Consider the following 105,362-nt stretch of genomic DNA (forward strand, 5'->3'; position numbering starts at 1 on the left):
GACGATGTGATCAGACGCAGCATACTTTTTTCGGACTACGAGCGGATGATGGCGAACCGAGAGGGCTAGGCTCGCCAGATTGGCGCCACGATGGGCAATCATAGTGTTCGGACTACTGAAGCGTCGAGGGAGTTCCGGTCATTAATTTGGGATGTGGCTTTTTATTTCGAGACCTGTGCTGCGGCCTGATTCGGCATTGAATTATATCTGATTGACGGTCATGAAATCGCAATGTGTATTTGCCGGGTCGATGACTTAACATTGCATGGATTATTGCGCTTAATTGTTGAAAAATGCGTTAAGCAAATATTAATCTTGCGAGAAAGCCATTTCGCGCTTCTTTGCGGATGATTGACGCTGGAATTCGCATGTCGAGAGCAGGGAAAGCCCTAATCGAAATTCGCCCAGGATATGACAATTTTTGACAAATATTGGTCGAGAATGATGCAGCATCAATACATGGCGAAATGCCGTTGTGTAGCAATGGCTGAAGACGGAGGAGAGCATGGAGCAAACCTATCGTTATAGAGGTTTCGAGATCGTGGTCAACGCATTGCGCGCCGCCGATACGTCCACGCTCGTCGGCGACGCCACGGCGCGGCGCGCGTACGTGGCGAGCGTCACGTTAAAGACGCGGCTGATCGGCGGGGAGTGGTCGACTGCTTTCCGCGTGTGTTCGCTGCCCAGTCGTGCGTCGACGGATCTGCGGGAAGTGCTCGCGGGTGGATTCTCGGCCGCCACTCGGGTCGTCGACGACGTGATGAGCGTGATGGGCGACGGGGTCGCGCGCAAGGCAGCGTGAGATCAACAACATGGGCCTCGATAGCAAGGGGCAGGCATAAGCCGGCGCAGGGGGGCGCAAACTGTTCGGCGTTTCAGGGCACTCACGATCATCGACCGTCGACTACCCGTCGTCGGTCGCGGCAAGCGAAGTAATAACCACGCGCATTCCTGTTGTGCGTGTGGGTCCCAGGCAGGGCGTGCTCGTCTCCTCAGCGTCCTGTTGTTTTAATCCCGCTCCCCCCTGTGCGGGATTTTTTTTGTCAGTAGGCGTTGAGAACGTTCGATAACGCATTGCCGCATCCGCATGGCAGGAAGAAACAACGGCTTTAACTTTCGTTGACATTGCGTATCTTGCTTAATCGTTATAGTCGAACGAGCATCTCAAAAAGAGTGGCTGAAGCCGTGCTATCTAATCTTTAATTGCAGGCGGCATAAAGAAATTGGAATATTTCGCTCGCTTTTTATGTCGGTTTTGTGAAGTCTGGGTGAAAAGGCTGGTGGAGCAAATAATGACTATTCGAAAGCCTTTACTGTTTACCGCTATTGTCGCCGTGGCGGCCGCGGCAATCTCGGCCTACGTCAATCTGTCGAGCCAAGGCGCTGTCGACACAGTCGCTCAACCTCACTGGATAGTCCGACTGCACATCGTGTCGGCGTTCGTCGGCGCGCTTCTGTTGGCGAAATATATCGTCACCGGTCCTGCTGCGTTGCAGGGGCCGACCGAAAAATCGAGCTATGGCGTCGGCATGGTTCCACGCGTCGGCGCGGTGAGATCCTTCAGTCGCGGCAAGAACGGCTTCTTTTCCGCCACACGAAATCTGCAACTAATCGGTATTGCGCTGTGCCTGATGGTGCAGTTCATCTCCGTTGCTGAGACGACGCGGACCGATCGTCCCGATCCTCACGAACGGCCGGCGCGGATGAATGCCGCGGACGGGACACTGGCCACTTAATCGCTCGACAAACCGGGCAGCAAAGAAAAGAGCCTCGAACGCGGGGCGCGATCGAGGCTGCCAAAGACAGGCTGAATACCTGTCGGTAAGATCGATCGGACCCGTGATCGACCTTCCCCCACTATAGCGAGTTACCCGTCGAGTAATTGTGAACAAATGTCGCAATCGGATTGACCGGCGAATTCACCAATAAATCAGAATCGCAGCGCCGGAATCGACTAGCCGGGATTGTCGATGTAGTGAGCCTCGGCCGCTCACTTCGTCGCACACCCGTTCTGGTGCGACGAACGACGGCACGCGTCGCGGACTCGGCGGCGGCTATGTGCTGGGCCAGCGGCTTGCGTATCGCAGCCGTGCGGTGCGCGTGACGTTGCGGCCGGTCGATGCCGCTCAGGCGCACGATCTTTTGCCGGGCGCCTCGCTGCATCGCGAGTTGATGGCGTTCGTGCAGTTGTATGTGGGGCTGAAGGCCGACGTGCATCTGCGTATGGCAATGTCGTCGCGCCTCGCGCCATCGCCCGCAATCAGCTCGCCTCGCGCTGTCGATGGCGGATCGGCGGGACCGGCGCCGCGGCTCGGCTGGACGACCGTGCTGCCTGCCGTGAACGAACGCCTGATCAACGTCGCGCTCGGAGTGTATCTGGCGTTTCCGAAGCCCGCGGCGAATCCGTGCCTGACTCGATCCGCGTGATGAACGACGCGCCCAAAGGACTATTCATGAAGCTTCGCTTTATCGTTTCCGCTCTTGCGTCCGCTGTGCTGCTGTCGGCATGCGGCGCCTGGCAATCCGTGTCGGACACGTCGTCGCGCGCATACCACGCGGTGTTCTTCAGGCAGATCAAGGTGCTCGACGTCGACCTGTCCGCGCGCGAGGCGCTGAATCCCGACGACGCCGGCCGCGCGACATCGGTTGCGGTGCGCGTGTATCAGTTGAAGGACCGCAAGATGTTCGACGGCGCATCGTACGAAGATCTGCTGAAAAACGACCGCACGCTGCTCGCGCAGGACCTGCAGGCGAGCATGGCAGCGGTGCTGAATCCTGGGGCATCGGCGAGCCTGTCGCAACCGATGCAAGCCGATACGAAGTATGTTGCGGTCGTTGCGTTCTATCGCAATCCCGGTCACGGGGACGGCTGGAAGTATGTGATCGAGAAGAAGAAGCTCGATGCGGACAAGCCGTTGAAGATCTCGTTGATGGATCAGTTTCTGGTGACGCAGGGGAGTGTGGCCCACGATTGATCGGGCCGCCGTCTCGATCGGCGCTCAACGGGTTTTGATCGGACCGTCCATTACTCCTTTTGCGTGCGCAGCAAGAGCGCAAAGCGTTGCATATGCATAACCACGCGGTGGGCATAGCCCTTTCCTCCACCGCTATACCGCCAAAGTGCGGTGTTGACGTCGCCCCCGGAGGCGTCGAGGCAAGCGCGCAATATCGACGAGCCGATGCGGACATTGACGACGGGATCGTCGAGTTCCTTCACGCTGGCGAATGCCTGCGGATGGGCGGCGGGCAGTATCTGCATCAGTCCGCGGGCACCGACCGGGCTCACCGCATGCGAGTCGAAGCCGGATTCGACAGCCATCACCGACAGCAGCAGAACAGGGGGCATCGAATAGCGATTCGCTTCGGTCAGGACGGCTTGTGCAATCTTCAACGAATCCGCAGCCGACAGGCGGGATTGCGCGCGCAGTGCGGCGGCGACGTCGTCGGGCGTCGACAACGGAGGAGCCTCCGTCACCTCAGCGGCACCTGATGTTTGCGCATTGGCGTAGTGCAAGAGGCTGCAGAGTGCGAGGGCCACTATCATCAAGGCAAGCCGCAGTAGCGTGTATCCGCGGCGCGCATTGGCAACCGCATGTTTTGGTCCGTGCATAGGATCAGGGGGGAGCCCAGATGCATGCACTGTAAAGACGATGCCGTTGAAGTCTTCAAAAAAGATCAGTAGTACGCGTAAAAACGGTGTAAATACCTTCAAGTCTGGCGCCACCGACCCTCCGTCGCCAGCTTCGCGCGGGTCGTCGCCCATGACCTCTACGGCGCATCGTCGACACACAACACAGGATCGCTGACCAGACAATCCGCATCGGACGCGGCAGGTCCGCCGCCACGCGTCTTCAGCGACGTCTGCTGCGCGGATATCGGCAAACCTTTGGGTAGCAGCACCCACATGCGCAGCCGTTCTTTGGTGTGACTCGCCTGCGACTGCGCGGTTTGACCGAAGCCATAGAAGTAGTCGGCTCGAACGGCGCCCTGAATTGCACCACCCGAATCCTGTGCGAGCATCAGTCGATTGATCGCGCCCGGCGCCTGAGGATCGTCGCGCGTCGACACGAACACCGGCGCGCCGAGCGGCGTGGTGCGCGGATCGACCGCTACCGAGCGGCCCGCCGACAACGGCACGCCCAACGCACCGAGCGGCCCGTTCGGCGAATCGGGAATGACGCGAAAGAACACATAGCTCGGATCGGAAATCGCGAACACGGGATGAGGCCGCGCCGCGTTCGACGCAGGTTCGTTGCTTCCGGCTCCCGTCGCATTGCCTGCGCCGTGTCCGCCAGCGGTGCCCGTTACCGCCGGCTTGATCGTGCCCGCAGTCGTTGGCGTGGTCGTCGCCAGGGTGAAGCCACGCAGCAGGGGCGAGGTGGGTGCATCGTCGTCACCATCCGCGGATGCCGCGTTGCCTGCGTTGCTCGCGGCGGCTGTGCCGTCGTCGCTGACGTCGACCTCCATCTCCATGCCGCGCACGACGAGCTTACGCGCACCGGCTGCGGCATTGCCGTTGTGCGCGAGCGGCGGCAAGAAGGGCCGGCCGTTCTGCTCAGCGTAGGCAAAGCGGCGAATCGACCCATCGCTCATGCGCACCTTGCCCGCGCCTTGCAACTGCATCGAGTACAGCATCACAGGGTCGTCGACATACGCGAGGATCGGCGCCTTCAGCGCGCCGCGCTCGATCTCGGCGCGGGTGTAGTACGGCACGATGCGCCCGCCATCGATCCGCAGGCGGATTTTCTTGTCGCGGATATCCGGCACGCTGTCGCGCAGATCCAGCGCGTAGACGCCCTTGAGGTCGCCACTCGTCACGTCGCCGAGCGGGATCACGTTACGTCCGTCGATGCGCGCCGTGCTCACGCCGCCGCGCGCGCGGTCCGGCATGCGTCGCGCGTCGAGGTACAGCATGTCGGCCGGCGTGCCATAGACCGGGTAAAGGTAGGCGCCGCCGTACTGCTGACTGCCGTTGAGCAGCGGCTCGTAGTAGCCGGTCATCGTGCCGTCGACCGAGCGGTCGGGATTGCGGATCTGATACGCGTTGAAATACGTTTCGAAGAAACGCCGGATCGCCGCGACGTTGCCGACGTCCACGGCTCGCGCGGCATTGCACGGCTCCGACCAGCCGCTGCGCGCGCCGAGCACGGTGCAACTGCGGCGAAAAGCGTCCCATGATGCGGTGACGTCGTCCGTGTTCCAGCCGGGCAGGTCGGCGAAAGCGGTCGGCTCGTAGTAAGCGTGCCGCGTAGCGAAGCCCTACTGGACGCGGGCTTGGGGCTCGGGCTATTGGAGCCGCTGGGCGTGCTCGATACCGGCGCTTGTGTGGTTGCGGGAGCCGGCGTCGGGGCAGACGTCGTCGTCGGCGCGAGCGTCTGCGCGGGCGGCGCGGGTGGCGGTGCGGGTGCCGCCGTCACCGCCTGCTCGACCGGCGATGCGCTGGCGTGACTCGCGTCCCCCAGGACCACGCTGGTCGCGGGCGTGTTGCTCGCGCAAGCCGCGAGCGTAGCTGTCGTCGCAACCAGCAAAAGCGGAAGAAGCTGAGCCCTTTGCATGCGGCCTCCTTGCGGACCATCGCGGGCGTCGCGTACTTCGCGGGCGCTAGCCTGGCGGCTTGACGGCGTCGATGGTGAACGTGGCGGCGCCGAAGTCGTCGGCGCAATCCGCTGTGCCTGCCGGGCAGCGCGGCTTGCCCGCGAACGGCGAATAGCGCGGCCCGCGACGCGCGGCCGCCTGCTGCTGGGCATCGGCGGGGAATGACTGGAACGGCGCCACCGGCTTCAATCCGCCGTCGGAAAAATCGCGCGGCGTGGTCGACACCAGTGTCAGGAAGTGGTTGGGGCCGGGCGGGTTGCCCGCCATCATCGGCCAACTGGCGCGCGGCAACGACAGCGTCTGACCGGCGGCGATGCGGTTGTTGCGATCGAGTCCGTTCGGAAACAGCATCAGGTACTGACCGTCCGGATCGACCATGAACACATACACGTAGCCGGCGCGGTTGCTGTCGAGCTTGAACTGCAGATGATCCTTGCCGATTGTCGCCGACGTGCTGCGCGGCGTGGCAGTAACCTGAATCGACGGATCGGCCAGCGTGACGATGCGCTCGAGTTCGCTGGCGGGTGTGTAGGCGGCGAGGCTGTCGGCCTGTGCGGGTGGTGTGGCGGGCGGGGTAACTGTGGCAGGCGCGGCAGGGGCAACTGGGGCAACGGCAGCGACGGTTGCCGGGCTTTGAGCCGCATTGCCAGCTGCCGACGCAGCCGTGTCGGCCGGCTTCGGTGACGCCGGGCTACGCGCGTCCGTGCTTGCCGTGACCGCGGTGCTCGAGGCCGGTGGCGTGCGCATGGCAAACCACGTACCGACCGCCGCCAGCGCGACGACGCAAGCGGCACCTGCGGCGATCAAGCCTGTCCGTTTCCGTTGAACGTCTGCTCCCACGGCAGCGGCCGCCGGCTCTGACTCATTGCGCTTCGTCGCGACGTTCGCCGCTGTCGCCGTCGTCGTGGTCGCCATTCGCGGCGCACTGGTAGCCACGGTTTCAGCGGAGACGCGGGGTACGGGTTCGTTAGACTCTGCCGCGTCATCAGGCGACTCGATGGCAATGCCCAACTCGCTCGCCAGCGCCTGAACGCTTTGCGGGCGCTGTTCGGGGCGCACCGCAAGCGCATGGTCGATCGCGCGCAGGAACCGCTCGCCATAGCGGCCGGCCGCCGCCGTGGCGAGCGGCACATACGTGTCGCTCATCAGTCTGCCGACCGACGGCGGCGGCGTCTTGCCTTGAATCGCGAAATAGACCACCGCGGCAAGCGCATACACATCGGTCCACGGCCCCTGTTTCAAGGCCGCCACTTCGGCATATTGCTCGACCGGCGCATAGCCGGGCTTCAGAATCACCGTCAAGGCCTGGGTCATGTCGCCGATCACCCGTCGTGCCGCGCCGAAGTCCAGCAGCACGGGGCGGCCGCTGCCCTTGAGCAGCATGATGTTGTCCGGCGCGATGTCGCGGTGGTAGCACTGTGCCGCATGCAGCACCGCCAGCGCTTCGAGCAGCGGCGCGAGCAGCGCGCGCAGCCAGGCTTCGTCGGGAGGCGCGCTCATGCGGCGCAATTCGTCGCGCAGCGTCGCGCCCTCGTAATACGGCATCACCATATACGCGGTGCCGTTGGCCTCCCAGAACCGGTACACCTTGACGAGCGAATGATGATCGAAGCGGGCGAGCAGCCGCGCCTCGTTGATGAAGCTTTTCAGGCCGGCGCGGAAGGTGTCTTCGTGACGTTCCGAGCGGACCGACACTTCGGCCGCGCCGACGCGCGTGGCGAGCGCAGCGGGAATGTATTCCTTCAGCGCGACGTGACGGCCTAGCTGGGTGTCGTAGGCGAGATAGACGATACCGAAGCCGCCTTCGCCGATCAGATTGACGATCTCGAACTCGCCGAGCCGTGTGCCGGCGGGCAGCGCATGTTGCGCGTTCGAACCCGGCGCGGCGGGGCGGGTGACGACTGTACGATCGGCGTCCGCCGCTTCGGCGGGGTTCTGCTGGCCGTCCGGTCCGGACGCCCGCTGCACGATCACGGTTTTGTCGTCGGGGCTGCTCATCGGCTTTGGCTCCCTGGAGGGTACGACGGCAGAGCCCGGCACACGCGAGCGCCACCCTCACGCGCAGGCGCGTCCATCTTAAAGACGATCAAGCGGGCCATTTTTTGAAAAACAGGCGGGCGCGCGCGCCTGAGCGGTGGTCCGTGTGTGGCCGCGGGTTTCAAAATCGGCAGGCCGGATTCGTCTTTACGGTGTTAGTCAACCGCTGCGTGCAGCTTGCGGGTTGCACGCGCATTCCATCCCAGCCGCTTCCTTTTGCCTTCTTGCAGGAAGTTAAAGTGAACGAGCGCCAAGGCTTATCGAACGGGATGGCAAACAGCGTCGTGCAACGCGACTCGCGGGGCAAGCCCGTCGCATGGGCGCACCGGATCGATGCCGCGCGGCTCACTGCCGCGCTCGTCATGGGCTCGATGCTGCTGGGCGCGGCGGGCCATGCGCTGGCCGCCGGCGCATCCGCCGCCGCGGCGCGGCCCGCGAGCGCCGTCGCCCTTGCGCCCGAGTCGTTCGGCTTCCGGCAGGCCGAAGAGCGCGAACGCGACGCCGAAACGATCAACACGCTGACCTCCGAAGGACGTCTGCTGCTGTCGCGCGACCGCGTCAAACTCCCCGCCTACGACTATTGCAGCATGTCCGTCGCGGCCGCCGAGCGCGGCGACTTCCGCGACAGCGTCGATGCCGCGGCGCGTGCACTGGTGGTGGCCGGGCAGACCAACAATGAGGACCTGGCGGCGCTGTCCAAACGCGACCTGGCGATCGCCTACAGCTATGCCGGCGATCTCGACAACGCCGAACGCTACGCCCGCGACGCCCTCGCTTCGACGCCGAAGGCGCCCGAGCAGGTTTTCGCTCCGGCCAACAAGGTGCTCGGCGACGTCGCGCTGCGCCGCGGCCAGCCGCAGCAGGCGCTGGCCGCCTACCAGGACGCGCTCACGTCCGCGTCGCCGCGTTACAAACCGCTGGTGCAGATGTCGATCATCAACGCGCAGCTCGCCGAGGGCGACACGGTGGGCGCGCGCCAGAGCTTCGATGCGATCGGCGCACCGGCCACCGCGGAGCTCGCGCCCGCCTACCAGCGCATCCAGGGCAATCTGCTGCTGGCCGAAGGCAAGCCCGCGGATGCGAAACACGCGTTCGAAAAGCTGTTGAGCCAAAGCGGCAATTCCAGCGACGCCAACTACGACCGCCTGTGGGCTCACGAAGGAATCGGCCGCTCCGACCTCGCGCTCGGCGACAAGCCGGGTGCGCGCGAAGCCTACCTCGAGGCCGTCGACGACTCCGAGAAAATCCGCGCGCGGTTTCGCAGCGATGAGTTCAAGACAGCGCTGTTCGGCGACACGCAAACGGTCTTCGAACAGGCGATCGCGCTGACGGTCGAAACCGGCGACTACGCGATTGCGTGGGATCTATCCGAACGCAGCCGCGCGCGTGCGCTGCTCGACGTCGTGCGCAATCGCGTCGATGCCGGCGTCGACGACCGTCAATTGAACGGGCAAGTGCCGAGCCTCGCCGCGACGCGCAACGCGCTCGAGGCCAACGAGGCGATCGTCGAGTTTCACAGTCTCGACAAGGAGCTGATCGTCTGGGTGGTGCGTAGCGATGGCCTGACCGGCCACACCTTGCCGATCGCGCGCGCGGACATGGATGCCGCCATCACCGACCTGCGCAATGCGATCGTGCGCCGGCGACCGGCCGCGCTGACCTACGGCGACAAGCTCGACGCATTGCTGATTGCGCCGCTCGGCTTGCGCCCGAACGAGCGGCTGCTCATCGTGCCGCACGGCGCGCTGCACTATCTGCCGTTTCAGGCGCTGCACAATGCCGACGGCTATCTGATAGAACGCCACGCGATCGCGCTCGAACCGTCGGCGAGCGTCGCGGTGCAGCTCGCGCAGCGCCAGCAGAAGATCGCCAGCGATCTGGTCGCGTTCGGCAATCCGACCATCACGCCCGCGTACGCGCTGCCGGGCGCCGAGGCGGAAGTGCAGGGCATCGCGCCGCTGTTCGCGCGCAACGAGGTGTTTCTGCATAGCGACGCCACGCGCGTGAGCTTTCGCGACAACGCGCCCGCCGGACGCGTGCTGCACGTGGCGACACATGCGCAGGCCGACACCATCGATCCGTTGCACTCGAGCATCCTGCTCGCACCCGCGACCCAGCCCGCCGACGGCCCGGATTCGCTGCTGGCGAAAGACATCTACAACCTGAAGCTCAACGACGTCTCGCTGGTCACGCTGTCGGCCTGCGAGACCGGGCTGGGCCGGATCGCGCGCGGCGACGAGATTCTCGGCTTCACCCGGGCGTTCTTCTATGCGGGCGCCACCAGCCTGATCGTGTCGATGTGGCCGGTCGCGGACGAATCGAGCGCGCTGACGATGCGCACCTTCTACGCGCAACTCTCGCAAGGCAAGGACGCGATCGACGCGATGCGCACCGCGCAACTGGCGGTTCTGCACACGCCGCGCTTCGGACATCCGTTCTTCTGGGCGCCATTCGATCTGATGGGTGGCTGGCGTTTGACCATCGCGCGTCAGCCACAGCAATGAACCGACAAACCCTAGACCGATGAACAGACTCCGACTGATCGCCGCGGCGGTGTCCTGCAGCAGTGCGCTCGCGTGGGGCCAGACGGGCCAGACGCTGCCGAACGCGGGCAGCATCCTGAACCAGACGGAGCCGCGCGACACCCGGCCGGCGCCGCCGGGCGGCAATCAGGCGTTGCCCGCCGTGCCGCCGCCGGCGGCGCCCGTGACGGCGCCCGGCCCGACCTTCCTGCTGAAGAGCATCACGCTCAAGGGCAACGACACGATCGACAGCGGCGCGCTGCTCGCGCCCGTGCAGGACAAGCTCGGCAAGGACACCAGTTTCGCTGGCCTCGAAGCGATCGCCGCGCGTATCACCCAGGTCTATCGCGAGCGCGGCTATCTGCTCGCCCAGGTGGTGATCCCGCCGCAGGACGTCACTTCCGGCAACGTCGAAATGAGCGTGCTCGAAGGGCGCGTCGGCCATGTGCGGCTCGACATCGCGGCCGGCACGCCGATCCGTGAAGACCTGTTGCGCGAGCGGGTCGCGCAGATTCCGTTGGGCAAGCCGCTGCAGCAACACGAACTCGAGCGGACCATGCTGCTGCTGTCCGATCTGCCGGGTATTCAGGTCTCCTCGGCAATTGAAGCGGGCGAGGAGCCGGGCACGGTCGATCTGACCGTCAGCGTCGCGCCGGCCAAACGCTGGACCTTTGCGCTCGATGTCGACAACTTCGGCGCGGAATCCGCCGGAACATGGCGGCTCGGTGCGCTCGCGCGCCTGAACTCGCCGTTCATGATCGGCGACAACCTGGACCTGCGGCTGCTCGGCAGCGAACGCGGCGAGACGCTCTACGGGCGTGTCGGCTACGAAGCGCCGATCAATGCGCAAGGCACGCGCGTCGGGGTCGCGGTGTCGCGGCTCAACTATGCGCTCGGCCAGCCATACGCGTCGCTCGACGCGCAGGGCGAGGCGACCGTGGTGGACCTCACGCTTACGCATCCGCTGATACGCACACGCAATCAGAGCCTGTTGGGCCGCGTCAATCTCGAGTACCGCGATCTGATCGACAACGTCGGCGTCGTCGATGAACACAATCCCAGATCGCTGCTGGAGGGCAGCATCGGCGTAAGCTACGAAAGCCGCGACGCGCTGTTCGGCGGCGGTTTCAACAGCGCGGATGTCGAACTGTTGATCGGCACGCTGCATTTTCGCAACGCCGAGGCCCAGGCACTCGATGCCTCACCGCTCGGGCGCGACACGCAAGGCACCGAAGTGCGCGCCACCTTCTTCGCCAACCGGCTGAACGCGATCACCGAGCGGCTCAGCGTATTCGCCGGTGTGTCCGGACAGTGGGCCGGGACCACGCTCGACAGTTCGTCGCAGTTTCTGCTCGGCGGCCCGCACGCGGTGCGTGCTTATTCGCCGTCCGAGGCACTGGTCGACGAAGGTTTCGTCGCCACCCTCGAAGGGCGTTTTGCCATCGATGCGCGAGCCACCGTGTTCACCTTCTTCGACTTCGGCACCGGTTGGTACAACGCCACGCCGCGGCCGAACCAGGGGCCGAACATGATCACGCGCAGCGGCGTGGGTCTGGGCGCGTTCTGGGCCGCGCCGGGCGGCATTTCGCTACAGGGCACGGTCGCATGGCGCACGACCGGGCCCGATACGACCGGCAACGACAAGCTGCCGCGCTTTTATATGCAGCTGACCAAGACCTTCTAGCAGGCAGCCAAACGCAGCGACACTCAACGCATCGAAACGAAACGCAACGTCAAGCAGCAGCAATCTGTGCCGAGGTGTGCGATGAACAAGCCATGCAATGTGCGACCGGGCCATGCGAGCACGATCGCCGGCGCGGTCGCCGCGTTGTTCGCGGCATCGTATATGCCGATCGCGCTTGCGAATCCGACCGGCGCCCAGGTGGCGGCCGGCACGGTCAGCATCAACTCGCCGGGCGCGGGGCAGATGCAGATCACGCAGGGCTCCCCCAACGCGATCGTCAACTGGAACACGTTTTCGATCGGCAGCGGTGAAGCGGTCAGGATCTCGCAGCCGTCGGCTTCCTCCGCGCTGCTCAACCGCGTGATGGGCAACGATCCCAGCGTGATCGCCGGACGCCTGCAGGCCAACGGCAAGGTGTTTCTCGTCAATCCGGCGGGGGTGATCTTCGCGCCGGGATCGTCGGTGAACGTGGGCTCGATGGTCGCCTCGACACTCAATATCTCCAATGCCGACTTCCTCGCCGGCAACTTCCATTTCGTCGGCGCGTCCCCGGCGGCGGTGAGCAATGCCGGGTCGCTGACGGCCGCGGCGGGCGGCACGATTGCGTTGCTCGGCGGCACGGTCAGCAACAGCGGCACGGTCAGCGCGAAACTGGGCACCGTCGCGCTGGGCGCGGGCAACGACATCACCGTCGACTTCGCCGGCGACGGTTTGACCACGCTGAAGATCAACCAGGGCGCGGCGCACGCGCTGATCGGCAATACCGGCACGCTGGCCGCCGACGGCGGCACCGTGGTGATGAGCGCACAGACGGCCGACGCGCTGGCCGGCACGGTCATCAACCAGCAAGGCATCGTGCGCGCCCAAAGCCTGAGCGAGCGCGACGGCCACATTCTGCTCGACGGCGGCACCAACGGCGTCACGCTGGCGGGCGGTACGCTCGACGCCAGCGGCGGCGCGGGGCAGACCGGCGGCAGGATCGACGTGACCGGCTATGACGTGGCGCTGCTGCCCGGAGCGTACGTCGATGCGAGCGGCGCCGCGGGCGGCGGCACCGTGCACTTCGGCGGCGGCTCGGCGGGCGCGGACCCGTCCGTTCGCAACGCCAATGCGATCTGGATGGCGCCGAGCGCCAGCCTCCATGCGGATGCGCTCGTCGACGGCAACGGCGGCAACGTCGTGGCTTACAGCGAAACGGCCAGCCGCATTTACGGCACCTTGAGCGCGAAGGGCGGGCCGCAGGGCGGCAACGGCGGCTTGATCGAGACGTCCGGCCATACGCTCGACACGACCGGCATGAGCATCGACGCGTCGGCGCCGAAGGGCCAGGGCGGCAGGTGGCTGCTCGATCCGTTCGAGGTCGACATCGTCACGCAGATACCGGGTGTCACAGCGGAGTCGGCCTCCACGCAAGCCGCAGCCGCTACCACCACGATCACGTTCGGGCCGATTACGGGCAGCACGTTCATCCTGAACACGGCGCTCACCGGTCCGCTGAGCCAGGGCACGTCGGTGACGGTGCAGACAGGGACCGATCCTGACCTGGGCGCGGGCGACATCGTCGTCGATGCGCCGCTCGTCCTGACTACCGGCACGCTGCCCGCCACGCTGAAGCTGAGCGCGACGGGATCGGTGCTGGTGAACAACACCATCTCGTCGAGCGCGGGGCCGCTCAGCCTCGTCTTCGATGCGAACGTGGGCAACACGAGTCCGCTCAGTCTGGTCTCGTTTCAGGGCGTCACGGTGAAGACCAACGGCGGCAGCGTGACGCTGGGAAGCGGCGGCCCGAGCCCGGTGCTGATCCAGAACTCGAGCATCGATACGGCGGGCGGCGATCTGACAGTCACCGGCACGTTCCCGATCAATGGCGTCGCGATCGGCTATCTGGTCACGTCGTCGTCCGCCATCTTCATCGACGCGTCGAGCGTTTCCACCGAAGCCGGCCGGTTCTCGCTGGCCGGCACCGCACTGGGCGCGTTCGCCAACGGCGTGGCGATCGAAGGGGCCAGCGCGCTGTCGACGACGAGCGGCGCGCTCGGCATCACCGGCACGGCTACCGCCGGCGGCGGTGGCAACGACGGCGTGTTCGCGCAGGGCAACAACACGATTCAAACCGGCAGCGGCGCGCTCACCATCAGCGGCGCCGGTAGTTCGAATATCGAGGGTCAGGGCATCGGCGTGTTCCTGTCCACCAGTTCCGCCAGCACGACGAGCGGAGCATTGAGCGTGAACGGCAGTTCCTCCGGCAGCAGCGCGATGGGCGTGTTCCTGAGCGGCGGCGCCACGGTGGGCCAGAGTTCCGTGCCGCAGCCCGGGCTCAGCAGTTCGGGCGGCACGATCGCGGTCAACGGTAGCGTGGCGCAAAGCACGCAAGGAGGCTTCGGCGTCGAGATTCAGAACACCACGATCTCCAACACGACCGGCGCGATCGGCGTGACGGGGAATGTCACCGACACAGGCACCGGCGGCAACTTCGCGAACGGCGTCTTTTTTTCTGGCATCACGTTGAGGACCGGCAGCGGCGACATCACTGCCGCTGGCAGCGTGTCGTCGAACCTGAACATCAGTATCGGCCTCGACATGCACGGGTCGTCGGTGCAGTCGACGAGCGGCAACATCAAGTTCACCGGACAGAGCGTGGGAGCCGCGGTCGGCGGCGACTCGGTGATCGGGCTGATGTTCGAGAACACCGCATGCGGGGAGTGCATCCAGACCCCACCCGTATCGCTGACGACCGGATCGGGCACGGTGAGCCTGTTCGGCAGCGGCACTGGTCCGTTCGTGCAGGGTGTGCTGATCAACAACGGCACGACGATCACGTCGACCAACGGCGGGGCGATCGATATTCGCGGCGCGGTGAGCGGCCCGGCCGGCAGCAGTCCGAACCTGCAGAACGACTATGGCGTGCTGATCGCCAATGGCACGATCAGCGCAACCGGGACGCGTACCACCACCATCGGCATCGCCGGTTCGACCACGACGTCCGATCCGGGCGTCGCGATCGGCCTTGCGGTGCCCGAGACCGAGCAGAGCGAGTTCGGGCTGACGAATCCGACCACCGGCGGTACCGGCGGTACCGTCGGCACCGGCTTGACGACTGCGGTCGGCAATGCCACGACCGAAAACGTGACGATCTCGACCACGAGTCCCGGTTCGCTCGTGTTGCGCGCATTCAACGACGGCGCGGCGAGCAGCCTCGCCATCACGCAGGCGACGCTGTCGTCGCCGGACGGCGTGCTGGCGATCATGCCGGGCTCAGTGGACCCGTCGAGCTTTGCGATCACCGCGCAGAACGCGACGCCGATCACGCTGCTCGGCACGGGCGGCGGCCTCAGCATCGACGCCCCGACGTTCTCGAGCTTCGCGTCGATCCCCAACATCGTGCTTGGGTCCAGCACGCAAACCGGGCTCATCACGGTGAACGGGCAGTGCGTATCGGCCGGCTCGACTTGCACGCCCACGCGTCCGGATTTCGCGAACAACAACCTGACGCTGTCCAACCCGGGCGCCGGCAGTCAAGGGATCGCGCTGACCTTCGGCATCTCGACCCCGGGCCACACCTTGATGCTGCTGTCGGCCGGTCCCGTCACGGACCCCGGCGGCATCCAGAGCGCCGGGCTGATCCTCGCCGGCCCGGGCAACTTCACGCTGACCGATCCGCAAAACGACGTCGGCGTGCTGGCGATGGCCAACGCCGGCAACGTCGACTTCTCGAACTCGCATGGCTTCGTGATCGGACCGCTGACGAGCCGGACGTTCGACTCCGCCGCGAGCCAGTCGAGCCCGATGAGCGTGACGAACTCCACGCTGACCGGCAACCTCGTCGCGACCGCCGCGACCGGCAATATCGGGCTGGGCGCGGGCACGCCGTCCGCGACGGCTCCGAATACGAATCTGAGCGCGGGCGGCTCGATCGACCTGGTGATGGAGAACGGCGTGTTCGTCGATGCGGGCGCCGGCACGCTCAGCGCCGGCAACGCATGGCGAATCTGGGCCAGCACGTGGAACGGAGAGACCCGCGGCAACGTGCAGCCGAACACCGCGCAGCCCAATTTCTACGGCTGCCTGTTCGGCGCGGGCTGTAGCTGGGGCGGCACGGTGCCCACCACCGGCAATCATTACGTCTACGTCGCCCGGCCGACGGTCACGGTCACCGCGGACGGCGCGACGCGCGTGGTTGGCGCGCCGAACCCGATATTCACCTACACGACGAGCGGCCTGATCAACGGCGATACCGCCGCGGGCACGTTGAGCGGCTCGGAGACCACCACGGCCACGCTGACTTCACCGGCGGGCGGCTATCCGATCAACCCCAACTTCACGTCCAGCGTGGGCTATATCGTGAACGAGGTGCCCGGCACGCTGACGGTGATCCCGCCGCCGCCCCCGCCGCCGCTCCCCCCGAACCTCAATCCGGTCGCGCAAAGCGGTCTGCAGACGTTTTTCGGCAGCGAGGAGCAGACCTTCGTCTACGAAAACAATCTGCAGGGCACCAACATTTGCATCGGCTCGAATCAGCCGCTCTTCACCACCACGCCGCCGGGCGAGAATCAGGACATCCTCGCGGTCGAATGGAAGCGGGTGCGTTCGCAGCCGAACCTGAACAGCTGCATGCTGATCAACGCCGAGCACGGCTGCGGCGACTTCTAGCGGGCGCGAGGGGCAGCGGGCGGAACGGGCGGAAGGGCGCCTTCCGGCGAATGCAGCGCGCGCAGTTGCGCGATCGCGGCCTCGGCGTCCGCGACGAACCGCTGCGAGAGTTGCCATGCTTCGACGACGTCCTGATGGACGGGCTGCTCCATGCCGAGGTGAATCCGGAAGAAGCGTTCAGCGTGGATGGCCGGGTGGTAATGCTGGCGCACGCGCTTCGCGTCGATCAGCCGCCGGTTGCCGAACAGCCGGCTCAAGGCCCACGAAAACGCGCCGTCTTCTCCGCCGACGCGACGAAACAGCGCGTCGAGCGGAAAGCCGCCGAGCGCGCGGTACACCGCCCGCCGGATCACCAGACTGCTCGGCACGGTGTTGCTCAGGATTGCCGCATATTTTTCGAAATCGGGATGCTCGACGATCGCGCGCGGAAAGCCCGCATAGTCGACGTCGAGACGCACCGATGCCTCCCCCGGACAGCGCTGCAGATAGCCGCATGCCGCGGCCAGCGCGCCGGGCAGGTACTCGTCGTCGGCGTCGATGAAGGCGAGCAGGTCCTGGGTGGCATGCATCGCGGCCCAGTTGCGCGCGGCGGCGACGCCGCCGTTCACGTGCATGCGCAGCACTTCCACGCGCGCATCGAGGCGGCCGTAATGTTGCGCGACGTCGATCGAAGCATCGGTCGAGCCATCGTCGACGACGATGATTTGCGCCGCCTCCGGCTGGATCAGACAACTTTCCAGTGCGCGGCCGAGCGTGGCCGCCATCTGCAGACAGGGAACGATGATCGAGATCGGCATGATGCTAGCCCCGTTGTGATGCCGATCGGCGGCGTTACGCCTGTGCCGGGCCCGGCATCAAGAGTGTCGCCTCCGCGTCATCATTGATCCATACCGCGAGCGCCGTGAAGTTGTCGTGATTCGTGCTGGCGCTCGCGCGCACCCGTTGCGCGAGCGCGTCGAGCCACGCGCCGGGCGTTGCGGCGTGGGCCAGCGCGTCGGCGATGCCGGCGTCGTCGGCGTACTCCCACAGGCCGTCCGTGCAGATCAGAAACGCGTCGCCGTCATGGAGCGGGAAGGTCCCGTCCAGGCCGTCAATCGGCAGGGGGTCGCGGGTGCCCAACGCCGCATACAGCACGTTGCGGCGCGGGTGATGGCGCATCTGCTCCTCGGCGAGCAGGTGCGCGTCGACCATCTGCTGAACCATGCTGTGGTCCCGCGTGCGAGCGCTGATCTCACCGTGGCGGAAACAGTAGAGGCGGGTGTCGCCGCAATGGGCCCACGCGGCCGTCGCGCATTCGCGATCGATGGCGAGCACCACGGCGGTCGAGCGCATGTCTTTTTCATTGCCCGTGCCGCGCAACTGTTCTTCGACGATGTTCTCGTTGGCATGCGTGAGCGAGCTGATCAGGCGTTCGCCGGTGGGCGGCAATTCGGCCACGGTCAGGTAGCGCAAATCCGCCAGCACCGAATCGACGACAAGGCGCGACGCGGTGTCGCCGCCTCCATGTCCGCCAGCGCCGTCGGCGACGACGCAATAGTAGAGCCGTTCGCTCGACCAGTCGCCGAACGAATCTTCGTTGCGCGGGCGGCCGCCCTGGTCGGTCAGGCTTGCGGTGGCAAGTTGCACCGTTGACCTCTCAATTGCTCGTGTCCGTCGACCTCATTCCTGTGCGTGCGACTGCGCGGACAGAATGCCCAGAACCAGCAGGATGACGATGCGATTGCCCGGCGCGATGTCGATGCCGAGGCTCTGCTCGATCCATTTGCCGATTTCCGTGCGGGCGAAGTCGGCGGGTATCGAGCCTTTTTTCAGCGTGACGCCGAGCTTGCGCGCCCGGTAGTGATACGACGCGATGCCGTAACGCGCGGCCACCTGCGACAGACCGCCTTTCTCGTTCGACAGCCAGCCGAGACTGCCGGCCAGCAGCATCCGGTTCGCGTCGTCGAGCGAAGCGATGAAAAGCGCCGCGGATTCGCGCACTTCGGCTTCGTGCAGCCCGTATTGCAGCAGGACCGAGCCGATCGGATCGGGGTGAAAGGCGGTTTGCCGGTCGATCTCGAGCATCACGTCGTCTTCCTCCAGCGACACGTTGCGCTGGTGACTCGCGCTGCGCAGACAGTCGATCAGATAGCGGCGGAAGTACGCGCACACGGCATGACTGGTGGATGGCGCGCTGTGCAGCGGGAAGGTGGGCAAGGCCGTCGGCGCGGTATCGAGGCGGAACACCTTGAAATAGAGGAACTGCGAGATCAGCTCCTCCTTGTCCTCGCCCAGCGCCTGCAACTCCGACGGATGGTAGCCGGTCAGCGCGCGGCGCACGATCGTATAGATCGATGCCATTTCGTCGTGGCTCAGGCAGGTGCGGCGTTGCCACAGGTCGGGCAGTGCGCTTTCTGCAGCGTGGTCGGCTATTGCTGCGCTTTGGATATCTGCCACTTTTCACCCCGAGGTGGTGAGCCCCGCTTCTTAGGGGCGGAGCCCGGCTGCTGACACTACCCATTTCGCCATTTCGCCGCGTCCGTCGTGCGCCGGCGCGCTGTCCCCAATGAATGCGGCACTCGCTTTGCCGCCGTATCGGGTGGATGCGTGTGCCAAAACGCATGCATTACCGGCAATTCCGCCGTGCAACCGGCGCAATGATTGGAAAACAGAGTCAGTCTATTGGCCCGTTTTATTTATTACAAGGTAAAAGTTAATATGTTATTCACCGCTTTGGAGGGGTGCTGTATCGCTATCGGGACTAACCCCTAAACGCAATGTAAACGCTTACCGATAACCCGGGAAGTGTAAATTCTTTAAAAAAATAGAGCGCCTGGTTCGTTTACTTAGATGTCGGGCAATCCCACCAATCGGCCGTCCTGAAAGGGTACCTGGTGAGGTCGTAAGACGACCGGGGGACTTTGGGATTGTTAACGGTGCTGGAACCAAAAGGTTAAAACGTCTTAAATGTTTATAGAGTTGAATAGTATTACATATACTGTTTCGCTTAATTAAACGGAATCCGCTTTTATTGCTGTCCGGCTTTGATTTTCCGGGCTGCGTGCTATTCTCATATCGGATTGCCGCCGAGAAAGGGCCACGCTCGGTAAAAACATCGCAATAGCTGGCACGGGCAATCTATTTGGAGTTAACACGTATTTCCGGGAACGCTGATTCCCGGCGGGCAAGGGCAACCCGTGCCGGTCACTTACGGTGCGTCGAGACTACTCATCCGAGACCGATACCAGACATGGCCACGCTTCTCGCGGGCGAAATGCTTGCCGACATATCAGCTGCCAGTCCGTGCGGGGACGACCTCGAGTACGACCCTGACTTCCTTGCGCTCGAGCAGGTCGTCAACGGCAAGCCGGAGGTGCAGTTCGGCGAGACCATGGTCGCCGCCACGCCGCCCGACTGGAAAGTGGCCGAAGCGCTATCGCTCGATCTGCTGGCGAAAGGCCGCGACTTGCGTGTCGCGGTGCACCTCGCGCGCGCGCTGCTCAATCGCCGCCGCTTCGCCGGCTTCGCCGAGGGTCTCGCGCTCGTCGAAGGGCTGCTGGAGCAGCGCTGGGACCACGTCTATCCGCAACTCGATGCCGACGACGACAACGATCCGACCGCCCGCGTCAACGCGCTAGCCGCGCTCGTCGAAGCGTCCGGCATGCTGGTGGACGTGCGCGACGCGCCGCTAGCGTCATCGCGCGCGCACGGTGTCGTCAGTTTGCGCGACATCGAATACGCAACCGGAGAAGTGCCGCTCGCGAAGGGCATCGAGGCGCCGTCGCTGAGTTCGATCGACGCGGTGATCGCCGACGCTCACGAAGACGCCGGCGACGCGCACACGGCCTTGCTCGCGGCGTTGCATAGCGCAATGCGCATCGAGACGGTATTGACCGAGCGCGTCGGCGCGGCGCGTTCGATCGACCTGTCGCCGCTCACGAAGCTGCTGCGGCGCGCCGCCGACTTTCTCGGCGAACGCGTCAACGTAGCGGCCGGGACTCCGGAGGCTTCATCGGACGGCGACGCCGGCACCGGCGAGCGCGTCGGCGCGGCGCCGGCAGCCGTGCCTGTGTCCGGCGACATCACGGACCGTCAGGACGTGATCCGCATGATCGACAAGATCTGCGCGTACTACGAACGTCACGAACCCTCCAGCCCGGTGCCGCTGCTGTTGCAGCGCGCCCGCCGGCTGGTCGACAAGAATTTCATGGAAATTCTGCAGGACCTCGCGCCCGAAGGCATGAGCCAGGCCCGGCAGGTCGGCGGTATCGAAAACGAGTAAGCAGTCAGGCGGGGATGGACTTTTTCGCTTCTAGCAACGCCAGTCACGCGCCATGCTGCTCGCGGCCGTGCGGCGTCAACCAGGGGAATGGTCGTGGCCAAGGAAAGCAGCCAGAAATTCATCGCGCGTAATCGAGCGCCGCGGGTTCAGATCGAGTACGACGTCGAAGTCTACGGGTCGGAGAAAAAGGTCAATCTGCCCTTCGTCATGGGCGTGCTGGCCGATCTCTCCGGTCAGCCCGCGGACCCGCTCGCGCCGGTCGCGGATCGCAAGTTTCTCGAGATCGACGTCGACAACTTCGACGAGCGTCTGAAGTCGATGAAACCGCGCGTCGCCGTGCAGGTGCCGAACGTATTGACCGGTCAAGGCAACCTCGCGGTCGACATGACCTTCGAGAGCATGGACGATTTTTCACCCGCGGCGGTCGCGCGCAAGGTGGACGCGTTGGCGAAGCTGCTCGAGGCGCGCGGCCAGTTGCAGAACCTGCTGACCTATATGGACGGCAAGACCGGCGCCGAGGAACTGATCGCGAAACTGCTGAACGATCCTGCGTTGCTGCAGTCGTTGGCGTCCGCACCGAAGCCGCAGGAATGAGCGTGATCTACAGGGGAGTCTGACCATGGCTGAACCCAGCACCGAAGGGCAAGCGCAACCCGGCGAGGCATCGCTCGAGACGAGCGATTTCGCGAATCTGCTGCAAAAGGAATTCAAGCCGAAGAGCGAGAAGGCGAAGGAAGCCGTCGAGACGGCGGTGCGCACGCTCGCTGAACAGGCGTTGCGCGATACCAATGTGATTTCGGGCGACGTGCTCGCGACGATCGAATCGCTGATCGCGCAGATCGACGAGAAGCTGACCGCCCAGATCAACCAGATCATCCACTCGGAAGAGTTCCAGAAAGTCGAGAGCGCGTGGCGCGGCTTGCACTATCTGGTCAACAACACCGAGACGGACGAGACGTTGAAGATCCGCGTGATGAACGTATCGAAGGGCGATCTGTACAAGACGCTCAAGAAGTACAAGGGCACCGCGTGGGATCAGAGCCCGTTCTTCAAGAAGCTCTATGAAGAGGAATACGGCCAGTTCGGCGGCGAGCCGTATGGCGCGCTGGTGGCCGATTATTACTTCGACAACAGCGGGCCTGACGTCGATCTGCTGACGCAGATCGCCAAGATCTCCGCCGCCGCGCATGCGCCGTTCATCGCGGCCGCCGATCCCTCGGTGATGCTGATGGATTCATGGCAGGAGCTGGCCAATCCGCGCGACCTGACGAAAATCTTCCAGACTCCTGAGCATGCCGCGTGGCGCTCGCTGCGCGAATCGGAGGATGCGCGCTACGTGGGGCTCGCGATGCCGCGCTTCCTCGCGCGCGCGCCGTATGGGGCCAAGACCAATCCGGTCGAGGAATTCGATTTCGAGGAAGACACCGCCGGCGCGGACAGCGGCAAATACGCATGGGCGAATGCGGCCTATGCGATGGCGACCAATATCAACCGCTCGTTCAAGATGTACGGCTGGTGTTCGCGGATTCGCGGCATCGAGTCGGGCGGGGCAGTCGAGAATCTGCCGGTGCACGCGTTCCCCACCGACGACGGCGGCATCGACATGAAGTGCCCGACCGAAATCGCCATCAGCGATCGCCGCGAAGCCGAACTCGCGAAGAACGGCTTCATGCCGCTCGTGCACAAGAAGAACTCCGATTTCGCCGCCTTCATCGGCGCGCAGTCGCTGCACAAGCCGGCCGAGTTCGAGGACCCCGATGCCACCGCGAACGCGAACCTGGCCGCGCGTCTGCCTTACCTGTTCGCGTGCAGCCGCTTCGCTCACTACCTGAAATGCATCGTGCGCGACAAGGTGGGCAGCTTCAAGGAGAAGGACGACATGCAGCGCTGGCTGCAGAACTGGATCCTCCAGTACGTCGACGGCGATCCGGCGCACTCGACGGAAGAGTCCAAAGCGCGACGCCCGCTCGCGGCCGCGGAGGTGGTCGTCGAGGAAGTCGAAGGCAATCCGGGGTATTACACGTCGAAGTTTTTCCTGCGTCCGCACTACCAGTTGGAAGGCCTGACCGTATCGCTACGGTTGGTATCGAAGCTTCCGTCCGCCAAGGCGGCATGACGGAAATCCCCATGCAGTGACGAATTGTTCTGAGCGGAGAAGAAGATGGCCATCGACATGTTCATGAAGCTGGGCGACATCAAGGGCGAGTCGCAGGACAAGACCCACAAGGAAGAAATCGAAGTGCTCGCGTGGAGCTGGGGCATGAGCCAGAGCGGCACGATGCACATGGGCACGGGCGGCGGCGCCGGCAAGGTGTCGGTGCAGGACCTGTCATTTACCAAATACAGCGACAAGGCGAGTCCGCCAATCATGGCGGCCTGTACCAAAGGCACGCACATCGACACGGCGTTGCTGACCGTGCGCAAGGCAGGCGGCGACAATCCGCTCGAGTACTACAAGATCACGTTGAACGGCGTGCTGGTCAGCTCCTATTCGACGGGCGGCTCGGGCGGCGAGGAGCGCTTCACCGAGAACGTTACGTTGAACTTCGAAAAATTCCATGTCGAGTACCAGCCGCAGAACGCCAAGGGCGCGAAGGAGGGCGGCGTGGTCGAAGTGAAATGGAACATCCCGGCCAACGCGGAGAGCTGATCGGCTGAGCGCAAAGGGCGACTGCACCGCGGCGGCCAGGCCGGCGCGGTGCGGCGGCGGGTGGGACGACTTCACACAGACCGGAGCGAACCGGCATGAACGCAGAAGAATGCTTGCGCGAAGGCGATCTCGACGGATGTCTGCGCGAATTGCAAAACCAGGTTCGCAAGGATCCGTCGAAAGCCGCCTATCGCGTCTTTCTGTTCCAGTTGCTCGCGGTGACGGGCGCCTGGGACCGTGCGCTGACGCAACTGAACGTCGCCGGCGAACTCGACGCGGCCGCGCTGCCGATGGTGCAAACCTATCGTGAAGCGTTGCAATGCGAGGCGCTGCGCGAAGCGGTATTCAGAGGCGAGCGCGCGCCGCTGATCTTCGGCGAGCCGACCGCGTGGCTCGCGTTGCTGGTCGAAGCATTGCGGCTCGATGCCGCGGGCGATAGCACCGCGGCGGCCGCCGCGCGCGCACAAGCGCTCGACGAGGCGCCCGCCACGGCCGGTACATTGAACGGCGAGCCGTTCGCGTGGCTCGCCGATGCCGACAACCGGCTCGGGCCGACACTCGAAGCCGTACTGAACGGCCGCTACTACTGGATTCCTTTTTCGCGCATCAGGCGCATCGAAATCGAGCCGCCGACCGACCTGCGCGACCGGGTCTGGATGCCGGCCGTGTTCACGTGGGCCAACGACGGCCAGGCCGCCGGTCTGATTCCGGTCCGCTATCCGGGCACGCTCGCCGAGCCGGATCGCGCGCTGTGGCTCGCGCGCCTGACCGAATGGATCGGTGACGATCCCGCGCTCGCGCGGCCGGTGGGACAGCGCATGTTCGCCACCGATGCGAACGACTACGCGCTGTTCGACGTGCGCACCATCGAACTGACGAGCGGCGACGCGAATCCGGCAGAGGACGGCGCGGCCGTGCCGGATCATGGCTGAGCTGACCGCGCGTGATCGGCTGCAACCGTCGCTGCTCGATCGGCTGACCGATCTCGAACCGGAAGTGAAGCAGGAAACGCGCGAGCGCCGCGTTCTGTCGATGCGCGCGCTGCGCGAGAGCGTGCAGCGCGATCTCGGCTGGCTGCTCAATGCGAACGGCCTCGCGTCGGTCCAGGAACTGGGCGGCTATCCGTATGTCGCGACTTCGGTGGTCAATTTCGGCTTGCCGGACATTGCCGGCAAGACCGCCTCGGGCATCGATCCGGCGCGGCTCGAACGGCTCGTGCGCGATGCGATCTGGGCGTTCGAGCCGCGCATTCTGCGCGACACCGTGCGGGTCAGTTCGATGCAACTCGAAGAGACGACCGGGCGCCACAACACCGTGTCGTTTCTGGTGGAGGGCGATCTGTGGGCGCAGCCGTATCCGGAGCGGCTCTACTTCAGGACCGAACTGGATCTGGAGGCCGGCGAAATCCGCGTGATCGACCAGGGCGGGCCGCGCTGAAGCCATGAATCCAGACCTGATCAAATACTACAGCCAGGAACTGCAGCATCTTCGGGAGATGGGCGGCGAGTTCGCGCGCGAATTTCCGAAGATCGCCGGGCGCCTCGGACTGGAAAACCTCGAATGCGCGGACCCCTACGTGGAGCGTCTGCTCGAAGGCTTCAGTTTCCTCGCGGCGCGCGTGCAACTGAAAATCGATGACGAGTTTCCGCGCTTCACCCAGCATCTCGCGGAACTGGTCTACCCGCATTACCTCGCACCCACGCCGTCGATGGCCGTGGTGCAGATCCAGCCCGACCTGACCAGTTCGAATCTCGCGGACGGCGTGCGGGTTCCACGCGGCAGCGCGCTGCGCAGCGTGCTCGACAAGAACGGCTCGACGCGCTGCGAATACCGCAGCGCGCACGAATTGGCGCTGTGGCCGCTCGAAATCGCCGAGGCCCGGTTTTTTACGCACGCGGGCTCGCTCGGCGGCGCCGACAGCGCGTTACCGATGAGCATGGCGGCCGGCGCCGGTGTCAAGGCCGGCCTCAGACTGCGTTTGCGCGCCACCGCCGGTCTGAAACTCAACCAGTTGAAACTCGACCGCCTGACGCTGTATCTGCGCGGCACGGACGGAATGGCCACGCGTATTCACGAGCGTCTGCTCGGCTCGGTGAGCGGCATCGTCGTGATGCCGGCCAAACGTCCGGCGGCCTGGCATGTGCAGTTGCCGGCGAGTGCGCTGCGGCCGGTCGGTTTTGCCGAGGATGAAGCGTTGCTGCCGGTCAGCCGGCAGTCGTTCCAGGGCTACCGGCTGTTGCAGGAGTATTTCGCCTTTCCGCAGCGCTTCATGTTTCTGGCGATCGACGGCTTGCAAGCGGCACTGCGGCGTTGCGCGGACACCGACATCGAAGTCATCGTGCTGCTCAAGCGCGGGGACCCGCTGCTCGAACAATCGCTCGACGCCAATAATTTCGCGCTGCATTGCACGCCCGCGATCAATCTCTTTTCGAGGCGCACCGATCGCATCGCGCTGTCGGACGAACAGTTCGAATATCACGTGGTGGCCGATCGCACCCGGCCGATGGACTTCGAGATCTATCAGATCGAGACTGCGACCGGCTATAGCGCGGGCGCGGGCGGCGAGCAGCGCTTCGAGCCGTTCTATCACGCGCGCGATCTCGGCGCGACTTATCGTGCCGGCGCTTACTACCAGGTGCGCCGCGAAAAGCGTCTGCCGTCGGCGCGTCAGCATGAGCGCGGCCCGCGCACCAGCTACCTCGGCAGCGAGATGTTCATCGCGCTGGTGGACGCGAGCAATGCGCCGTTTCGCGCCGACCTGCGGCAACTCGGCTTGCAGGTGCTGTGCACGAACCGCGACTTGCCGTTGACGATGCCGGTCGGTGTCGGCCCCGCCGATTTCACGCTCGATGTCGAAGCGCCGGTGCAAAGCGTGCGCTGCGTGAGCGGCCCGAGCCGGCCGCTGCCGTCGTATGCGCACGGGGCCGTGGCGTGGCGGCTGTTGAGCCACCTGTCGTTGAATTATTCGTCGCTGCTCGATAGCGATGCGCAGGAGGGCGCCCGCGCGTTGCGCGATCTGCTGAGCCTCTACTGCCCGGCCGACGAGATCGCGAGTCAGCGGCTGATCGAAGGCGTGCGCTCGATCGATTCGCGCTCGGTGACACGACGCTTGCCGTGCGCGGGACCGATCGTGTTCGGCCGCGGTCTCGAAGTGACGTTGACGCTCGACGAAACCGCGTTCGAAGGCGCCGGCGCGTTTCTGCTCGGCGCCGTGCTCGCGCATTATTTCGCGCAATACGTATCGATCAACTCGTTCACCGAGACCGTCGTGAAGACGCTTTCGCGCGGCGAGATCATGCGCTGGCCAGCGAGGGTCGGACAATGCCGGACGCTCTGACACTGTTGCGCCGGCTCGAAGACGATGCGCGCCGCTTCGACTTCTTCCAGGTCGTGCGGCTGCTGGAGAACGCGTATCCGGACAAGCCGCGCGTCGGCGAATCGATGCAGCCGCGCGACGATGCGATCCGTTTCGTGCAGGAGCCCGAACTGGTTTTCCACCCGACCACGCTCGGTGCCTTCACCCCGGCCGGAGAACATCACGCCGCGCGTCTGGCGGTCAAGTTCTTCGGCCTGCTCGGGCCGCATGGTCCGTTGCCCACCCATCTGACCGAGTACGCGCGCGACCGCGCCCGCAACGCGAACGATCCAACTTTCGCGCGTTTTCTCGATGTGTTCCACCACCGGATGGTGTCGCTGTTCTATCGCGCGTGGGCCAATGCGCAACCGGCCGTGAGTCTCGACCGGCCGGGGCGCGATCGCTTTTCGTTTTATGTCGGCAGCATGTTCGGGCTCGGCGAGGCGACGCTGCGCGAGCGCGACGCGGTGCCCGATTTCGCCAAACTGCACTTTGCCGGTTTGCTGGGCGGCCCGACCCGTCCTGCCGCCGGTTTGAAACTCGTGCTGGCGCGCTTTTTCAACCTGCCGGTCGACATCGAGCAATGGGTCGGCCATTGGATGACGCTGCCCGCCAACTCGTTGTTGCGCCTGGGCGCAGCGGACGGCTCGGCCTCGCTCGGCGTGTCGACGCTGCTCGGCGCGCGCGTGTGGGATTGCCAGCATAAATTCCGCATCGTCATCGGACCGTTGAGCCGCGCCGACTACGAGCGCTTCCTGCCGGGCGGCGAGAGTCTGAACCGCCTCGTCGACTGGGTGCGCAATTACGCGCGCGACGGGCTCGATTGGGATCTCCGGCTGGTGCTGAAGCAGGAAGACGTGCCACGCCTGAAGCTCGGGCGTCATGCGCGGCTCGGTTACACCACCTGGACGCTCGGCCAGCCGGCGCGCGGCGATCAGCGCCAACTGGTGTTGCGGCCGACCGGTCCTGACGGCCGTTCACGGGTTGCCACGGCGGCGCGCGAGGCGTCCGCGGCGGCGCCGCCATCGACATCATCGAGGGAATAGAAAAATGGCCGAGATCAAACGGGCAGCGTTGTTCGGCAAGCTGAACAAGCTCGGATTCCGTGCAATCGAGAGCGCGAACGTGTTCTGCAAATTGCGCGGCAATCCTTATATCGAACTGTCGCACTGGTTTCACCAGATCCTGCAACTGCAGGACTCCGACCTGCACCGCATCGTCAAGCACTATGGGCTCGAGCCTTCGGCATTGGCGCGCGATCTGACCGAGGCGCTCGACCGCCTGCCGCGCGGTTCGGGTTCGGTGACCGACATCTCGTCGCAAGTCGAGGAAGCGGTCGAGCGCGGCTGGGTGTTCGGCTCGCTGATGTTCGGCGAGTCGCAGGTGCGCACCGGTCATCTGGTGGTGGGCCTGTTGAAGACGCCGTCGCTGCGTAACGGGCTGTACGGCATCTCGCGCCAGTTCGAGCGCATCAAGCTCGATTCGCTGGTGGACGAATTCCACAGCCTGCTGCGCGACTCGCCGGAAGCGGCGATGAGCGCGAGCGACGGTTTTCAGGCGGGCGGCGCGCAGCGCGAAGGCGACGACGCGGATAGCGCGGGCGGCCCGCTGCCGGCCGCCGCGCTCGGCAAGCAGGAAGCGCTGCGGCGCTTCACCACCGATCTGACCGAACAGGCGCGCAGCGGCAAGCTCGATCCGATCGTCGGGCGCGACGAGGAAATTCGCCAGGTGATCGACATCCTGATGCGCCGCCGCCAGAACAATCCGATCCTGACCGGCGAGGCGGGCGTCGGCAAAACCGCGGTGGTCGAAGGTTTCGCGCAGCGCATCGCGGCGGGCGACGTGCCGCCGTCGCTGCGCGACGTGCAGTTGCGCACGCTCGACGTCGGTCTGTTGCAGGCCGGCGCGAGCATGAAGGGCGAGTTCGAAAACCGCTTGCGGCAGGTGATCGAGGAAGTGCAGGCGTCGGAGAAGCCGATCATCCTGTTCATCGACGAAGCGCATACGCTGGTCGGCGCGGGCGGGGCGGCCGGCACCGGCGACGCGGCGAATCTGCTGAAGCCGGCGCTCGCGCGCGGCACGCTGCGCACGGTCGCCGCGACCACGTGGGCCGAATACAAGAAGCACATCGAGAAAGACCCGGCGCTGACGCGGCGCTTCCAGGTCGTGCAGGTCAGCGAGCCGGACGAGACCCGCGCGATCCTGATGATGCGCGGGGTCACCTCGACGATGGAGCAGCACCACAAGGTGCAGGTGCTCGACGAAGCGCTCGAAGCCGCGGTGCGTCTGTCGCATCGCTACATTCCGGCGCGTCAACTGCCCGACAAGTCGGTCAGCCTGCTCGACACCGCCTGCGCGCGGGTGGCGGTCAGCCAGCACGCGACGCCGGCGTCGGTCGACGATTCGCGCAAGCGGATCGCCGCGCTCGAAACCGAGCTGGCGATCATCGGCCGTGAAAGCGCGGTGGGCGTCGACACGCGCGAGCGTGAAGCCGCCGCGGCGGAAAAGCTCGCCGCCGAACAGGCGCGTCTCGCCACGCTCGACGCCCGCTGGCAGGCGGAAAAGGAACTGGTGACGCGGATTCTCGCGCTGCGCGCGCAACTGCGCGGCGAAACCGGCAAGGTGGAAGGCGCGGCGCAAGTGAACGGCTTGAACGCAGCTACGAGCGAAACGGCAAACGCAGACGTAACAGCCGCACCCGGCGCAACCGAGAACCCCACCAGCGATACCGCGACGCGCGAAGCGCGGCTCGCCGAGCTGCGCGAGTTGCAGGCACAGCTCGCGCAGCACCAAGGCGAAGATCCGCTGATCCTGCCGACCGTCGACCAGCAGGCGGTCGCCTCCGTCGTGCAGGACTGGACCGGCATACCGGTGGGCCGCATGGTCCGCAACGAAATAGAAAACGTGCTGAAGCTCGCGGAGAACCTGAACCGCCGCATCATCGGCCAGGCTCACGCGACGGAGATGATCGCGCGGCGCATTCAGACCTCGCGCGCCGGACTCGACAATCCGAACAAGCCGATCGGCGTGTTCATGCTCGCCGGCACCTCGGGGGTCGGCAAGACCGAGACCGCGCTGGCGCTCGCCGAGGTGCTGTACGGCGGCGAGCAGAACGTCATCACGATCAACATGAGCGAATACCAGGAAGCGCATACGGTGTCGTCGCTGAAGGGCGCGCCGCCGGGCTACGTCGGCTACGGCGAAGGCGGGGTGCTGACCGAGGCGGTGCGCCGTCGTCCGTACAGCGTGGTGCTGCTCGACGAAGTCGAGAAGGCCCACCCCGACGTGCACGAGATTTTCTTCCAGGTGTTCGACAAGGGCTGGATGGAAGACGGCGAAGGCCGCGTGATCGACTTCAAGAACACGCTGATCCTGTTGACCACCAACGTCGGCACCGATCTGATCACGAGCCTGTGCAAGGACCCGGAGCTGATGCCGGAGCCGGAGGGCATCGCCAAAGCGTTGCGCGAGCCGTTGCTGAAGGTGTTTCCGCCGGCCTTGCTCGGGCGCGTTGTGGTGATTCCGTACTACCCGCTGTCCGACGAGATGCTCGGCGCGATCATCCGCCTGCAGCTCGGCCGGATCGAGAAGCGCATCCGCCTGTCGCACAAGATTCCGTTCACTTACGACGACGATGTCGTGAAGCTGATCGGCAGCCGCTGCACCGAACTCGAAAGCGGCGGCCGCATGATCGACGCGATCCTGACCAACACGCTGTTGCCGCGCATCAGCACGGAATTTCTGACGCGCATGATGAACGGAAGCGCGGTCACGAAAGTGCAGATCGGGGCGCGCGACGGTGAGTTTATCTATACGTTCGACTGATCGATCCGACCGGAGGATGCCTTCATATGCCGCAACAAGTCAGCATGGGCGCTACGCTGCAATGTTCGTTCGGCGCGGCGCCTTCGACACTCGTGGTGTTGCCGATCAACCGGGTGATGGGCGAGGGGCCCCCCGCGGCCAACATCATGGATCACATACCGCTCGTCAACATCATGCCGTTCGGTATGTGCAGTTCGCCCGCCAATCCGACCGTCGCCGCCGCGACGACGGCGGCGCTGGGCGTGCTGACGCCGATGCCGTGCATTCCGGCCACCATGACGCCGTGGGTGACGGGCGCGCCGACCGTGCTGCTCGGCAACCAGCCGTCGCTCGACAACGTGTCGAAGTGCATGTGCAACTGGGGCGGCGTAGTCACGATCGTCAATCCGGCGACCGTCAAGACGATGATTCCGTGACATGACCACGCAAAACCAGAACCGACACGTCTCCGTCAGTTGCGCGCCTGCCGGCGACGATCTGCTGTTTCTGCATCTGCGCGGCACCGAGGAGTTGGGGCGTCTGAGCGAATGGCGGCTCGATCTGCTGAGCAAGCGCAACGATCTGCAAGCCGGCGATCTGCTCGGCCATGACATCTCGATTGCGCTGTCGTTGCCGGCCGAGGGCGAACGGCAATTCAACGGCATCGTCACGGCGTTCCGGATCGTCTCGCCGGGCGACAGCACCCGCAACCGCATGGCGCGCTACGAAGCGGTGGTGCGTCCACGGCTGTGGCTTCTCACGCGCGCGTCGCACAGCCGCTTCTTCCATGAAAAGAGCGTGATCGATATCGTGACTGGCGTGCTGCAGGACTACAGCATCGACGTCAGCAATAAATGCCAGGCGACCTATCCGTCGCTGCAGCACTGCGCGCAGTACCGGGAGACCGATTTCGCTTTCGTGAGCCGGCTGATGGAGCACGAGGGCATTTACTACTACTTCGAGCACAAGGGTGGCAAGCACACGCTGGTGTTGACCGATTCAAGCGACGTGCACGCACCGATCGAACACTATGCGACGATTTCGTACGATGCGTGGTACGAGCCTTCGAAGGAGAAGGAATGCGTGTATGCGTGGAGTTCGGGCGCGGAATTGCAGACCGGCAAGTACGAAGTCAACGACTACGACTTCGAAAAACCCACGTTGAGCAACCAGCAAGGGTTGCTGTCGCGGGCGACGCGGCCGAAAGTCTACGATCCGCCGGTGTACGCGATGCAGGAACATCTGAGCGGCCACGTGCAGTCGAGCGATGGCGATCGCTATGCGAAGGTCGGCATCGAGATCCGTCAGGCGCGCAACGACAGCATCTCGGGCCGCTCGAGCGCGCGCGGCATCTGGCCGGGCGGCCAGTTCAAGCTCGAAAACCACGCCTGTGATGCGCAGAATCATGACTATCTGGTGGTCAGCGCCGAGTACGAGATCAATTCGGATGTCTATATGTCGACGGTGCGCAACGATCCTTCGCTGCCGTTCTTCGACTGCGCGTTCACCGCGTTGCGCAAGGAGAACCACTTCCGCTCGGAGCGGCTGACGCCCGAGCCGGTCGTGGCGGGCCCGCAGACCGCGATGGTGGTGGGCCCGGACGGCGAAGAAATCCTCACCGACAAATACGGCCGCATCAAGGTGCAGTTCCATTGGGAGCAGTTCGCCCCGCCGGCCGATTCCGACGCGCGCATGAAACGCTGCTGGGTGCGCGTGTCGCAGAGCTGGGCCGGCAAGAACTGGGGCACGTTCTTCCTGCCACGGGTCGGTCAGGAGGTGGTCGTCGAATTCGTCGAGGGCGATCCGAACCGGCCGCTCGTCACCGGCTGCGTCTACAACGCGAATACGATGCCGCCGTACGCGCTGCCGGCGAACCAGATGTTCTCGACGCTGAAGAGCAATTCGACCAAGGGCGGCGGCGGTTTCAACGAAATGCGTTTCGACGACGACAAGGGCAGCGAGCAACTGTTCTTCCATGCCGAGAAAGACCACGAGACCTGGGTCAAGAACGACATGCTGAGCAATGTCGGCAACGATCGGCATCTGAAAGTGACCGGCAACGAGTTCGTGGCGGTCACCGGCGCGCGCCACGACGCCGTGACGGGCGACCAGAATGCCCAGGTCGATGGCAACGCGTCGCTGAAGGTCGGGCAGAAGCTGCAGGAGAAGGTCGGCATGGACTATGCGATCGACGCCGGCATGAATATCCACATCAAGGCGGGCATGAACGTCGTGATCGAAGCGGGCGCGAGTATTACGCTAAAGGCTGGCGGCGCGTTCGTGGTGGTGGGCCCGGTCAGCGTGGCGGTGTCGGGCACGCCGATCCTGCTCAATTCGGGCGGCTCGGCGGGCTCCGGCAGCGGCTCGTCGCCGACCGCGCCGACTGCACCGAAAGACGCCGACGACGGCACCAAAAAGATCAAATCTTGAGCGATGCATCTGACGGGTTGTGGGGAGCCAAGTGAACTATCCGATTCTTTCGCTGCGGGTTGCGCGATTCAACGACGAGACGCTCGCCGAGCCGATCGTGGTCGCGTTCGGCCCCGCCGGAGGCACGATTGGCCGGGCCAACGACTGCACGCTGGTGCTGCCCGATCAACAGCGCGCGATCTCGCGCGTTCACGCGCGCGTCGAGTTGCGCGGCGGCGAGTACCTGCTGTGCGATCTGGGCAGCAATCCGAGCGTGCTGAATCAGCGCGCGCTCGGTGGCACGCGCGAGGCGAGGCTCGCAAATGGCGACCAGCTGTTGATCGGTCCGTATCTGCTCGAAGTGTCGCTCGGCGAGCAGGCCGCGGGCGTGCGCGGTCTGACGGGCGGGCATGATCCGCTCCGTGCCGCGCAGGTGCTCGGTGGGCCGTTGCCGGCCGATTCGCAAGGCGACCCGTTGCAGCTCGGCGCGCTCGATCCGCTCGGGCAGCCGGGCTTCGGCGAACCGCAGCGGATCTCGTCGCGGCCGGGCTTTGCGGGCTCGGAGAGCGATCATGTGTCGCCGGAATTGCAGGCGTTTGCGGCGCCCCAGGCGCCTCGGCCCGATCCCGCCAGGCCGGCCACGCCCGTGGGCGGCATCCCGGCGGACTACGATCCGCTCGCCGATGCGTTGGCGCAGTGGGAAACGCCGTCGCAGGCGGGCAGTGCGTCGCCGGCCGCGGCGCATGCCGCGCCCGAATTGCCGGGATGGCCCACTGCGCCCGCGCCGGCGGCCGCGCCTTTGGGCGGCCCGACCGGCTTGCCGCCGGGATTGCTGGACCCCGGCGCGGCAGGCTCGGCCGTGACACCGTTCGATGATCTGTTCGGGACGCCGTCGGTGCCATCGGTGCCGACGACGCAGTTCGCGCCGTCGACCCCTTTGGCTCCGGTGGTGCCGGTGGTCGTGCCCGTAGTCGCGCCGCAGGCTGCCACCTCACGGGTCGCCGTGCCGGCGGCGGCGCCGGTGCCTTCGCCTTCGCCGGTTGTGCAGCCCGAGCCGCAGCAGGTGCAGCAGCAGGTTCAGCAGCCGGCTCCGGCTCCGGCTCCGGCCTCGGCTCCGACCGCATCACCGCCTTCCGCATCACCAGCGCCGATCGCGCAGCCGGCTCCGGTTCGCCCCGACGCCGTCCCCGCCGCGAGCCCGAACCCCGCCACGCTGCAGGCGCTGCTCGAAGGCCTCGGGCTCGACCCGTCGCGCGCGCCGAACCTGCCCGAGCCGGAGTTCGCGCGCCTCATCGGCACGATGCTGCGCGACGCGCTGCGCGGCACGATGGAGGTGCTGCGCGCGCGCTCGATGACCAAACGCGAAGCGCGCCTCGACACGACGATGATCGTCGCGCGCGACAACAACCCGCTGAAATTTTTCCCCGACGTCGACAGCGCGCTGGCGCAGATGCTGACCGGCCGCGCGGCCGGTTATCTGCCGCCCGACGAAGCGCTCAGGCGCGCCTTCGACGATATCCAGGCGCACGAGCTAGCGGTCCTCGCCGGGATGCGGGCGGCGCTCGCGCACGTGCTCGGACGGTTCGATCCCGCGTCGATCGAAGCGCAGCTGAAAGACCCCGGCGCGCTCGAAAAGGTGCTGTCCAACCGCAAGGCGAGGCTGTGGGATCTGTTCGTCGAATTGCAGGGCGCCGTCACGCGCGAAGCCGACGACGACTTCCAGAAACTCTTCGGTCAGGCGTTCAATGACGCGTATGAGGCGCAGATCGACGAACTGAGCGCGGCCCGAGAGCGTCAGCCGAAACATCCCGCCGATCCCAACTAGAAACTTGAACGAGACAACATGTCCTGGAACAGCAAAGTCATCTGGTCGGAGGGGATGTTTCTTCAGCCCCAGCACTTGCAGCAGCACGACCGTTATCTGCAGCGGCAACTGGAGACGCGCGCGGCCGGCCTGCGTCCGTACAGTTGGGGCTTCACCGCGCTGGAGATCGACGAGCCGCTGCTCAAGCTCGGCAAGCTCGCGCTGCTGTCGTGCTCCGGCGTGATGCCGGACGGCACGCCATTCGATCTGCCCGCCGACGATGACTTGCCCGAACCGCTCGAGATTCCCGAAGGCACCCGCAACGTGCTGGTCCAACTGGCGTTGCCGGTGCGCAGGCCGGGCGTCGCCGAAACCGGCAACGAGGCCAGCGAGGAGAACTTCGCGCGGCACCGGATCGCCGAATTCGACGTCAGCGACAGCAACGATCCGAATGCCGGCGCGGCGTTGCTGCAGGTCGGCAAACTGCGGGTGCGTCTCGCGCTCGCGCCCGAAGTGGCGAATGCCTATACGGCGCTCGGCGTCGCGCGCGTGCTCGAGCGTCTGCCCGACAACCGCGTCGTGCTCGAAAACGACTATAGCCCGCCCTGTCTCGACTATCGGGTGGCGCGCCGGCTTGCGGCGTTCGTCGACGACCTCGTGGGTCTTCTGCATCAGCGCGGCGAAGCGCTGGCCGGACGGCTTGCGCAGCCCGGCGTGACAGGTGTCGCGGAAGTGGCCGATTTCCTGTTGCTGCAACTGATCAATCGCCTTGAACCGCTGGCCGCGCATCTGTCGACGATGACCGGTTTGCATCCCGAAGCGCTGTACCAGGTGGCGGTGCAGTTGGCCGGCGAACTGGCGACCTTCAGCCAGGCGTCGAAGCGGCCGCCGGCGTATCCGGTGTATCGCCATGAGTGGTTGCGCGAAACCTTCGCACCGGTGATCGACGACATTCGCGCGTCGTTGAGCATGGTGATGGACCCGCACGCCGTGCCGATTCCGCTCGAAGAGCGCAAGTTCGGCCTGCGCGTGGCGATCGTGCCGGACAAGACGCTGTTCGCCGGCGCCACCTTCGTGCTCGCGGTGCGCGCGCAAATGCCGGCCGAGCATATCCTGACCGGCTTCGCGCCGCAGGTGAAGATCGGACCGATCGAACGCATTCGCGATCTCGTCAATCTGCAATTGCCGGGTGTCGGGCTGCGCGCGTTGCCGGTGGCGCCTCGGCAACTGCCGTTCCATGCGGGCTTTACCTATTTCGAACTCGATCGCGGCAACGAACTGTGGAAGCAGTTCGCGACTTCCGCGGGCATGGCGTTGCATGTCGCCGGCGAGTTTCCCGGGCTGACGATGGAGTTCTGGGCAATCCGCCGCTGACGCATTTGATTGGGGAAGTACATCGTGAGTCCTGACGAACCGCGTGGCCCCGCCGACGATCCCGGCGCGACGATTCTGATTCCGACACCGGGCGGCGCGCGGGCGGCGTTCATGGGTGCCGCCGCGACGCCCGCGCCGATGTTGCCCGCCGGCGGCGGTCTCAATCCGCTGTTGCGCGCGGCCAACCCGCTGCTCGAACTGGCGCTGCCGCTGCGTCAGTTGCCGACCCATCCGAATGTCGAGGACCTGCGCAACCAGCTGATGCAAATGGTGCGCAACTTCGAGACGCAAGGCCGCGCCAACGGTATCGACGACGAGAAGCTGGGCGCCTCGCGCTACTGCCTGTGCACCTTCCTCGACGAAGCGATCGCCAGCACGCCGTGGGGCGCGGGCTTGTGGGGCAGCCGCAGCCTGCTGGTGACATTCCACAACGAGGCTTCGGGCGGCGAGCGCTTTTTCCAGATCCTGCAGCGTCTCGCGCAGAATCCCGCGGGCAACATCGACGTGCTCGAATTGATCTACGTGATTCTCGGCCTCGGCTTCGAAGGACGTTATCGGCTGATCGACGGTGGCCGCACGCAACTCGACACGATCCGCGAACGCCTCGAACAGATGATTCGCGGCCAGCGCGGCGCGGCCGAGCGCGATCTGTCGCCGCACTGGCTGCCGGTCAAGGTCGAGCGCAAGCCGCTGTTGCAACTCGTGCCGTTGTGGGTGGCCGCGGCTGTCGCTTGCCTGTTACTGGTGATCGTTCATCTGGTGTTGAGCTTCCGGCTCAACGACATGTCCGACCGCGTGTTCGAAGCGCTGCACGGTATCCACGTCGCGCCGGCTCCGGTGCTCGCGTCGAAACTGGCGGCGGCGCCCAAGCCCGCGCCGAAGCTGTCGCAATTCCTCGCGCCGGAAATCGCCCAAGGTCTCGTGAGAGTCTCGGAGTTGCCGGATCGGACGGTCGTCACGATCAACGGCGACGGCCTGTTCGCGTCGGGCAGTGCCGATCTGGCCGCGGGGTTCGTGCCGCTGATCCAGCGGATCGGCGATGCGTTGAAGGAAGTGCCGGGCAACGTCGTGGTCGCCGGTCATACGGATAACCAGCGGGTGTTGTCCGCGCGCTTCCCGTCGAACTGGCATCTGTCGCAGGCGCGCGCCGAAGCGGTGCGCGACATGCTCGCGTCGCGAGCCGGCAACCCGGCCCGTTTCAGCGCCGAAGGGCGCGGCGACGCCGAACCGATCGCGCCGAACGACACCGCCGCGAATCGGGCGCGCAACCGCCGCGTCGATATCACGGTGCTGGCGCCGGGAGCGGCATCGTGAAGGCCGCGCTGACGAGTCCGTGGCCCGTGGCCCAGGGGAGCCGGGTATGAAAATCTTTGGCTGGCTGAGACGAGCCATCGTGCTGTCGTTGCTCGGCGTGCTCGCGCTGTCGCTGATCGTCTGGGTCGAGGGACCGCTCGTCTCATACGCGGGCAACGAGCCGCTCGAAAGCAACAGCAGCCGCTGGGCCGTGATCATCGTGTTGCTGCTGGTGTGGGCGGTGTACTGGAGCGTGCGCTGGATCGCGGTGCGCGTCGCCAACATCAAGTTCACCCGCATAGTGGCAGACGGACCGGCCGAGCCCGAGCCCGGCAAGAAGGAATCCGAGGCCGACATCGCCGCGTTGAAACAGCGTTTCGAAGCCGCCATGGCGACCCTGCGCAAGGCGAGGGTCAAGGGCCGCTTCGGCAGTCAGTACGTGTATCAGTTGCCGTGGTACGTGTTCGTCGGCGCGCCCGGCACGGGCAAGACCACGGCGCTGCTGAACTCCGGGCTCAAGTTTCCGCTGGCCGAGCGGCTCGGCAAGCAGTCGATCGGCGGCGTGGGCGGCACACGCAATTGCGACTGGTGGTTCACCGACGATGCGGTGCTGCTCGATACCGCGGGCCGCTTCACCACCCAGGACAGTTTCGCCCCGGCCGATCAGGCCGCGTGGGCCGGCTTCCTGCAGCTACTGCGCAAGTATCGTCCGCGCCGGCCGCTGAATGGCGTGATCGTGGCCTTGTCGGCCAGCGACCTGCTGCAACTGTCCGACACGCAACGCGCGCAGCAGGCGCAAGCCGTGCGCGAGCGGCTCAAGGAACTGTACGGCCAGCTGGGCATGCGCTTTCCGGTCTACGTGATCGTGACCAAATGCGATCTGCTCGCGGGCTTCGCCGAGTTCTTCGACGATCTCGGCCGCGACGAGCGCGAGCAGGTCTGGGGCATGACGTTCCCGTTCACCGAACAAGGCTCGCCGGACGACGCACTGGCCGCGTTTCCCGCCGAATTCGACGCGCTGGCAAAGCAGCTGCAAGCCCGCGTGCTGAACCGCATGCAGCGTGAGACGGACGTGCGCCGGCGTGCGCTCGTGTATGGATTTCCGCAGCAGTTCGCGGGTCTGCAAGCCGTGCTGAAGGGCTTTCTCGACGAAACCTTCAGCACCTCGCGCTTCGAGCAGTCGGCGTTGCTGCGCGGCGTGTATTTCACGAGCGGCACCCAGGAAGGCCGGCCGATCGACCGCGTGATGAGCGCGGTGGCCTCGGCGCTCGGCTTCCAGCGACAGGTCGTGTTGCCCGATCCGGCGAGCGGACGCGCGTACTTCATCACGCGTTTGCTGCGCGGCGTGATCTTCGAGGAAGCCGGACTCGCGGGCGTGAACCAGAAGCTGGAGCGGCGCCGCGCGTGGTTCCAGCGCGCCGCGCTGGCGGCGATCGGCGTCGTCACGGTGCTGGCGCTGGTGCTGTTCTTCGTCAGCTACCAACGCAATCGCGCCTACGTCGCCGATGTTCAGCAGCATGTCACCGACTTGCAGAAGCTCGCGCAGAGCACCCAGCAGAGCGACAACCCGCTTGCGCTGCTGCCGTTGCTCAATGCCGCGCGCGACCTTCCCGGCGGTTACGCGGACCGCGACAGGAGCGCGCCGTGGCTGTCGCGCCTCGGTCTTTTCCAGGGCGACAAGCTCGGCCTCGAAGCGCAGAACAGCTACCGGCGGCTGTTGCGGCAGACTTTGCTGCCTCTGGTCGTGAGCCGCATGGAAGACGAGTTGCGCCGCGGCGACGCGAACAATCCCGACTTCCAGTATGAAGTCCTGCGCGCGTATCTGATGTTGGGCGACTCGCTGCACTTCGACGCCGACTCGGTGCGCTTGTGGGCCGATGTCGATTGGCGCCGCGGGCCGCTGCGCGATGCCAGCGACGAGCAGCGCAACGATATCGACGGCCATCTCGCCGCGCTGTTCCAGCCGGCGCGCTTCGACGCGTCGCTGCCGCTCGACAAGGATCTGATCGCGCAGGCGCGCGCGACGCTCGCCAAGATGCCGCTGACGCAGCGCCTGTTCAACCGCGTCAAGCGCGATCTCGAACAGAGCAAACTGCCGGAGTTCAGCGTCGCCAACGCGGCGGGCCGCAATGCCTCGCTGGTGCTCGTGCGCAAGAGCGGCGCGCCGTTGACGCGCGGTGTTTCAGGCGCGTACACGCGAGCCGGCTATCAGAAGTTCGGCCAGTTGCGCGACGCGGCGGTGATCGATATCGCGAAGGACGATTGGGTGCTCGGCCGTCAGGAGTCGGTCTTGACGCCGAACGGCCTCGAGGATCTGAAGTCCGGCATCACACGGCTTTACTACGACGAGTACATCCGCCAATGGGACGCGTTGCTCAACGATATCGACGTGGTGCCGTTCGACGGCGTGGAGCAGGGGGCCCGCGTGGCCACCGTGCTCGCAGCACCCGACTCGCCGCTGCGCTCGCTGATGCTGGCCGCGGCGCAGGAGACCACGCTGGGCGGCACCAAAACCGGCGGTTCGCTGACGGAGCAGGGCGTGACCGCATTGACCAACAAGCTCGATGCGGCCAAAAAGCGCCTCGAGAGCGCGCTCGGCAATCAGCCGGAAGACGCGGCGCCGCCCCCGCCGGCCGAACTCAATCCGGTCGACGCACATTTCCAGGCGCTGCATGATCTCGCCGGCAAACCCGGCGCGCAGGGTCCGGTTCCGCTGGACACGCAACTCGCCGCGCTGAAGGACGCCGCGACCTATCTGCAGGCCGCGGATTCGGCGCGCCGTCAGGGCTTGCCGCCGCCGCCCGGCGATGCGCTGAACAAGCTCAAGCTGGTGGCCCAGGGGGCGCCGCCGCCGCTCGCGGCGGTGGCCACCAATGTCGCCGGCGGGGCGGGGGCGCTGATGGTGGGCGGGGAGCGCGCGCGCCTGAACGCGTTGTGGCAGGCGAACGTGGCGCAGCTGTGCCGGCAGGCGCTCGACGGTCGCTATCCGCTCGTGCGCGCCTCGACCCGTGACGTCGCGCCCGACGATTTCGGCAAGCTGCTGAGCCCGGGCGGCTTGATCGACGACTTCTTCCAGAAGAATCTCGCGACGATGGTCGACATGTCGGGACCGCAGTGGAAATGGCGCAGCGGCGTCGATACGCTCGGCATCCCGGTCGACGTGCTCGCGCAATTCCAGCGCGCGGCGCAGATCCGCGATGCGTTCTTCCGCGCCGGCGGCCGCGATGTGTCGGTGCGCTTCACGGTAAAGCCGGTCAGCATCGATCCGTCGATCACGCAGTTCACGCTCGACATCGACGGGCAGCAGATGGTCGTCAAACCCGACAGCCCGCAATCGATGGTGTTCCAGTGGCCGAGCGGCAAGGGCACCGGCCAGGCGCACGTCGAGTTCACGCCGGCGGGCAACGCACCGGCGGCGCGCGCCGACGGACCGTGGGCACTGCTTCATCTAATGGACGATGCGCGTCTGCAACCGACCGCGCAACCCGACCGCTTCCGCCTGAGCTTCGACTCCGATGGCCGGCGCGCGGAGTTCGAACTGGCGGCCAGCAGCATCGTGAATCCGTTCCGTCGCGCGATGCTCGAGCAGTTCCGCTGTCCCGATCGGCTATGAGGGGCGAGCCTGCACGGGAGCCGACGCTAGCGCCCGGTTTCTTCGGCAAGGTGCGCACGCATGGCGATTTCGTCGGACGGCGCTTGCCGGCCGAGTTCGTCTCGCGTTGGGATCAGGGCTTGCAGGAAGGCATGGTGCAGGCGCGGCAGCGCTTTGGCGCGCAGTGGCTTGAACTGTATCTGAACGCCCCGGTGTGGTGTTTCGCACTCGGCGCGGGTCTGTATGGCCCGAACGCCTGGGCGGGCGTTCTGACGCCCGGCGTGGACCGTGTGGGACGCTATTTTCCGTTCACGATCGCGCAGCCGGTCGACGGCGTCGAACTCGCGCGGCGACTGGCCGATGCGCAAGCCTGGTATGACCGTTTGGTAGGGCTGGCATTGTCGACACTGACGGCGGAATTCGGTCTCGACGGATTCGACGCGGCGTTGCAAGCCGAGAGCCTGTTCAGCGGGGATCGTGCATCGATGCCGTGGCGGCTCGCGATCCCCGATGCGGCCGACGGCGGATTCGCCGCGTTGCTCGAACAGACCGTCGCAATGGGACACGCGATCTGGTGGAGCGACGGATCGCCTGCGGTCGCGGCTTCGGCGAGAATTTCCGCGGGCGCGGCGAGCGGCTCGCAGTTCGCGAGTCTGCTCGATCTCGGCATGCAGGAGTGGGATGCGGTGATCGACGTGATTGCGAACCCGGGCGCGTAGCGCCGGCCTGACAGACGCGGCCGCTGCGGGCAAGGGTAAGCGTTTCAAATTGACTTCCCGTCATTCGTCTTTAAAGGATGAGGCTGTCATACGCCGGTTCGCGCCGGTGTTCGCCGACGGTCCGTGACGCGGCGCTGGCGGCTTCACCGCAACTCCTTTCCGCGGAGATCGCCGTATGTCGCGTCTGACCCATTCGTCTTCCGCACGCCGCTTTCGAAGCGGCGTTCTGCCCACCGCGCTGTGCCTGCTCGCATTGCTGTGCACGGCCACGCGCGCGGCCGAGCCGGTCCTGAATGAGAAGGACATCAACGAGCAGGCGGTCACGCGCGCGCTCGAGCCTGACCAGTCGAGCGAGTCGGGCGACAACGTCGTGACGCGCGGCTTCGTGCTGTCGAACAAGGCGCCGTCCGCCGCGCCGCGGCCCGCGCCCGCGAGAAAACCTTCCGCGCAAATCCTCATTACGTTCGCCACCAATTCGGCCACCCTCACCGACAGCGCGAAGGCCGCGCTCGACAAGGTCGCCGGTGCGTTGCAGTCCGAGAAACTCGCGGCGTACCGGTTTCGCGTTGAGGGGCATGCCGATCCTCGCGGGTCGCCCGATGCCAACATGAAGCTCTCCGAAGACCGCGCGGCCGCGGTGGTCGACTATCTGACGCAGAAGGACGGCATTGCGGCCGAGCGGTTATCGTCGCTCGGCAAGGGCTCTTCCGATCCGTTGAACAAGCGCAATCCGACGGCGCCGGAGAATCGTCGGGTGACGATCGTCACGATCACGGACTAGGCGTTTGCGAGGTTGCCGCCGATGACACGTTATCGCGTGTTTAGCGAGGTGGCGACGAGCGCGGTGCTGCTGTTCGCGTGCGTCGCCACGATCGCGGTCGCCGCCGGTCCACAGGCCTCGAACCATGCCGCCGATGCGTCGCGCGCATCGGACGCGCGGCCCGTGCCCGCGGCGGTCGATGACGACACCGGGGCCGTGCGCGTGCCGCTTGCCCAGCTCGCCGCCGCATTGGCACCCGATGCGCGCGTGCAACTGTTCACCGTAACGGACCAGCCCGGCCTCTATGTGATGCAGGCGGCCAGTCTCGAGCAACAGGGCGCCATGTTCGCGCGCGTGGTGGCATTGCTCGAACGGCGCGACATGCCGCGCGACCGCGTGGTGTCGGCGGCGGCCATCGCGGCTCACGCGCGCCGCTTCGGCACCGATCCGACCGGACTGACTGCGGGCAACAACTTCAGCACGACGGAGTTGACGCACTTCTTCGAAGTCGCGCGCGAGCAGGGCGTGGTGCTGAACCAGGGCGAGCGCACGTTGCAGACGATTCTCGTGCGATGGCGCCTGATTCGCGACGAGCAGGGGATCTGGAAAGCGGCGAGCCCACACGATTTTCTGATCACCATTCCTGGCCTCGGCCGCGCCCCGGGCGGCGAGACGATCGACGCCACAGTCAGGGCCGCGATCCTCAGTCACGAATTGGGCCATTGGCAGTACTTCTCGGACGGCGCGTACGCACATGCGTGTCGCGCGTTCTGGTGGCAGGTGCTGAGCTACGAGGAACGCGCGGAGTTGACCCGGCAACTGGAAAACCTCGGCTACGACCCGAGCGACCGGATCGTGATCGACGAGATGCAGGCCTACTTGCTGCATACGCCCGCGCGCTATATGCCGATCATCGACACGCCGGGACCTGGCGGCATCGATGTCGCCAAAGTGCGGACGCGCTTGCAGGAGGCGGTCGCGAAAGCGGGCGGATAAAGAGGACGAAGCGAGGAGGACGAAGCGAGCTGCGTGAACGGCGCGGCACACGCTTTCGAGGTGACGCATGACGGATTACGCAGAACTCAACCGCATCTTGCCGCGTTTGTCGAGCGCACATGCGGCCTCCGCGTTCAGCGACGAGATCGCACCGCTGCTGGTGGATCTATGGGCAGACGACTATGTCCGGCGCGTCGCAACGTGCGAATTGCTCGAAACGTCCGTGGGCCAGTTTTCATATCTGTTCGACATGTCGAGCGAGCGCCTCGTCGCGGCGTGGGGAATCAGTCGGGGAAAGAGTACGGTGCCGCGCAAGGAAATCGCGACGCGGATGCGCGGACATCCGCTCGCCAACGGCGGGACCTACCACCGGGGACACGCCATTCCGCACACGCTCGGTGGTTCGACCGATATCAACCTCGTGCCGCAGTTGGGCAAGATCAATTCAGGGCCGTTCCAGGCGTTGGAACGACTCGCGGTCAGTCATGCGGGAGCGCTTTACTTCACCTACTGGCTGTACGGACCGGGCAAGAGTCAGGTGCCCGTCGGCGTGGAGCAGGGGCTTCTGATGCCGGGGGCGACCGCGTGCACGTTCAGGCTGGCGACGTTCGGGAATTGACGCATTCGGACGCATACGCGACGGTCCGCACCGCGCGCCATGCACGGTGAATAGACGAATCAGCCGCGCGGATTTTGAAAATCGTTCTGATCCGCGCGCGATTGCCCGGCACGATGTCGCCCGTAGTCTTTTTGAAAGCAGCGCGCCGCAATTGGGGCAAATACGTTGCATGTCCGCCAGCGTCGGTTAACCCCTCGACGAATCGGACCGTCTACGATAGACAGTACCGCAGACACCGACGTAACGGACCCTGATGATGCCATCCGATCGCCGTTTCCTCGTCATGCTGGCGTCAGCCTTGCTGCGCGTTCGCGTTGGCGGCGCATTGGCGCTGTTCGCGTCGATGCTGCCGCTTGCCCACGCGGAGCTGGTCGTCGCGTTCGCCGAGAGTCCCGTGACGGTGATTCGAGGCGCGTCGCTGTATCGGACGGGCGAGGGCGCCAAGCTGCGCGACGACGACATCGTCGAAACCGACGCCGGCAAATCCGCGCAGCTCGAAGACAGTGCGGGGACGCTGATCGCGCTCGGGCCGCAGACGCAAGTACTGCTCAAAACGCCGGCGCAGCCGCAAAACGCCGCGGCGGGACCCTTGCGGATCACGATGCTGAGCGGCTGGCTCAAGGTCGCCTGCAACGTGAGCACAGCCGCCCAACCGCCGCTGTCGATCGAGCTTCACGGCCTTGACATCAAACCTGCCGTCAATGGTCCGTGGTCGGTCGTCACGATGGCTACCGCCGAGCGCGCCGCGGTCTTCGCGGAGTCCGGCGACGATGCGATCGTCGTCGTTCGCGCTCCTGCCCAGGCGCCGAAACTGACCTTGCACGCGGGCCAATATCTCGAACGACATGCCGATGAGCCGCTGCGTGCGCAGCCCCGGCCGTCCGCGGAATTCATCGGCACGATGCCACCGGGCTTTCGGGACGCTCTCGTGGCGGTATCCGGACGGCTGGCGAGCAGGCACGAACTTGCAACACCACTGCGCGCCGTCGATTACGCCGACGTCTCCGACTGGCTCACGAGCAACGTCAGCGAGCGCGCCACCTTCGTCAAACGCTTCGTGCCGCGCCTGAAAACGCCTGCCTTTCGCGCGCAGGTCGATGCCCATCTGGACGTTCTGCCGGAATGGCGGCCGATCTTGCATCCGCCGCCGCCGCCGCCGCCGCGCTCTGCGAGCGAGCCACCCAAAAAGCCAGCGCAAGCGCCGCCGCCAGCGCGTCCGCAATACGGCCCCGGATCGATCTACCGGGACAAACCCACGGACGAAGACACACATCATTGACATACCCTGCACCACCAGGCGTTGACGCCTTTGCACACCATTTGCGTGGAGCCGCCATGAACCTGTCGTTGACTCTGAAGTTCAATCTCGCCTTCCTCGTCGTGTTCGCCGCGGGATTCGCCGCGACGGGTTTCGTGGCCGACCGGGTGTTGCAGGAAAACGCGGTGCAGACAACCGTGCGCGACGCGAGCCTGATGATCGAAGCCGCCACCGCGGCGCAGAACTATACGTCCGAACAGGTGACGCCGCTGCTTGCCACGCAGATCAAATACGCGTTCGTCCCGCAGTCGATCCCCGCGTATTCCGCCGTCGAGAGCCTGCTCGCGATCCAGAAGAAGTTTCCGGGCTTCTCGTACAAGAGCGCGATGCTCGATCCGACCAATCCGCGCGACCGCGCCACGGATTGGGAAACCGATGTGATCCGGCGCCTGCATGACCATCCCGAATTGCCCGAACTAATCGGCGAACGCGCGACGCCGTCGGGTCCGAGCCTTTACATCGCGCGGCCCACCCGCATCGACTCGGCTGCCTGCCTCGAATGTCACAGCACGCCCTCGGCGGCGCCGCGTACGATGATCGACAAGTACGGGCCGGCGAACGGCTTCAACTGGCCGCTGCATGAAACGATCGGCGCGCAGGTCGTGTCCGTGCCGATGTCGTTGCCGCTTGGACAGGCGCACAGCGTCTGGCGCACGTTCATGCTGTCGTTCGCCGCGGTGTTCGGCTGCGTGCTGATCGCGCTGAACCTGATGGTGCATTTCCTCGTGACCAAGCGGCTCAAGGCCTTGTCGCGCGCGGCCGACGAAGTCAGCCTCGGCAAGCTCGACACGGCGTCGTTCTCGACCCGGGGCGGTGACGAGATCGCGTCGCTTGCCGTGTCGTTCAACCGCATGAAAACGAGCCTCGTCGAAGCGCTGCGGATGCTGGGGGCGTAAGCTGGCATGATCGGCCATGCGGCCCTCGATCGGAACGCGAATGAGTAACGAAGCAACGCCTGCGCAGATTGGCAAGTACCGTATCGACCGTGTGCTGGGCACGGGAGCCATGGGCGTCGTCTATCTCGCGTTCGACCCGCACCTCGAACGACCGGTGGCGCTGAAAACCGTGCGTCGCGAACTGCTCGCCAGCGAGGACCGCAGCGGCGACATGCTGCAGCGTTTTCGCAACGAGGCGCGCGCGGCCGGTCGGCTCGCGCATCCGAACATCGTCACGGTCCACGATTTCGGCGAAGACGGCGACACGGCCTACATCGTGATGGAGTACGTCGCCGGACATGGCCTCGATACCTTGCTGGTGCCGGGCCACCCGCTGCCGCTGTCCGAGGCATTTCACTGGCTTGCGCAACTGCTCGCGGCGCTCGCGTATGCGCATGAAGCCGGCGTCGTGCATCGCGACATCAAGCCTGCGAATCTGCTCGTCACGGCGGCGGGGTTGCTGAAGGTCGCCGATTTTGGCGTCGCGCGCGTCGGCTCAGCCGCGACTTCGTCCGGGTGGATGATCGGCACGCCGAGCTACATGTCGCCCGAGCAGTTCGAGGGCGCATCCGTCGATGCCCGTGCGGACCTGTTCTCGGCCGGCGTCGTGCTGTACCGGATGCTGACCGGCCGTCAGCCGTTCGTCGGCTCGCCGGCGACCATCAGGCAGAAGGTCATCAAAGATACGCCGGCCCGGCCCTCGGAAATCGTCTCCGTGTTGCCGCCGGCGCTCGACGCGATGGTCGCCCGGGCGCTTGCGAGGCGCCCGGAAGACCGCTTCGATTCGGCCGCGCAATGGCTCGCGAGCTTGAGGTCGTTGGCCGCCTCAACGGCCGCGGCCGACGATGACCGGACCATCGTGACGCCGTCCGCCTATTTGTCCGCGTCCTCGTTCTCGCCGGCGCTTGCGACGGGCGGCGGCAACCCACCCATGCCTGTGCCTTCGGCGCCGCAGGGTTGGCCGCCTGAGGTGCTCGCGCGCATCGAACGCCAACTCGCGATCCATATGGGCCCGCTCGCGAGTCTGCTGGTGCGACGCGCGGCCACCCAGGCGAACGACCTGCCGGCGCTCGGCGCGCAACTGGCGGCGGTGTTGCCGGACACGGCACGGCTCGAATTCGAGCGGGCGTTCGCACGCTTGACGGCCGGCTTGCCCGAGATGTCGATGATCACGTCGGCAGCGCCGGGCGCGCGTGCCGCGACGGCCACGGCAAAGGTATCGGCTGTCTCGCCGGCGACCGCCACAGGCACGCCAACGGCCAGTGCGATCGATCAGGCCAGCATCGATGCCGTCGCCGTCAAACTGGCCGTCTATCTGGGCCCGATCGCGAAGATGATCGCCACTCGCGAGGCGCGGCATGCCGCGAATTTCGACGAGTTCGTGCAGCGGATCGAAGCGTGCATCACCGACGCCGAGCAGCGCCGTCGATTCAGGCACGATGTCGATTCATCCGGTTAGCGTCACGAATCGAACGCTGCCACACGAGTTTATAAAGGGGGTAAGGAAGTTGAACCACGGTCTGCAGATGTTCGACCTAAGCGGGCGTCGCGCGCTCGTCACCGGATCGAGTACCGGTATCGGTTATGCGTTGGCACAGGGACTGGCGGGCGCCGGTGCCGAAGTCGTGCTGAACGGCCGCAACGAAGCGCGCCTCGCGGAAGCGGTGAGCCGTCTGCGCGACGCGGGGGCGAACGTGCATGGGCGATGTTTCGACGTGACCGCTCCCGAAGCGGTGGAAGCGGCGGTGGCGCAGATCGAACGCGAGATCGGCGCGATCGATATCCTCGTGAACAACGCCGGTATGCAGCGTCGCGCGCCGCTCGAGCAGTTCTCGCACGCGCAATGGGAACAGCTGATGAAGACCAACGTGGATAGCGTGTTTCTGGTCGGACAGGCGGTCGCGCGGCACATGATCGCGCGCAAGCGCGGCAAGATCATCAACATCTGCTCGGTGCAAAGCGAACTGGGCCGGCCCAACATCGCCGCTTACACCGCGAGCAAAGGCGCGGTGAAGATGCTGACGAAAGGCATGGCGATCGATTGGGGTCAGCATGGCATCCAGGTCAATGGCCTCGGCCCCGGCTACATCAAGACGGAGCTGACCGAGGCGCTCGTCGACGATGAAGCCTTCAGCAACTGGCTGGTCAATCGCACGCCATCGCGGCGTTGGGGCGATGTGCAGGATCTGGTCGGCGCCGCGATCTTCCTCGCGAGCGGCGCGTCGGACTTCGTCAATGGTCACATTCTTTACGTCGATGGCGGCGTGACGGCCACGCTTTGATCGATCCAATTCGCGAATTCTCTTTCTGACAATTGTTTGCATAAATTCAGAGCGCGACGTATTGGTGCTGACGTTCGACCCGTCATAAGGTAGTGCGTCCTCATTTACGCACGAGCGCACCGAACCTATGGCGAGCAAACCGGCACCGCATCACCCGCAGACGTCACAAGCTCCCGCGCTCAAACAACTGGCATTTACTTTTCCCTTTCTGCGGAAGACGCAAGGCAATGCCGGTGCATCCGTCCGGTTCACCGACGAGCACGAGATCTACCGGCTTCTCGCCGCGAGCGAGCCGTCCGGCGCGTATCTCGTCAGCCGCAAGGGTATGTGGCACGGCGGCATTCACATCACGGAGGCGGGCGCGGGAAAGGCGCTCGACCTCGACGCGGGACTACGCTGCATCGCGGACGGCGTGCTGATCGCTTATCGCGCCAACCGGGACTACCCGGTGAGCGAAGTGGCGCTGGGCAGTAGCAACGCACCGTTTGAGGCACCCTACAGTACGGGCTTCGCCCTGGTGCGGCACGAGATGGAGTTTCCGCGCGGCACGAAGCTGACGTTCTACAGCCTGTACATGCACCTGATGTCCAACGCCGACTACGACAGCAACTTCCCGAAGCGGCAGAAACCGGCGTACTGGTCGCGGCAGCGGCGGGTGACGGAGTTTGCGCAGGACAGGCCGCAGCCGGGTCGCAGTGGGCAGGTTGCGGATCTTTCACAGGTGGGTTTGCATGTGCGCAGGACGCTGAACGGCTCTATCGTTGGCATCCTGCCGCAGGGTGCAAGCGTCAGCATCGGCAAGACCGAAACGGTGCATGGTGCAACGTGGGGCCAGCTAACGGACCTGAATGGAGCAACGCTGTATGCGCCTGAGGCGGGCGGCTATGTTGAGCCCTCCTTGGCCGTGAACGGCTGGATTTACCTGGGCGCGCAGAATGGTGGCCCGGTAGCGAAAGAGAGCATCCCCGAGTCGATGTTCGACCGGGTAATCCTCACAACGGATCAGGCATGCAAGGCGAGCGATCCACAGGGAACGGGAGGCGGCGTCCCGATCAAGGCGGGCGACCTGATCGGCCACCTGGGCCGTTATGACTCGCTCAGCGAGTGTTCGAGTGGAACCCGGATGGCGCATATCGAGGTGTTCTGCGACGAGGGTATCAAGCCGTTCATCAAGGCGGGGCGCGCCTGGGTGAACACGCACGTCGAGGACACGCCAGCGGTCACGAACCAGTGGAATGATCTGGGCGTGTCGCCGGAACCAACCATTCTGCGCGTGAACCGGGGGACGAAGCTCTACCAGACGCACGCCAACGGGCAACCCGGCAAGGACCCGAAACAGACCGATGTGATTCAGGTTTATCAGTTTGCCGCGCTCCCCCAGGATGACGGTGACCTGTTCATGGAAAAAGATCCGGGCAACGACGGGACCCAACGGCGCTGGTGGAAAGTGGACAGCGCGGACGCGCTACGCAATCCGATTAGCGGATGGGTGCGCGAGCAGAGCTTCGAAGGCGGGCGTGTGACTCGCGAGAATGCGCAAAGCTGGATCGATTTCGTGTGCCACGACGAGGACCACGATCCGACGCACACCATCTTTACGACCACTGGCGATTACGTGGACTATGCGCTTGGCAGGGATATGCCCGGCGCGGGTTCCCTTGGCAGACTCAGCCCGCTTATGGGCGCCATATACCGCGTGCTCTATCCGACCGGCGACGGCCCGCACGCGGCGGACGACCTTTGCAATATTGGACAAAGCGTCCACGGCTCAGGATTTCCGTGGGCCGCGTTTCGCGCGTCGCGCCTCATTCCGAAGCACGAAAGCGAATGGGCCAACCCGACGAAGTGGCAGGCGCTGGTCAGTGCAATCGAGGAGCGCACCGGGCCGAAGGCCGAGCATGAAGAGGAAAAAAAGCGTATCGCGAAGCTCGTGTGGTGGGACGAGGTGGCGGCCCGCGTCCCCGGCTTCCCTCGCCCCAATGTCTATCACATCAATCCGATTGGGCTGGTGGGGAATTTCTCGAGTTCCTCAACATCATTAAGCCTTGCGGAAGCGCGCGTGAGAGCTTTGCTGAGAGTTATTCGCGTTGGTGAGGGAACGTCAACGGACAGGGGTTACACGACCCTCTACGGAGGTGGGACATTTCAGGGCTTTGCAGATCATCCGAGAAAGAAAATCACCGCTGGGAAATATACCTCCACCGCGGCCGGAGCGTATCAAATACTGGAAGGGACGTGGGATGGGCTCGTGAGCAAAAAACAATATTCAAATTTTGACCCTGAGAGCCAGGACAGGGCCGCCGTTCAATTGCTAATGACACGGCATGTGTTAAACCCTATCATCGACGGCGATCTTTGGACTGCCATACTCGGATCAGGAGGGAAGGCTGAAGGGACGAATAAGGAATGGGCTAGTCAACCGGATTCGCCCTATGGACAACCGGTAATGACAATGGATAGGGCCAGTAAATTGTTCGCAGAGTATCTCGAAGATGAACTGCGCGGCCATACTACTTTGACTGTTCCTCAGGGAGAGTTGTTAAAATGATAAAGAAAATTGCATTCTTCTCTGTTCTACCTTCTTTGATGCTTGCCTTCGCGGTCCCCTGTCACGCGACCGGGGACGTGGTTTTGCACTCAAAATACGGCGATATCGCTAGCAAACTCGAGGGGAGATGGTCGCCGGACTGTGACAATTTGGAGGGCATAAAAATAGATGGCCACCTTAAGGCGAAAATTACTGTCAATTCAAATCAAATTGTCATTAATTCTTTCTTGAAAGAGGGTGATAAAAAGGACGGACTTGTTGGAGTATATCTTGAGTCTCCGCTGGATCTTGGGCGAGGTGGTATGAATCTCGATTGGGATCATTTCTCGAGGGATCATCGAATCGCTGCTATAAAAATCGAGAATGAAAGTGATGTTATTTTTAATTGGAATGGATTTTACGTTGGCAAAGCTAAAAAATATCAATGGGTGAGTGAGCCGGATTTTTATGGCGATAGTGGAAAGATTAATTTTCATAGATGTGACAATTAAAAGATCTTGATCCATTTGCCTTGGCGGTCGACATGCCGCTCACGCCTCCCTCATCGGGCGGCGCTGTTCCAGCAAGTCGGTTCGATGATAGGCCGCCTTAACCTTGTTCGAGACGATATGCGCGAGCGCCCGCTCGGCAAGGTCGCGGCTGTAGCCATTTTCTGAGGCCCAATCTCTCTTTTGGGCAACTGCTACACCAGCGTTCGCAAACAGCCCACCGCGCCGCAATCATGAGCGGCGCGATGACTTCTTTCAGACTTTGGATGGAGAGGCCCACAAGCCTCTCCATGACTTGCTTCACTGCACGCAGGTAAACGACGCCGCGCTGTTCACATCCCCCGCGCCGTTATAGCTGGGCCACGCCGGATACTGACACAGCGGCCGCGTGCGTCCCGGTACACCCGCGGTGTCGGTGACCACCTGATGCACTGGCGGCGTGCCGTGCTCGACCCAGTTCTCCAGCGTCGTCAGCGAGTCCCACGACGCATTGAACTCGGTGCCGACCGCGTGCTGCAACCCCGGGATCTCATAGAAGCGCGCGAACGACCCGACCGCGCGGAAGCCCATCGTCACCAGCATGCGCTGCCAGTAGATCTCGGTCGCCCGTGTGCTGACGGTCTGATCGACGGTGCCGTGCGCCATCAGCAACTTGCCGCCGTGCCGCATGTACGGCGTCAGGTTCGCGTCTGTCGCGTCGAGCCCCGACAGCATGCTGACCCGCCCGGACCATCGGCCGGCTATTGCCGGGTTGTATGTCAGCGAGTCGGCGTTCGGGTTGTCCATCACCGTGTAGCGAACGAAGTCGTCGGCGATCTGGCCGTCGAACATCGCGGTGCTCTGCAGCGGATACGACGGCTGCGTCGTGCCGAGCGCGAGCGTCGTGACCGTTGCTTCGAGCGGTGAACTGCTGCCCACCCCGAGATCGGCGCCATACACGTTATAGCCCGGATACTGTGTTTCGCCGCTTTCGAGCGGGTACGCAAACACGAGCGGCGTGTTCATCGTGTTCAGCGCCTCGATCTGCCGGTCCGACAGGCACGTGTCGCCGCGCGCGATACCGCCGGCGCAACGCAAAGGCTTGCCGTCGACGCGGGCCGTCGCCGGGTTGAACGTCGCATTGCACGCCTGCACGTTGCTGATGAGTCCGTCGACGACGCCGTCGAGCCCGTCGCAAGCCTGCATCACCGCGTTGAGCAGCAGCGCGCGCTGCGCGGTGTCGACATAAGCGCCCGGCGCCGCGAAGCCTTCGGTCACGCGCAATTGCTGCAGGCTCAGCGTCGTAAAGTCATACGCGGGATAGAACGCGATGATGCCGTCCCAGTCCTGCGGCCAGCGCTGCGCGACGGTCAGCGCCTCGCGCCCGCCCGTCGAGCCGCCCGCGAAATACGCCTTGGACGGATGCGTGCCGTAATGCGCGTCGATGATCTCGAGCGACGCATCGTGCGTCTTCTTCAGCGCTTCGCCCATGAAGTTGTCGTAGGCCTCGGCGTTGACCGAGAACGCGCCGTTCACCCCACCGTTCGTCGCCTCGTGCCCGGAATCGCTCGCGAACACCGCGTAGCCGCGCGACAGCGGTCCCGGCAGATCGGCCGGTGCGCTCGGCACGTTACCCGTGATCGCGGGAATCGAGCCGTCGAAGCCGCCGCCGCCGAGCATCAGGATCTTGCCGTTCCACTGGTCCGGCAACGCGACGTTGAACAGGATGTCCGGTGCGGACGGATCGACAGGATGAATCGCGCCGGCCACGAGGCAGTACGACCCGGTAGCCGTCGCGCCGCTGCCGCTCGCCGCTACCTGGGTGGTCGAGGTGACGAGCGCGCCTGTCGTCGGCAGACCGATCTCGTGGGCGCGGATGGTCATTCCGTTCAGATTCGGACAGCTGAGTTTCGATCGAGGCGGTGGCTCGTGCTTTTTGCATGCGTCGCCATGGCATCGGTCTGCCGGCGAATCCGCGTACGCGCCGTGGCTCCACATCGCGCACAGACCCAGCACACAGCACGCCCCCACCCACGACGGCACGCGCCCACGCGCGCGCCCCAACTCTCTGCTCAAGTTCATCGCCGTGTCTCCTTCCAATGAGGCCTGGAGACGGCACCGGACGTCGCGGCATCAGCCTCCTATGCCGCGGCGTACCCATGACCTTTGACCTTTATTGTTTTTGTCAACAGCGCGGTCACCGCTTGCGCAACGTTACCTGGCGCGTTGCGCGCAATACCGCCCGACACCGCATATCCGAACCAGCTTTCGATTTGGTAAAAGTCTTTCATCGGCCTGTCGATGTGGTTCCGGTCGGCCAGAATCAACCAATCATTCATAGTCGCTAACTCGCGCAATACACGCCGAATCGTCAACGCGGGCACGCCAGAGTGTCGTGCGCGCTCGAAACGATCAGGGCGCGTGAGTCGAATCGGGAATAACCACCGCATCCGCGCGGTCTTGCAGGTAAGACTGACAGTGGAGAGGTGATCAAATGAACATCGTAAATATGGCGTTCGCACGGCACACGACGCGCGACACCAGCGGGTCGTTGTCATGACGGTGCGGATGCAAGCCGTGCTGCGTCGGCTGCAACTCGGCTCCGGCGTGGTGTTGCTGGTCTACCTCTTTCTCCATCTGCTCAACCACGCGCTCGGAATCTGGTCGCTCGAACTCGCCGGGCGTGGTCTGGTCCTGGCGCTGTGGCTCTGGCGCAGTGCGCCTGGAACCATCGCGTTGTACGGGGCGGCCGCGCTGCATTTTGCGCTCGCGCTGCGCACCATCTACGCGCGCCGTCACTGGGCGTTGCCTCCGGCTGAATGGGTGCGTTTGTGGGCAGGACTGAGCCTGCCGCTGCTGTTGATCCGTCATGCGGTGACGACCCGGCTCGCGTCGTCGCTCTATGGCTTCGAACCGGACTACGAGCGCGTCGTTATCCAGTTGCTGACGACAGGTACGCAAGGCTTGCAGCTTGCGCTGCTCGCACCCGGATGGATACACGGATGCCTCGGGCTCTGGTTTCGGCTGCGTCACTACCCATGGGCGCTTCGCATGAAGCCTGTGCTGTTGACATGGGTGATCGTGCTGCCTTTGCTGTCGGCGGCGGGCTTTGTCCGGATGATGCGAACCGTCGAAGCGAAGCGTGCGATCCTCGGGGCTCCCGATCCCAAACTGATTGCGCATCAGCTCGCGCTGAATGGCTGGCGTCACGATCTCGTGGCCTTGTATCTGGCGCTCATCGTCGGCGCGTTCGTCGCGGGTCAATTGCGCAACGGCATCGAACGCCGGAGATTGCGTGGAAGTTCTATTTAGGCGTCCGGAAGTATTTTTCTCGTCACAGTGCTCTTAGACCCAAAGATCGGGAATATCCAACGACAAAACTCCGTCTACCAGATGTGCATCGCGTAACACTCACGCTCTACATGACGGTCCGCGGTGATTGCAGATGCGCGAATACATCTTCAGGTCAAAAGGAGTACATCATGAAATCCGAATCGTTGAATCAATACGCGGTTTCCCCGCTGCTGAGCCTCGTGTTCGTTGGTGCGATGTCGATCGCGAGTTCGGCAAACGTGAATGCGCAAACCATGTCGGAGCCCGCGCCTCATCAAGTCACGCGCGCGGAGGTCATGCACCAACTCGAAGAGCTGGAAGCGGCCGGCTACAACCCGTCACAGGGCGATGATGGTTCGTATCCGGCGGATATTCAGGCCGCGGAAGCGAAGGTGGCCGCCATGCATCGAGCGGAAAGAGCCGCGGCGACGAGCACGGGACAGAGCGGAGAGATGGTGCGCACGCACTGAGGGGAAAAGCGGGAGCCGGAACGGTATCCCGCTGCTGTGCGCAGTGATGTCCATGGCGTTGACCGCTGAGCCAAAAACATGGATCAATCGGCGCTGGCTCACCGCATCATTGCAATACGCAATGATGCTATTGCGTTCATTGCATTGCCAGCATGAGGTCGGAATCGTATCTTGGTCTCCATATCACGGAGACACCTATGAAGATCGCATTCCTGGGAGCCGGCGCGTTGGGTTGCGCGATCGGCTCCGCCCTGACTGAGGGCGGCCACGAGACGTGGCTGGTCGACCGCTTTGCCGCACACGTCGAAGCCATGCGTCGCGACGGCCTGCTAGTCGACGATGCCAATGGCTCACGTCGCGTGAAAGTCCGCGCGACGATGAACCCCGTCGAAGTAGGACCGGTGGACCTCGTCATCGTGCTGGTCAAGTCCTTTCACACCGATTCGGCCATGCGCGGGGCGCTCGAACTCGTCGGACCCGACACGCTCGTGTTGTCACTGCAAAACGGTCTCGGCCACGAAGACGTGCTCAGCGAAATCGTCGGTCGGGAGCGCGTGCTGGCGGGCAAGACCTATGTCGGCGGCGTGCTGAAGGCGCCCGGACACATCCAGTCGGGCGTGCATGGAAAGCTGACGATCATCGGCGAGCTCGACGGTCAGGTGACCGACCGGGTCCGCGCCATCTCCGACGCGTTCAACGGCTCCGGTCTGATGACCACGGTCAGCGACAACATCCTGGGCACGATGTGGGACAAGTTGCTGATCAACGTCGCGACGGGCGCGATCACCGGTATCACCGGCCTGACGTATGGGCAACTGTACGAAGAGCCCGTTCTGAAGGCCACCGCATTGGCGGCGATCGAAGAAGCGATGGCAGCCGCAAAGGCCGCCGGCATCCAGCTATCGATGACGAAAGCGGAAGAAGCCTGGACGCTGGCCGCCGAAGGACTCTCCCCCGCATTCAAGACCTCGATGCTGCAGAGCCTCGAAAAGTCCTCCGTCACCGAAATCGACTTCATCAACGGCGCGGTTGTGCGTTGGGGCGAGCGCCTCGGTGTGCCGACGCCGGTGAACTCGACGCTCGTGGCCTGCATCAAGGGCATCGAGCGCGCGCTGCTGGACCGCCAGAAAGAAGGAGCCGCAGCATGAGCGCGCCGAAGGCCTATCTGGAGCACGTCGCCATCTGGGTGAAGGACATCCACTGGCATATCCGCTTCTTCGAGCAGGTGCTCGGCATGACGATGCGCGAAGTCGACGGCCCGCGCGAGGAGCCGCGTCAGTACTGGACCCTTGGTGGACTGCAGTTCATCAGCGAGCCGCGCTTTGAAGGTCCTGAGGGCCGCCTGGGTCATCTCGGCGTGATGTGCGAAGACCTCGAGGCCGCGCTCGCGGCGGCGCAAGCGTTCGGTGTCAGCGAAATGCCGCAAGGGCGCAACTGGCTGCGTCTGCCCGATGGGCTTGCCGTCGAACTGATTCAGGCCAAACCCGCCACGTGCGTCGCACAAGCGCTGGCAATCAATCCACGCGCGGAGGCGTAAGCATGAGCACCATCATCGAAAAGTACTGGGACGACGCAAAGGAAGGCGACGAGTGCGTGAGCCCGACCTACACCGTCACGAAAGAACGCATCCTGGCCTACGCCGACCTCACGGGAGATCACACGCCGGTGCATGTCGACGAGGAATATGCCAACGCGAGCCATTTCGGTTCGATCGTCGCGCACGGCCTGTTCGGCCTGTCGATTGCCGATGGCCTGAAGACGCGCAGCGACTATCGCTTCCTGCCCGGCATGTCGCTCGGCTGGACGTGGGACTTTCTGCTGCCCATTAAGGTCAATGACGTGCTGCATGTGAAGTTCCGCGTGGGCAACATGCGGGCGAGCAAGAGTCGTCCGGGCTGGGGCATCGTCGTGCTGCCGTCGGAGTTGATCAATCAGGACGGCCAGGTCGTCCAGCGCGGCGAACATCGTTTGATGATCCCGCGCCGTCCGGGAGCGAACTGATGCAAGCCCGTCCCCTCGAAGGTATTCGCGTCGTCGACTACAGCCACTTTCTCGCCGGTCCTTATGTGGGCCGCTGCCTCGCGGCGCTCGGCGCCGAAGTCATCAAGGTCGAGCGTCCGGGAAGCGGTGACGCAGGACGCCAGCACGCGACGATTCTCGACGACCAGCAAAGCGCCTATTTCCTGCAGCTCAATATGGGCAAGCGCGGCGTGAGCGTCGACATGAAAGATCCGCGCGGCAAGGAGTTCATGCAGCGTCTTTGCGATTCCGCCGATGTGTTCATCGAGAACTATCGACCGGGTGCGCTGGACAAGCTCGGCCTCGGCTACGCCGCGCTGTCCGAGCGCAATCCGGGCCTCGTGTACTGCTCGATTTCGGCGTACGGCCATACCGGACCCGACGCGCATCGCGCCGGTTTCGGGCTGATCGCCGAGGCGAAGAGCGGCATCATGCAGATGATCGGCAATCCCGGCGAACCGCCGCCGCTGATGCGCATTTCACTCGGCGATATGTACACCGGCATTCACGCGGTTGCCGCGATCAACGCCGCGCTGCTCGGCCGCGTGAAGAGCGGTCGCGGCCAGCACATCGACATGGCGTTGTACGACACGCTGGTGTCGATGCACGAATACGCGGTGCAGTGCTACACAATGCAGGGTGTCGTTCCCGAGCAGACCGGCCACGACATGCCGACGTCGACGTTGTACGGCGTGTTTCGCGCGGCCGATGGCGATCTCGTGATCGCCGCGCAGGTCGATGACTCGTGGAAGCGGTTCGCGTCGCTCGTCGAACAGCATGGCGGTCCGGCCGGCTTCGGCGTCGACTCGAGGTTCCACACTCTGAACGGGCGCAACGCCCATCGCGAGGAAATCCTTGCCGTCGTGAAGCCGTGGGTTGCCGCCAGGCCTGTCGCTGAAGTGCTGGCGCTGCTCGACGGTGTCGACGTGCCTTGCGCAAAAGTGCAGCGCATCGACGAAGTGGTTGCCGATCCGCAGATCGTCGCGCGTGGCATGGTGATCGAGCAGGACCATCCGCGCTTCGGAAAGCTGCGTCTGCCGAACCTGCCGTTCCGCTTCTCCGACTGCGACACGTCGATCCGCGAAGTCGGCCCTGACCTCGGTCAGCACAATGTGGAAGTCGCGCAGTCGCTCGGCTTCGACGCCGCGCAGATCGACGCGATGCAGTCGCAGGGCGTGTTGTATTCGAAAAGGAGTGCGTGATGAGCGACCAATACGCGGTGATCGGCAATCCGATCGGGCACACGAAATCCCCGCTGATTCACGGGCTGTTTGCGAAGGAGACGGGGCAGGACATCACCTACTCGGCGATCGAAGGCCCGATCGAGCCCGCCGACGGCTTCGCCGAGACCGTCAGAACGTTTATCGCCGCAGGCGGCAAGGGCATGAACGTCACCGCGCCGTTCAAGCTGCAAGCGTTCGCGCTTGCCGACGAGCGCAGCGAACGGGCCGCGCTCGCCGGTGCCGTCAACGCGATGAAGTTCGAGAACGGCCGGATCATTGCCGAGAACTTCGACGGCGTTGGCCTCGTGCGCGACATTGAAGTGAACCTCGGTCAGCCGATGGCGGGCAAGCGGGTGCTCGTGCTGGGCGCGGGCGGGGCGGTGCGGGGCGCGTTGCTGCCGTTCATCGCGGCGCGGCCGGCGCAACTCGTCGTCGTGAATCGGGATGTGCGCAAGGCCGAGGCGCTGGTCGCGCAAGTGACAAGCAGCAGCCCATTGATCGCCTGCGGCTACCAGGAACTCGACCATATGGGGGAATTCGATCTCGTCGTGAACGCGACTTCGGCGAGCCTCACCGGTCAGTTGCCTGCCATTCCACCGGGCGTGTTCAGTCCGGGCGGAACCGCGTACGAACTCGCGTATGGAAAGGGGCTCACGCCGTTTTTGCGGCTCGCGCGAAATGCGGGTGTGCAGGGCATCGCCGACGGCGTCGGCATGCTCGTCGAGCAGGCCGCCGAAGCGTTCGAGTGGTGGCGCGGCGTTCGTCCGCAGACGCACGCGATCATCGACCGGCTGACCGTTCCGCTCAACTGACCCACGCGGGCGGACGCCCGCCTGTTTCCAACCAGTCTGGATCAACATGATGAAACAGTTTCTGATGCTGCACGGCATCAACCACAACATGTTCGGCAAACGCGATCCCATACAGTACGGGACGGTCACTCTCGAAGACATCGACGCTCGACTGCGGACTCTAGCCGACGAACTGGGCGTTGCAGTGCAAAGCTACCAGACGAACAGCGAAGGCGACATGTGTCTGCGGATTCACCAGGCTTTCACGGACGACGTCGACGGTGTGCTGATCAACGCGGGCGCGTGGACGCACTACAGTTACGGTATTCGCGATGCGCTGGCGATCTTGACCGTACCCGTGATCGAGATTCACATGTCCAACATTCATGCTCGCGAAGCGTTCCGCCACAAGTCGGTTTTCGCGGAGATCGTGAAAGGGCAGATTTGCGGTTTCGGTATCGAAAGCTATCTGCTCGGACTGCGGGCGGCCGTATCTGCCGCTGCCTGAGAATCGCCGACGAGCAGTGACGCGCGCCGTACTGGATGTCCGTCCATGGACGTAATGCAATGGCTACAATGGCGATATTGCACCCGACAATACAGCCATGAGTACCACCGACCTCCCGGACCTCAAGCTGCTTCAGCTTTTCGACCTGCTTTACGACGTGCGAAGTGTCACGCGAGTCGCTGAGCAACTTGGGCAAAGTCAGCCGACGGTCAGCATCTGGCTGGGTCGCTTGCGCGAGCATTTGCAGGACCCACTGTTCATCCGCACGCCGGGCGGCATGACGCCCACGCCGCAGGCGGACGCGCTGATCGGACCGTGCAGGGAAATTCTGGAATCGCTGCGTCGGTTCGCTGCGTGGGAGATCTCTTTCGATCCCGCCACCGCCAAACGGCGGTTCCGTATTTGCATGACGGACGCGAGCCACATTACGCTGCTGCCGCGAATGTTGGCGCATTTGCGGGCGCAGGCGCCAGGCGTTCGGCTGGAAGCGGCAAGGATCGACGGCAATACGGAGCGGGCGCTCGAATCCGGCGAGGCCGATCTTGCGATCGGGCACGTCCCATGGCTCGGGGGCGGTATGTACCAGCAACAGCTGTATCTGCAGGACTGGGTGTGCCTTGCCAACGGCAATCATCCCCGCGTGCGGGCGCGGCTGAGTTTGAAGCAATACAGTACCGAGGGGCACGTCGTCATTGCGGCTGGCACGGGCGCCCAACTGCTCGAACAGGCGTTGTTGCGCGAGCATATCGAACGCGACGTCGTGCTTGAATTGCCCGGATTCCTCGGGCTCGGATCAATCATCAAGTCGACCGATCTGATCGCCACCTTGCCGCGCCACATCGGCGAAACGCTGGCGCGGACCAATGGCGTCGCGGTGCATTCGTGTCCTTTCCCGGTGGACAAGTTCGCGGTGCGCCAGCACTGGCACGCGAAGTACCATCACGAAGCCGGCAATCGCTGGCTGCGCTCGGTCGTCGCCGATCTGTTTCTCAGTAGGGACAGCAGCTAGCTGCTCCTGCCGCGGACAAGGGCACGGCGCTTTCGCAGAGCGCGAGATTCTCCGCCTGCATCGGCCTCGTCAAAAAGAACCCTTGCACGTAGTCGCAGCCCGCGTCGCGCAGCGCATGCAGCTGTTGATTCGTTTCGACACCTTCGGCCGTCACCTCGATGCCGAGTTCGTGCGACATCTGAATGATGCCCCGGACGATCGACGCGGCCGCCGAGTCGCGGCTCAGCCTGGCCGTAAACGACCGGTCGATCTTAACGATGTCCGGCGAAAAATCTGCCAGATAACGCAGGCTGGAGTACCCCGTGCCAAAGTCGTCGATGGCAATGCGCACGCCAAGGCGCTTGAGCGCCATCAGCGTGTCTTGCGCGAGAGAGGGGTCTTCCATCAGCGCGCTTTCGGTCAGTTCGATCTGAAGGCAGCCCGGCGGCACCCGATGTTTTCGCAGCGCCTGGTCGACGATCGCGACAAGCGAGTCATCCCTCAACTGACGCGCGGACACGTTCACCGACATGGACAGCTCTGTTCTTCCGGCGGACTGCCAGACGGCCAGTTGAGCGAGGGCCGCGTCCACGACCCACGCGCCGACTTCGACGATGAACCCGCTCTCTTCCAGGATCGGGATGAAGCTGCCGGGAGGGACGATGCCTCGCGCCGGATGATTCCAGCGGACGAGTGCTTCGACGCCTTTCACCGCCAGAGAGGCTGGCTCATGAATACCTTGGAAATGGAGCACGAACTGGTTCGACGCCAGCGCCGTGGGCAGACTGCACTCCAGTTCGAAATCTCCGAGCACGTCGCTGGATGCTTCGTCGGCGAAGCGAAAGCCGTTGCGACCGCCTTTTTTCGCCGCATACATCGCGACATCCGCGCTCGTCAGCAGCGCCTCGTGATCGCGGCCGTGTTCGGGAAAGATCGAGATGCCGATCGACGCCGTCACGAACGGCGCGGCGTGGTCTTTGCGAACGTCGCTCGAGAACAGGTTCAGAAGAGACTGTGCCAACGCCGCCAATGTGGCCTTGTCGCTCGCACCCCTGACGATGACCGCGAACTCGTCTCCGCCGAGGCGCGCTACGCAGGCATCCGGCGGAAGCGCGCCTTGGATGACCTTGGCGATGTCCTGTAACAGACGGTCAGCGGCCGTATGGCCGAGCGTATCGTTGAGGACCTTGAAGCGGTCGAGGTCGACGAACATCAGACCGAACGCGAGGTTCTGCCTGCAGAGCGCCTTCATCTGGCGGATCAGCGCACCGCGGTTGGCCAAACCCGTCAGCCCGTCGGTGTAGGCGAGATGGTCGAGCGCCGCGAGGCGTTCCTGTTCCAGCGTGATGTCCTCGCTGACACCGACGATGCGCACCACGTTCGCGAAGCCGTCGCACACGGGATAGGCGGTGCTTCTGATCCAGCGCAGGCAGCCATCCGGGCGGCGGATGCGGTATTCGAAGCGACCTTCCGACACTTCGGATGAGATGCGGTTCATCTCGGCGAGCAAAGGCTCCAGATCCTCTGGCACCACCAGATCGAGCCATGCGGAAGGTCTGTTGCTGAGCTCTTGAGGCGTAATGCCGAACACGCTTTCGACACCTGCGCTGACATGATGACAGTGTTCAAAATGGGAGCTATACGAATAGAACACGAGCCGGACATGCAGCTCCATCTCATGCATCAGCTCATCGCGTTCGCGTAGTCTCTTCAACAGCTCGGATTGCTGGGTGACGTCCTCCGAAGCACAAAGCAGCGCGGTCACCACGCCGTCGTCGCCAGGCACTGGCGTGAGGGTGGAGTTCCACCATTTGGTACGCCCCTTCGTCGTCGCGCAGCTTCCGGTGAACGATGTGCTCTTGCCCGAAGCGGCGCCCGTCAATGCATTCTCGGCCGCCGTGCGGTCCTCGCCGGTCCAGAATGCGAGCCAGTCCGCGCCGCAGAGTTGCTCCGGTGACTCCGCGTCCATCAACAGGGCGCCGTGCTCCGACACCCGCAGCATTCTTCCGTCCGTGGCGAGCACCTTCAGGCAGTCGCGATTCGCGTGCAGAAGCCCGCTCGCCAGTGCGGTGGCGGCAGTTTGCCGGGCGTGATCAACGCCCAGTTTTCGACGGACTATCGCGAGGCCTGCGATGCCCGACACCATCGACAAGGCAACGCGCAGGGTAGTCGCCGCTTCGCTGGCCGCCTGATGCACCAGCGCACCGACGCCAACGCCGGCAACGACGGCAATGCAGAGACTCGTCAGCGGGATGGTTTTGCGTTGACCATAGCGCGACAGGAAATAGGAAAGAAACTGCTGGTTCCGGGCGGACCAACCATTGGCGTGGGCGTCTCGATCGACCCGGGACTCAGTCGGGCTGGTTTTTTTAGGGCACGAGGCCGCTTTGAATCTCACGCTGTTCTCCGACTACCTGGTTGAGCAACGGCTCGAACGCTGCGAGCCGCCTCACTTTGACTATTACGGTAGGAATTCGGAGATCTTTAATCCGCGCCGGGCGGGTACCGCGGAGCGCATGAGTTCAGGGCGGATTGCGTAGCCATCAGCCTTTGCGGGGCTTGATCTGCGTGAATTGCCGGATGCGTTCGGCAAGTGCGGGTATTCCCGAGTCGCGTGCGACGTAGTGCGCGACCTGCCGGGTGGCCAGATCGATGGTCACCTGATCGTCCGGGGTTTTCGTGTTGGGTCCGTCGATGGCGGGATGGTATTCGATACGCAGTTGCTTTGCGTTGGCGACAAGCCGCAAATACCCGTAGTTACGGTCGTCGTAGCTTTCAAGGACAACTGCATCCGTGTCTTTCGATGCGGCCTGGATCAGTTGCGGCGCCCGAAGCGGCGGCTGTCCGTTGGTGGTGAGCGGCTGCACTTCGTGACCGCCGTTCCCGCAAACGATGTAAGGGATATGTGTGCCGTCCGAACGGGTTCGCGTAAAGCGCTGATAGTTGTGCGCGTGTCCCGCGAGGTCGGCATGCGGCCAGATACCGACCTCATGGCAAATGGCATCGATCTGCCGTTGCATTTCGACGCTCCAGCCGTGACGGCCGCGCACCACATAGGGCGGATGGTGATGCGCGAACAGCAGGGCGCCTCGGTAGTTCTCTTTCTTGACCCGCAATAACGCCGCTTTCAGGAATTTCAGCTGGCTGTTGCCGATGTGACGGTCGGCAATGACGCCGGGGTCCTCCAGCGTATTGCTGTACAGCGCAATGATGCGCACGAACGGCGCCTCGAACGTGAAGAAAACGCCCGGCTGAATTTGTGCCGTGCGTGAAAGGTGGCCTGCATCGGCGGAGACCTGGAAGCAGTCGGAGCAGAAGTTCCTCAGAAACGCCTGCAGGCTCTTCTCATGTTCCAGCGGCGAAACCATTCCGTCGTGGTTGCCGGCAGCGGCGAGAATCGGCGCGTGATAGTTGCGGTACGGCTCGTAGAACTGATCGTAGTAGTACTGCGCTTCGCCAAAGCTGTAGACGATGTCACCCAGCAGAAAGTTGAATTGCGGCACCTCGGCGGGATCGGCTTCGTCGAAGTCGCTGACCATCTTGTCCGAGACTTGATTCTGGGTAGCCGGACCTTTGGTGCTGCCGCAATCGCCGGTGGCGTGAAAGACGATCTGTCCGCTCGCGCTGATCGTATCGAGGAGCGTCTGGTTGTTGTCCACCACCTCCGCGAACGACAGCCGGGGCTCGGTGCCGCCGCGCGGCGCAGGAAACGGCAGCGCCTTCAGCTTGTGCTCGCGGTTCAGTTCGTCGATGACCTTGTAGGCGGCGGCATCGGATGCGTGCCTGACCACGAAAGTTTGCGGGTCGGGCGTGGGTTGCGGTTGCGAGAAAACGGGCGCGGCGAGAATCCTGCCGTTGCGGTTGCCGCGCGCGGCTGACGATTCGTCTGAACGCTTCTTCGGCATGTGCAATCCTCCTTTAACGTCGAACGGGGACGGCCACGCGGTTGTCGGCAAACCGTCAGCATGTGACGGTGGTGTTGCTGGCCGGGTGCACGGTTCAGACGAATGTACAAGGAGGAAGTTCAGATCCGGTTGCCGTTGCGCAACCGGGTTCGCGGCAGCACGAATTGCTTACGACGGCACGAATACGCCCACTGCCGCTAGCGCCATCGCAAGCGTGGCGAGCCAGCCTCCCCAGGCCAGCACGCCCGTGACGGCGAACTGTCCCATGATCCGCCGGCTGCGGGCCATCAGCATCATGACGACCATGATCGGCACCGCGGTAACGCCATTGATCACCGCACTCCAGTACAGCGCGCGGATCGGGTCGAAATGCATGAAGGTGATGGCCACGCCGCCCAGGATGGCCAGCGCGATCACCGCATAGAATTCGCGCGCGAGCGTCAGTTGCAACGCGAGACTGCTGCGCCAGCGAAAGCTGCCCGCGGCGGCGTAGGCGGCCGAGCCGGCGAGGACCGGCAGCGCGAGCAGGCCGGTTCCGATGATGCCGAGCGCAAACAGGACGTAAGCAAATCGTCCGGCAAACGGCTCGAGCGCCCGCGCGGCATCGGCCGAGGTTTTCACGTCGATGTGATGCAGATGGAGCGTAGCGGCCGCCGTCAACATGATGAAGAATGCAACGAAGTTGGACACCCCCATGCCGACCCACGTATCGAAACGGATCCTGCGCAACTGTGCGGGCGCTTCGTGCGGGACGCGGCGCAACGGAGCCTGTTCCGGCGCCGAGCGCATTTCCTCGACTTCCTGCGACGCCTGCCAGAAGAACAGGTACGGACTGATCGTCGTACCGAGCACCGCCACCACCATCGTCAAATAGTCGGACGTCAGCGAGACGCGCGGCAACACGATGGCGCGTGCGACTTCACCCCAAGGGATCGGAACGATGAATGCGACCGCGACGTACGCCAGAAGCGATAGCGCGGTCCACTTCAGGATGCGCGCATAACTTTCGTAGGGGACGAAGATCTGCAGAACGACGGAAAGCAAACCGATGCCGACGACATAAACGTGCTGCGGACCGCCCAGCAGCAATCCGGCTGCGGCGCCCATCGCCGACAAATCGGCGGCGATGTTGATCACGTTTGCCACGACGAGCAGGCCGACCGCGCTGTATAGCAGCCATGCCGGATAATGCGCGCGCATGTTGGACGCGAGGCCCTTACCGGTCACCCGGCCAATCTGCGCGCTCACCAGCTGTATTGCGGTCATCAACGGATAGGTGATCAGGATCACCCACAGCAGATTGAACCCGAACTGTGCGCCGGCCTGCGAATAGGTGCCGATTCCGGATGGATCGTCATCCGCGGCGCCTGTGATCAGACCAGGCCCCAGCCGTTTGATCCAGGATCGCTCGACAGGGTCGCGAACCGCGGATTCCGGCTCGATCAATTTTTCGTCGCTCATAGATGTCACCTCGCGGCAACATTGAGCAAATTGCGGGCCCAGCGCGTTCGCACAAGCTTTAGCGAGCGGAAATGGGGATTTCCAGGCCGGAGCAACGAACCATGAACTGTGTCGGAAGAAACCGTCACTCGTGACGATTGCGGGACGACGTGGCCGACTCCATTCAAGCGGAATGGAGATTCGCTCCGCTATTTCAGAGCGCACGCGGTCCGCAACCGGACCGCGCGGAATTCAGCCATCGAGTTGCGGCTTGAACGCATACTGCCCAATCTCGCCGCCGCGCGCGACCACCGCGGTGCTCTCCGGAATTTCCTCCCACCACCCCGGCAAGTCCGCGAGCGGCTCGGACAGCACGAGGAACGCATTCTCGCCGGCCCTCATGATGCGCTCGTCGTCGGGATACAACTGGTGCAGATGACGGAACGACGTGCTGTGAAACAGCGAGCGCGACTGTCCTTCGCTCGAATAGCGGACCGCGACGATCTGCTCGCCGTCGGTCGCGCACACGGTCATGTTCAGCGGTTCAGCCACGCAATGCTGGCGCCCGGTGGCTTCGACGAAGCCGACCATCCGTTCGAGCGCGGTGACGGGCGCAAGCTCGAGCCCGAAGGTCAGCGCGAGAAAAAACATCACTTCGGAATCGGTCGAGCCTTCGATGGACGGGAACAGATCGGGGTCGATCTTCACCATCAGATCGCGGCGCACCTTCGGGAAGTCGCGCACCAGCCCGTTGTGCGCGAACAGCCAGCGGCCGTAGCGGAACGGATGACAGTTGGTTTCCTGCGACGGCGTGTCGGTGGCCGCGCGTATGTGCGCGACGAACAGCGGAGAGTGGATCGCCCGCGCGGCCTCGCGTAGATTGCGGTCGCTCCACGCCGGCTGGATGCAGCGGTAGCGAAACGGAATGTCGGTGGGATGTCCATACCAGCCGATGCCGAAACCGTCGCCATTGGTGGTGGTGGCACCGAGCCGCGAATGCATGCTCTGGTCGATCAGCGAATGCCGGGCGTTGAACAGCACGGTTTCGAGCTGAAGCGGATTGCCGGTATATGCGAGCCAGCGGCACATGATTGCTCTCCTGTCGGTTGCGCATCACAACCCTACACCAGTCGCGCGCGGCGATTGTAGGACCAAAGTCCGATTGAGGTAGATTTGATGCATGTCACCATTGACGTCGACCTTGAGTGCTAAGGTGCCTCCGTGCCGGGGCATCAAGGCAGCCCTCCAGGCACGAAGCGGACGTCAGCCGTAGTGGGTCCGTTTCAAATCCTTTCGCGACCTTGTGCCGACCCAATCTGATGGAGGCAGGACGCACATGAGCCACTTTCTGGACAGGTTACGTTACTTTACGGCCCCCCGTCCGCAGTTTTCGGATGGCCATGGTGCTGTCACAGATGAAGACCGGCAATGGGAGGATGCTTACCGCAAGCGCTGGCAGCACGACAAGATAGTTCGCTCCACTCATGGAGTGAATTGCACCGGGTCCTGCTCGTGGAAGATCTATGTCAAAGGCGGCATCGTCACGTGGGAAACGCAGCAGACGGACTATCCGCGCACCCGGCACGACATGCCCAATCACGAGCCGCGTGGATGCTCGCGAGGCGCATCCTATTCGTGGTACCTCTATAGCGCGAATCGCCTGAAATATCCGCTGGTGCGCAGCGCGCTCGTCAAGCTGTGGCGCGAGCGCCGCGCTTCGCTGGATCCCGTGCAAGCCTGGCAGTCGATCGTCGAGGACCAGGCGGCGCGGCGCGGCTATCAGAGCCGCCGGGGCCTTGGCGGCTTCATTCGCTCCACATGGGACGAAGTCAACGAAATCGTCGCGGCCGCCAACGTATATACGGTCAAGCATCACGGACCCGATCGGGTGATCGGCTTCTCGCCGATCCCGGCGATGTCGATGGTGTCGTACGCGGCGGGCTCGCGTTATCTATCGCTGATCGGCGGCGTTTGCCTGAGTTTCTACGACTGGTATTGCGACCTGCCGCCCGCTTCGCCGCAGACCTGGGGCGAGCAGACCGACGTGCCGGAATCGGCGGACTGGTACAACTCCACGTTCATCATGATGTGGGGGTCGAACGTCCCGCAGACCCGCACGCCGGACGCGCATTTCATGACCGAGGTGCGCTACAAGGGCGCCAAGATCGTCTCCATCTTTCCCGACTACGCGGAAGGCGCCAAGTTCGGCGACATCTGGCTGCACCCGAAGCAAGGCACCGACGCGGCACTCGCGCTCGCGATGGGCCACGTGATCCTGAAGGAGTTCCACCTGGCCGGCAAAAGCGACTACTTCGTCGACTACTGCCGGCGTTTCACCGACATGCCGTGTCTGGTGCGCCTCGTGCCGCATGGCGACGCCTACGTGCCCGAACGGCTCGCGCGCGCGTCGGACTTCGACGACGGGCTCGGTCAGGCCAACAATCCCGAGTGGAAGACCGTGACGATCGACTCGGCGAGCAATGCGTTCGTCGTGCCGGTCGGCTCGGTGGGTTTTCGCTGGGGACAAAAGGAAGGCGAGGACCAGGGCAAATGGAACCTGAAGTCCGAAGCGGCTACGGGTGAGTCGGTCACGCCAAGGCTTTCGCTCGCCGATGCGCACGATGACGTGGTCAACGTGCTGTTCCCATACTTCGGCAATATCGAGCACCCGCATTTCCATCACACCACCCATGCGTCGCAACTGTCGCGCAGGATCGGCGTACGCAAGATCGCCACGCGCAACGGCGAGATGCTCGTCGCCACGGTCCACGACCTCTTCGTTGCCAACTATGGACTCGACCAGGGGCTCGGCGGCGAGGATATCGCAACCGGCTACGACGACGATGTGCCGTACACACCGGCATGGCAGGAAGCGATCACGGGCGTCAAGCGCGCGGACGTGATCTCGGTGGCGCGCCAGTTCGCGGAGAACGCGCACAAGACCCAGGGCAAGTCGATGGTGATCATCGGCGCCGGGATCAATCACTGGTTCCACATGGACATGTCGTATCGCGCGATCATGAACATGCTGATCATGTGCGGCTGCATCGGCAAGTCGGGCGGCGGCTGGTCACACTACGTCGGGCAGGAAAAACTGCGCCCGCAAACGGGTTGGACCGCGCTCGCGTTCGCGCTGGACTGGCACCGTCCGCCGCGTCATATGAATGCGACGTCGTTCTTCTACGCGCATACCGACCAGTGGCGCTACGACCCGATGAACCCCACGGCGCTGCTGTCGCCGCTGGCGGACCCGAGCCGCTTTCATGGCGCGCCGATCGACTACAACGTGCGCGCCGAGCGCATGGGGTGGCTGCCGTCCGCGCCGCAACTGGCGGTCAACCCGCTCGATTACGGGCGGGCGCTGAACGACCCGGCGCAGGCGGCGACCACGGTCGTGCGCGATCTGCGATCGGGCAGCCTGCGCATGTCCTGCGAGGACCCCGACCATCCGGTCAATTTCCCGCGCAACCTGTTCGTGTGGCGCTCGAACCTGCTGGGCTCGTCGGGCAAGGGGCACGAATATTTTCTGAAGCATCTGCTCGGCACGACCAACGCCGTGCAGGGCGAGGAAGTGGTGAAGTCCGGGCACCCGCGTCCCGAAGAGATCGCATGGCACGACGAGGCGCCGCGCGGCAAGCTGGACCTGCTGGTCACGCTCGATTTCCGCATGTCGACCACCTGCATGTATTCCGACGTCGTGCTGCCGACCGCGACGTGGTACGAAAAGGACGATATGAACACGTCCGACATGCACCCGTTCATTCACCCGCTGTCGGCCGCCGTCGATCCGGCCTGGCAGTCGAAAAGCGACTGGGAGATCTTCAAGGGCATCGCAAAGCGGTTCTCGGAGTTGAGCGAGGGCCAGCTCGGTGTCGAGCGCGACATCGTGCTCGCGCCGATCGCGCATGACAGTCCGGCCGAACTCGCGCAGCCGTTCGACGTGCAGGACTGGAAACGCGGCGAATGCGAACCGGTGCCCGGCAAGACCATGCCCTCGGTGCTGGTGGTCGAGCGCGACTACCCCGGCACCTACGCGAAGTTCACCTCGCTCGGGCCGTTGATGGACAAGCTCGGCAACGGCGGCAAGGGCGTCAGCTGGGACACGAAGGACGAAGTCGCGATGCTCGGCGACCTCAACTACCGGGTCGCCGAAACGGGCTGCGCGAAGGGACGTCCGCGCATCGACACGGCGCTCGACGCCGCCGAGGTAATCCTGTCGCTCGCGCCGGAGACCAACGGCGCGGTGGCCGTCAAAGCATGGGACGCGCTCTCCGCGATGACCGGGATCGAACACGAGCACCTGGCCGATGCCCGTGCCGACGAAAAAATCCGCTTTCGCGACATCCAGGCGCAGCCGCGCAAGATCATCTCGTCGCCGACGTGGAGCGGTATCGAATCGGAGCATGTGTCGTACAACGCGGGCTATACCAACGTGCACGAGCTGATTCCGTGGCGCACGCTGAGCGGCCGCCAGCAGCTCTATCAGGATCACCTGTGGATGCGCGCGTTCGGCGAGTCGTTGTGCGTCTACAAGCCGCCGATCGAAACCGGCAGCTACGAGCACATGGCGGGGGCGCGCTCGAACGGCAACCCGGAGATCGTGCTGAACTTCATCACGCCGCACCAGAAGTGGGGCATCCACAGCACCTACACCGACAACCTGCTGATGCTGACGCTGTCGCGCGGCGGGCCGATCGTGTGGCTCTCGGAAGCCGACGCGAAGGCGATCGGCGTGGTCGATAACGACTGGATCGAGTGCTACAACTCGAACGGCGCGCTGTGCGCGCGCGCCGTGGTCAGCCAGCGCGTGCCGCGCGGCATGGTGATGATGTATCACGCGCAGGAAAAGATCGTGAACACGCCCGGCTCGGAGATTACCGGCACCCGCGGCGGCATTCACAACTCGGTCACCCGCGTGGCGCTGAAACCGACGCATATGATCGGCGGCTATGCGCAGCTCGCGTATGGCTTCAACTACTACGGCACGGTGGGCTCCAACCGCGACGAGTTCCTGATCGTGCGCAAGATGAAGCAGATCGACTGGCTCGACGACACCCCGCCGCTCACGATGAGCCCGCCTGTCCAGCCAGTGCGGCAAGGAGAAGCCTCATGAAAGTGCGCGCGCAGATCGCAATGGTGCTGAACCTCGACAAGTGCATCGGCTGCCATACGTGCTCGGTGACCTGCAAGAACGTCTGGACGAGCCGCGAGGGCATGGAATACGCGTGGTTCAACAACGTGGAGACCAAACCAGGTATCGGCTACCCGAAGGACTGGGAGAACCAGGAGCGCTGGCGCGGCGGCTGGACGCGCCGCAGCGACGGCAAGATCGAGCCGCGTCAGGGCAACAAGTGGCGGCTGCTGGCCAAGATCTTCGCCAATCCGCATTTACCGGAGATCGACGACTACTACGAGCCCTTCACCTTCGACTACGCGAACCTGCAGGATTCGGGCGATACGAAAGCGATGCCGGTGGCGCGGCCGCGCTCGCTGATCAGCGGCGAGCGGCTCGAGAAGATCGAATGGGGGCCGAACTGGGAGGAGATCCTCGGCGGCGAGTTCGAGAAACGCTCGAAAGACTACAACTTCGAGAACGTGCAGAAGGACATCTACGGGCAGTTCGAAAACACCTTCATGATGTACCTGCCGCGACTGTGCGAGCACTGTCTGAATCCGAGCTGTGTCGCGTCGTGTCCCTCCGGCTCGATCTACAAGCGCGAAGAGGACGGCATCGTGCTGATCGATCAGGACAAGTGCCGCGGCTGGCGGATGTGCGTGTCCGGCTGCCCGTACAAGAAGATCTACTTCAACTGGCAGACCGGCAAGGCGGAGAAGTGCATCTTCTGCTATCCGCGCATCGAAGTCGGACAGCCTACGGTCTGCTCGGAAACCTGTGTGGGCCGCATCCGCTATCTGGGCGTGCTGCTTTACGACGCGGATCGCATCAGCGAGGCCGCCAGCGTCGAAGACGAACGCGACCTGTATGAAGCGCAGCTGTCGGTGTTTCTCAATCCGCACGATCCGCGGGTCATCGCCCAGGCCGAGCGCGATGGCGTGCCGGCCGCGTGGATCGAAGGCGCGCAGCGCTCGCCGATCTACAAGATGGCGATCGACTGGAAAATCGCCTTCCCGTTGCATCCGGAATTCCGCACGTTGCCGATGGTGTGGTACGTGCCGCCGCTGTCGCCGATCAACGCGGCGGCCAACAGCGGCGAGCTCGGCATGAACGGCTATTTGCCCGATGTCGACGCGCTGCGCATCCCGCTGCGTTATCTCGCCAACCTGCTGACCGCCGGCAAGGAAGAGCCCGTCAAGCTGGCGCTCGAACGGCTGCTGGCCATGCGCGCCTTCATGCGCTCGCGCCATGTCGATCAGATCGAGGTGCCCGGCGTGCTGACCCAGGCCGGCTTGACGGTCCCCCAGGTGGAGGACATGTACCGCTATCTGGCGATCGCCAACTACGAAGACCGCTTCGTGATTCCGACCACGCATCGCGAGTATGCGGAAGATGCGTTCGACCTGCGTTCGTCGTGCGGCTTCTCGTTCGGCAACGGCTGTTCGGACGGCAAGTCGGAACTGAGCCTGTTCAGCACGAAGAAAGGCCGCCGCACGATCCCCATCCGGCAGGAGCCTTGACATGAAATCGACTGCCGTCACGCAGCCCGCGCTCGTCTACTCGGTGCTCGGCGCGCTGCTTGACTATCCCGACGCGCAGTTGCTGGCCGCGCTGCCCGAGGCCCGTCTACTGCTCGATGGCGAGCGCGCGTTGACGCGCGATTCGAAGGCTGGACTCGAACGGTTCCTCGACTACTGCGAAGCCCGCGATCTGATGACGCTGCAGGAGAACTACGTCGCGCAGTTCGACCGCGGCCGCAACACGTCGCTCTATCTGTTCGAGCATGTGCATGGCGAATCGCGCGACCGGGGGCAGGCGATGGTCGACCTGCTGCAGATGTACGAGCGGCACGGACTGTTCCTGGCGGCTGGCGAACTGCCCGACTATCTGCCGGTGTTCCTCGAATATCTGTCGCGTCTGCCCGGCGACGAAGCGCGGGCATTGCTTGCGGAAACCGCGGAGATCCTGCAGTCGATCGCGGCTCAACTGACGAAGAAGGGCAGCGCCTACGGTCTCGTGGTCGGCGCGCTGGCGGCACTCGCGGGCATCCGTGGGGCCGACACGCCGCGCGAAATCAGCGAGGACGACGCGCAGTCGCCGCCAGGCCCGGCTGACTATCACGCGCTCGACGCCGCCTGGGTCGACGAGCCGGTGCGCTTCGGCGGCGCCCCCGCGCCGGCGCAGGAGCCCATCCAGTTTTACGACCGGCGTCCAGGCGATGGCGCCCACTCGACACCGTCACGCAATCGCTCTCAGGAGAACCGGCATGGATGACTACTTCCATCAGTTCCTGTTCGGAATCTATCCGTACATCTGCCTCGCGGTGCTGCTGCTCGGCAGCCTGATCCGCTTCGACCGCGAGCAGTACACGTGGAAGAGCGATACGTCGCAACTGTTGAGACACGGTCAGCTGCGCCTCGGCAGCAACCTGTTTCATTGGGGCGTGCTGGTGGTGGTGATGGGCCATTTCGTCGGCTTTCTCGCGCCGCACTGGATGGTGGCGCCGTTCCTGAGCGCCACGGGTCACCAGCTGGTGGCGATGGTGGCCGGCGGCGTGTCGGGGTTCGTGGCGATCATCGGCCTGACCATCCTGATTCATCGACGCTTGACCGATGCGCGTATCCGCCGCAACAGCCGCACGTGGGACATCGTCATCGTGCTGATGCTGTGGGTGCAGCTCGCGCTGGGTCTGGGCACCGTCGCGCTGTCGATGCGTCATATGGACGGCGTATTGTTCGAGCAACTGACCGACTACGTGAAAGGGATCGTCACGTTCCGGCCGGGCGTGGCAGGCCTGCTGGTCGGGGTGCCGCTGACCTATCAGGTGCATATCGCGCTGGGCTTCACGATCTTCCTGGTCTCGCCGTTCACGCGGATGGTCCACATCTGGAGCGGGATCGCGTCGCTCGCGTATCTGATCCGTCCGTACCAGCTGGTACGCAAGCGTTGAGGCGGCCGCGATGAGCACCCTGCCCACCTCCGGGCTTGCGGCAGCCACGCCGGAGGATACCAACGCGGCTGCCACGCTGAGCGTCAACGGCGTCGAGATCGATGCCGCGGCGATCGCCGAAGAAGCAGGCCATCACGCCGACGCCGCCGATGCGCTCGCAGCCAGCCGGCGCGCGCTTGCGATCCGCGAGCTGCTGAGGCAGCGCGCCTGCGCGCTCGAACTGATCGAGGACGCCATTCCACTCGACGACGCCGCGCTCGATCGGTTGCTGCAACGCGAGCTGTCGGTGCCGGCGGCGACCCGCGCGGACTGCGAGCGCTACTACGCGAGCCATGAAGCGCGCTTTCGCCGCAATGAAATCGTCTACGCGAGCCACATCCTGTTCGCGGTGACCGGGCACACGCCGCTCGCGCTGATCCGCGGCAAGGCCGAAGCGACGCTGGGCGCGGTGCTCGCCGCGCCGGATAGCTTCGAAGCGGTGGCCCGCGACGTGTCGAACTGTCCATCCGGCGCGGTGGGCGGCAGCCTCGGCCAACTACTGCGTGGCGACAGCGTGCCGGAGTTCGAGCGCGCGGTGTTCGACACGCAGGAGACCGGCATGCTGCCGCGCCTCGTCAATACGCGGTTCGGCTTTCATATCGTGCGTATCGAGCGTCGCGTACCCGGCACGCTGATGGCATTCGAGGACGTCGAGACGCAGATTGCCGGGTTTCTCGATGAGCGCGTGCGGCACAAGGCGATGCAGCAGTACATATCGATCCTCGCGTCGCGCGCCCGGATCGAAGGGGTTGAACTGGGTGAGACCAACGGACCGCTGGTCCAATAGACGACGGAGCTGGCATGAGTGCACATAGTGGTACCGGCCAACCAGCAGCGGAGCCGGTCGTATCGGCGAAGGCATGGTCGGTCCTGTTCGCGAGTACGTTTGCCTTTCTCGTCTGCTTCGTCGTCTGGATGATGTTCGGCGTGCTCGGCGTGCCGTTGCGCGAGGAGCTGAAACTGAACAGCACCCAGTTCGGCCTGCTGACCTCGACGCCGGTGTTGACCGGCGCGTTGATGCGTCTGCCCCTCGGCACGTGGACCGACCGTTTCGGCGGCCGTATCGTGATGACGGTGCTGCTGGCGGTTTGCTCGGTGCCGGTCTTTATCGTCAGCTATGCGACCGCGCTGTGGCAGTTTCTGCTGATCGGACTTTTTCTCGGCTGCGTCGGCGCGTCGTTCGCGGTGGGGACGCCATATGTCGCGCGGTTCTTTCCGCCCGCGCGCCGCGGCTTCGCGATGGGCTTCTTCGGTGCGGGGACCGCGGGCGCCGCGGTCAACCTGTTCGTCACGCCGTCGTTGCAGGCGGCCTTTGGCTGGCGTTTCGTGCCGCGAGTCTATGCGATCGCGCTGCTCGTGACGGCTGTGATCTTCTGGTTCGCGTCGGCGCCCGATCCGGGCGCGGGACAATCGAAGGGATCGTGGCTCGATGGCTTCAAGGTGCTGCGCAATCCACACGTGTGGCGGCTGTGCCAGTACTACTCGATCACGTTTGGCGGCTTTACCGCGCTGTCGCTGTGGATCCCGCAATACCTGAAGGCGGAGTACGGGATGTCGCTGGTGATGGCGTCGATGTTCGCCGTGGGATTCTCGTTGCCGGGGTCGGTGCTGCGGGCCGTAGGCGGCGCGCTGGCGGATCGGCTCGGCGCGCACAGCGTGACGTGGTGGGGGCTATGGGTCGCGTGGATCTGCCTGTTTCTGCTGTCCTATCCGCCGACTCACTTCGTGATCCACACGATCGACGGTACCGCGAGCATTCACCTGCGGGTGACCGTCTATGCGTTCGTCGCGCTGGCGTTCGTGCTCGGCGCGGTGTTCGCGTTTGGCATGGCCTCGACCTTCAAGTACGTGGCCGACGATTTTCCGGACAACATGGGCGTCGTCACCGGGATCGTCGGGCTTGCGGGTGGCCTTGGCGGATTCCTGCTGCCGATCATCTTCGGCATCCTGCTGGATATTTTCAGGGTGCGTTCTACCTGCTTCATGTTCCTGTACGGGATCGTATGGGTATCGCTGATCCTGATCTACCTGTCGGAGGTGCGGCGTACACCGGTCGCGGGTCGCGTTGCGTAGCCGTGTTCGTGCTTGATTCGCGCAGGCTGCGGGCTCTGCCTGCCGGCCTGCTTTTTCGCTGATGGAGGTACCCGATGAAACGCCGTGAACTGCTGGTTGCGCTGGCCGCAGGCGCGCTTGCCGAGGGTGCGACCGGCCTCGCGCAGGCAAGCCCGGCGAAATTCACCGATCAGATCGAGCTGCCCAAGCCGAACGTCACAGGCACGATGTCGCTCGAGGAAGCCATCGCGAAGCGCAGGTCCGTGCGCAGATTCGCGTCGAAGCCGCTACCGGTCGACGCGATCGGTCAACTGCTGTGGGCCGGGCAGGGCATCACCAGCTCGGACGGCAAGCGTGCGGCGCCGGCGGCCGGCGCTTTGTATGCGCTCGATCTTTACGTGGTGACCCCCACGGAGGTGATGCACTATCTGCCGGATGGCCACCGGGCCGAGACGCGGGCCAGCCACGACCTGCGCCCCGAACTGAGGGCCTTGTCGGTCAATCAGGCGTCTGTCGAGGCGGCCCCGGCCCTGCTCGTGGTGGCCACCGACCCCAGCCGGCTCACCGCGAGGTATGGCGTCAGAGCCAATCTGTATGCCGATCTCGAGGTCGGGCATGCGACCGAGAACATGCTGCTGCAGATCGTCACGCTGGGGCTCGTCGCCGTGACCGTGGGTGCCGTCGAAGGGGTCCCGGCGGCACGCAAGCTCGGCCTGCCTCACGGCCAGACGGTCCTGTATCTGATCCCGGTGGGCTATCCGGCCTGAGTCATCGCGAGAGGTGCTCGATACCTTCAAACAGGACCCGGATCTCACGCAGTGTGTGGCAAACACGAACTTCGCGGGAGCGGGTATCGTGTGTGCCAAGTCAACTCCGCGTGGTGCCTATGAAGCCGATTCTTGTCCGCTCGACCCTGCTGGAATATTCGAAGCGGGGCGCTGTCTGTTTCGCCATCACGGTGATGACGACGATCATCGCCGGATGCGCTTCCTCCTCGCAACTTACCGGTCACGACACGTCTTCCCAGGCGGCCGATGCGAAGTCGCTCGACCTGGCGGTCGCCAACCCGCAACGCAGTCAGGCGGCCCGGGCGCGCGATGTCTATCGTCATCCGGCGCAGACGTTGAGCTTCTTCGAACTGAGTCCGACACAAACCGTGCTGGAGATCGCACCGGGCGGCGGGTGGTACACGGACATTCTGGCGCCTTATCTACACGACGCGGGTCACCTGTACGAAGCGCAATATGTGAGCACGTCCGCGGACCTGGCCTCGGAAGACCGCTCGATGGACGCAGCCTATTTGCGTAAGCTCGCGGGCTCCCCCGCGATCTACGGGAACGTCGTGGTCGGCACCTTGCACGCGGGCCAGTTTTTCGGCTTCGATGCACACGGGCGCTTCGATCGCGTGCTCACTTTTCGGAACATCCACAACTGGATCAAGGATGGGCAGCTCGATGCCAATCTGCGCGCGTTCCATGACGCGCTGAAGCACGGGGGCGAACTAGGCGTCGAAGAGCATCGGGCCCAGCCCGGAACGACCTTGCAACAGATGATCGATACCGGATACGTGACCGAAGCTTTCGTGATCGAGCGGGCGCAGGCGGCCGGCTTCGTGCTCGCGGAACGCAGCGAGATCAACGCGAACCCCCGCGATACGAAAGATTATCCGCACGGCGTATGGTCGCTGCCGCCAGGCTACAAGGGCGGTGACGTCGACCGCTCGCGCTATGCCGCAATCGGCGAGTCGGATCGTATGACGCTGAGATTCGTGAAGCCTTAGCGTGAAAGACTGGCGCCTGGATTGATTCAAGGCTTGGCGAAAGTGATGGCAGGGGAAGAAGGATTCGAACCTTCGAATGCCGGAATCAAAATCCGGTGCCTTAGGCCAACTTGGCGACTCCCCTACGTAGGCGCGAGATCGTACCAGAGGATTGGAAAAGAGCAAAGGGTCGCGCAGCATGCGAATCAGGCCGCTCGGCGCAAAATCGCGACGAGTTCGCCGAGGCGACTTCGGCCGCCATCGGTATGGACCTCGAGGCGGTCCGTGTCGCAATCGGTCGCAGCGACTTGACCGCGGGGCCTGTCACGAGCGCACTCGTCGCTCGGTTGCAGGAAACCGCCGATGCGTTCCTGAAGGTCGGTTTCATTCCCAGGCCAATCGTGGTCCGCGACGCAGTCTGGCCGCACGCTGTCTGACCCGGGCGGTCAGACGGCGTGACGACCCACGAGCCGGCCAGCACCGCCAGATGCGTGCACTCGCCGCACAATACGTGATTGGTTATGTCAGGCATGCCTGATGGCTTCTCAAGGTCTTCGAAGAAGTTTCCGATAGCGCACTACTCGTGGCACTTTTCGGGGAAACCTTCGTGAACATCTGGCGGAAGCTTTCAATTCAGCACAAGCTGATTCTGAGCATGACGTGCTGCTTGCTCCTCTTTGTCGCAATTTCTGGCGGGTTAAGCATCTGGCTGATCGGGAACGCTGTGCGCGAACGTGTCGTGCAGGACGAACTGCCCACGGCCTTGAACGGCATCCGCGCCGACGTGCAGCGTCAGCTTGCCGGGCCGATTACGGCGTCGCGATCCATGGCGGTCAATGCTTTTCTTCAGCAATGGGAAGCCGATGGAGAGCCCGAGGCCGGCACCGGCATCTGGAAGCGGCTGGCAGTCAACATGAAGGCGGAGCAAAAAGCCGCGGGCGTGCAATGGGTGTCCACGGTGACCGGCAACTACTTCACCGAGGCGGGCCTGCAACGGAAGATTACCGACAAGGATGGGTGGCTGCAGACCTTTCTGGCCTCCGGCAAACCGTACGAAGTCAACATGGATCACGATGTCAGCCTCGGCGGTTACATGATGTTCATCAACGCCCGCGTGGAGGGGGCAAGCGGCGCGACGGGCATAGCGGGCATGGCGCTGTCCGTGGACGCACTGGCGAGAGGAATCGCGGGCTACAGGATCGGCGAGACAGGATTCGCGTACCTCGTGCACCCCGACGGCGCGATCATCATGCATCGCGACTCTGCGCTGGTCGACGGCAAGCACTTCCTGAAAGACATGCCCGGTCTGCCGGGCGACGCCATGGCCAGCTTGCTGGCCGGCAAGCCCTACGCCTACCTGAGTTACGCGGCGCCGGACGGATGGCGCTTCATCGCCACCTCGTTCATCCCGGAGTTGAATGCCTACGTCGTCGTCGAAGTGCCGCAGGCGGAACTGCTTGGCCCGGTGCAGAGCGCAGTCCGGATCGCCGCCCTGATCGCGGCCGTGGTGGGCCTGAGCGCGGCGCTGGTGGTGATTCTGCTCGTCGGTCGCGCCATCGCGGCGCCGGTGCGGCGCGCGGCCACGCTGTTGTCCGAGATCGCCAGCGGACAGGGCGACCTCACCCGTCGCATGACGCTCGAGAGCCAGGACGAGGTCGGTCAACTGGCCGACGCGTTCAACCGCTTCGTGGCGTCGATGGCCACTCTCGTGCTTCAGGTGCGGGCCGCCTCCAGTTCGATCGCGACAGGATCCACGCAGATTGCGATGGGCAACGCGGACCTCAGTCAGCGCACCGAGGAGCAGGCCTCCAACCTGGAGCGGACCGCGGCGTCGATGGAAGAGATCACCGCGGCCGTGAAGAACAACACCGACACCGCCCGCACCGCGGCCGGGATGGCGAGCAGTGCATCGAAGGCCGCCGCGCAAGGCGGCCGGGTGGTCGGGGAGGTGGTCAGCACGATGGAACGGATCAGCGCCGCGTCGCGAAAGATTTCCGAAATCATCGTAGTCATCGACAGCATCGCCTTCCAGACCAACATCCTCGCCCTCAACGCGGCGGTCGAAGCAGCGCGCGCCGGCGAGCAGGGCCGGGGGTTCGCGGTGGTGGCCTCGGAGGTTCGCAACCTCGCCCAGCGCAGCGCCCAGGCCGCGAGAGAGATCAAGGCGCTGATCGAGGACAGCGCTGGAACGGTGAACGTCGGGTCGCGCCTCGTCGTGGACGCCGGCAAGGTCATGGACGACGTCGTGTCGCAGGTTCAAAGCGTCAGCACGATGATGAGCGAGATCACCTCGGCCAGCATCGAGCAGAGCGCCGGCATCGGCCAGATCGGCGACGCCGTGCAGCAACTCGACCAGGTGACGCAGCAGAACGCGGCGCTGGTCGAAGAGAGCGCCGCGGCGGCGGCGAGCCTGAAGCAGCAGGCGGCGGAACTGGACCGGTTGGTGGCGGTGTTCAAGGTCGAGAGTTGACATCCGGATTGCCACGGTCATCCAGCACCATCGCAATGCACGTTTTGTCCGGTTGAACGTCGTCTCTGTCCATTGAGGGGGATGCGGCGCAGGCTCTAAATTGGTGTCACTCAACCCACCGGGCGCGTGCGAGAAACAGCGTTACCTCGCACGCGACCCCGCCCGAGCATGCCGCCAGTCGAGCGTTATGTTCGGGCGGCTCTAGAGGAGACACCGTCATGGCGCATCAGATCACCCTCCGTTTCGAGGACGGAGTGACCCGTTTCATCGAGTGCGAGGAGGGCGAGCGCATCACCGATGCCGCCATTCGCGCGAGGCTCAATATCCCACTCGATTGCCGTGATGGTGTGTGTGGCACCTGCAAGGCGGTCTGCGAGTCCGGCGAATACGTCTTGGGCGACTGTGTGGAGGACGCGCTCAGCCCGGAGGAGGCGAGCGCCCGCAAGGTTCTCACCTGCCAGATGAGCCCACGTTCGGACTGCGTGATCCAGGTGGCCACGAACTCCGATGTGTCGGGTACCGGCCCGATCTCCCACAGCGGACGGGTCGTCGCCTGCCAACGGGCGTCGGACAGCACGATCGTCTTTTCGGTCGAGCTCGAGAACCGCGCGGATCTCAGCTTCCTTCCCGGGCAGTACGTCAACATCCGGGTGCCAGGCACCGATCAGACACGCTCCTACTCCTTCAGCTCTGGACCTTCCGAGCCGCACGTGTCTTTCCTGGTGCGCAATGTGCGTCAAGGCGTGATGTCGAGCTGGCTCTGTGAAACCGCCAAAGTAGGAGACCTGATCGAGTTTCGCGGCCCGATGGGAAGCTTCTACCTGCGCCCGATCGAGCGGCCGGTGCTGTTTCTGGCGGGCGGCACCGGCCTCGCGCCGTTCCTCTCGATGCTCGACCAGATCGTCGAGGACGGCGGCAGCCCGTATCCGATCCACATGATCCTCGGTGTGAACAGCGACGAGGATCTGGTTGGCATCGACCGGCTCGAAACTTATGCGCAGCGCCTGCCGAACTTCACCTTTGCCTGCACCGTCTCCAGCCCCGACAGCGCCCATCCCAACAAGGGCTATGTGACCCACCACATCAGCGCTTCCCAGCTCAACGGCGGCGATGCGGATGTCTACCTGTGCGGGCCGCCGCCAATGGTCGATGCGGTGCGGAATGTTCTGTCGTCCGAAGGTCTGACGCCGCGCAATTTCTACTATGAGAAGTTCGCCGGCACCGGCCTGGTGGTCCAGACCGGCGAGGAGCGGATCGCTCCTGTCGATGTCGATGAAGCCTTCGACCTGCGCATGGCGCTTGAACTGGGGGCGGCTCAGCTGACCATGGGCCGGCTATCGAGCGAGCAATTGATCAGCTTTCGCCAGCTCGCCGAAGCGACCGCGCAGTTCGTGTCCGGGCGCCGCTTTACCGACGTTCCACGCTACATCGAGGCAAACCACGCTTTCCACCTGTTCACGATCGAAGCTTCCGGGAACGCGCAACTGATCGCGCTCTACCGACAACTCGCCGTGCAGGACTACATCGCTCGGGCGCTGACCGACCAGATCGAGATCGTCGGCGATATCGTCCAGCAGCACCGGGACATCGTCGCCGCCTTCGAACTGGGCGACCTGAACGCGGCGCGGGACGTGATCGCGCTGCATGCGCTCCATTCGAAGGCCACGATGAGCCGGGCGCTGGAACGTATGGCGCTGGGCAAGGCGGCACCCGTGGCCGCGGCGCCGCAGTCTGTCCCGTCTGTCTTGTCTGCTGTGCCGCAGAGCGCGCCGCAGATCTGCCCATTCACGGCCAAAACCCTTCCGTCCTATTCCCACGAACTGGACTGGCCCGAGGGGTTGGAGCCGTTCAAGGTGGTCGATGACGGCTCGCAAGGCGACCCATACGAGCACTACCGCTGGATGCGCGAGCATGCGCCGGTGCTGCGTTGCCAGTCGGCGACCTCGGACGTGTGGTTCCTGTCGCGCTATGACGATGTCTACCAGGCGATCCGCAACCCGAAGCTGTTTTCCTCCGAGGTCGTCAGCCCGCCACCGCTGACGTTCCTGACGCTGTTCGATGCGCCCGACCATTCGCGCTTGCGCAAGGTCGTCCAGCCGTCCTTCCTGCCGCTGGCGCTCGATCCCTTCATCGGGCAGATCGAGCGAAGGGCGGAGGACCTGCTCGACGCGATGATTGCCAAAGGCGGCGGTGACGTCGTCAACGATTTCGCGATCCCGCTCAGCATCTCGACCATTTCCACGATGATCGACGTGCCGAACGAGGATGAGGAAAAGATGAAGTTCTGGTCGGACGAGACCTTTAGCTACTTCGGACGCCTCGCCCGCAATGCGCCGGGGACCGGCACCGACGAGCAGAGCGCGCAGGCTTTCTTCGCGTACCTGAAGGAAGCCATGGAGCGGCTTGCTGGCACCGACAGCCAGTCGATCGGCGGACATATCGCCCGCATGTGGAAGGACGGACTGCTTTCGGAAAAGGAAGCGAAGGAGCTGTGCGCGTTCGTCTTCATCGCCGGGCACGACACGACGACTATCCTCGTCGCCAACGCCTTTCGCATGTTCGCCGAACAGTCGAATCTGCTGGGACGTATCCGCGAAAACCCCGCCGACTCCGAGCGTTTCGTCGAGGAGGTCGCGCGCTATCGTGGCACCGTTCAGCGCGTGAGCCGCATCACGAGCGAGGCGACCACCGTCGCGGGCGTCGATCTGCCCAAGGGCGCGGTGGTGCGATTGCTGCTGTCGGCTGCGAACCGCGACAGCCGCAAGTTTGCCGACGGCGAGACGTTCGACATCGACCGCGATTCCAGCGGCCATCTGGGTTTCGGCAACGGCATGCACAAATGCCTTGGCGCGCCGCTCGCCAAGCTGGAGACGCTGATCGCGACGAAGGCTCTGGCCCGCAAGGTGGGCGAGATTGCGCTCGATCCGGCAAGGCCGATCCAGTACGTGCGGGGCAACAACCTGACCAACTCCGGGCCGGAGCACCTGTTCGTGAAGCTGGGTGGGTTATCGGCCTAGACCGGGATCAGGGGGCGGGCCAGGATCAGTCCGCGCTCGCCTTTTCAGGTGGCAACGATCGATCGTGAGCGGCGGAGCGGTATTCGGTGGGCCGGAGTCCCGTCTGCTTGCGGAAAAAACGGCCGAAATACGCTTCGTCCTGAAAGCCCAGCTCACTGGCGATCTGCTTCACGCTGTACGTCGAATAGCCGAGCAGACGCTTGGCTTCATGGATCGAGCGTGCGTCGATCGCCTCGATTGCCGAGACGCCGAAGGTGGCGCGGCAGATACGGGAGAGCTGGCCAGTCGTCACGCCCATCTCGTCGGCATAGCGGGCGACCGGCCGCCGCTCACGGCAATGGCGGTCGAGCAGCGCGCGGAACCGCTCGATCCGCGCGGCCATCGTTCGATGCTCGGAACTGGCTGAAAGCCGGGCGCTTTCGCTGAGGCGTCCGATCTTGACGAACAGGGTGATCGCCAGTGCTGCGCCCGCGGTGAACTGCCAGCGCTCGTGGCTCTCGGCCTCGTGCCCGATCGACTGAAACAGCGTGTCCAGCGGTGTGCCGCGCTCGACGTCCGGATCGACCGATAGCACCGTGGGCGTGCGGATGAATTCCAGCAGCTCGGGCGCGGCCGTCATCGCCAGCGATTCCAGCGCGGACTGCGCGGCGGTGATCACGTGACCGTCGATGTCGCTGCGGAAGTGAAAGCCGTGAACCGAGCGCGCCGGCACGACGATCAGGCATGGCGGTTCGACGGCCCAGGTCTTGCCGTCGATGAAGGTCTCGCCGCCCCCGGCGGTGACGTACAGCACCTGGATCAGCGCATCGTGGACGTGCGGCTTGATGTCGAAGTCGAACCGGCCGGCGCGCAGGGGAATGCGTTCGTAATGCACCATGTCGACCCAGGACTGGTCGGCCTCCGCGCCATAGAGCGCGAAATGCTGCACGGTGCGGCGGCGCGGTTGGTCAGAGGCCATGATGCACGTTATGTCCTGCTACAGGTGATCTCTGTCCATTGTTTCATAGGCGCTCGAGGCGTTCAATGGCGATACGGATTTCGGAAAGCGTAGTCGGTCCGCCTGGTCGCACGGCGCCTTGCACGCGGTACGCTTCCTGATTTCCCTTAGATTGCCGTGAGTTCTTCGGTAACCGCCAAAAAGCGCTCGACGTCCCCGGGCGCATGGCAGTGAAGGGGAGAGATCCGCACCGCGCCCGGCAGACTGAATGAATCCAGCATCCGCCCCGAGTACAAGCTCGACGCTACGCGCTCGTACACGATCACGCCTCGCCGCTCATATTCGCGCACGGCATCGGTCGGGTGCAGATTCGCGAAGCCGACGCCGATGATCAGGTCGCGCCTGGTCAGATCGGGATGGTCCCAGAACACGTCGACGCCAACCATCTGCCTGAGACCGCGCTGCGCGCCGTGACCATCGAGCAGCGCGTGCAGCAGTGCGCGCTCATGCAGTTCGATTCGATGCATCCCTTGCACGAACAGCTCGCGGCGATCAGTGGCGTCGCTGAAATGGCCACCGATCCACGTGACGTAATCGACGATCTCACTCACTACCGCGAATTGCGCAGGCGCCGGGCTGCCGAGTTCCCACGCGGCCTGCTGCTTGGCGGCGAGCCGGTGATGCGGCAGCATCGCCGCGCGCGGCGACAGCCACGCGACGCCCGAGCCGCGGCAGCCAAAAAACTTGTAGGGTGCGAAATTGATGCCGTCGACCGGCGTTTTCTGCAGATCGATCACACCATGCGGAGCGTGCTGGACCGCGTCCACGATGATGAAAAGGCCCGGCTTCTTCGCACGCGCCCGCTCGACGAGCGTTTCTATGTCGAACTTCGCGCCGGAAATGTTCGACGCATACATCACACTGAGCAACGCCGTGTCCGCGTCGATCAGCGCCACGATCTCATCCACGTCCACGCCCCCCGTCTCGGGGTTGCTCGGGGCAACGCGCAGCGCTTTGTCCGTGCGTTGGGCGTAGTAGGTCATCGCATCGAAGGAAGACGGGTGCTCGAGGATCGTCGTCACCGCGTTCGTGCCCGGCACGTTTTCCATGATCGCGCGCACCATGTCGAACATGGCCGCCGATGCCGTCAGTGACATATAGATGCTGCCATCGCGCGTGTTCAGCATCGTGCGGATGTCCGACTCGCCGCGCGCCTGAACGTCCTGAAGATAGCGTGCGCGTTCGTGGATGCGCTCCGGGCAGTCCGGCAACGCATCGATCCGCGAGTAAGCGTCGACGGCCGCCTTCAGACGGAACGATCCGCCCGCGTTGTCGAAGAACAGGCGCTCGCGCCCGTCGATGTCGCGATCGACGTGATGAAAACGTGCGTTGCGCCGCGATGCTGACGTTCAAGCAGATGGAAGCGCTCTACTGGATCGTTAAGTTGGGATCGTTCGAGGCAGCGGCAACCAAACTCAACACCACGCAGTCAGCGGTATCGAAGCGGATCCAGGAACTCGAACGCGCGTTCGACCTGACCGTGTTCGACCGGGTGCACCGCAGCGCGAGGTTGACGGGGAAGGGGGAAGAATTCTTCGGCTACGCGAAGGAACTGCTCGAGCGGCGCGACCAGATCGTCGAACAGATCATTTCGAAGGAAGCGCTGGTGCGGCAGATCCGGATCGGCGTGACCGAACTGACGGCGCTGACGTGGTTGCCGCGCCTGATTACCGCGATCCAGGCGGCGTATCCGAAGGTAATCGTCGAAGCTGAAGTGGATTTGAACGCGACGCTGCGCGAGCGGCTTGCGGCCGACACGATCGATATCATCATCGTTCCGCAAATTCACGGCACGGAATCCTTCGCGGCGACGAGGGTCGGCGAAGTCGACAACGCCTGGATGTGTGCCCCCGCCCTGGTTAGCGGCAAGGCCGACATTGCTCTCGCCGACATTGCCCGGTTCCCGTTGATCCTGCAGGGCGGCCTGTCCGGAACGGGCTTCATCTATGCGCGCTTTCTGCAGGAGCATGGGGTCAGCATGCAAAGAATTCTCGCGAGTAACAGCCTGATTGCGCAGATTGGACTGACCCTGTCGGGCCTGGGTGTGAGCTACCTGCCCAGGTCGTGCTTAAGCCATATGGTCACGTGCGGAGCGCTCAGGATCGTTCAGACTCGACCCGCGCTGCCCCCCGTCTCCTACGTCGCGATGCACCGGGCGGACCAGTCGCATTCGCTCAACGCGGACATTGCGCGGCTCGCTGCCGAGTGTTGCGATTTCAGTTCGAACCTGCTCGATCCGGGGCGAGGTACGCGCAAGCGGAGTGCGGGTGCAGGTCGGAAGGGGTTATGAGCGGCGACTATCGATGGGTCGCGAATCGACGTTGAGTGTCACTTCATGGCCGGCTGCTGTCCGATGCGATCGGTAGTTGTCGACCCGAAGCGGTTACCGGATCAAATCATTCGTAAAAGACCGTTCGCGATCAATAGCGGCCTTTTCGCGCATGCCCGGGGACCGCGAATCCCCTCGGACCTGCTCCTCATTGCCCAACGCCATCGCGAGCTTCGTTCGATCGAGCTCGCCTTCCCACGCCGATACTACGATCGTCGCCACGCCATTGCCCACGATATTGGTCAACGCCCTGCATTCGGACATGAAGCGATCGATGCCGAGGATCAGCACCATCGCGCTGACCGGAACGGTCGGCACCACGGACAGGCTCGCAGCGAGCGTGATGAAGCCCGCGCCCGTCACGCCCGTCGATCCCTTCGAGGTCAGCATCGTGACGAGCAATAGCGTGAGTTGCTGCGCAAACGACAAATGGGTATTGGTCGCCTGTGCGAGAAACAGCACGGCGAGCGTCATGTAGATGTTAGTGCCATCGAGATTGAACGAGTAACCGGTCGGCACGACGAGCCCCACCACGCCGCGCGGGCAACCCAGGCGTTCGAGCTTGTCCATCAGTTGCGGCAACGCCGCCTCGGACGTCGATGTACCTAGCACGATCAGCAATTCGGCGCGGATATAAGCAAGGAAACGCCAGAGACTAAACCCGCACAGACGCGCGACGATGCCGAGCACGACAACTACGAACAGAAACGCGGTGAGATAGAACGCGCCGATCAGCTTCAGCATCGGCAGCAACGAGACGATCCCGTAACGGCCAATTGTGAAGGCCATCGCCCCGAAGGCGCCGATCGGCGCGAGACTCGTGACCATCCGGACGATGCGAAAGAACGCTTTGGACAAGGTCTCGATCAGATTCGTGACGGACGCGGCGGACTCGCCCATCAGCGCCAGTGCCGTGCCGAACAGCATCGCGATCAGCAGCACGGGCAGGATATCGCCCTGAACCAGGGCGCCAGCAAACGTCTCGGGTATCACATGAGCGATGAATCCGGCGATGCCGTCGCTATGCGCCGCCTGCGCCGCATAGCCCGAAACGGCGCGCGCGTCGAGCGTCGACGGATCGACATTGAAACCTTTGCCTGGTGCGATCACGTGCGCGGCAAGCAAACCGATCGCCAGCGCGAGCGTGGATGCCGCTTCGAAATAGAGCAGCGCCTTGCCGCCGACGCGACCGACCTTCTTCATGTCCTGCATTCCCGCGATGCCGGTCACGACCGTGCAGAAAATCACCGGCCCGATGATCATCCGCACGAGCTTGATGAACAGATCGCCGAGCGGCTTTAACGCAACCGCGGCTTGCGGTGCGAAGTGGCCGAGCAGCACGCCGGCGATGATGGCCGCCAGGACCTGGACATACAGAATCGTATAGAACGGTTTGCGTTGCATGTGTCTCCTCCTTTTTTCGAGGCAAAGGGATGCCCGTCCCTTCTTCGAGCGGAAGGGAATCAGGGCCTGACTAGAACAGGGAAACCGCCGCCGCGCGCGGCGGATGTGCGCTTACATCACTTGCGCCCAGGGATTGCGCGCAAAGTGCGAGCGTTCGAATGCTTCGATCGCGGCGAGAGAGTCGAGCGTCAGATCGACGGTATCCATGCCTTCGATCACCATGCGCTTGTGGCGCGCGCCCATCGGATAGGCGTACCGTTTACCCGACACGGACCTCACCGTCTGTTGTTCGAGATCGATCGAGATCGATGTGCCGGGCGTTGCAATGGCCTCCTGCGTCAGCGCATCGATCGCGTCGCGCTCCAGTTGCACGAGCAGCAGGCGGTTATTCATCGCGTTGGAGTAGAAGATCTCCGCGAAGCTCGGCGCGATCACCGCCTGAAAACCGTATTGCTGCAAGCCCCACACCGCATGCTCACGGCTCGATCCGCAGCCGAAGTTCGCGCCGCCGATCAGGATGCGCGCGTTCGCGTAAGCGCTCTGGTTGAGCGCGCAGTCCGCGCGAGGCGCACCTCGCCCGTCGAAGCGCAGGTCGTACAGCAGACCGTCGGCGAGACCCGCTTTGTCGATGATGCGCAGAAACTGCTTCGGCATGATCTGGTCGGTGTCGAGGTTGTCGATCGGCAGCGGCACGGCGTAGCCTTGAATGGTCGTGAGTCGGGTCATGATGTATGTGCCTCCAGCGTGCGGACATCGGTGATGCAGCCGGTAACCGCGGCGGCCGCCGCCATCGCCGGACTCATCAGGTGTGTGCGGCCGCCGCGTCCCTGACGGCCTTCGAAGTTGCGATTGGTGGTGGACGCGCATCGTTCGCCGACTCCCAGCACGTCGTCGTTCATCGCGAGACACATCGAGCAGCCCGGCTCGCGCCATTCGAAGCCCGCATCGATCAGCGTCTGCGCGATGCCTTCCTGTTCGGCCGCCCGGCGCACGCTCCCCGAACCCGGCACGACCATCGCGCGCACGTCGGGCGCAACGCGCTTGCCGCGCACGATGCCGGCGACGGTGCGCAAGTCTTCGATGCGTCCGTTGGTGCACGAGCCGATGAACACGCGGTCGATGCGCGTGCCGGCGATCGGCCGATCGGCGGTGAGTCCCATGTAGTCCAGCGCGCGGCGCAGCGATGCGGCGGCCTCGGGCGTCGATTGCGCGGCCTCGGCGGGAATCGGCTGATTGATGGCCACGGCCTGATCGGGGCTCGTGCCCCAGGTGACGAACGGCGCAATGTCGCCCGCGTCGAAGCGATGCTCTGCATCGAAACACGCATCGGCGTCGGAATGCAGGTCGCGCCAGTCTTCGAGCGCGGCTTGCCATGCCGTATCGTCGAGCGAAGGCGTGTGGGCGCGCACGTATTCGAAGGAGGTCTCGTCCGGAGCGATCAGCGCGGCGCGCGCGCCGGCTTCGACGGTCATGTTGCACAAGGTCATGCGCGCCTCGGCAGAAAGCGATCCGATTGTCGAACCGGCGAATTCCACGGCATAACCGCGCGCGCCTTGCGCACCGATCTGGCTGATGATCCAGATGACGACGTCCTTCGACGACGTGCCGTACGGAAGCGAACCATCGATCGTGATGCGCATGGTCCGCGCGAGCCGGTAGACGAGCGTTTGGGTCGCGAGCACGTGCTCGACTTCCGACGTGCCGATGCCGAAGCCCAATGCGCCGAGCGCGCCGTACGTGGTGGTATGGCTGTCTCCGCACAGCACGACCATGCCGGGACGAATCAGCCCGAGTTCCGGCGCGACGATATGCTCGATGCCCTGCAGCGGATCGTTCGCGGCAAAGAGCCGGATGCCGGCGCGTTCGCAGTTACGCGCCAGGTTTTGCGCCTGCAACAGCGACGCTGCGTCGCGAATCACGCGCGGCGACTCCGCATGCGTGGGAATGATGTGGCTCACGACGGCGAGTTGCTGGCGTGCACGGCGCACCGCGCGGCCGCGCGCAGCGAGCGCGCTGAACGCTTGTGGGCTGGTGTACTCGTTCATCAGATGCAGATCGACGTACAGCAGCACGTTCTGTTCATCGATACGCGACACCGTGTGCGAATCGACGAGTTTCTGGTAAAGGGTTCGTTCGGACATGGGATTACTCGCTTAAGAAAGGCAGCACGCGTTCGAGCAGTTGCTCCGGCGCTTCTTCGGGAATGTAGTGACCGCAAGGCAGCGCCTCGCCCTGCACGTCCGGCGCGTACGCACGCCACTCGGCAAGCGGATCGAAGCATTGTTCGATCACGCCCTGCGCGCCCCACAACGCCATGAACGGACAATCGATCTGCTGCCGCGAAGCGAGCGTCGCGCGGTCGTGTTCGAGGTCGATCGTCACGCTCGCGCGATAGTCCTCGCAGATGCCATGCGCCGTGTCGGGATCGCAGAGGCAGCGCAGATATTCCGCGTAAGCCGCCGGCGTGAACGGCGCGAGGCCGGCGCTGCGCGCGCCGATGGTCTGCTTCAGATAGAGATCGGGGTCGGCGCGGATCAGCGTCTCCGGGAACGGCGCGGGGCGCACCAGCATGAACCAGTGCCAATAGGCGCGCGCGAAATCGAACGAGGTCTGTTCGTACATCGCGAGCGTGGGCGCGACATCGAGCGTGACGAGGCGCGTCACCGCTTCCGGATGATCGAGCGCCATGCGCGCCGCGACCCGCCCACCGCGATCGTGACCGATCACCGCGAAGGTCTCGTGGCCGAGACCACGCATCAGTTCGACCTGATCGAGCGCCATGCGGCGCTTCGCATAGTTCGCATGATCGGCGGCGCCCGGCGGCTTGCCGCTGTCGCCATAGCCGCGCAAGTCGGCCGCGATCACCGTGAAATGCCCGGCTAGCGCCGGCGCAACCTTGTGCCAGATGACGTGCGTTTGCGGATGCCCGTGCAAGAGTAAAAGCGCGGGGCCGCGCCCGCCCTGAATGGCGTGAATGCGTACATCGTCGAGGGTCGCCGATACGTTCCTGAAGCCTTCAAACATGGTTGTCTCCTGATCGTGATTCGAGTCTAATTGATGAATCGCACGATTTGGTTTCCTAAAAAGCATTCCGGTCGTAACCCATAGGAATGAATCGGCGAACCCTGTGGAGCATTGAAATGGATGGTTTCTCGGACCTGAATCTGTTCGCGCTTGTGGCGCGGCACCGGAATCTCGCGGCTGCCGCGCGCGAACTGGGCGTGACGCCGCCCGCGGTCAGTAAGCGGCTTGCGCAACTGGAACGGCGCCTCGGCGTGCGATTGATGAACCGCACGACGCGGCGTCTGAACCTCACGCCGGAGGGCGAGCTCTATTTGTCGAACGGCTCGCGCATTCTGGACGAGTTGTCGGAACTGGAGCATCTCGTCACGCAAAGCCGCGGCGAGCCGACCGGCTTGCTGCGCGTGAATGCGTCGTTCGGGTTCGGTCGGGCGCGCATTGCGCCGGCGGTGTCGGAGTTCGTCGCGCGCTATCCCGCGATAAAAATCCTGCTGCATCTGACGGAGCGGCCGATGAATCTGCAGGACGAGGGCTTCGATCTCGGCATTCGCTTCGGCGAGGTGCCGGATGCGCGCATCAACGCGCGGCTGCTGCTCGAGAACAGGCGATGGGTCTGCGCGTCGCCCGACTACGTGGCGCGGCACGGTCAGCCTTCGGTGCCGCACGACCTGACACGGCATGCATGCATTGTGTTGCGCGAGAACGAGTCGGCCTATGGCACATGGCATTTTTCTCGCGGCAAGCGCACGGAGACGGTCAAGGTCGATGGCGCGTTGGCCAGCAACGACGGCAGCGTCGTGCTTCAGTGGGCGCTCGAAGGTCGCGGGATCGTGGTGCGCTCGCAGTGGGAGATCGAAGGCCATCTCGCGCGCGGCGAACTCGTGCCATTGCTGCCGGACTGGGCCTTGCCGGATGCCAATATCCACGCGATCTATCTGGAGCGCAACCAGCTTTCGGTCAAGCTCAGAACATTCGTCGACTTTCTCGGCGAGCGTCTACGCAGGCCGGGAGGAGTGGCGTGACACGCCATCTTTGTGGGCACCTAAGGGGGCTCACACGTGGCGAATTGAACCTTGGGCGGCCGCTTTCGAAGGTCGATGGGACATTCGAACGGCGCCTTAGGGCTGGCATCGAATGACGCGTGATGGCGATCCCAGCAAAAAATCTATCGTCGTGTTCGAAATGCCTTGACCACTACAACTCAAGAACCTATCGTTTTTTCACATTTATCTGACCACCACATTATTCAGGCAGTGGAGGGGCAGCATGAGCAAGCTGACGGACAGCATCAACACTTTCGTGACGGGCGACCTGGTGTTTACGCGCTACCCGCCCACCACCCGGCAGCCGATCCACGTCACGGTGTTCCTCGAGCCGCGCGGCGGCCTCGGCCGGAGCTACGTTCACGCGGGCGCGCAGCAGCTGGAGATCGCGGACGTCGCGACCTACGCGGATGACAAGGGCGCCGGCGGATACCTGCACGCCCATCCGACGGACAACGTGCTGCGCTCCCGCACGGCCGAAATCGCGCAGATGTTCGCGCAAACCGTCAAGCGCACACCCTACGGCAGCTACCCTTCGTCGGCGGACTTCCAGCGCTTGCAGCTCCTCGTCGAGAGCCCCCACGCGAGCCGTTTCACGGGCATGGTGCGCACGACAGACTTCGGCCAAATTCCGTTCGAGTTCCCGGCGCTCGTGCGGCTGCTCAAATGGACGCTGCGCGCGATCGACAACGCGCCGCTCAGCGAAAACCGCGGCATCACCTGTGCAGCCTTTGTCTCGATCTGCCACCAGGTGGCGCGAATGCTCATCTTCTTCGACGACGTCGGCCTCACGTGGCAGCCCGAGAAGATCCGTACCTGCTTGCAGAAACTCAACGGGCTCGTCGAGTCCAAGGCCTCGCTGCGCGCTGAACTCGAGAAGATCGGCGAGGACCCTACGCGGAATAACAAGCCCATCTACCGCGATCAGGCTTATCGCGAGCACTCCAACCGCAAGCTCACGACAGCCGGCAAGAGCGAGCTCGCTAGCAAAAGGGCGAACGTCGCCTACGACAGCTTGCCCGACGAGGCGCGCAAGCGATTGAAGAAGAACGCCCCGTCGTCCGAACTCGAGGGATATTGGCTCGTCATCCAGACCGAGTGGCTCGGCATCCATGCGGCCAGCACGAAATCGCTGCAAGACATCCTTGGCCACTTCTTCTTCGACGCCAAGTACGTGAGCTCGCCCATCCTGTCGCAACGCGTGCAGACCATCGGCTGGCGCACGGTGGCTTTCAACGCCTACTGATATTCATTATTGAGCGCGAGCGCATTCACGGACTCAAACATATTGCGGTTGTCGTCCAGCCGATTGGCTGACTTGTTCGTAGCCTACGGGCGCAGGTCCCGCCCAATGGCCGTAGATGGCCCGGTCACTGACCGATGGTTGATCGCCACACGACGCGATTTTCCGATAGCAATCACGCGCGTTTCGCTAGATAGGCGTCGACCAGCGCGACCAGTCGTTCTCGTCCGAAGCTCGCGTCGTGTCCCGCATGGACGACCTGCACGGGCAATTCGCGCAAACGCTTCATTGTGCGCACATAGGTCGGGATGTCGGCTCCGCCAATCTCGTCTAGCAGCGGGCCATCGTATATGGCATCCCCGGAGAACAACGTGCCGGTGCCAGGTTCCCATAGGCCGATGCTGCCCGGTGAATGGCCCGGCAGGTGCAGGACCTCGAAATGCCGGTTACCAAGATCGACAATATTTCCTTCGCGAACGATTTCCTCAACGGTTGCAGCTCGCACCTGGTAATCGGACATCTGGTAACCGGCATGGGGAAGCGCTGTAATCAGATCACCGTCGAACGGATAGCCAAATCGATGGTATCGACGAATCGCGGCGTCACCTAATACCGATGCCAGCAGAGTTCCACGCTCGCGCGGCGAGCGCAGGTTGTCCGCCTCCAACTCGTGGACGAGCGTGTGCTCGAACTCGTGATGTCCACCGATATGATCTGAATGCGTATGTGTCGCGACCGCGGTCACTTTCTTCTGCAGCAGATGCCGGGCGGCGTCACGCAGACTGGCAATGCCCATCCCGGTGTCAATCATCAGGTCGCGGTCGCGGCCCCGGACGTGCCAGATATTGCAACGCATAAGCGGCACGACATGAGGCTCCCACAGGAGGGTGATTTCATCGCTGATACGTTTCAGTTCGAACCATCGGTCGGCAATTGGCAGCATAGTCATCACAAGTGGTCAACGCGTAGAAAATGTTTTCTGCTTGTCAGCATCGAGTATACCCGGCTGTCGTGCCAACGCGGCGCCGTTGGCCAATTCGCCAAGCTGGTGCCACATGCTCGATCTGAGTCGCTCGAAGGATGCGGGCATTTTCCAACACTGGAGCGGCCATTGCTCTGCGCAATACCTCGCGACGATGGCTCATCGAGCAAGTTGTCGCCAGCCGACGTTCACGGAATCGAAGTCAGACGAGAATGGGCGAAACCGCCGGGCGAGAATCGGCCTTAAGACCAGCCACCCGTCACCATCACATCCTCCGACGTGATCATGCGGCTGTCGTCGGCCGCGAGAAAGAGCGCCATGCGCGCGAGATCGCCGGGCTCCAGTTCCTCGTCGATACACTGGCCGCGCCGTATCTCTTCGCGGCCTTCGTCGGTGAGCCACAGGTTGCGCTGTTTCTCGGTCAACACCCAGCCCGGCACGAGCGTGTTCACGCGGATCCCATACGCGCCGAGGTCCTTGGCGAACCCGCGCGTCAGGCCCTGTACGGCCGCCTTGCTCATCGCGTAAACCGGGAACTGGCTGCTCTTGAGCATCCAGCAATGCGAGCCGAGATTAATGATCGACCCCGCGCGTGCGGCCTTCATATCCTCGACCACGGCCTGCGCTGCGAACAACTGATGCCGCACATTGACTGCAACGCCCGCATCGAACGACTCGGGCGTAACTTCGGCGAGCGCGTGGCGGCGATCGTTCGCCGCGTTGTTCACGAGCACCTCGATCGGTCCGAATGCAGCCCGCACCTCCGCGATGGCCGCGTGCAACGCGGGAATGTCGGTGACGTCGCAGGCGACGAAGAGCGGTTGATGGCGCGCGTCACCGAGCGATTTGGCAAGAGCTGTGCCCGCGTTCATGTCGATGTCGAGAAAGCCCACACGTGCGCCTTGCGCAACGAAGTGCTCGACGAACGAAGCGCCAATGCCACTCGCGCCGCCCGTGATGAGCACGACCCGGTCGACCAGGCTGGGATAGCTCGCGTAACGTGCTTGTCCAGAAGATTTTTCGATTGAAGTTGCCATTCACTTTCCGTATTGATGAATCGCGTACACCGCGATTTTTTTAACCGATCGAGCAGCACCGCCGCGAGCAGGATCACGCCGTGCACGAGGTGCTGACAGAACGCCTCGATGTCAAGCAGATTGATCACGTTGTCTTCGATGCACCGCCGTGCGACGTCGCGCTCGATGGCACCCTATTCGCCTTAGTGTTCGAGCATCGGCTAGCTACGGTCCGTTGCCGGGGGCGAGCCGACATTCTAATGTCCGGGTGAGAGCGCAGGCTAATGGCCCCATTTGGCCGCATCCAGACTCTTCACAGCCCCAGGGAATTTCCGTCGGCTCCGTATTCTCGCCGGCGCCGCTCAAGCCACTTTCGGCCACGTCCGCGAAACGTCCATTGCGCGACCGACATTCTGCTGGAAGCGTCCGCCGCCGTCATAGCCAGCGGTCCTTACTGCTTGCCTGAAGCGAGCTGCTGGTTGCGCTCGGCGAGAAACTGGATCAAACCGTCAACGCCGCTTTCCTTGATCTTGTCACTGAACTGCTGCCGATATGTCTGGATTAGCCAGATGCCGAGCACATTCAGGTCATACAACCGCCAGCCCTGCGGCGTGCTGTACAGCCGGTAGTCGATCTCTGCTGGTTCGCCGTTCCTGGTTGCAATCGTGCGCACCACCACGTCCGTATCGGTTTGAGCGATGTGTATCGGCGGGTAGTCGATCCGTTGGTCTGGACGGAGCTGACCGATAGCACCCGAATAGGTGTAGATCAGGAGCATCTTGAACTGTTCGACCAGTTGCTGCTGCTGCGCGGGCGTAGTCGTCCGCCAGTAACGGCCCATCGCCAGAGACGTGGTGCGGCGAAAATCGGTGTAGGGAAGAATGTCCCGGTTGACGATATCCATGATGCGGGAAATATCGTCAGGCGCGATCGCTCGGGTGCGCACCTCGTCGAGTATCTGTTGCGTTGCGGTCTTGATCAGAAGCTGCGGCTCCGATTGGTCGACTTGCGCGTACGCCGCGCTGCCGAACGAGAACAACGCAGCGCAAAGAGTCAGTAGAGAAAGTGTCTTCATGTGCAGAATCCTGGCTGGATGCATTGGCTTGCTGCTACGCAAGTATCCTCCATCTACGCTCGAGCGCGTTGCGGCGGCTTGCGCGGTCGAGCAAATAATGTACGGTCCGCCCCGGTGTTGCCAGCGAGCAATGACACCCGAAGTTTGTTGGGGTATCTATTTATCGCCGTGCATTCTATCTGTAGAAAAATGTTCCTCGTGTTTAGGGATAAACGCTACTTTTTTTGAAAAAAAATTCTCCCGGCGCTTCCGTAAGATCTCTGACATGCAAGGCGGGGCGCGTCGCACGGGCCAATGTGCAGTGCGCCGCGCTCCCCGATAACAAGAGAACGAGGTTTCATGCATGAACCATCTGCTGCGGCTATTTCGCGCACACCCCAACTCGGTCGACGAGACGTACCTCCAGCATATGAGGGTAGCGTTCTCGTTCGGAATTCCAATGTTTATCGCGTCGCTCGCGCTGATCATGCATGCGCTGTTTCCGTTTCTGTTCGTGAAAACCGGGAGCAACGTTGTGACCGCGCTCCATGAGCGCATGGTCACAGCCAGAAAAAGACAACGCGTCGGCACCTAAGCGACATCCAAAGTCACAACCGGCGTGAGCCACTGTAGCGCGCCGCTACGGATCGTCGCTGCATCGATGTAGGTGCAACAACGTCCTCCCACTCCACAGGTCTCAAAGATCGACAAATATCGGCCGGCTGCCGCGAGGTGTCCGCCAATGGACAAACATGCACTCAGAAACATTTTTGCTTCACGGGGTTTACGATCCGGACACATTTGGCGGAGTGGTGAATCCGCCGGTCTACCGGGCATCGACGATCGTCTTCCGCAATATGGAGGACATGGAGGCGCGAGCGAAGGCGATGTCGACGCCTGAGGGCCAGGAACTGTGGTATGGCCGCAAAGGCACGCCGACGACATTTGCTTTGCAGGAGATGCTGGCCCGGCTGGAAGGCGGACACCGTTCGTTGCTGGTCTCGTCGGGTCTCGCGGCCTGCACGAGCGCAATCATGGCGTTCGTCAAGACAGGCGACCACATCTTGATCTGCGATAGCGTGTACGGCCCGACGCGACACTTTGCCGATACGGTTCTCAAGCGCTGCGGCGTCGCGGTGACCTATTACGATCCGACGATCGGGCCCGGTATTGGCGAATTGTTCAGGCCCAATACAACGGTAGTGTTCCTGGAGTCGCCCGGTTCGCAGTCGTTCGAAGTACAGGATGTCCCGGGGATCTGCGCGCAAGCCCGCAGACGGGGCGCGAAGGTCGTGATGGACAACACGTGGGCGACGCCGCTGTTCTTCAAACCATTCGAGCATGGTGTCGACGTCTCGGTGCATGCGGCCACGAAGTACATCGTTGGCCATTCGGACGCAACGATGGGCGTGATCACGGCGAACAAGGCGGCGTGGGGCTCGGTGCGCGAGTATGTGTTCGCAGCGGGACTTCATGCGGGTGCGGATGACGTCTATCTCGCTCAACGCGGCCTTCGTACGATGGCCGTTCGTCTCGAGCGGCATTTCCGTCATGGCGTGAGTATCGCGAAGTGGCTAGCCGATCGCCCGGAGGTGGAGCGCGTGCTGCATCCCGCGCTACCGGGAACGCCGGGGCACGAGATCTGGAAGCGCGACTACACGGGCGCATCCGGCCTTTTCAGCGTCGTCCTGAAGCCGATCTTCGGTCGCGAGGCGTTCCGGTCATTCATCGACAGCCTGCAACTGTTCGGGCTCGGCTTCTCCTGGGGTGGATACGAGAGCCTCGTGATGCCGTTCGATCCCAGCCACGAGCGGCCCGGCAGTCACTGGCCCTATGAGGGTTTCGCCTTCCGGCTGCACATAGGACTGGAAGCGAAAGAGGATTTGATTGAAGACCTGGAGACGGCATTTCGCGTTCTCCATTTGCAAGTAGAGCAAGCACTTTAAAATCAAGGAGACGACAATGAGGATGATGAACACGGTTGGTGTGTTGGTGCGTGGTGCGGTCATCGCGACTGCGTTCAGTTTTGTGAGCGCGAGCGCTCACGCCCAGGATCTGCTCGAAACCGTCAAATCGAGCGGCGTGCTGCGCGTCGGTCTGGAAGGAACCTATCCGCCATTCGATTACAAGAATTCCGCGGGAGAACTCGAAGGCTTTGATGTGGACGTTGCGAAGGCCGTTGCGTCCAGGCTTGGCGTCAAACCGCAATTCGTTCCGACCGAGTGGAGCGGCATTCTTGCCGGGCTGCAGGCCGGCAAGTTCGACGTGATCGTCAACCAGGTCACCATCACGGCGCAGCGCAAGCAGGCGCTCGATTTCAGCCAGCCCTATACCTTTTCGGCCGCGCAACTGATCCAGCGGGTCGACGACAAGCGCCAGTTCAACTCGCTGAGCGAGTTCAGTGGCGATAAGAAGCTCGGTGTGACGCTCGGTACGAACTATGACCAGATGGCTCGTGCCATTTCAGGCATCAACGTACAGACCTACCCTGGCGCCCCGGAGAAGCTGCGCGATCTGTCGGCAGGACGAATCGACGCGACGCTCGACGATCGACTGATGCTGCCGTACATCATCAAGAATTCGAAACTTCCGCTGCGGGCCGGCGATGTGGTGAAGGGTGCCGAGCAGGAAATGGGTATTCCGTTCCGCAAGGGCAACCCCGAGTTCGAGAAGGCGATCAACGACGCATTGAACGCGATGAAGCAGGACGGTACGCTGAAACAGATCTCAATGCACTGGTTCGGCTCTGATGTGACACAGCCCGTCACCCAGTAAGCGTTCAACATCTTCATATTTCGTGGCGCCCTGGTTGCAGCCAGGGCGACGCGTCCGCGCCGTGGACCATCTCATGACACCAATCGACCTTGTTATTCAAGCGCTACCCGTCCTTCTTCTCGGGGCAACGGTGACCCTGAAGTTTGCGCTGGCCTCGGCGGTGCTCGGCCTGTTTGTCGGCCTCATCGTTGCGATCATGGGGATCAGTGGCCAGCCCTTCATCACGGGCATCGCACGCGCTTACGTCAGCCTCATGCGGGGCACGCCGCTGCTCGTGCAAATTTTCGTCGTCTATTACGGATTGCCCGATCTCGGTATTTCGCTCGATCCGACAAGCGCCGGCATTCTCGCGTTGACGGCCAATGCCGGCGCGTATCTATCGGAAAGCATGCGTGGCGCGATTCTCGGAGTCGGCCGGGGCCAGTGGAGCGCGGCACATAGCCTGGGCCTCACCAACCTGCAGACCCTGCGGTATGTCATTTGCCCCCAAGCCTTGAGAATGGCCGTGCCGAGCCTTGGCAATACCCTGATCAGCCTGATCAAGGATACGTCGCTGGTGTCCGTGATCACGGTGACCGAAATGCTGCGTGCTGCACAGGAAGTGATTGCGTCCACGTTCCAGCCGTTACCTCTGTATCTGGCTGCAGCTGCGATCTACTGGCTTCTCAGCACCGCGATGTCGTGGATGCAACGTCACATCGAAGTACGACTCGCTCAGGCCCACGTGCGCTAACGAAACCGTAGCGGCGTTAGAAGATTCAAAGGATAGCCAGATGATTGAACTGAAAGATGTGTCGAAGTGGTATGGAGCGTTTCAGGTTCTAACCGCCTGCTCGACCGAAGTGACCAAGGGCGAAGTTGTCGTCGTATGCGGCCCGTCCGGGTCCGGCAAATCGACGCTCATCAAAACCGTAAATGGCCTCGAACCGTTCCAGCGTGGTGAGATTGTCGTAGGTGGTCAATCTGTTGGGGACAAGCAAACAAACCTCTCGAAACTCCGCTCGAGAGTCGGGATGGTGTTCCAGCATTTCGAGCTGTTTCCGCATCTGTCCATAACGCAAAACGTGACGCTTGCCCAGATCAAGGTGCTCGGCCGCAATCGTGACACCGCAACCGAAAAAGGCATGGCGCTACTCGACCGGGTTGGTCTTCGGGCCCATGCAGACAAATATCCCGGGCAGCTGTCAGGTGGCCAGCAGCAACGTGTGGCGATTGCGCGGGCGCTATCGATGGATCCCATCGCCATGCTGTTCGATGAGCCAACGTCCGCGCTCGACCCTGAGATGATCAACGAGGTCCTCGATGTGATGGTCGAACTCGCCCAGGAAGGAATGACGATGATGTGTGTCACGCACGAGATGGGCTTCGCGAAGAAAGTCGCGCACCGCGTGCTCTTCATGGACAAGGGTCTCATAGTCGAGGATGCCTGCAAAGACGCCTTCTTTGAGGATCCGCAATCTGAGCGCGCAAAGGAGTTTCTGATGCGCGTGCTACCTCATTGACCGGATTTCTCCAGCGTCGCTCAATGATCCTCAAGCCTCCCGCCCCGGCGTCGCCCGCCAACGCGCCGAGGCTGGTCGCACGTTCGTGTTCCGCCTGTCCGGGGCGTTACAGTCATCCAGCCACGCGTCTGAAGGAGCAGAGTTCGGCCATAGCCCCTACAGCTGTTTGGCGCGCCACGCCTTGCCGTACGGATCGACAGGTGACGCCGCATGCACCGCATGTATAGCTAGTCTATAAAGCACAATATTCTGACTGACTTGCAACGCCGATCGTATGACCTAAGCTTGACCCATGGACTGTAGTCGCGGCCGGGCTGACCCATTCGGGGGCAAAAAAAATGGCAGAGATCACGCTTGAGGAAGAGGGCGAAGTCGGGAAGTTCCTCCAGACAACTTTCAACGTAGACCGCGACACAGCGTTGAAGTACGCCAAGATTGCAGCGTACTTGTCCAGCGAGTATTTCGAAAAGGGGCTCGCCGTCGTGGATGTGTGGTTAGAGAAAATCTATTCGGCCGCCATGGACGAGCGCGCCTTCGGCGTGCTCCCCAGCGATGAAAGCTCCAACGTCACAAAGAAGACTTTCAACGTGACAAGTCGATTGCTCAACGCCGCCGCCAATTCACTGGGATGGAGCACGGGCGGCAATCTGGTGATGTCCGGCTTCACGCATCCGCCAGATTTCGCCAGGATCGTTCAGCGCAAGTTGATGTGGAAGGACATGGTTGCAAGTGGTCATGGGGAATTCACCCACATCATCCAGTGGCTGGTTATCTATACGTTTATGTACAACGAGGCGCCGGAACTTTACAGCAAAGCCTGTAACTACTTTTACGAAGGCGAGAGCTTCAACAACAAACGAAAAGCGTATATATGGGATTTCGTCGTGGACTGTTTTCCCACGCCGCCTGACTCCGACTGGCACACCGAATGCAGATCGAAGACCGCCAGAAGCCCCACCATGGCCAACGCTTTCATCTTCGCGAAGGCCAAATTTCTTGGGGGGATTCTCCAGGAGCGATACAAGCGCAAACAGTACGTCGTCCCGTCCGACAGTAGACCTGTCTACACCGCAACCACAAAGCACTCGCACGCCCAGCATCTCAAGCAATATGCAAATTCACCGATCGCTCTCGAAGCCGACGATCCGCGCAGTGGGAGAGAGATCTTCGAAGCGGCGAAGGGTTACAAAGGGCTGATTACGACAGGCTATCCCAGGCCCGGCACGCAGGACAAAGTGCTACGCACGGGGTATCTGTTTGCCCGCAGTGACCAGGCGCTCAAGCAGGGATCAACGTTGACGAATATCGCCCAACGCATCCCGCTACTACTATGACCAGCCTGAGTACTTCTTGTCGCATCAAACTTGAAGCATGGCCACGATCGTTTGGACGAGTCCTTTTGAAATGCACACTATTCGTCGCGTCGATATTCGATCTTCCCGAAGCCGCCATTCGCTGGGACCCGCTCTGGTTCCAGCCCGAACGACTTCCTCGGCCGAATTGTGTGCGTAGCAGGTCCGTCAGGTTCCGGATGTAAAGCAGCCAATCCAATGGCAAGTCCCCCGCATTCCCGAACGGTAGCTGGTGGCCGGTTCCAGTCGAACCGGTTGTCAACGCAGCGTCGACTCGGTTGGCGACGTCTACCGAGCGACACAGAGGCTTAACCGGGCGGTTAGGCCAGTCGCTACTTTGTCACACAGTCGCACAACTGCGGCGCCAGTCGCAATTACTCTGGCGCCCTACGCCAGTCGCGCATACTCTGGCGCCCTACGGCGAAGAAGACATAGGGCACCAGCGTAAGTGCAACGGTGAAGCCTGAAAATCAACAAACTAACGTGCAGTCGCGCCAAAGGTGGCCGGGCGGCCGCGTCAGAGATCGTGCGACTGGTCTACTTGCGCGCCAAGGTTGCAGCACTTCGCTGGATGCGATTGGCCGTAGTCGAGCGGCCTGGATGATGTTCATGATCCGCTGCGGCACCCTGCCGCCGCTGACGGCGGTCATTGCAGCACGATCCATCTCAACGGCTACCGGGAGGTCTTGATTACCAGCATGTTCATTTCGATTCTCCAAGGGTAAATTAGTCAGTCAGGCGTGTCAGAGCTTGTATTGAGGGTGTCGCCACTCCCAGACGAGGATCGAGGCAAAGTGCGTGCCAAACGGTGGCGCCGCGATAAGCCATCACGCAACCCATTGAACATTTTGGTATTTTTAATGGCGGCCCGTGTGAATTGGTAGACAGACGTGCGCGCAACGGCCGATGGGTCGGACCCATCTCTCCGGCTGGCGCTGTCGGTTGGATCGCGACACATGCGCTCGCCTACGTATCCCGTCTTTGTAGATGTCAGCGAGGCTTGGAACCCGATCGAAGCCTCCAACGCGAACAGGATTGCCCGTTCGCTTATGCATGCGATGAGCGTTCGGTTTGCATGCAACACGCACTCTCTCTATCGGAGGTACAACGGCCATGATCACTTACTACGAGCTGGGCGGCGGCAAACGGCTCTGCGACATCGTCTTCGCTGGCAGCCACGACGCGGGCATCACGAGCGGCAACGCCAACGTCCAGACCCAGAACCTCGACATCTTTGCGCAGGCACAGGCCGGTGTGCGCCTATTCGACCTGCGGATCGCGGCAACCAAGAGTTCGACTATGTCTTCCTCGCCCGTGATGCTGAAGGCCTTCCATGCCGACCCGAAGGTGATGCGCCAGAAGGAGAAGAAGGACAAGATCATCTTCGACCTGGCCGGGAGAAAGGCCGACGTCACGACGACCAAGCTGCCGCTGGAAGGCGGGTTCGGCATGCGGCTCGTGAACATGCTGGAACAGGCGAAGGAGTTCGTCAAATACAACACCAGCGAATTCCTGCTCCTGAAGTTCGACAAATGCACGAACTGGACCATCATCGCCGAGATCTGCGTGAGGGAGCTCGGCGGCGCTCTCTTTACGGGCACGGGCAGCCTCAACGAGAAGACGCTCGACCAACTGATGAAGCACGTCGTCGTGCTCTTCACCGAGAAGGGCATCGACGAAGTCGGCGGCCAGTGCTACATTTCGTCGACCGGGATCTGGGGTTGCAAGCGTCTTGCGGACGGCACCGGCTACAACAGCGGCTACGACGGCCTGCAATACGTCGGCAAGGGCGGCACGGACGCGTTCAATGGCGACAGCGACATGGGCAAGATCGCGTCCAACATCGAGACGCAAGGTAAGCTGATGCGGATCGGCGCCCGCAACTCCGACCCCGAGGTGATGGGGATGATGTACTGGACGACTACCGGCCTGAAGCGGAGCATCCGTGAGCGCAACGCGACCATGTGGGGGCCGGATAACCGTCCGACCCTGCTCACAGAGCTGTGGATGGACGGCTTCGGCGAGGCGATCGAATCGCGGCTGCCGACCTACATCGCGTCGACCGACTACGCGAACGGTATCGCGCTGAAGGTCTTCATGCCCAACATCGTCATGATCGATTTCGCCGATATCGACAAGGGCAAGTTCATCTTCGAATTGAATACGAAGGCGAGCACGGAGCTCACTCAGACCGCACGCAAGATTGACCAGGCGCACCAACTGGCGCAGGGGCAGGGCGGCGTCCGGCGCAAGCAGCGGCCCGCTCTGTACTGAGTTCCTCCAGCAGATTTGGGCTCGAACCAGCACACCTCTTTGCCGCTTCCAGAGATGTCACGTTCCTCATCTTTTTGTCGGACCGTCACGGATTGCGAATGCTGCCGCTTCAGTACGATTGGCGGAATTGGTCTGGGCCAGAATGGCCCGAATGTGGTGGCACCGTGTTCGGACTCAGGAAGAGCCGCAGTCGCACAAGCTAGGCTCCGTCGCCCAGTCGCAATACTGTGGCGCCGATCGCACTTACTCGGCGCCCTGCGGAAGACGTAGGGCGCCAGAGTAATCGCAACGGTCCACGCTGAAAATCAACGACTTGCGTGCAGTCGCTTGACAGGTGCCCGGGCGGTTGCGTCAGAGTTCGTGCGACTCGCCTACTTTCGCGCCAAATTTGTAGCATTTCACTCAACGCGATTGGCCGTAGCCGACCCATCGCAGACGGTCGGATCGTCGCCGTTCCAACGACAGGTATCAAAGTGGAACGGCCATCGCGAGCCTTCATCTTTGGGCTCGTCTTCGGCCTTATGGAAAGCTTTGCATAAGGCCGATTATGCAAAGTCGTCGATTATGGATAGCAATGGTTTTGGCAGCGGGGACAGTCCGATGGGCACAGGGTGTG

Annotated in this window: 81 protein-coding genes, 1 tRNA gene and 2 pseudogenes; 62 read left to right on the top strand and 22 right to left on the bottom strand. The window is 63.7% G+C overall.

Features of this window, described 5'->3' with window-relative positions; all coding sequences use genetic code 11:
* Positions 1-505 precede the first annotated feature (505 nt).
* The 4 genes and pseudogenes from EVC45_RS17650 to tssJ all read left to right on the top strand — a co-directional run bounded on the left by EVC45_RS17650 (position 506) and on the right by tssJ (position 2,975).
* Complete coding sequence (locus EVC45_RS17650; RefSeq protein WP_129959228.1) at positions 506-802, top strand: hypothetical protein; 297 nt, start codon at positions 506-508, stop codon at positions 800-802.
* A gap of 490 nt (positions 803-1,292) precedes the next feature.
* Entirely contained in the window at positions 1,293-1,736 is a 444-nt protein-coding gene (locus EVC45_RS17655) for a hypothetical protein (RefSeq protein ID WP_129959229.1), read from the top strand.
* A 232-nt stretch (positions 1,737-1,968) separates the two neighbouring features.
* A pseudogene (locus tag EVC45_RS17660) lies at positions 1,969-2,427 on the top strand (type VI secretion system baseplate subunit TssG); the annotation flags it as partial.
* A gap of 26 nt (positions 2,428-2,453) precedes the next feature.
* On the top strand, positions 2,454-2,975 hold the full coding sequence (gene tssJ / locus EVC45_RS17665) for a type VI secretion system lipoprotein TssJ (RefSeq protein ID WP_248295166.1): 522 nt from the start codon (positions 2,454-2,456) through the stop codon (positions 2,973-2,975).
* A 50-nt stretch (positions 2,976-3,025) separates the two neighbouring features.
* On the opposite strand, the gene EVC45_RS17670 is transcribed toward tssJ, so the two are convergent.
* The gene (locus EVC45_RS17670; protein ID WP_248295167.1) at positions 3,026-3,763 is read right to left on the bottom strand and encodes a lytic transglycosylase domain-containing protein; all 738 of its coding nucleotides are present in this window, start codon (positions 3,761-3,763) and stop codon (positions 3,026-3,028) included.
* A gap of 5 nt (positions 3,764-3,768) precedes the next feature.
* Positions 3,769-5,148, bottom strand: a complete 1,380-nt coding sequence (locus EVC45_RS17675) for an MltA domain-containing protein (RefSeq protein WP_248295168.1) — start codon at positions 5,146-5,148, stop codon at positions 3,769-3,771.
* Positions 5,149-5,325: 177 nt separating this feature from the next.
* On the opposite strand from EVC45_RS17675, the gene EVC45_RS47640 reads away from it, so the two are divergent.
* A complete protein-coding gene (locus tag EVC45_RS47640) occupies positions 5,326-5,448 on the top strand; it encodes a hypothetical protein (RefSeq protein WP_306770780.1) in 123 nt (40 codons plus the stop codon).
* Between the two features lie 153 nt (positions 5,449-5,601).
* Here EVC45_RS47640 and EVC45_RS17680 read toward each other — a convergent pair whose 3' ends face one another.
* Positions 5,602-7,593, bottom strand: a complete 1,992-nt coding sequence (locus EVC45_RS17680) for a serine/threonine-protein kinase (protein ID WP_129959230.1) — start codon at positions 7,591-7,593, stop codon at positions 5,602-5,604.
* Between the two features lie 278 nt (positions 7,594-7,871).
* On the opposite strand from EVC45_RS17680, the gene EVC45_RS17685 reads away from it, so the two are divergent.
* The 3 genes from EVC45_RS17685 (at position 7,872) to EVC45_RS17695 (ending at position 16,488) form a co-directional block, all read left to right on the top strand.
* Positions 7,872-10,136 (top strand): CHAT domain-containing protein, encoded by a 2,265-nt coding sequence (locus EVC45_RS17685; RefSeq protein ID WP_248295169.1) that lies wholly within the window; start codon positions 7,872-7,874, stop codon positions 10,134-10,136.
* A gap of 19 nt (positions 10,137-10,155) precedes the next feature.
* The gene (locus EVC45_RS17690; protein ID WP_129959231.1) at positions 10,156-11,838 is read left to right on the top strand and encodes a ShlB/FhaC/HecB family hemolysin secretion/activation protein; all 1,683 of its coding nucleotides are present in this window, start codon (positions 10,156-10,158) and stop codon (positions 11,836-11,838) included.
* An 81-nt stretch (positions 11,839-11,919) separates the two neighbouring features.
* Entirely contained in the window at positions 11,920-16,488 is a 4,569-nt protein-coding gene (locus EVC45_RS17695; RefSeq protein ID WP_129959232.1) for an S-layer family protein, read from the top strand.
* Here EVC45_RS17695 and EVC45_RS17700 read toward each other — a convergent pair.
* Genes EVC45_RS17700 through EVC45_RS17710 form a run of 3 tightly spaced genes read right to left on the bottom strand, consistent with a single transcriptional unit; the run spans position 16,485 to position 18,924 of the window.
* Entirely contained in the window at positions 16,485-17,285 is an 801-nt protein-coding gene (locus EVC45_RS17700; protein WP_248295170.1) for a glycosyltransferase family A protein, read from the bottom strand. The genes EVC45_RS17695 and EVC45_RS17700 overlap by 4 nt on opposite strands.
* Positions 17,286-17,319: 34 nt before the next feature.
* A complete protein-coding gene (locus EVC45_RS17705) occupies positions 17,320-18,114 on the bottom strand; it encodes a PP2C family serine/threonine-protein phosphatase (protein ID WP_129959234.1) in 795 nt (264 codons plus the stop codon).
* A gap of 33 nt (positions 18,115-18,147) precedes the next feature.
* Positions 18,148-18,924, bottom strand: a complete 777-nt coding sequence (locus tag EVC45_RS17710; protein WP_211193433.1) for a hypothetical protein — start codon at positions 18,922-18,924, stop codon at positions 18,148-18,150.
* A 793-nt stretch (positions 18,925-19,717) separates the two neighbouring features.
* Here EVC45_RS17710 and tssA point away from each other — a divergent pair.
* The 25 genes from tssA to EVC45_RS17835 all read left to right on the top strand — a co-directional run bounded on the left by tssA (position 19,718) and on the right by EVC45_RS17835 (position 51,698).
* Positions 19,718-20,749, top strand: a complete 1,032-nt coding sequence (tssA, locus tag EVC45_RS17715; protein WP_129959235.1) for a type VI secretion system protein TssA — start codon at positions 19,718-19,720, stop codon at positions 20,747-20,749.
* A gap of 93 nt (positions 20,750-20,842) precedes the next feature.
* The gene (gene tssB, locus EVC45_RS17720) at positions 20,843-21,343 is read left to right on the top strand and encodes a type VI secretion system contractile sheath small subunit (RefSeq protein ID WP_129959236.1); all 501 of its coding nucleotides are present in this window, start codon (positions 20,843-20,845) and stop codon (positions 21,341-21,343) included.
* 25 nt (positions 21,344-21,368) lie between these two features.
* Complete coding sequence (tssC, locus tag EVC45_RS17725; RefSeq protein WP_129959237.1) at positions 21,369-22,865, top strand: type VI secretion system contractile sheath large subunit; 1,497 nt, start codon at positions 21,369-21,371, stop codon at positions 22,863-22,865.
* Positions 22,866-22,910: 45 nt separating this feature from the next.
* Entirely contained in the window at positions 22,911-23,399 is a 489-nt protein-coding gene (locus EVC45_RS17730) for a type VI secretion system tube protein Hcp (protein WP_129959238.1), read from the top strand.
* 95 nt (positions 23,400-23,494) lie between these two features.
* Positions 23,495-24,331: a type VI secretion system accessory protein TagJ gene (locus EVC45_RS17735; RefSeq protein WP_129959239.1), complete on the top strand. Its 837-nt coding sequence runs from the start codon at positions 23,495-23,497 to the stop codon at positions 24,329-24,331.
* Positions 24,324-24,836 (top strand): type VI secretion system baseplate subunit TssE, encoded by a 513-nt coding sequence (tssE, locus tag EVC45_RS17740; protein WP_129959240.1) that lies wholly within the window; start codon positions 24,324-24,326, stop codon positions 24,834-24,836. Before EVC45_RS17735 ends, tssE begins: the two co-directional genes overlap by 8 nt.
* Positions 24,837-24,840: 4 nt before the next feature.
* Entirely contained in the window at positions 24,841-26,736 is a 1,896-nt protein-coding gene (gene tssF / locus EVC45_RS17745) for a type VI secretion system baseplate subunit TssF (RefSeq protein ID WP_129959241.1), read from the top strand.
* On the top strand, positions 26,721-27,800 hold the full coding sequence (gene tssG, locus EVC45_RS17750; RefSeq protein ID WP_129959242.1) for a type VI secretion system baseplate subunit TssG: 1,080 nt from the start codon (positions 26,721-26,723) through the stop codon (positions 27,798-27,800). The genes tssF and tssG overlap by 16 nt, the downstream gene beginning before the upstream one ends.
* 4 nt (positions 27,801-27,804) lie before the next feature.
* Positions 27,805-30,579, top strand: a complete 2,775-nt coding sequence (tssH, locus tag EVC45_RS17755) for a type VI secretion system ATPase TssH (protein ID WP_129959243.1) — start codon at positions 27,805-27,807, stop codon at positions 30,577-30,579.
* Positions 30,580-30,605: 26 nt separating this feature from the next.
* A complete protein-coding gene (locus tag EVC45_RS17760; RefSeq protein ID WP_129959244.1) occupies positions 30,606-30,995 on the top strand; it encodes a DUF4280 domain-containing protein in 390 nt (129 codons plus the stop codon).
* A gap of 1 nt (position 30,996) precedes the next feature.
* Positions 30,997-32,988 carry a type VI secretion system Vgr family protein gene (locus tag EVC45_RS17765; RefSeq protein ID WP_129959245.1) on the top strand — a complete coding sequence of 664 codons (1,992 nt, stop codon included), beginning with the start codon at positions 30,997-30,999 and terminating at the stop codon, positions 32,986-32,988.
* Between the two features lie 31 nt (positions 32,989-33,019).
* Complete coding sequence (tagH, locus tag EVC45_RS17770) at positions 33,020-34,792, top strand: type VI secretion system-associated FHA domain protein TagH (protein WP_129959246.1); 1,773 nt, start codon at positions 33,020-33,022, stop codon at positions 34,790-34,792.
* An 18-nt stretch (positions 34,793-34,810) separates the two neighbouring features.
* A complete protein-coding gene (gene tssK, locus EVC45_RS17775) occupies positions 34,811-36,145 on the top strand; it encodes a type VI secretion system baseplate subunit TssK (RefSeq protein WP_129959247.1) in 1,335 nt (444 codons plus the stop codon).
* A 24-nt stretch (positions 36,146-36,169) separates the two neighbouring features.
* Positions 36,170-37,459, top strand: a complete 1,290-nt coding sequence (locus EVC45_RS17780; RefSeq protein ID WP_129959248.1) for a DotU family type VI secretion system protein — start codon at positions 36,170-36,172, stop codon at positions 37,457-37,459.
* A 46-nt stretch (positions 37,460-37,505) separates the two neighbouring features.
* The gene (tssM, locus tag EVC45_RS17785; protein ID WP_129959249.1) at positions 37,506-41,051 is read left to right on the top strand and encodes a type VI secretion system membrane subunit TssM; all 3,546 of its coding nucleotides are present in this window, start codon (positions 37,506-37,508) and stop codon (positions 41,049-41,051) included.
* Entirely contained in the window at positions 41,048-41,749 is a 702-nt protein-coding gene (gene tagF, locus EVC45_RS17790) for a type VI secretion system-associated protein TagF (RefSeq protein ID WP_129959250.1), read from the top strand. Before tssM ends, tagF begins: the two co-directional genes overlap by 4 nt.
* Before the next feature lie 175 nt (positions 41,750-41,924).
* A complete protein-coding gene (locus EVC45_RS17795) occupies positions 41,925-42,530 on the top strand; it encodes an OmpA family protein (protein ID WP_129959251.1) in 606 nt (201 codons plus the stop codon).
* Between the two features lie 21 nt (positions 42,531-42,551).
* Positions 42,552-43,505: a hypothetical protein gene (locus EVC45_RS17800; protein ID WP_129959252.1), complete on the top strand. Its 954-nt coding sequence runs from the start codon at positions 42,552-42,554 to the stop codon at positions 43,503-43,505.
* A 67-nt stretch (positions 43,506-43,572) separates the two neighbouring features.
* Entirely contained in the window at positions 43,573-44,124 is a 552-nt protein-coding gene (locus EVC45_RS17805; protein WP_129959253.1) for a hypothetical protein, read from the top strand.
* Between the two features lie 253 nt (positions 44,125-44,377).
* On the top strand, positions 44,378-45,403 hold the full coding sequence (locus EVC45_RS17810) for a hypothetical protein (protein WP_129959254.1): 1,026 nt from the start codon (positions 44,378-44,380) through the stop codon (positions 45,401-45,403).
* 56 nt (positions 45,404-45,459) lie between these two features.
* Positions 45,460-46,338 carry a DUF3365 domain-containing protein gene (locus EVC45_RS17815; RefSeq protein ID WP_129959255.1) on the top strand — a complete coding sequence of 293 codons (879 nt, stop codon included), beginning with the start codon at positions 45,460-45,462 and terminating at the stop codon, positions 46,336-46,338.
* Between the two features lie 40 nt (positions 46,339-46,378).
* On the top strand, positions 46,379-47,836 hold the full coding sequence (locus EVC45_RS17820) for a serine/threonine-protein kinase (RefSeq protein ID WP_168991495.1): 1,458 nt from the start codon (positions 46,379-46,381) through the stop codon (positions 47,834-47,836).
* A gap of 67 nt (positions 47,837-47,903) precedes the next feature.
* The gene (locus EVC45_RS17825) at positions 47,904-48,659 is read left to right on the top strand and encodes a glucose 1-dehydrogenase (RefSeq protein WP_129959305.1); all 756 of its coding nucleotides are present in this window, start codon (positions 47,904-47,906) and stop codon (positions 48,657-48,659) included.
* A 127-nt stretch (positions 48,660-48,786) separates the two neighbouring features.
* On the top strand, positions 48,787-51,207 hold the full coding sequence (locus EVC45_RS17830) for a glycoside hydrolase family 104 protein (protein WP_248295171.1): 2,421 nt from the start codon (positions 48,787-48,789) through the stop codon (positions 51,205-51,207).
* Complete coding sequence (locus EVC45_RS17835; RefSeq protein WP_129959257.1) at positions 51,204-51,698, top strand: hypothetical protein; 495 nt, start codon at positions 51,204-51,206, stop codon at positions 51,696-51,698. Before EVC45_RS17830 ends, EVC45_RS17835 begins: the two co-directional genes overlap by 4 nt.
* A 297-nt stretch (positions 51,699-51,995) precedes the next feature.
* On the opposite strand, the gene EVC45_RS17845 is transcribed toward EVC45_RS17835, so the two are convergent.
* Both EVC45_RS17845 and EVC45_RS17850 read right to left on the bottom strand, forming a co-directional pair.
* Positions 51,996-53,756, bottom strand: coding sequence for a tannase/feruloyl esterase family alpha/beta hydrolase (locus EVC45_RS17845; protein WP_248295172.1), 1,761 nt, complete (start codon positions 53,754-53,756; stop codon positions 51,996-51,998).
* A 59-nt stretch (positions 53,757-53,815) separates the two neighbouring features.
* Entirely contained in the window at positions 53,816-54,013 is a 198-nt protein-coding gene (locus EVC45_RS17850; protein WP_129959258.1) for a hypothetical protein, read from the bottom strand.
* A gap of 217 nt (positions 54,014-54,230) precedes the next feature.
* Here EVC45_RS17850 and EVC45_RS17855 point away from each other — a divergent pair, with 217 nt between their 5' ends.
* The 9 genes from EVC45_RS17855 to EVC45_RS17895 all read left to right on the top strand — a co-directional run bounded on the left by EVC45_RS17855 (position 54,231) and on the right by EVC45_RS17895 (position 61,027).
* Positions 54,231-54,986, top strand: a complete 756-nt coding sequence (locus EVC45_RS17855; RefSeq protein ID WP_129959259.1) for a hypothetical protein — start codon at positions 54,231-54,233, stop codon at positions 54,984-54,986.
* Between the two features lie 170 nt (positions 54,987-55,156).
* Positions 55,157-55,477: a DUF4148 domain-containing protein gene (locus EVC45_RS17860; RefSeq protein WP_129959260.1), complete on the top strand. Its 321-nt coding sequence runs from the start codon at positions 55,157-55,159 to the stop codon at positions 55,475-55,477.
* Positions 55,478-55,674: 197 nt separating this feature from the next.
* Positions 55,675-56,625: a ketopantoate reductase family protein gene (locus EVC45_RS17865; RefSeq protein WP_129959261.1), complete on the top strand. Its 951-nt coding sequence runs from the start codon at positions 55,675-55,677 to the stop codon at positions 56,623-56,625.
* Positions 56,622-57,014, top strand: a complete 393-nt coding sequence (locus tag EVC45_RS17870; RefSeq protein WP_129959262.1) for a VOC family protein — start codon at positions 56,622-56,624, stop codon at positions 57,012-57,014. The genes EVC45_RS17865 and EVC45_RS17870 overlap by 4 nt, the downstream gene beginning before the upstream one ends.
* Before the next feature lie 2 nt (positions 57,015-57,016).
* Positions 57,017-57,478 carry a MaoC family dehydratase gene (locus EVC45_RS17875; RefSeq protein WP_129959263.1) on the top strand — a complete coding sequence of 154 codons (462 nt, stop codon included), beginning with the start codon at positions 57,017-57,019 and terminating at the stop codon, positions 57,476-57,478.
* Entirely contained in the window at positions 57,478-58,698 is a 1,221-nt protein-coding gene (locus EVC45_RS17880) for a CaiB/BaiF CoA-transferase family protein (protein ID WP_129959264.1), read from the top strand. The genes EVC45_RS17875 and EVC45_RS17880 overlap by 1 nt, the downstream gene beginning before the upstream one ends.
* Complete coding sequence (gene aroE, locus EVC45_RS17885; protein WP_129959265.1) at positions 58,698-59,531, top strand: shikimate dehydrogenase; 834 nt, start codon at positions 58,698-58,700, stop codon at positions 59,529-59,531. Before EVC45_RS17880 ends, aroE begins: the two co-directional genes overlap by 1 nt.
* Positions 59,532-59,580: 49 nt before the next feature.
* Positions 59,581-60,018 (top strand): type II 3-dehydroquinate dehydratase, encoded by a 438-nt coding sequence (aroQ, locus tag EVC45_RS17890; RefSeq protein WP_129959307.1) that lies wholly within the window; start codon positions 59,581-59,583, stop codon positions 60,016-60,018.
* A gap of 97 nt (positions 60,019-60,115) precedes the next feature.
* Positions 60,116-61,027, top strand: a complete 912-nt coding sequence (locus EVC45_RS17895) for a LysR family transcriptional regulator (protein ID WP_129959266.1) — start codon at positions 60,116-60,118, stop codon at positions 61,025-61,027.
* Here the strand turns inward: EVC45_RS17895 and EVC45_RS17900 are convergent.
* From EVC45_RS17900 to EVC45_RS17915, 4 genes are all read right to left on the bottom strand, one after another.
* Positions 61,008-63,404 (bottom strand): EAL domain-containing protein, encoded by a 2,397-nt coding sequence (locus EVC45_RS17900; RefSeq protein WP_129959267.1) that lies wholly within the window; start codon positions 63,402-63,404, stop codon positions 61,008-61,010. The two genes, EVC45_RS17895 and EVC45_RS17900, sit on opposite strands and share 20 nt — an antisense overlap.
* 145 nt (positions 63,405-63,549) lie before the next feature.
* Positions 63,550-64,911 (bottom strand): metallophosphoesterase, encoded by a 1,362-nt coding sequence (locus EVC45_RS17905; protein WP_129959268.1) that lies wholly within the window; start codon positions 64,909-64,911, stop codon positions 63,550-63,552.
* A 168-nt stretch (positions 64,912-65,079) separates the two neighbouring features.
* Complete coding sequence (locus tag EVC45_RS17910; RefSeq protein ID WP_129959269.1) at positions 65,080-66,372, bottom strand: NRAMP family divalent metal transporter; 1,293 nt, start codon at positions 66,370-66,372, stop codon at positions 65,080-65,082.
* Positions 66,373-66,603: 231 nt separating this feature from the next.
* Positions 66,604-67,440, bottom strand: coding sequence for a class II glutamine amidotransferase (locus EVC45_RS17915; protein ID WP_129959270.1), 837 nt, complete (start codon positions 67,438-67,440; stop codon positions 66,604-66,606).
* Positions 67,441-67,687: 247 nt separating this feature from the next.
* On the opposite strand from EVC45_RS17915, the gene EVC45_RS17920 reads away from it, so the two are divergent.
* From EVC45_RS17920 to EVC45_RS17955, 8 genes are all read left to right on the top strand, one after another.
* A complete protein-coding gene (locus EVC45_RS17920) occupies positions 67,688-71,464 on the top strand; it encodes a nitrate reductase subunit alpha (protein ID WP_129959271.1) in 3,777 nt (1,258 codons plus the stop codon).
* Entirely contained in the window at positions 71,461-72,987 is a 1,527-nt protein-coding gene (gene narH / locus EVC45_RS17925) for a nitrate reductase subunit beta (protein WP_129959272.1), read from the top strand. Before EVC45_RS17920 ends, narH begins: the two co-directional genes overlap by 4 nt.
* A 1-nt stretch (position 72,988) precedes the next feature.
* Complete coding sequence (narJ, locus tag EVC45_RS17930) at positions 72,989-73,741, top strand: nitrate reductase molybdenum cofactor assembly chaperone (protein WP_129959273.1); 753 nt, start codon at positions 72,989-72,991, stop codon at positions 73,739-73,741.
* The gene (gene narI, locus EVC45_RS17935; protein ID WP_129959274.1) at positions 73,734-74,417 is read left to right on the top strand and encodes a respiratory nitrate reductase subunit gamma; all 684 of its coding nucleotides are present in this window, start codon (positions 73,734-73,736) and stop codon (positions 74,415-74,417) included. The genes narJ and narI overlap by 8 nt, the downstream gene beginning before the upstream one ends.
* A 10-nt stretch (positions 74,418-74,427) precedes the next feature.
* A complete protein-coding gene (locus EVC45_RS17940) occupies positions 74,428-75,243 on the top strand; it encodes a peptidylprolyl isomerase (RefSeq protein ID WP_129959275.1) in 816 nt (271 codons plus the stop codon).
* Between the two features lie 14 nt (positions 75,244-75,257).
* Positions 75,258-76,529 (top strand): nitrate/nitrite transporter, encoded by a 1,272-nt coding sequence (locus EVC45_RS17945; RefSeq protein WP_129959276.1) that lies wholly within the window; start codon positions 75,258-75,260, stop codon positions 76,527-76,529.
* Between the two features lie 74 nt (positions 76,530-76,603).
* Complete coding sequence (locus tag EVC45_RS17950; RefSeq protein ID WP_129959277.1) at positions 76,604-77,275, top strand: SagB/ThcOx family dehydrogenase; 672 nt, start codon at positions 76,604-76,606, stop codon at positions 77,273-77,275.
* A 194-nt stretch (positions 77,276-77,469) separates the two neighbouring features.
* Positions 77,470-78,288 carry a class I SAM-dependent methyltransferase gene (locus tag EVC45_RS17955; RefSeq protein WP_248295178.1) on the top strand — a complete coding sequence of 273 codons (819 nt, stop codon included), beginning with the start codon at positions 77,470-77,472 and terminating at the stop codon, positions 78,286-78,288.
* Between the two features lie 46 nt (positions 78,289-78,334).
* Here EVC45_RS17955 and EVC45_RS17960 read toward each other — a convergent pair.
* Positions 78,335-78,412 (bottom strand) — tRNA-Gln (locus EVC45_RS17960).
* A gap of 462 nt (positions 78,413-78,874) precedes the next feature.
* Between EVC45_RS17960 and EVC45_RS17965 the strand changes: the two genes are divergently transcribed.
* Both EVC45_RS17965 and benC read left to right on the top strand, forming a co-directional pair.
* Positions 78,875-80,737 carry a methyl-accepting chemotaxis protein gene (locus EVC45_RS17965; RefSeq protein ID WP_129959278.1) on the top strand — a complete coding sequence of 621 codons (1,863 nt, stop codon included), beginning with the start codon at positions 78,875-78,877 and terminating at the stop codon, positions 80,735-80,737.
* Positions 80,738-80,955: 218 nt separating this feature from the next.
* On the top strand, positions 80,956-83,754 hold the full coding sequence (gene benC, locus EVC45_RS17970; RefSeq protein ID WP_129959279.1) for a benzoate 1,2-dioxygenase electron transfer component BenC: 2,799 nt from the start codon (positions 80,956-80,958) through the stop codon (positions 83,752-83,754).
* Between the two features lie 25 nt (positions 83,755-83,779).
* Here the strand turns inward: benC and EVC45_RS17975 are convergent, their stop codons facing one another.
* Positions 83,780-84,712 (bottom strand): helix-turn-helix domain-containing protein, encoded by a 933-nt coding sequence (locus EVC45_RS17975; RefSeq protein WP_129959280.1) that lies wholly within the window; start codon positions 84,710-84,712, stop codon positions 83,780-83,782.
* Between the two features lie 146 nt (positions 84,713-84,858).
* Positions 84,859-86,079 (bottom strand): annotated as a pseudogene (locus EVC45_RS17980) (aminotransferase class V-fold PLP-dependent enzyme); the annotation flags it as partial.
* An 11-nt stretch (positions 86,080-86,090) separates the two neighbouring features.
* Between EVC45_RS17980 and EVC45_RS17985 the strand changes: the two are divergent.
* Positions 86,091-87,041, top strand: a complete 951-nt coding sequence (locus EVC45_RS17985) for a LysR family transcriptional regulator (protein WP_129959282.1) — start codon at positions 86,091-86,093, stop codon at positions 87,039-87,041.
* A 93-nt stretch (positions 87,042-87,134) separates the two neighbouring features.
* On the opposite strand, the gene EVC45_RS17990 is transcribed toward EVC45_RS17985, so the two are convergent.
* The 4 genes from EVC45_RS17990 to EVC45_RS18005 all read right to left on the bottom strand — a co-directional run bounded on the left by EVC45_RS17990 (position 87,135) and on the right by EVC45_RS18005 (position 91,508).
* Positions 87,135-88,484: a dicarboxylate/amino acid:cation symporter gene (locus EVC45_RS17990; RefSeq protein ID WP_129959283.1), complete on the bottom strand. Its 1,350-nt coding sequence runs from the start codon at positions 88,482-88,484 to the stop codon at positions 87,135-87,137.
* Between the two features lie 111 nt (positions 88,485-88,595).
* The gene (gene leuD / locus EVC45_RS17995) at positions 88,596-89,210 is read right to left on the bottom strand and encodes a 3-isopropylmalate dehydratase small subunit (RefSeq protein ID WP_129959284.1); all 615 of its coding nucleotides are present in this window, start codon (positions 89,208-89,210) and stop codon (positions 88,596-88,598) included.
* The gene (leuC, locus tag EVC45_RS18000) at positions 89,207-90,625 is read right to left on the bottom strand and encodes a 3-isopropylmalate dehydratase large subunit (RefSeq protein WP_129959285.1); all 1,419 of its coding nucleotides are present in this window, start codon (positions 90,623-90,625) and stop codon (positions 89,207-89,209) included. Before leuC ends, leuD begins: the two co-directional genes overlap by 4 nt.
* A gap of 4 nt (positions 90,626-90,629) precedes the next feature.
* Complete coding sequence (locus EVC45_RS18005) at positions 90,630-91,508, bottom strand: alpha/beta fold hydrolase (RefSeq protein ID WP_129959286.1); 879 nt, start codon at positions 91,506-91,508, stop codon at positions 90,630-90,632.
* 116 nt (positions 91,509-91,624) lie between these two features.
* Between EVC45_RS18005 and EVC45_RS18010 the strand changes: the two genes are divergently transcribed.
* Entirely contained in the window at positions 91,625-92,527 is a 903-nt protein-coding gene (locus EVC45_RS18010) for a LysR family transcriptional regulator (RefSeq protein ID WP_129959287.1), read from the top strand.
* 244 nt (positions 92,528-92,771) lie between these two features.
* Positions 92,772-93,794 carry a hypothetical protein gene (locus EVC45_RS18015; RefSeq protein WP_129959288.1) on the top strand — a complete coding sequence of 341 codons (1,023 nt, stop codon included), beginning with the start codon at positions 92,772-92,774 and terminating at the stop codon, positions 93,792-93,794.
* 172 nt (positions 93,795-93,966) lie between these two features.
* Here EVC45_RS18015 and EVC45_RS18020 read toward each other — a convergent pair whose 3' ends face one another.
* The 3 genes from EVC45_RS18020 to EVC45_RS18035 form a co-directional block, all read right to left on the bottom strand.
* Complete coding sequence (locus tag EVC45_RS18020; protein WP_129959289.1) at positions 93,967-94,734, bottom strand: MBL fold metallo-hydrolase; 768 nt, start codon at positions 94,732-94,734, stop codon at positions 93,967-93,969.
* Between the two features lie 281 nt (positions 94,735-95,015).
* Entirely contained in the window at positions 95,016-95,810 is a 795-nt protein-coding gene (locus tag EVC45_RS18025; RefSeq protein ID WP_129959290.1) for an SDR family NAD(P)-dependent oxidoreductase, read from the bottom strand.
* A gap of 430 nt (positions 95,811-96,240) precedes the next feature.
* A complete protein-coding gene (locus EVC45_RS18035; protein WP_129959291.1) occupies positions 96,241-96,864 on the bottom strand; it encodes a phospholipid-binding protein MlaC in 624 nt (207 codons plus the stop codon).
* A 343-nt stretch (positions 96,865-97,207) separates the two neighbouring features.
* Between EVC45_RS18035 and EVC45_RS18040 the strand changes: the two genes are divergently transcribed.
* From EVC45_RS18040 to EVC45_RS18070, 7 genes are all read left to right on the top strand, one after another.
* A complete protein-coding gene (locus tag EVC45_RS18040; protein WP_129959292.1) occupies positions 97,208-97,438 on the top strand; it encodes a DUF6356 family protein in 231 nt (76 codons plus the stop codon).
* A 157-nt stretch (positions 97,439-97,595) separates the two neighbouring features.
* Positions 97,596-98,789, top strand: a complete 1,194-nt coding sequence (gene metC / locus EVC45_RS18045) for a cystathionine beta-lyase (protein ID WP_129959293.1) — start codon at positions 97,596-97,598, stop codon at positions 98,787-98,789.
* Between the two features lie 16 nt (positions 98,790-98,805).
* On the top strand, positions 98,806-99,618 hold the full coding sequence (locus EVC45_RS18050; protein WP_373683030.1) for a transporter substrate-binding domain-containing protein: 813 nt from the start codon (positions 98,806-98,808) through the stop codon (positions 99,616-99,618).
* A gap of 73 nt (positions 99,619-99,691) precedes the next feature.
* On the top strand, positions 99,692-100,351 hold the full coding sequence (locus EVC45_RS18055; protein ID WP_129959294.1) for an amino acid ABC transporter permease: 660 nt from the start codon (positions 99,692-99,694) through the stop codon (positions 100,349-100,351).
* 40 nt (positions 100,352-100,391) lie between these two features.
* A complete protein-coding gene (locus EVC45_RS18060; RefSeq protein ID WP_129959295.1) occupies positions 100,392-101,120 on the top strand; it encodes an amino acid ABC transporter ATP-binding protein in 729 nt (242 codons plus the stop codon).
* Between the two features lie 338 nt (positions 101,121-101,458).
* Positions 101,459-102,454 carry a LirA/MavJ family T4SS effector gene (locus EVC45_RS18065; RefSeq protein ID WP_129959296.1) on the top strand — a complete coding sequence of 332 codons (996 nt, stop codon included), beginning with the start codon at positions 101,459-101,461 and terminating at the stop codon, positions 102,452-102,454.
* A 1,131-nt stretch (positions 102,455-103,585) separates the two neighbouring features.
* Positions 103,586-104,746, top strand: coding sequence for a hypothetical protein (locus EVC45_RS18070; RefSeq protein WP_129959297.1), 1,161 nt, complete (start codon positions 103,586-103,588; stop codon positions 104,744-104,746).
* The last annotated feature ends 616 nt before the right edge of the window (positions 104,747-105,362 follow it).

It is taken from the genome of Paraburkholderia sp. UYCP14C, from assembly GCF_004197395.1.
GTDB lineage: Bacteria > Pseudomonadota > Gammaproteobacteria > Burkholderiales > Burkholderiaceae > Paraburkholderia.

Excerpts from the sequence above, each read along its gene's own strand:
- tssG (WP_129959242.1), top strand. The coding sequence starts at position 26,721 with ATGCCGGACGCTCTGACACTGTTGCGCCGGCTCGAAGACGATGCGCGC.
- narI (WP_129959274.1), top strand. The coding sequence starts at position 73,734 with ATGGATGACTACTTCCATCAGTTCCTGTTCGGAATCTATCCGTACATC.
- EVC45_RS17690 (WP_129959231.1), top strand. The coding sequence starts at position 10,156 with ATGAACAGACTCCGACTGATCGCCGCGGCGGTGTCCTGCAGCAGTGCG.
- tssH (WP_129959243.1), top strand. The coding sequence starts at position 27,805 with ATGGCCGAGATCAAACGGGCAGCGTTGTTCGGCAAGCTGAACAAGCTC.
- tagF (WP_129959250.1), top strand. The coding sequence starts at position 41,048 with ATGAGGGGCGAGCCTGCACGGGAGCCGACGCTAGCGCCCGGTTTCTTC.
- EVC45_RS18065 (WP_129959296.1), top strand. The coding sequence starts at position 101,459 with ATGGCAGAGATCACGCTTGAGGAAGAGGGCGAAGTCGGGAAGTTCCTC.
- EVC45_RS18025 (WP_129959290.1), bottom strand. The coding sequence starts at position 95,810 with ATGGCAACTTCAATCGAAAAATCTTCTGGACAAGCACGTTACGCGAGC.
- tssA (WP_129959235.1), top strand. The coding sequence starts at position 19,718 with ATGGCCACGCTTCTCGCGGGCGAAATGCTTGCCGACATATCAGCTGCC.
- EVC45_RS17650 (WP_129959228.1), top strand. The coding sequence starts at position 506 with ATGGAGCAAACCTATCGTTATAGAGGTTTCGAGATCGTGGTCAACGCA.
- narH (WP_129959272.1), top strand. The coding sequence starts at position 71,461 with ATGAAAGTGCGCGCGCAGATCGCAATGGTGCTGAACCTCGACAAGTGC.
- EVC45_RS17940 (WP_129959275.1), top strand. The coding sequence starts at position 74,428 with ATGAGCACCCTGCCCACCTCCGGGCTTGCGGCAGCCACGCCGGAGGAT.
- EVC45_RS17730 (WP_129959238.1), top strand. The coding sequence starts at position 22,911 with ATGGCCATCGACATGTTCATGAAGCTGGGCGACATCAAGGGCGAGTCG.
- EVC45_RS17805 (WP_129959253.1), top strand. The coding sequence starts at position 43,573 with ATGACGGATTACGCAGAACTCAACCGCATCTTGCCGCGTTTGTCGAGC.
- EVC45_RS17760 (WP_129959244.1), top strand. The coding sequence starts at position 30,606 with ATGCCGCAACAAGTCAGCATGGGCGCTACGCTGCAATGTTCGTTCGGC.
- EVC45_RS18070 (WP_129959297.1), top strand. The coding sequence starts at position 103,586 with ATGATCACTTACTACGAGCTGGGCGGCGGCAAACGGCTCTGCGACATC.
- EVC45_RS18015 (WP_129959288.1), top strand. The coding sequence starts at position 92,772 with ATGAGCAAGCTGACGGACAGCATCAACACTTTCGTGACGGGCGACCTG.
- EVC45_RS17670 (WP_248295167.1), bottom strand. The coding sequence starts at position 3,763 with ATGGGCGACGACCCGCGCGAAGCTGGCGACGGAGGGTCGGTGGCGCCA.
- EVC45_RS17655 (WP_129959229.1), top strand. The coding sequence starts at position 1,293 with ATGACTATTCGAAAGCCTTTACTGTTTACCGCTATTGTCGCCGTGGCG.
- tssE (WP_129959240.1), top strand. The coding sequence starts at position 24,324 with ATGGCTGAGCTGACCGCGCGTGATCGGCTGCAACCGTCGCTGCTCGAT.
- EVC45_RS18020 (WP_129959289.1), bottom strand. The coding sequence starts at position 94,734 with ATGCTGCCAATTGCCGACCGATGGTTCGAACTGAAACGTATCAGCGAT.
- EVC45_RS17735 (WP_129959239.1), top strand. The coding sequence starts at position 23,495 with ATGAACGCAGAAGAATGCTTGCGCGAAGGCGATCTCGACGGATGTCTG.
- tssJ (WP_248295166.1), top strand. The coding sequence starts at position 2,454 with ATGAAGCTTCGCTTTATCGTTTCCGCTCTTGCGTCCGCTGTGCTGCTG.
- tssM (WP_129959249.1), top strand. The coding sequence starts at position 37,506 with ATGAAAATCTTTGGCTGGCTGAGACGAGCCATCGTGCTGTCGTTGCTC.
- tssK (WP_129959247.1), top strand. The coding sequence starts at position 34,811 with ATGTCCTGGAACAGCAAAGTCATCTGGTCGGAGGGGATGTTTCTTCAG.
- EVC45_RS18055 (WP_129959294.1), top strand. The coding sequence starts at position 99,692 with ATGACACCAATCGACCTTGTTATTCAAGCGCTACCCGTCCTTCTTCTC.
- EVC45_RS17880 (WP_129959264.1), top strand. The coding sequence starts at position 57,478 with ATGCAAGCCCGTCCCCTCGAAGGTATTCGCGTCGTCGACTACAGCCAC.
- EVC45_RS17870 (WP_129959262.1), top strand. The coding sequence starts at position 56,622 with ATGAGCGCGCCGAAGGCCTATCTGGAGCACGTCGCCATCTGGGTGAAG.
- EVC45_RS17845 (WP_248295172.1), bottom strand. The coding sequence starts at position 53,756 with ATGAACTTGAGCAGAGAGTTGGGGCGCGCGCGTGGGCGCGTGCCGTCG.
- EVC45_RS18005 (WP_129959286.1), bottom strand. The coding sequence starts at position 91,508 with ATGTTTGAAGGCTTCAGGAACGTATCGGCGACCCTCGACGATGTACGC.
- EVC45_RS17835 (WP_129959257.1), top strand. The coding sequence starts at position 51,204 with ATGATAAAGAAAATTGCATTCTTCTCTGTTCTACCTTCTTTGATGCTT.
- EVC45_RS17985 (WP_129959282.1), top strand. The coding sequence starts at position 86,091 with ATGCTGACGTTCAAGCAGATGGAAGCGCTCTACTGGATCGTTAAGTTG.
- leuD (WP_129959284.1), bottom strand. The coding sequence starts at position 89,210 with ATGACCCGACTCACGACCATTCAAGGCTACGCCGTGCCGCTGCCGATC.
- aroQ (WP_129959307.1), top strand. The coding sequence starts at position 59,581 with ATGAAACAGTTTCTGATGCTGCACGGCATCAACCACAACATGTTCGGC.
- EVC45_RS17955 (WP_248295178.1), top strand. The coding sequence starts at position 77,470 with ATGACGACGATCATCGCCGGATGCGCTTCCTCCTCGCAACTTACCGGT.
- EVC45_RS17695 (WP_129959232.1), top strand. The coding sequence starts at position 11,920 with ATGAACAAGCCATGCAATGTGCGACCGGGCCATGCGAGCACGATCGCC.
- EVC45_RS17855 (WP_129959259.1), top strand. The coding sequence starts at position 54,231 with ATGACGGTGCGGATGCAAGCCGTGCTGCGTCGGCTGCAACTCGGCTCC.
- EVC45_RS17915 (WP_129959270.1), bottom strand. The coding sequence starts at position 67,440 with ATGTGCCGCTGGCTCGCATATACCGGCAATCCGCTTCAGCTCGAAACC.
- EVC45_RS17865 (WP_129959261.1), top strand. The coding sequence starts at position 55,675 with ATGAAGATCGCATTCCTGGGAGCCGGCGCGTTGGGTTGCGCGATCGGC.
- EVC45_RS17680 (WP_129959230.1), bottom strand. The coding sequence starts at position 7,593 with ATGAGCAGCCCCGACGACAAAACCGTGATCGTGCAGCGGGCGTCCGGA.
- benC (WP_129959279.1), top strand. The coding sequence starts at position 80,956 with ATGGCGCATCAGATCACCCTCCGTTTCGAGGACGGAGTGACCCGTTTC.
- EVC45_RS17800 (WP_129959252.1), top strand. The coding sequence starts at position 42,552 with ATGACACGTTATCGCGTGTTTAGCGAGGTGGCGACGAGCGCGGTGCTG.
- EVC45_RS17700 (WP_248295170.1), bottom strand. The coding sequence starts at position 17,285 with ATGCCGATCTCGATCATCGTTCCCTGTCTGCAGATGGCGGCCACGCTC.
- EVC45_RS18040 (WP_129959292.1), top strand. The coding sequence starts at position 97,208 with ATGAACCATCTGCTGCGGCTATTTCGCGCACACCCCAACTCGGTCGAC.
- EVC45_RS17975 (WP_129959280.1), bottom strand. The coding sequence starts at position 84,712 with ATGGCCTCTGACCAACCGCGCCGCCGCACCGTGCAGCATTTCGCGCTC.
- EVC45_RS17810 (WP_129959254.1), top strand. The coding sequence starts at position 44,378 with ATGATGCCATCCGATCGCCGTTTCCTCGTCATGCTGGCGTCAGCCTTG.
- EVC45_RS17860 (WP_129959260.1), top strand. The coding sequence starts at position 55,157 with ATGAAATCCGAATCGTTGAATCAATACGCGGTTTCCCCGCTGCTGAGC.
- EVC45_RS17830 (WP_248295171.1), top strand. The coding sequence starts at position 48,787 with ATGGCGAGCAAACCGGCACCGCATCACCCGCAGACGTCACAAGCTCCC.
- EVC45_RS17950 (WP_129959277.1), top strand. The coding sequence starts at position 76,604 with ATGAAACGCCGTGAACTGCTGGTTGCGCTGGCCGCAGGCGCGCTTGCC.
- EVC45_RS18050 (WP_373683030.1), top strand. The coding sequence starts at position 98,806 with ATGAGGATGATGAACACGGTTGGTGTGTTGGTGCGTGGTGCGGTCATC.
- EVC45_RS17920 (WP_129959271.1), top strand. The coding sequence starts at position 67,688 with ATGAGCCACTTTCTGGACAGGTTACGTTACTTTACGGCCCCCCGTCCG.
- tssF (WP_129959241.1), top strand. The coding sequence starts at position 24,841 with ATGAATCCAGACCTGATCAAATACTACAGCCAGGAACTGCAGCATCTT.
- EVC45_RS17765 (WP_129959245.1), top strand. The coding sequence starts at position 30,997 with ATGACCACGCAAAACCAGAACCGACACGTCTCCGTCAGTTGCGCGCCT.
- EVC45_RS18010 (WP_129959287.1), top strand. The coding sequence starts at position 91,625 with ATGGATGGTTTCTCGGACCTGAATCTGTTCGCGCTTGTGGCGCGGCAC.
- EVC45_RS17795 (WP_129959251.1), top strand. The coding sequence starts at position 41,925 with ATGTCGCGTCTGACCCATTCGTCTTCCGCACGCCGCTTTCGAAGCGGC.
- tssC (WP_129959237.1), top strand. The coding sequence starts at position 21,369 with ATGGCTGAACCCAGCACCGAAGGGCAAGCGCAACCCGGCGAGGCATCG.
- metC (WP_129959293.1), top strand. The coding sequence starts at position 97,596 with ATGCACTCAGAAACATTTTTGCTTCACGGGGTTTACGATCCGGACACA.
- EVC45_RS17850 (WP_129959258.1), bottom strand. The coding sequence starts at position 54,013 with ATGAATGATTGGTTGATTCTGGCCGACCGGAACCACATCGACAGGCCG.
- aroE (WP_129959265.1), top strand. The coding sequence starts at position 58,698 with ATGAGCGACCAATACGCGGTGATCGGCAATCCGATCGGGCACACGAAA.
- leuC (WP_129959285.1), bottom strand. The coding sequence starts at position 90,625 with ATGTCCGAACGAACCCTTTACCAGAAACTCGTCGATTCGCACACGGTG.
- EVC45_RS17945 (WP_129959276.1), top strand. The coding sequence starts at position 75,258 with ATGAGTGCACATAGTGGTACCGGCCAACCAGCAGCGGAGCCGGTCGTA.
- narJ (WP_129959273.1), top strand. The coding sequence starts at position 72,989 with ATGAAATCGACTGCCGTCACGCAGCCCGCGCTCGTCTACTCGGTGCTC.
- EVC45_RS17815 (WP_129959255.1), top strand. The coding sequence starts at position 45,460 with ATGAACCTGTCGTTGACTCTGAAGTTCAATCTCGCCTTCCTCGTCGTG.
- EVC45_RS17820 (WP_168991495.1), top strand. The coding sequence starts at position 46,379 with ATGAGTAACGAAGCAACGCCTGCGCAGATTGGCAAGTACCGTATCGAC.
- EVC45_RS18060 (WP_129959295.1), top strand. The coding sequence starts at position 100,392 with ATGATTGAACTGAAAGATGTGTCGAAGTGGTATGGAGCGTTTCAGGTT.
- EVC45_RS17875 (WP_129959263.1), top strand. The coding sequence starts at position 57,017 with ATGAGCACCATCATCGAAAAGTACTGGGACGACGCAAAGGAAGGCGAC.
- EVC45_RS18035 (WP_129959291.1), bottom strand. The coding sequence starts at position 96,864 with ATGAAGACACTTTCTCTACTGACTCTTTGCGCTGCGTTGTTCTCGTTC.
- EVC45_RS17910 (WP_129959269.1), bottom strand. The coding sequence starts at position 66,372 with ATGAGCGACGAAAAATTGATCGAGCCGGAATCCGCGGTTCGCGACCCT.
- EVC45_RS17905 (WP_129959268.1), bottom strand. The coding sequence starts at position 64,911 with ATGCCGAAGAAGCGTTCAGACGAATCGTCAGCCGCGCGCGGCAACCGC.
- EVC45_RS17825 (WP_129959305.1), top strand. The coding sequence starts at position 47,904 with ATGTTCGACCTAAGCGGGCGTCGCGCGCTCGTCACCGGATCGAGTACC.
- EVC45_RS17895 (WP_129959266.1), top strand. The coding sequence starts at position 60,116 with ATGAGTACCACCGACCTCCCGGACCTCAAGCTGCTTCAGCTTTTCGAC.
- EVC45_RS17990 (WP_129959283.1), bottom strand. The coding sequence starts at position 88,484 with ATGCAACGCAAACCGTTCTATACGATTCTGTATGTCCAGGTCCTGGCG.